This is a genomic window from Microbacterium sp. PI-1, assembly GCF_004337555.1.
Taxonomy (GTDB): Bacteria; Actinomycetota; Actinomycetes; order Actinomycetales; family Microbacteriaceae; genus Microbacterium; species Microbacterium aurugineum.
Genome location: NZ_SJYZ01000012.1, coordinates 1 through 112,580, shown reverse-complemented (window position 1 = coordinate 112,580; position 112,580 = coordinate 1). Strand labels below are relative to the sequence as shown.

At 68.9% G+C, this 112,580-nt stretch carries 109 protein-coding genes, 1 tRNA gene and 1 riboswitch (1 of these 111 running past the window's edge); of the genes, 71 read left to right on the top strand and 39 right to left on the bottom strand.

What is annotated here, in order from left to right; genetic code table 11:
• From E0W80_RS11870 to sdhC, 6 genes are all read right to left on the bottom strand, one after another.
• Window positions 1–740, bottom strand: partial view of an exodeoxyribonuclease III gene (locus tag E0W80_RS11870; RefSeq protein ID WP_131492696.1) — the 5' portion only. It extends 100 nt beyond the left edge of the window; the window shows 740 of its 840 coding nt (coding positions 1–740); its start codon is at window positions 738–740; its stop codon lies off the left edge, out of view.
• A gap of 9 nt (window positions 741–749) precedes the next feature.
• A complete protein-coding gene (locus E0W80_RS11865) occupies window positions 750–1,964 on the bottom strand; it encodes a YihY/virulence factor BrkB family protein (protein ID WP_131492694.1) in 1,215 nt (404 codons plus the stop codon).
• Between the two features lie 106 nt (window positions 1,965–2,070).
• A complete protein-coding gene (locus E0W80_RS11860; RefSeq protein WP_047523608.1) occupies window positions 2,071–2,838 on the bottom strand; it encodes a succinate dehydrogenase iron-sulfur subunit in 768 nt (255 codons plus the stop codon).
• A 2-nt stretch (window positions 2,839–2,840) separates the two neighbouring features.
• Window positions 2,841–4,667, bottom strand: coding sequence for a succinate dehydrogenase flavoprotein subunit (gene sdhA, locus E0W80_RS11855; RefSeq protein WP_047523607.1), 1,827 nt, complete (start codon window positions 4,665–4,667; stop codon window positions 2,841–2,843).
• A gap of 18 nt (window positions 4,668–4,685) precedes the next feature.
• On the bottom strand, window positions 4,686–5,132 hold the full coding sequence (locus E0W80_RS11850) for a succinate dehydrogenase hydrophobic membrane anchor subunit (protein ID WP_047523606.1): 447 nt from the start codon (window positions 5,130–5,132) through the stop codon (window positions 4,686–4,688).
• Window positions 5,132–5,566, bottom strand: coding sequence for a succinate dehydrogenase, cytochrome b556 subunit (gene sdhC / locus E0W80_RS11845; protein WP_072591539.1), 435 nt, complete (start codon window positions 5,564–5,566; stop codon window positions 5,132–5,134). Before sdhC ends, E0W80_RS11850 begins: the two co-directional genes overlap by 1 nt.
• A 180-nt stretch (window positions 5,567–5,746) precedes the next feature.
• On the opposite strand from sdhC, the gene E0W80_RS11840 reads away from it, so the two are divergent.
• The 8 genes from E0W80_RS11840 (at window position 5,747) to E0W80_RS11805 (ending at window position 15,242) form a co-directional block, all read left to right on the top strand.
• Window positions 5,747–6,862 (top strand): mannose-1-phosphate guanylyltransferase, encoded by a 1,116-nt coding sequence (locus E0W80_RS11840; protein WP_131492692.1) that lies wholly within the window; start codon window positions 5,747–5,749, stop codon window positions 6,860–6,862.
• A 160-nt stretch (window positions 6,863–7,022) separates the two neighbouring features.
• Window positions 7,023–8,135, top strand: coding sequence for a BMP family ABC transporter substrate-binding protein (locus tag E0W80_RS11835; protein ID WP_047523604.1), 1,113 nt, complete (start codon window positions 7,023–7,025; stop codon window positions 8,133–8,135).
• Between the two features lie 107 nt (window positions 8,136–8,242).
• On the top strand, window positions 8,243–9,757 hold the full coding sequence (locus E0W80_RS11830; protein WP_047523603.1) for an ABC transporter ATP-binding protein: 1,515 nt from the start codon (window positions 8,243–8,245) through the stop codon (window positions 9,755–9,757).
• Window positions 9,754–11,073: an ABC transporter permease gene (locus E0W80_RS11825; protein WP_047523602.1), complete on the top strand. Its 1,320-nt coding sequence runs from the start codon at window positions 9,754–9,756 to the stop codon at window positions 11,071–11,073. The genes E0W80_RS11830 and E0W80_RS11825 overlap by 4 nt, the downstream gene beginning before the upstream one ends.
• The gene (locus E0W80_RS11820; protein WP_131492735.1) at window positions 11,073–12,356 is read left to right on the top strand and encodes an ABC transporter permease; all 1,284 of its coding nucleotides are present in this window, start codon (window positions 11,073–11,075) and stop codon (window positions 12,354–12,356) included. The genes E0W80_RS11825 and E0W80_RS11820 overlap by 1 nt, the downstream gene beginning before the upstream one ends.
• Before the next feature lie 28 nt (window positions 12,357–12,384).
• Window positions 12,385–12,783, top strand: coding sequence for a cytidine deaminase (locus tag E0W80_RS11815; RefSeq protein ID WP_047523598.1), 399 nt, complete (start codon window positions 12,385–12,387; stop codon window positions 12,781–12,783).
• Window positions 12,780–14,075, top strand: a complete 1,296-nt coding sequence (locus tag E0W80_RS11810) for a thymidine phosphorylase (RefSeq protein ID WP_047523596.1) — start codon at window positions 12,780–12,782, stop codon at window positions 14,073–14,075. Before E0W80_RS11815 ends, E0W80_RS11810 begins: the two co-directional genes overlap by 4 nt.
• A gap of 51 nt (window positions 14,076–14,126) precedes the next feature.
• Window positions 14,127–15,242, top strand: coding sequence for an adenosine deaminase (locus E0W80_RS11805; protein WP_131492691.1), 1,116 nt, complete (start codon window positions 14,127–14,129; stop codon window positions 15,240–15,242).
• A gap of 30 nt (window positions 15,243–15,272) precedes the next feature.
• On the opposite strand, the gene E0W80_RS11800 is transcribed toward E0W80_RS11805, so the two are convergent.
• The 10 genes from E0W80_RS11800 to E0W80_RS11755 form a co-directional block, all read right to left on the bottom strand.
• Window positions 15,273–16,019, bottom strand: a complete 747-nt coding sequence (locus tag E0W80_RS11800; RefSeq protein WP_165875445.1) for an alpha/beta hydrolase — start codon at window positions 16,017–16,019, stop codon at window positions 15,273–15,275.
• Window positions 16,020–16,028: 9 nt separating this feature from the next.
• Window positions 16,029–16,994: an SDR family oxidoreductase gene (locus E0W80_RS11795; protein ID WP_131492689.1), complete on the bottom strand. Its 966-nt coding sequence runs from the start codon at window positions 16,992–16,994 to the stop codon at window positions 16,029–16,031.
• Complete coding sequence (locus E0W80_RS11790) at window positions 16,994–17,944, bottom strand: bile acid:sodium symporter family protein (protein ID WP_131492687.1); 951 nt, start codon at window positions 17,942–17,944, stop codon at window positions 16,994–16,996. The genes E0W80_RS11795 and E0W80_RS11790 overlap by 1 nt, the downstream gene beginning before the upstream one ends.
• Window positions 17,941–19,233, bottom strand: a complete 1,293-nt coding sequence (locus E0W80_RS11785; protein ID WP_047523589.1) for an NAD(P)/FAD-dependent oxidoreductase — start codon at window positions 19,231–19,233, stop codon at window positions 17,941–17,943. The genes E0W80_RS11790 and E0W80_RS11785 overlap by 4 nt, the downstream gene beginning before the upstream one ends.
• 85 nt (window positions 19,234–19,318) lie before the next feature.
• Window positions 19,319–20,476 (bottom strand): mannitol-1-phosphate 5-dehydrogenase, encoded by a 1,158-nt coding sequence (locus E0W80_RS11780; protein ID WP_131492685.1) that lies wholly within the window; start codon window positions 20,474–20,476, stop codon window positions 19,319–19,321.
• On the bottom strand, window positions 20,473–20,907 hold the full coding sequence (locus E0W80_RS11775; protein WP_047523583.1) for a PTS sugar transporter subunit IIA: 435 nt from the start codon (window positions 20,905–20,907) through the stop codon (window positions 20,473–20,475). The genes E0W80_RS11780 and E0W80_RS11775 overlap by 4 nt, the downstream gene beginning before the upstream one ends.
• Window positions 20,904–22,532: a PTS mannitol transporter subunit IICB gene (locus tag E0W80_RS11770; RefSeq protein WP_131492684.1), complete on the bottom strand. Its 1,629-nt coding sequence runs from the start codon at window positions 22,530–22,532 to the stop codon at window positions 20,904–20,906. The genes E0W80_RS11775 and E0W80_RS11770 overlap by 4 nt, the downstream gene beginning before the upstream one ends.
• Window positions 22,529–24,214: a phosphoenolpyruvate--protein phosphotransferase gene (ptsP, locus tag E0W80_RS11765; protein ID WP_131492682.1), complete on the bottom strand. Its 1,686-nt coding sequence runs from the start codon at window positions 24,212–24,214 to the stop codon at window positions 22,529–22,531. The genes E0W80_RS11770 and ptsP overlap by 4 nt, the downstream gene beginning before the upstream one ends.
• Window positions 24,211–24,492, bottom strand: coding sequence for an HPr family phosphocarrier protein (locus tag E0W80_RS11760; protein ID WP_047523581.1), 282 nt, complete (start codon window positions 24,490–24,492; stop codon window positions 24,211–24,213). Before E0W80_RS11760 ends, ptsP begins: the two co-directional genes overlap by 4 nt.
• Window positions 24,489–24,806 carry a hypothetical protein gene (locus E0W80_RS11755; protein WP_047523580.1) on the bottom strand — a complete coding sequence of 106 codons (318 nt, stop codon included), beginning with the start codon at window positions 24,804–24,806 and terminating at the stop codon, window positions 24,489–24,491. The genes E0W80_RS11760 and E0W80_RS11755 overlap by 4 nt, the downstream gene beginning before the upstream one ends.
• A gap of 165 nt (window positions 24,807–24,971) precedes the next feature.
• Between E0W80_RS11755 and E0W80_RS11750 the strand changes: the two genes are divergently transcribed.
• Window positions 24,972–26,894: a PRD domain-containing protein gene (locus tag E0W80_RS11750; RefSeq protein ID WP_131492680.1), complete on the top strand. Its 1,923-nt coding sequence runs from the start codon at window positions 24,972–24,974 to the stop codon at window positions 26,892–26,894.
• A gap of 6 nt (window positions 26,895–26,900) precedes the next feature.
• Here E0W80_RS11750 and E0W80_RS11745 read toward each other — a convergent pair whose 3' ends face one another.
• Genes E0W80_RS11745 through E0W80_RS11735 form a run of 3 tightly spaced genes read right to left on the bottom strand, consistent with a single transcriptional unit; the run spans window position 26,901 to window position 29,666 of the window.
• Window positions 26,901–27,164, bottom strand: a complete 264-nt coding sequence (locus tag E0W80_RS11745) for an HPr family phosphocarrier protein (RefSeq protein ID WP_131492678.1) — start codon at window positions 27,162–27,164, stop codon at window positions 26,901–26,903.
• 1 nt (window position 27,165) lies between these two features.
• The gene (locus E0W80_RS11740) at window positions 27,166–28,836 is read right to left on the bottom strand and encodes a phospho-sugar mutase (protein WP_131492676.1); all 1,671 of its coding nucleotides are present in this window, start codon (window positions 28,834–28,836) and stop codon (window positions 27,166–27,168) included.
• Window positions 28,833–29,666, bottom strand: a complete 834-nt coding sequence (locus E0W80_RS11735) for a purine-nucleoside phosphorylase (protein ID WP_131492674.1) — start codon at window positions 29,664–29,666, stop codon at window positions 28,833–28,835. Before E0W80_RS11735 ends, E0W80_RS11740 begins: the two co-directional genes overlap by 4 nt.
• A 48-nt stretch (window positions 29,667–29,714) precedes the next feature.
• Between E0W80_RS11735 and E0W80_RS11730 the strand changes: the two genes are divergently transcribed.
• On the top strand, window positions 29,715–31,163 hold the full coding sequence (locus E0W80_RS11730; RefSeq protein WP_205802335.1) for an NAD(P)H-quinone dehydrogenase: 1,449 nt from the start codon (window positions 29,715–29,717) through the stop codon (window positions 31,161–31,163).
• A gap of 159 nt (window positions 31,164–31,322) precedes the next feature.
• On the opposite strand, the gene E0W80_RS11725 is transcribed toward E0W80_RS11730, so the two are convergent.
• Together E0W80_RS11725 and E0W80_RS11720 are read right to left on the bottom strand one after the other, a co-directional pair.
• Complete coding sequence (locus E0W80_RS11725) at window positions 31,323–33,089, bottom strand: biotin carboxylase N-terminal domain-containing protein (protein ID WP_047523574.1); 1,767 nt, start codon at window positions 33,087–33,089, stop codon at window positions 31,323–31,325.
• A 78-nt stretch (window positions 33,090–33,167) separates the two neighbouring features.
• Entirely contained in the window at window positions 33,168–33,806 is a 639-nt protein-coding gene (locus tag E0W80_RS11720) for a Maf family nucleotide pyrophosphatase (RefSeq protein WP_131492731.1), read from the bottom strand.
• Between the two features lie 23 nt (window positions 33,807–33,829).
• Between E0W80_RS11720 and E0W80_RS11715 the strand changes: the two genes are divergently transcribed.
• The 5 genes from E0W80_RS11715 to E0W80_RS11695 all read left to right on the top strand — a co-directional run bounded on the left by E0W80_RS11715 (window position 33,830) and on the right by E0W80_RS11695 (window position 39,479).
• Window positions 33,830–35,077, top strand: a complete 1,248-nt coding sequence (locus E0W80_RS11715) for a TRAM domain-containing protein (RefSeq protein WP_131492670.1) — start codon at window positions 33,830–33,832, stop codon at window positions 35,075–35,077.
• 41 nt (window positions 35,078–35,118) lie between these two features.
• On the top strand, window positions 35,119–35,778 hold the full coding sequence (locus E0W80_RS11710; RefSeq protein WP_131492669.1) for a response regulator transcription factor: 660 nt from the start codon (window positions 35,119–35,121) through the stop codon (window positions 35,776–35,778).
• Window positions 35,768–37,003, top strand: coding sequence for an ATP-binding protein (locus tag E0W80_RS11705; RefSeq protein WP_131492667.1), 1,236 nt, complete (start codon window positions 35,768–35,770; stop codon window positions 37,001–37,003). Before E0W80_RS11710 ends, E0W80_RS11705 begins: the two co-directional genes overlap by 11 nt.
• Complete coding sequence (locus E0W80_RS11700; protein ID WP_240740518.1) at window positions 37,000–38,007, top strand: hypothetical protein; 1,008 nt, start codon at window positions 37,000–37,002, stop codon at window positions 38,005–38,007. Before E0W80_RS11705 ends, E0W80_RS11700 begins: the two co-directional genes overlap by 4 nt.
• Before the next feature lie 272 nt (window positions 38,008–38,279).
• A complete protein-coding gene (locus E0W80_RS11695) occupies window positions 38,280–39,479 on the top strand; it encodes an ROK family transcriptional regulator (RefSeq protein WP_131492729.1) in 1,200 nt (399 codons plus the stop codon).
• 39 nt (window positions 39,480–39,518) lie between these two features.
• Here E0W80_RS11695 and E0W80_RS11690 read toward each other — a convergent pair whose 3' ends face one another.
• The 4 genes from E0W80_RS11690 to E0W80_RS11675 form a co-directional block, all read right to left on the bottom strand.
• Window positions 39,519–39,761 (bottom strand): acyl-CoA carboxylase subunit epsilon, encoded by a 243-nt coding sequence (locus E0W80_RS11690; protein ID WP_227991710.1) that lies wholly within the window; start codon window positions 39,759–39,761, stop codon window positions 39,519–39,521.
• Window positions 39,758–41,356, bottom strand: a complete 1,599-nt coding sequence (locus E0W80_RS11685) for an acyl-CoA carboxylase subunit beta (protein WP_047523570.1) — start codon at window positions 41,354–41,356, stop codon at window positions 39,758–39,760. Before E0W80_RS11685 ends, E0W80_RS11690 begins: the two co-directional genes overlap by 4 nt.
• Window positions 41,357–41,435: 79 nt before the next feature.
• Window positions 41,436–42,434: a hypothetical protein gene (locus E0W80_RS11680; protein ID WP_240740517.1), complete on the bottom strand. Its 999-nt coding sequence runs from the start codon at window positions 42,432–42,434 to the stop codon at window positions 41,436–41,438.
• 78 nt (window positions 42,435–42,512) lie between these two features.
• Window positions 42,513–43,205, bottom strand: a complete 693-nt coding sequence (locus tag E0W80_RS11675; protein WP_047523569.1) for an NTP transferase domain-containing protein — start codon at window positions 43,203–43,205, stop codon at window positions 42,513–42,515.
• 248 nt (window positions 43,206–43,453) lie between these two features.
• Between E0W80_RS11675 and E0W80_RS19390 the strand changes: the two genes are divergently transcribed.
• The 3 genes from E0W80_RS19390 to E0W80_RS11660 are packed head-to-tail and all read left to right on the top strand — an operon-like array spanning window position 43,454 to window position 47,245.
• Window positions 43,454–45,397 carry an ABC transporter ATP-binding protein gene (locus tag E0W80_RS19390; protein ID WP_240740516.1) on the top strand — a complete coding sequence of 648 codons (1,944 nt, stop codon included), beginning with the start codon at window positions 43,454–43,456 and terminating at the stop codon, window positions 45,395–45,397.
• Window positions 45,373–46,938, top strand: coding sequence for a hypothetical protein (locus tag E0W80_RS11665; RefSeq protein WP_131492664.1), 1,566 nt, complete (start codon window positions 45,373–45,375; stop codon window positions 46,936–46,938). Before E0W80_RS19390 ends, E0W80_RS11665 begins: the two co-directional genes overlap by 25 nt.
• A gap of 40 nt (window positions 46,939–46,978) precedes the next feature.
• Window positions 46,979–47,245: a DUF3039 domain-containing protein gene (locus E0W80_RS11660; RefSeq protein ID WP_026049764.1), complete on the top strand. Its 267-nt coding sequence runs from the start codon at window positions 46,979–46,981 to the stop codon at window positions 47,243–47,245.
• A 2-nt stretch (window positions 47,246–47,247) separates the two neighbouring features.
• Here the strand turns inward: E0W80_RS11660 and E0W80_RS11655 are convergent, their stop codons facing one another.
• Window positions 47,248–48,573, bottom strand: a complete 1,326-nt coding sequence (locus E0W80_RS11655) for a nicotinate phosphoribosyltransferase (RefSeq protein ID WP_131492662.1) — start codon at window positions 48,571–48,573, stop codon at window positions 47,248–47,250.
• Between the two features lie 63 nt (window positions 48,574–48,636).
• Between E0W80_RS11655 and murI the strand changes: the two genes are divergently transcribed.
• The 5 genes from murI (at window position 48,637) to E0W80_RS11630 (ending at window position 52,501) form a co-directional block, all read left to right on the top strand.
• A complete protein-coding gene (murI, locus tag E0W80_RS11650; protein ID WP_131492660.1) occupies window positions 48,637–49,467 on the top strand; it encodes a glutamate racemase in 831 nt (276 codons plus the stop codon).
• A 53-nt stretch (window positions 49,468–49,520) separates the two neighbouring features.
• Complete coding sequence (rph, locus tag E0W80_RS11645; RefSeq protein ID WP_131492658.1) at window positions 49,521–50,258, top strand: ribonuclease PH; 738 nt, start codon at window positions 49,521–49,523, stop codon at window positions 50,256–50,258.
• Complete coding sequence (rdgB, locus tag E0W80_RS11640) at window positions 50,255–50,854, top strand: RdgB/HAM1 family non-canonical purine NTP pyrophosphatase (protein ID WP_131492656.1); 600 nt, start codon at window positions 50,255–50,257, stop codon at window positions 50,852–50,854. The genes rph and rdgB overlap by 4 nt, the downstream gene beginning before the upstream one ends.
• 62 nt (window positions 50,855–50,916) lie before the next feature.
• Window positions 50,917–51,495, top strand: a complete 579-nt coding sequence (locus tag E0W80_RS11635) for a dihydrofolate reductase family protein (RefSeq protein WP_131492654.1) — start codon at window positions 50,917–50,919, stop codon at window positions 51,493–51,495.
• A gap of 85 nt (window positions 51,496–51,580) precedes the next feature.
• Entirely contained in the window at window positions 51,581–52,501 is a 921-nt protein-coding gene (locus tag E0W80_RS11630; RefSeq protein ID WP_047524452.1) for a cation diffusion facilitator family transporter, read from the top strand.
• 31 nt (window positions 52,502–52,532) lie between these two features.
• Here E0W80_RS11630 and ligD read toward each other — a convergent pair whose 3' ends face one another.
• The gene (ligD, locus tag E0W80_RS11625; RefSeq protein ID WP_131492653.1) at window positions 52,533–54,491 is read right to left on the bottom strand and encodes a non-homologous end-joining DNA ligase; all 1,959 of its coding nucleotides are present in this window, start codon (window positions 54,489–54,491) and stop codon (window positions 52,533–52,535) included.
• A gap of 58 nt (window positions 54,492–54,549) precedes the next feature.
• Here ligD and E0W80_RS11620 point away from each other — a divergent pair, with 58 nt between their 5' ends.
• Window positions 54,550–55,359: a Ku protein gene (locus E0W80_RS11620; RefSeq protein WP_131492651.1), complete on the top strand. Its 810-nt coding sequence runs from the start codon at window positions 54,550–54,552 to the stop codon at window positions 55,357–55,359.
• 36 nt (window positions 55,360–55,395) lie between these two features.
• Here E0W80_RS11620 and E0W80_RS11615 read toward each other — a convergent pair whose 3' ends face one another.
• Both E0W80_RS11615 and E0W80_RS11610 read right to left on the bottom strand, forming a co-directional pair.
• Window positions 55,396–56,160 carry a VTT domain-containing protein gene (locus E0W80_RS11615; protein WP_131492725.1) on the bottom strand — a complete coding sequence of 255 codons (765 nt, stop codon included), beginning with the start codon at window positions 56,158–56,160 and terminating at the stop codon, window positions 55,396–55,398.
• A 97-nt stretch (window positions 56,161–56,257) separates the two neighbouring features.
• A tRNA-Leu gene (locus E0W80_RS11610) sits at window positions 56,258–56,339 on the bottom strand.
• A 141-nt stretch (window positions 56,340–56,480) separates the two neighbouring features.
• On the opposite strand from E0W80_RS11610, the gene E0W80_RS11605 reads away from it, so the two are divergent.
• Genes E0W80_RS11605 through E0W80_RS11595 form a run of 3 tightly spaced genes read left to right on the top strand, consistent with a single transcriptional unit; the run spans window position 56,481 to window position 59,466 of the window.
• Window positions 56,481–57,677, top strand: a complete 1,197-nt coding sequence (locus tag E0W80_RS11605; RefSeq protein ID WP_240740515.1) for an ATPase, T2SS/T4P/T4SS family — start codon at window positions 56,481–56,483, stop codon at window positions 57,675–57,677.
• Window positions 57,674–58,531 (top strand): type II secretion system F family protein, encoded by an 858-nt coding sequence (locus E0W80_RS11600; RefSeq protein ID WP_131492649.1) that lies wholly within the window; start codon window positions 57,674–57,676, stop codon window positions 58,529–58,531. Before E0W80_RS11605 ends, E0W80_RS11600 begins: the two co-directional genes overlap by 4 nt.
• Window positions 58,528–59,466 carry a type II secretion system F family protein gene (locus tag E0W80_RS11595; protein ID WP_131492721.1) on the top strand — a complete coding sequence of 313 codons (939 nt, stop codon included), beginning with the start codon at window positions 58,528–58,530 and terminating at the stop codon, window positions 59,464–59,466. The genes E0W80_RS11600 and E0W80_RS11595 overlap by 4 nt, the downstream gene beginning before the upstream one ends.
• Window positions 59,467–59,487: 21 nt before the next feature.
• Here the strand turns inward: E0W80_RS11595 and E0W80_RS11590 are convergent, their stop codons facing one another.
• On the bottom strand, window positions 59,488–60,633 hold the full coding sequence (locus E0W80_RS11590) for an FAD-dependent oxidoreductase (RefSeq protein ID WP_131492647.1): 1,146 nt from the start codon (window positions 60,631–60,633) through the stop codon (window positions 59,488–59,490).
• Between the two features lie 113 nt (window positions 60,634–60,746).
• Here E0W80_RS11590 and E0W80_RS11585 point away from each other — a divergent pair, with 113 nt between their 5' ends.
• The 5 genes from E0W80_RS11585 to E0W80_RS11565 all read left to right on the top strand — a co-directional run bounded on the left by E0W80_RS11585 (window position 60,747) and on the right by E0W80_RS11565 (window position 62,744).
• Window positions 60,747–61,205: a MarR family transcriptional regulator gene (locus E0W80_RS11585; protein WP_047524307.1), complete on the top strand. Its 459-nt coding sequence runs from the start codon at window positions 60,747–60,749 to the stop codon at window positions 61,203–61,205.
• A 95-nt stretch (window positions 61,206–61,300) separates the two neighbouring features.
• Window positions 61,301–61,480: a hypothetical protein gene (locus E0W80_RS11580; protein ID WP_047524308.1), complete on the top strand. Its 180-nt coding sequence runs from the start codon at window positions 61,301–61,303 to the stop codon at window positions 61,478–61,480.
• Between the two features lies 1 nt (window position 61,481).
• Entirely contained in the window at window positions 61,482–61,883 is a 402-nt protein-coding gene (locus tag E0W80_RS11575) for a TadE/TadG family type IV pilus assembly protein (protein WP_131492645.1), read from the top strand.
• Window positions 61,852–62,307, top strand: coding sequence for a TadE family protein (locus E0W80_RS11570; protein ID WP_131492644.1), 456 nt, complete (start codon window positions 61,852–61,854; stop codon window positions 62,305–62,307). Before E0W80_RS11575 ends, E0W80_RS11570 begins: the two co-directional genes overlap by 32 nt.
• Window positions 62,304–62,744: a hypothetical protein gene (locus E0W80_RS11565; protein ID WP_131492642.1), complete on the top strand. Its 441-nt coding sequence runs from the start codon at window positions 62,304–62,306 to the stop codon at window positions 62,742–62,744. The genes E0W80_RS11570 and E0W80_RS11565 overlap by 4 nt, the downstream gene beginning before the upstream one ends.
• A gap of 18 nt (window positions 62,745–62,762) precedes the next feature.
• On the opposite strand, the gene E0W80_RS11560 is transcribed toward E0W80_RS11565, so the two are convergent.
• Window positions 62,763–64,025: an MFS transporter gene (locus E0W80_RS11560; RefSeq protein WP_131492719.1), complete on the bottom strand. Its 1,263-nt coding sequence runs from the start codon at window positions 64,023–64,025 to the stop codon at window positions 62,763–62,765.
• 119 nt (window positions 64,026–64,144) lie between these two features.
• Between E0W80_RS11560 and prfB the strand changes: the two genes are divergently transcribed.
• A complete protein-coding gene (gene prfB, locus E0W80_RS11555) occupies window positions 64,145–65,254 on the top strand; it encodes a peptide chain release factor 2 (protein WP_131492640.1) in 1,110 nt (369 codons plus the stop codon).
• A gap of 65 nt (window positions 65,255–65,319) precedes the next feature.
• Here the strand turns inward: prfB and E0W80_RS11550 are convergent, their stop codons facing one another.
• Together E0W80_RS11550 and E0W80_RS11545 are read right to left on the bottom strand one after the other, a co-directional pair.
• Window positions 65,320–66,342 carry a DUF2510 domain-containing protein gene (locus tag E0W80_RS11550; protein WP_131492638.1) on the bottom strand — a complete coding sequence of 341 codons (1,023 nt, stop codon included), beginning with the start codon at window positions 66,340–66,342 and terminating at the stop codon, window positions 65,320–65,322.
• Between the two features lie 25 nt (window positions 66,343–66,367).
• Window positions 66,368–67,282: a DUF2510 domain-containing protein gene (locus E0W80_RS11545; protein ID WP_131492636.1), complete on the bottom strand. Its 915-nt coding sequence runs from the start codon at window positions 67,280–67,282 to the stop codon at window positions 66,368–66,370.
• A 181-nt stretch (window positions 67,283–67,463) separates the two neighbouring features.
• Between E0W80_RS11545 and ftsE the strand changes: the two genes are divergently transcribed.
• From ftsE to smpB, 3 genes are all read left to right on the top strand, one after another.
• Window positions 67,464–68,570: a cell division ATP-binding protein FtsE gene (gene ftsE / locus E0W80_RS11540; RefSeq protein WP_131492635.1), complete on the top strand. Its 1,107-nt coding sequence runs from the start codon at window positions 67,464–67,466 to the stop codon at window positions 68,568–68,570.
• The gene (gene ftsX, locus E0W80_RS11535) at window positions 68,567–69,481 is read left to right on the top strand and encodes a permease-like cell division protein FtsX (RefSeq protein ID WP_047524316.1); all 915 of its coding nucleotides are present in this window, start codon (window positions 68,567–68,569) and stop codon (window positions 69,479–69,481) included. Before ftsE ends, ftsX begins: the two co-directional genes overlap by 4 nt.
• Before the next feature lie 63 nt (window positions 69,482–69,544).
• A complete protein-coding gene (gene smpB, locus E0W80_RS11530; protein WP_047524317.1) occupies window positions 69,545–70,021 on the top strand; it encodes an SsrA-binding protein SmpB in 477 nt (158 codons plus the stop codon).
• A gap of 10 nt (window positions 70,022–70,031) precedes the next feature.
• On the opposite strand, the gene E0W80_RS11525 is transcribed toward smpB, so the two are convergent.
• Entirely contained in the window at window positions 70,032–71,897 is a 1,866-nt protein-coding gene (locus tag E0W80_RS11525; protein ID WP_131492633.1) for a prolyl oligopeptidase family serine peptidase, read from the bottom strand.
• A gap of 190 nt (window positions 71,898–72,087) precedes the next feature.
• On the opposite strand from E0W80_RS11525, the gene E0W80_RS11520 reads away from it, so the two are divergent.
• Both E0W80_RS11520 and metE read left to right on the top strand, forming a co-directional pair.
• On the top strand, window positions 72,088–73,035 hold the full coding sequence (locus E0W80_RS11520) for a methylenetetrahydrofolate reductase (protein ID WP_131492631.1): 948 nt from the start codon (window positions 72,088–72,090) through the stop codon (window positions 73,033–73,035).
• A 21-nt stretch (window positions 73,036–73,056) separates the two neighbouring features.
• Window positions 73,057–75,366, top strand: a complete 2,310-nt coding sequence (gene metE, locus E0W80_RS11515; protein WP_131492630.1) for a 5-methyltetrahydropteroyltriglutamate--homocysteine S-methyltransferase — start codon at window positions 73,057–73,059, stop codon at window positions 75,364–75,366.
• Window positions 75,367–75,492: 126 nt separating this feature from the next.
• Here the strand turns inward: metE and lexA are convergent, their stop codons facing one another.
• On the bottom strand, window positions 75,493–76,179 hold the full coding sequence (gene lexA / locus E0W80_RS11510) for a transcriptional repressor LexA (protein WP_047524321.1): 687 nt from the start codon (window positions 76,177–76,179) through the stop codon (window positions 75,493–75,495).
• Window positions 76,180–76,465: 286 nt separating this feature from the next.
• Between lexA and E0W80_RS11505 the strand changes: the two genes are divergently transcribed.
• From E0W80_RS11505 to E0W80_RS11480, 6 genes are all read left to right on the top strand, one after another.
• Window positions 76,466–76,834, top strand: coding sequence for a LysM peptidoglycan-binding domain-containing protein (locus E0W80_RS11505; protein WP_131492628.1), 369 nt, complete (start codon window positions 76,466–76,468; stop codon window positions 76,832–76,834).
• A 53-nt stretch (window positions 76,835–76,887) separates the two neighbouring features.
• Window positions 76,888–77,973 carry a histidinol-phosphate transaminase gene (locus E0W80_RS11500; protein WP_047524323.1) on the top strand — a complete coding sequence of 362 codons (1,086 nt, stop codon included), beginning with the start codon at window positions 76,888–76,890 and terminating at the stop codon, window positions 77,971–77,973.
• Complete coding sequence (hisB, locus tag E0W80_RS11495) at window positions 77,970–78,587, top strand: imidazoleglycerol-phosphate dehydratase HisB (RefSeq protein ID WP_047524324.1); 618 nt, start codon at window positions 77,970–77,972, stop codon at window positions 78,585–78,587. The genes E0W80_RS11500 and hisB overlap by 4 nt, the downstream gene beginning before the upstream one ends.
• Window positions 78,584–79,219 (top strand): imidazole glycerol phosphate synthase subunit HisH, encoded by a 636-nt coding sequence (gene hisH / locus E0W80_RS11490; RefSeq protein ID WP_131492626.1) that lies wholly within the window; start codon window positions 78,584–78,586, stop codon window positions 79,217–79,219. The genes hisB and hisH overlap by 4 nt, the downstream gene beginning before the upstream one ends.
• Before the next feature lie 103 nt (window positions 79,220–79,322).
• Window positions 79,323–80,069, top strand: coding sequence for a bifunctional 1-(5-phosphoribosyl)-5-((5-phosphoribosylamino)methylideneamino)imidazole-4-carboxamide isomerase/phosphoribosylanthranilate isomerase PriA (gene priA / locus E0W80_RS11485; protein ID WP_047524326.1), 747 nt, complete (start codon window positions 79,323–79,325; stop codon window positions 80,067–80,069).
• Entirely contained in the window at window positions 80,053–80,850 is a 798-nt protein-coding gene (locus tag E0W80_RS11480; RefSeq protein WP_131492624.1) for an SseB family protein, read from the top strand. The genes priA and E0W80_RS11480 overlap by 17 nt, the downstream gene beginning before the upstream one ends.
• Window positions 80,851–80,878: 28 nt before the next feature.
• On the opposite strand, the gene E0W80_RS11475 is transcribed toward E0W80_RS11480, so the two are convergent.
• Window positions 80,879–81,277, bottom strand: a complete 399-nt coding sequence (locus E0W80_RS11475) for a DUF1844 domain-containing protein (RefSeq protein WP_047524328.1) — start codon at window positions 81,275–81,277, stop codon at window positions 80,879–80,881.
• A 232-nt stretch (window positions 81,278–81,509) separates the two neighbouring features.
• On the opposite strand from E0W80_RS11475, the gene infC reads away from it, so the two are divergent.
• From infC to argH, 22 genes are all read left to right on the top strand, one after another.
• Window positions 81,510–82,154 (top strand): translation initiation factor IF-3, encoded by a 645-nt coding sequence (gene infC, locus E0W80_RS11470; RefSeq protein WP_081997100.1) that lies wholly within the window; start codon window positions 81,510–81,512, stop codon window positions 82,152–82,154.
• A 73-nt stretch (window positions 82,155–82,227) separates the two neighbouring features.
• Complete coding sequence (rpmI, locus tag E0W80_RS11465) at window positions 82,228–82,422, top strand: 50S ribosomal protein L35 (protein ID WP_017828564.1); 195 nt, start codon at window positions 82,228–82,230, stop codon at window positions 82,420–82,422.
• Window positions 82,423–82,455: 33 nt separating this feature from the next.
• Window positions 82,456–82,842 carry a 50S ribosomal protein L20 gene (rplT, locus tag E0W80_RS11460; protein WP_047524330.1) on the top strand — a complete coding sequence of 129 codons (387 nt, stop codon included), beginning with the start codon at window positions 82,456–82,458 and terminating at the stop codon, window positions 82,840–82,842.
• Between the two features lie 117 nt (window positions 82,843–82,959).
• The gene (locus E0W80_RS11455) at window positions 82,960–83,772 is read left to right on the top strand and encodes an RNA methyltransferase (RefSeq protein ID WP_047524360.1); all 813 of its coding nucleotides are present in this window, start codon (window positions 82,960–82,962) and stop codon (window positions 83,770–83,772) included.
• A gap of 34 nt (window positions 83,773–83,806) precedes the next feature.
• On the top strand, window positions 83,807–84,478 hold the full coding sequence (locus tag E0W80_RS11450; protein WP_047524331.1) for a response regulator transcription factor: 672 nt from the start codon (window positions 83,807–83,809) through the stop codon (window positions 84,476–84,478).
• Window positions 84,479–84,481: 3 nt separating this feature from the next.
• Window positions 84,482–85,858, top strand: coding sequence for a HAMP domain-containing sensor histidine kinase (locus E0W80_RS11445; RefSeq protein WP_131492620.1), 1,377 nt, complete (start codon window positions 84,482–84,484; stop codon window positions 85,856–85,858).
• Entirely contained in the window at window positions 85,855–86,820 is a 966-nt protein-coding gene (locus E0W80_RS11440; protein ID WP_240740514.1) for a TAXI family TRAP transporter solute-binding subunit, read from the top strand. Before E0W80_RS11445 ends, E0W80_RS11440 begins: the two co-directional genes overlap by 4 nt.
• A gap of 256 nt (window positions 86,821–87,076) precedes the next feature.
• Window positions 87,077–87,823 carry an amino acid ABC transporter ATP-binding protein gene (locus tag E0W80_RS11435; RefSeq protein WP_194239376.1) on the top strand — a complete coding sequence of 249 codons (747 nt, stop codon included), beginning with the start codon at window positions 87,077–87,079 and terminating at the stop codon, window positions 87,821–87,823.
• Between the two features lie 56 nt (window positions 87,824–87,879).
• Window positions 87,880–88,785 (top strand): glutamate ABC transporter substrate-binding protein, encoded by a 906-nt coding sequence (locus E0W80_RS11430; RefSeq protein WP_047524335.1) that lies wholly within the window; start codon window positions 87,880–87,882, stop codon window positions 88,783–88,785.
• Between the two features lie 60 nt (window positions 88,786–88,845).
• Window positions 88,846–89,493, top strand: coding sequence for an amino acid ABC transporter permease (locus E0W80_RS11425; RefSeq protein WP_047524336.1), 648 nt, complete (start codon window positions 88,846–88,848; stop codon window positions 89,491–89,493).
• A complete protein-coding gene (locus tag E0W80_RS11420) occupies window positions 89,490–90,416 on the top strand; it encodes an amino acid ABC transporter permease (RefSeq protein WP_131492618.1) in 927 nt (308 codons plus the stop codon). The genes E0W80_RS11425 and E0W80_RS11420 overlap by 4 nt, the downstream gene beginning before the upstream one ends.
• Before the next feature lie 51 nt (window positions 90,417–90,467).
• A complete protein-coding gene (gene pheS, locus E0W80_RS11415; protein WP_047524337.1) occupies window positions 90,468–91,508 on the top strand; it encodes a phenylalanine--tRNA ligase subunit alpha in 1,041 nt (346 codons plus the stop codon).
• Window positions 91,508–94,018, top strand: coding sequence for a phenylalanine--tRNA ligase subunit beta (pheT, locus tag E0W80_RS11410; protein WP_131492616.1), 2,511 nt, complete (start codon window positions 91,508–91,510; stop codon window positions 94,016–94,018). The genes pheS and pheT overlap by 1 nt, the downstream gene beginning before the upstream one ends.
• A 73-nt stretch (window positions 94,019–94,091) precedes the next feature.
• Window positions 94,092–95,054 (top strand): NAD-dependent epimerase/dehydratase family protein, encoded by a 963-nt coding sequence (locus tag E0W80_RS11405; RefSeq protein ID WP_131492614.1) that lies wholly within the window; start codon window positions 94,092–94,094, stop codon window positions 95,052–95,054.
• Between the two features lie 6 nt (window positions 95,055–95,060).
• Window positions 95,061–95,154, top strand: a riboswitch (TPP riboswitch).
• A complete protein-coding gene (thiM, locus tag E0W80_RS11400) occupies window positions 95,145–95,993 on the top strand; it encodes a hydroxyethylthiazole kinase (RefSeq protein ID WP_131492613.1) in 849 nt (282 codons plus the stop codon). It overlaps the preceding riboswitch by 10 nt.
• Window positions 95,990–98,170, top strand: a complete 2,181-nt coding sequence (locus E0W80_RS11395; RefSeq protein WP_131492611.1) for a bifunctional hydroxymethylpyrimidine kinase/phosphomethylpyrimidine kinase — start codon at window positions 95,990–95,992, stop codon at window positions 98,168–98,170. The genes thiM and E0W80_RS11395 overlap by 4 nt, the downstream gene beginning before the upstream one ends.
• A 239-nt stretch (window positions 98,171–98,409) precedes the next feature.
• Window positions 98,410–99,462, top strand: coding sequence for an N-acetyl-gamma-glutamyl-phosphate reductase (gene argC / locus E0W80_RS11390; RefSeq protein ID WP_131492609.1), 1,053 nt, complete (start codon window positions 98,410–98,412; stop codon window positions 99,460–99,462).
• Window positions 99,459–100,616 carry a bifunctional glutamate N-acetyltransferase/amino-acid acetyltransferase ArgJ gene (gene argJ / locus E0W80_RS11385; protein WP_131492608.1) on the top strand — a complete coding sequence of 386 codons (1,158 nt, stop codon included), beginning with the start codon at window positions 99,459–99,461 and terminating at the stop codon, window positions 100,614–100,616. The genes argC and argJ overlap by 4 nt, the downstream gene beginning before the upstream one ends.
• Window positions 100,613–101,530: an acetylglutamate kinase gene (argB, locus tag E0W80_RS11380; RefSeq protein WP_131492606.1), complete on the top strand. Its 918-nt coding sequence runs from the start codon at window positions 100,613–100,615 to the stop codon at window positions 101,528–101,530. Before argJ ends, argB begins: the two co-directional genes overlap by 4 nt.
• A complete protein-coding gene (locus E0W80_RS11375) occupies window positions 101,527–102,732 on the top strand; it encodes an acetylornithine transaminase (RefSeq protein ID WP_131492604.1) in 1,206 nt (401 codons plus the stop codon). The genes argB and E0W80_RS11375 overlap by 4 nt, the downstream gene beginning before the upstream one ends.
• Window positions 102,729–103,658, top strand: a complete 930-nt coding sequence (gene argF / locus E0W80_RS11370; protein WP_131492602.1) for an ornithine carbamoyltransferase — start codon at window positions 102,729–102,731, stop codon at window positions 103,656–103,658. The genes E0W80_RS11375 and argF overlap by 4 nt, the downstream gene beginning before the upstream one ends.
• Window positions 103,658–105,088: an argininosuccinate lyase gene (gene argH / locus E0W80_RS11365; protein WP_131492600.1), complete on the top strand. Its 1,431-nt coding sequence runs from the start codon at window positions 103,658–103,660 to the stop codon at window positions 105,086–105,088. The genes argF and argH overlap by 1 nt, the downstream gene beginning before the upstream one ends.
• A 30-nt stretch (window positions 105,089–105,118) precedes the next feature.
• On the opposite strand, the gene E0W80_RS11360 is transcribed toward argH, so the two are convergent.
• A complete protein-coding gene (locus E0W80_RS11360) occupies window positions 105,119–105,715 on the bottom strand; it encodes a DUF1349 domain-containing protein (RefSeq protein WP_047524348.1) in 597 nt (198 codons plus the stop codon).
• 60 nt (window positions 105,716–105,775) lie between these two features.
• On the opposite strand from E0W80_RS11360, the gene E0W80_RS11355 reads away from it, so the two are divergent.
• Window positions 105,776–106,420, top strand: coding sequence for a SatD family protein (locus E0W80_RS11355; RefSeq protein WP_131492599.1), 645 nt, complete (start codon window positions 105,776–105,778; stop codon window positions 106,418–106,420).
• Window positions 106,417–107,232 carry a hypothetical protein gene (locus E0W80_RS11350; RefSeq protein WP_131492597.1) on the top strand — a complete coding sequence of 272 codons (816 nt, stop codon included), beginning with the start codon at window positions 106,417–106,419 and terminating at the stop codon, window positions 107,230–107,232. Before E0W80_RS11355 ends, E0W80_RS11350 begins: the two co-directional genes overlap by 4 nt.
• Before the next feature lie 5 nt (window positions 107,233–107,237).
• Here the strand turns inward: E0W80_RS11350 and E0W80_RS11345 are convergent, their stop codons facing one another.
• Window positions 107,238–107,594: a MerR family transcriptional regulator gene (locus E0W80_RS11345; RefSeq protein ID WP_047524351.1), complete on the bottom strand. Its 357-nt coding sequence runs from the start codon at window positions 107,592–107,594 to the stop codon at window positions 107,238–107,240.
• A 53-nt stretch (window positions 107,595–107,647) separates the two neighbouring features.
• On the opposite strand from E0W80_RS11345, the gene E0W80_RS11340 reads away from it, so the two are divergent.
• From E0W80_RS11340 to E0W80_RS11330, 3 genes are read left to right on the top strand one after another with little or no spacing between them, the layout of a single operon-like run.
• Window positions 107,648–108,601: an aldo/keto reductase gene (locus E0W80_RS11340; RefSeq protein ID WP_131492595.1), complete on the top strand. Its 954-nt coding sequence runs from the start codon at window positions 107,648–107,650 to the stop codon at window positions 108,599–108,601.
• A gap of 38 nt (window positions 108,602–108,639) precedes the next feature.
• Window positions 108,640–109,941: a tyrosine--tRNA ligase gene (gene tyrS / locus E0W80_RS11335; protein ID WP_194239266.1), complete on the top strand. Its 1,302-nt coding sequence runs from the start codon at window positions 108,640–108,642 to the stop codon at window positions 109,939–109,941.
• A gap of 9 nt (window positions 109,942–109,950) precedes the next feature.
• The gene (locus tag E0W80_RS11330) at window positions 109,951–110,745 is read left to right on the top strand and encodes a DUF4184 family protein (RefSeq protein ID WP_131492593.1); all 795 of its coding nucleotides are present in this window, start codon (window positions 109,951–109,953) and stop codon (window positions 110,743–110,745) included.
• Here the strand turns inward: E0W80_RS11330 and E0W80_RS11325 are convergent.
• A complete protein-coding gene (locus E0W80_RS11325) occupies window positions 110,730–112,121 on the bottom strand; it encodes a CoA transferase (protein WP_131492591.1) in 1,392 nt (463 codons plus the stop codon). The genes E0W80_RS11330 and E0W80_RS11325 overlap by 16 nt on opposite strands.
• Window positions 112,122–112,580: the final 459 nt, after the last annotated feature.

Here is a 112,580-nt window from a genome sequence, read left to right as displayed (position 1 = left end):
GCCGGCGTCGCCAGGTGGTAGTCGATGCGCCACCCGGAGTCGTTGTCGAACGCCTGTCCGCGCATGGACCACCAGGTGTACGGGCCGTCGACCTCGCCGTGGAACTTCCGTCCGACGTCGACCCAGCCGAGACCCGTGCCCACGGTGCCGTCGACGCCGGTGACCTCGGTTCCCGCCTCACCGAGGAATCGGTCGAAGTAGGCGCGCTCCCGGGGGAGGAATCCGGCCTTCTTGCGGTTGCCGCGCCAGTTCTTGATGTCGAGCTCACGGTGTCCGACGTTGAGGTCTCCCGTCACGAGCGCGAGTGCTCCGTCGGTGCCGAGCTCACCGAGCCGGGTGCCGAAGGCATCGAGGAACTTCCACTTCTCCTCCTGCTTGGGGGTGTCGGCCTCGCCCGAATGGACGTACGCGCTGACCACCGTGAGCGGACGGTCGCCGATCAGGAAGTCGGCTTCGATCCAGCGGCCCTTGGAGTCGAAATCCTCCGGGCCGAACGCGGTGCGCGAAGCCACAGCCGGAACGCGGCTCGCGATCGCGACCCCGGCACGGCCCTTCGCCGTCGCCTCGTCGTGCACGAACGACCAGCCGGGGAGAGCGGCTTCGATGTGCTCGTCTTGTCCGCGGACCTCCTGGAGCGTGAGGATGTCGACACCGGCGTCGTCCAGCCACCCGCTCATCCCGTTGCGAGCCGCCGCTCGGATCCCGTTGACATTGACCGTGGCGATACGCAGATGAGGCATGCTCCCAGCCTAACGAGAGCCGCCGACATCCCTTCCCGACCGGTTCAGCTCCGCCAGCAGACGCTGCGCGAGCGGCGTCGTCGCTGCCGCGGGTGGGGGAGGGGACGCTTCGAGGTCGGCGAGTTCCTCCTCGGCGTCGCGCACGGCCCGATTCGCCACCCAGGCGCGGTACCAGGGCGCCTGGGTGCGGGCCGCGTGCGCTTCCCGCACCCGGATGCGCGCCGCCGTCAGCAGGGTCTGATACTCCGCGATCCGACGTTCGGCCTCGGTCTCCTGCAGGAGCGGGAGATCGTGGTCCTGCGCGGAGACCGCGATCCAGGAGGAGGCCACCAGCATGACGACCCCGTTCACGCGGAACCACAGCAGCAGACCGATGAAGATGGCGAACGTGGCCAGCAGCGGATTGGAGGGCGTGTAGCTCAGCAGGAATCCCGCCCCGTACTGGAGGATGGTCATCGCGCCACCGCCGAGGAGCGCGCCCGGCCAGATCGTGCGCCAGCGCAGCGACGTTCCGGTCAGGAAACGCACCATCGCCGCCAGCGCGGATGACATGAGCGCGAAGGACACGATGACCGTGCCGATGCGGATGCCGAGGTTGAGGCCGTCCGATCCGGAGTCCCAGCCGAGGAGGCTGAGCAGCCAGCTCAGCACCGCGGCGCTGGCCGAGCTGAGGAGCGAGCCGACGATCAGGGAGATGCCGAAGATCAGCGCAGCCAGCAGGTCGCGCGCCTTCAGGATCACGTAGCTGCGGCGGTCCGGTGGTAGCCCGAAGATGTCCCTGGTCGCGCGGCGGGAGAAGGTCACCCAGCCGATCGCCGTCCAGATCACGGTGCCGAGGGCGATCAGACCCGTGATGCTCAGCACTCCGGTGGTGCTCGCCGCGATCTCCTGCACCTGCTCGGGGGTGACGACACCGCCCTGTCCCTCGGGGAGGATCAGGTTCGGGATGTAGCTGTTGATCATGGCGATCAGGCCGTTGACCGCGTCCTCGCTGCCGCCGAGCCAGAGGCCGGCGATCGCGAAGGCGAGATAGATCGCCGCGAAGATGGCGAACAGCGCCTGGTAGCTCACGCCCGCCGCGAGGAGGAAGCCGTTGTGCTGCAGGAAGTGGCGCCAGACCCGCACGGGGAACAGCGCGAGCGTGCGCTGGGTCAGCGCAGTGGCGCGTTCGACGGCCGCATCGAGGCGACCGGGCTCGGACGCGGCGTCAACGGGTTCAGACACATCCCCACCCTATCCAAGCGTGTGGGGCGGGAGAGAGGCGCTGACGCGAGAACAGGCGGTCCCCGGAAGGGAACCGCCTGTTCTCGAAGGAGTCTGAATCAGCGCGTCAGGGCTGCCCGCGGAGGATCGCCTGCTTGACCTCGGCGATCGCCTTGGTGACCTCGATGCCGCGGGGGCACGCCTCGGAGCAGTTGAAGGTCGTGCGGCAGCGCCAGACGCCCTCCTTGTCGTTGAGGATGTCGAGGCGCACAGCGGCGTTGTCATCGCGCGAGTCGAAGATGAACCGGTGGGCGTTCACGATCGCTGCGGGGCCGAAGTACTGCCCGTCGGTCCAGAACACGGGGCACGACGAGGTGCACGCGGCGCACAGGATGCACTTGGTGGTGTCGTCGAAGATCTCGCGATCGGCGATGGACTGGACGCGCTCCTTGCCCTTCTCGGGCACCGAGCTGGCGACCAGGAACGGCTGGACCTCGCGGTACGACGCGAAGAACGGCTCCATGTCGACGACGAGGTCCTTCTCCAGCGGCAGACCCTTGATGGCCTCGACGTAGATCGGCTTCGAGATGTCGAGGTCCTTGATCAGCGTCTTGCAGGCGAGGCGGTTGCGGCCGTTGATGCGCATGGCATCGGAGCCGCAGATGCCGTGCGCGCAGGAGCGGCGGAAGGTCAGCGAGCCGTCGACCTCCCACTTGATCTTGTGCAGGGCGTCGAGCACGCGGTCGGTGGAGTACAGCTCCACGTCGTAGTCGACCCAGTGCGGCTCGGCGTCGACCTCGGGGTCGAACCTGCGGATGTTGAAGGTGACGATGAAGGACTGGATGGCCGTCTCTTCGGTCGTGTCGGCAGGTGCTTCTGCGATGGCAGTCGACATGCTCAGTACTTCCTCTCCATCGGCGGGTAGTTGAACTCGCCCTGCTCGTTCTTCGTGAACACCACCGGCTTCCAGTCGAGCTTGATGTGATCGCTCGGCGTGGAGGAGTGCGGGTCGCCGGTCAGGTACGCCATGGTGTGCTTCATGTACTTGTCGTCGTTGCGCTTCGGGAAGTCGTCGCGCATGTGGCCGCCGCGGCTCTCCTCGCGGTTCTGTGCGGCGTAGACGACGACCTCGGCGATGTCGAGCAGGAAGCCGAGCTCCACGGCCTCGAGGAGGTCGGTGTTGAAACGCTTGCCCTTGTCGTCGACGTGCACGTTCTTGTACCGCTCGCGCAGCTCGGCGATGACACCGAGCACGTGCTGGAGGGACTCGTGCGTGCGGAAGACCTGCGCGCCCTTGTCCATCTCGTCCTGGAGCGTCTTGCGGAGTACGGCGATGCGCTCGGTGCCCTGGTTGTTGCGCAGATCCTCGAGCATGCCCGAGACGAATCCCGCGGGGTTCTCGGGGAGCGGCACGAACTCGGCGGTCTTGACGTACTCGACCGCGTTGCGACCCGCACGCTTGCCGAACACGTTGATGTCGAGCAGCGAGTTGGTGCCGAGGCGGTTGGCGCCGTGGACCGAGACGCACGCGCATTCGCCGGCCGCGTAGAGACCGGGGACGACGGTGGTGTTGTCCGCGAGGACCTCGCCGTCGTTGTTCGTCGGGATGCCGCCCATGGCGTAGTGGGCGGTCGGCATGACGGGCACCGGCTCGACGACCGGGTCGACGCCCAGGTACGTGCGGGCGAACTCGGTGATGTCGGGCAGCTTGGTCTCGAGGACCTCGGCGCCCAGGTGCGTGCAGTCGAGCAGCACGTAGTCCTTGTGGGGGCCGGCGCCACGGCCGTCCAGGACCTCCTGCACCATGCAGCGTGCGACGATGTCACGAGGAGCGAGGTCCTTGATGGTGGGGGCGTAGCGCTCCATGAAGCGCTCGCCCGAGGCGTTGCGCAGGATCGCACCCTCTCCTCGTGCGCCCTCGGTGAGGAGGATGCCGAGGCCGGCGAGACCGGTCGGGTGGAACTGGAAGAACTCGAGGTCCTCGAGGGGGAGGCCCTTGCGCCAGACGATGCCGACGCCGTCGCCCGTGAGGGTGTGCGCGTTGGAGGTCGTCTTGAAGATCTTGCCGAACCCGCCGGTCGCGAAGATGACGGCCTTGGCCTGGAAAACGTGCAGCTCGCCGGTCGCCAGGTCGTAGGAGACGACTCCCGCGACCTGGGTGTTCCCGTCGGCGTCCTTCACCGTCAGCAGGTCGAGCACGTAGAACTCGTTGAAGAAGTTGATGCCGAGCTTGACGCAGTTCTGGAACAGCGTCTGCAGGATCATGTGGCCCGTGCGGTCTGCGGCGTAGCAGGCGCGGCGGACCGGGGTCTTGCCGTGCTCGGCCGTGTGTCCGCCGAAGCGTCGCTGGTCGATCTTGCCCTCGGGCGTGCGGTTGAAGGGGAGACCCATGTTCTCGAGGTCGATGACCGCGTCGATGGCCTCCTTCGCGAGGATCTCCGCGGCATCCTGGTCGACGAGGTAGTCGCCGCCCTTGACGGTGTCGAAGGTGTGCCACTCCCAGGAGTCCTCTTCGACGTTGGCGAGCGCCGCGGCCATACCGCCCTGCGCTGCACCGGTGTGCGAACGCGTGGGGTACAGCTTGGAGATCACCGCGGTCTTCGCGCCGGGTCCGGCCTCGATGGCCGCACGCATCCCGGCGCCGCCGGCGCCGACGATCACGATGTCGAACTGGTGGTAGTGCACGCCGTCACGGACGACGGAATCCTGCGTCTCGGTAGTCACTTCTTCTTAGCCTTCTTCTCAGTTCCCGACCAGTGCGGCGCACTCGGACCACAGGACGCTGTCCTCGGTCACTCCCAGGCACGGGTCGAACGTGAAGACCACGAGCGTGCCGAGGATGATGAGCAGACCGGCGGCGAGGCCGAGCGCCCAGGTGAGGGCCTTACGAGCGGTGGTGTTCGTGACGTAGTCGTTCACGATCGTGCGCATGCCGTTCGCGCCGTGGATGAGCGCGAGCCACAGCATCAGGACGTCCCACCACTGCCAGAACGGCGTGGCGAACTTGCCGGCGATGAACGCGAAATCGAGGGCGTGGATGCCCTCGCCGAGCATGAGGTTGACGAAGAGGTGGCCGAAGATCAGGACGACGAGCACGATGCCCGACGCGCGCATGAAGACCCAGCCCCACTTCTCGAGGTTCACTCCGCGGCGACGGCGCACCGGGGCGGCGACGGTCTGTGCAGACATCAGTGTCCTCCTCCGAACCCGGCGAATGCGAGCATCAGGTGGCGGGGCACGAAGCCGGCCATGATGATGCCCCACACCAGCAGCACGCCCCAGAAGAGCTGGCGCTGGTACTTCGCACCCTTCGACCAGAAGTCGACGGCGATGATGCGCAGCCCGTTCATGGCGTGGAAGACGATGCCCGCGACGAGCACGACCTCACCGAGCGCCATGATGGGGTTCTTGTACGTGCCGATGACGGCGTTGTACGCCTCCGGCGACACCCTGATGAGTGCCGTGTCGAGCACGTGCACCAAAAGGAAGAAGAAGATGGCGACTCCGGTGATGCGGTGAAGCACCCACGACCACATGCCTTCGCGTCCCCGATAGAGGGTGCCGCGGGGGGTCTTTGACGTGGTTTCCGAAATCGACGGTGTCAAGCGCGCGCTCGTGGACACGGTCGTCCTCCCTGATCGATGTGCGTCGGTCGCGTGCGCTGCTCTCGTTCAAGTGTGTGCTCGTCGAAGTGGCAGGCACGCCCGATCGCTGTCCATCCTATTCCTGTCCGAACACGGGGAGCGACGAAGGCGAGCCTAAGTGTCCGCAACGGCTCAGGAGGCCGCGGGTACCCTGGCAGGGTGAGTGAGACCATCGAGGATTTCTATGCCGTCATTCCCGCCGGCGGCATCGGCAGTCGGCTGTGGCCGCTTTCCCGCGCGGATGCGCCGAAGTTCCTGCACGACCTGACAGGATCCGGGCACTCCCTGCTCCGCGACACCTGGGATCGCCTGGAGCCGCTCACCGGGCCGGACCGGATCGCCGTCGTCACCGGACGCGCCCATCGCGCTGCGGTCGAGGCGGAGCTGCCGGGCATCGCCGATCTGAACGTCTTCCTGGAGTCGGAGCCGCGGGAGTCGGCGGCGGCGATCGGACTGGCTGCCGCGATCCTGCATCGCCGCGAGCCCGACGTGATCGTCGGGTCGTTCAGCGCGGATCACGTGATCCGCAGCACCCGGGTGTTCGAGTTCGCCGTCCGCGACGCCGTCGAGGTCGCCCGCGAAGGCTACATCTGCACGATCGGCATCACACCGACAGAACCCGCGATCGGCTTCGGCTACATCAAGAAGGGCCCGGAGCTCGTGGTCGAGGGCGCCAGGGAGGCCGCGCTCGTGGAGAGCTTCGTCGAGAAGCCCGACCTGGACACGGCAAAGGCGTACCTGGCGGACAGGGGCTACCTCTGGAACGCCGGCATGTTCATCGCGAAGGCGAGCGTGCTGCTCGACGAGATCGCGGCGAACGAGCCGGAACTGCATGCCGGCCTGCTCGAGCTCGCCGAGGCCTGGGACGATCGCGATCGGCGCGGACCCGCGGTGGATCGAATCTGGCCGCGCCTCAAGAAGATCGCGATCGACTACGCCGTCGCCGAGCCGGCCGCTCGCCGAGGACACCTCGCGGTCGTCCCCGGGCACTTCGACTGGGACGACGTCGGCGACTTCGCCTCGCTGACCAAGCTCATCAACAACGGACGCAAGAACGACCTCGCCGTCCTGGGGCCGAACGCACGTGTGCTCACGGACGGGGCGAGCGGGATCCTGGTCAGTCAGACGTCGCGGGTGATCAGCCTGGTGGGTGTCCAGGACATCGTCGTGGTCGACACCCCCGACGCCTTGCTCGTCACCACGGTCGAGCATGCCCAGCGGGTGAAGGGCGTCGTCGAGTCACTCAAGCTCACCGGCCGGGGGGACGTGCTCTGAGGCGTGCGCCGATGAGCACGATCCCACGCTCATCCGGTGGGTTGATTTCAGCTTTGTAACCTTTGGCCAGCACATGCGGGGCGAGCGTGTGCAAAAGCTGAAACAGTAGGTAACTTTGATCGATCCGCGATGGCCGCGGGTTCGTTGAGGGAGGCATCAGTTGACCATCTCCACCACCAAGAAGCTGCTCGGCGCGACGGTCGCCGCGGGCGTCATCTTCGCACTCGCCGGCTGCGGCCAGGCCCCGACCGACAGCGGGTCGGGTTCCGAGAAGCCGGTTGACTCCGACTTCCTCCCGTGCCTCATCTCCGACGCCGGCGGATGGAACGACAAGTCGTTCAACCAGTCCGCGAAGGAAGGCATGGACGCCGCCGCCGAAGAGCTGGACATCAAGCCGCTCGAGTTCGAGTCGGCGAACGACAACGACTACGCGCCCAACCTCGAGACCGCGGTCTCCGAGGGCTGCTCGCTCATCGTCTCGGTCGGCTTCAAGCTGTCGGCTGCGACCGTCGAGTCCGCCCTCGCGAACCCCGAGATCGACTACGCGATCATCGACGACTGGGCCGACAACGACTTCGACGGCAACGTCGACGCCCCGAACATCAAGCCGCTGGTCTTCGACACGGCTCAGGCCGCCTACCTCGGTGGCTACGCCTCGGCCGCCTGGTCGGCGCAGAGCGGCGTGAACAAGGTCGGCACCTTCGGCGGGATGCAGATCCCGTCCGTCGCCGTGTTCATGGACGGCTACCAGCTCGGTGTCGAGAAGTACAATGAGGACAAGTCCGCTTCGGTCCAGGTCTTCGGTTGGGACGCCGCGACGCAGAAGGGCTCGTTCACGGGCGGCTTCGACGCGAACGACACGGCCAAGCAGACCGCTCAGGGCGTGCTCGACCAGGGCGTCGACGTGATCCTGCCCGTCGGTGGCCCGGTCTACCAGAGCGCGGCAGCGGCGATCGCCGACAGCGGCAAGGACACGCTGATGCTCGGTGTCGACAGCGACCTGGCCGTGGCTGACCCGAGCGTCGCCGACATCACCCTGGTCTCGATCATGAAGGCGATCGACGTCGCCGTGAAGGACGCGACCATCGCGGCCGCCGCCGGCGACTTCGACCCGGCCCCGTACGTGGGAACGCTCGAGAACGAGGGAGTGAAGCTCTCCGGCTTCGGTGACTTCGAGTCCCAGCTGCCCGACGGGCTCCTCGACGAGCTCGCCGAGCTGCAGAAGCAGATCATCGCGGGCGACATCACGGTGGAGTCCGAGAACTCCCCGTAAGTCGTCGCAGGTCCAGCACGGGGCGAGTGGTGAGCAGGCTGCCACTCGCCCCGTGCCGTGGACGGACGATGATTCTCCTGGATGACTCTTCTGGATAAGGTGCAGATATGAAGCTCGAACTTCGCGGCATCACCAAGCGATTCGGCAGCCTCGTGGCGAACGACCACATCGACCTGGTGGTCGAACCCGGCGAGATCCACGCGCTGCTCGGCGAGAACGGCGCGGGCAAGTCCACGCTCATGAACGTCCTCTACGGCCTGTATCAGGCGGATGAGGGCGAGATCCTCCTCGATGACGAGGTGCAGCGCTTCCGCGGACCCGGTGACGCGATGGCGGCGGGGATCGGCATGGTCCACCAGCACTTCATGCTCGTTCCCGTCTTCACGGTCGCCGAGAACGTCATGCTCGGCCACGAGCAGACCAAAGCCCTCGGCACGCTCGACATCGCGAAGGCGCGAGAGCACGTGCGGTCGGTCGCGGCCCGCTTCGGATTCGACATCGACCCGGACGCGCTCGTGGGTGACCTTCCCGTCGGAGTGCAGCAGCGCGTCGAGATCATCAAGGCGCTCTCGCGCGATGCGAAGGTGCTCGTGTTCGACGAGCCGACCGCCGTGCTGACGCCGCAGGAGACCGACGAGCTGATGAACATCATGCGTCAGCTCCGCGACGAGGGCACGGCGATCGTGTTCATCACGCACAAGCTGCGCGAGGTGCGCGAGGTCGCCGACAAGATCACCATCGTCCGGCTCGGACGCGTCGTGGGTGAGGCATCGCCCACCGCGACCAACGCCGAACTCGCCTCCCTCATGGTGGGCAGGGCCGTCGAGCTCACGGTCCAGAAGGATCCGCCGCGCCTCGGCGAAGGAGGTCTCGAGGTCTCGGGACTGCGCATCCTCACGCCCACCGGCGCGATCGTCGTCGACGGCATCGATTTCTCCGTCCGCCCGGGCGAGGTCCTCGCGATCGCGGGTGTCCAGGGCAACGGCCAGACGGAACTGGTGGAGGCCATCGTCGGCCTCGCCGCCCGCGTGGAAGGCAGCATCTCCCTCGACGGCAAGGAGCTCGTCGGCCGGAGCGTGCGTGCGATCCTCGACGCGGGGGTCGGGTTCGTGCCGGAGGACCGCACGGAGGACGGCCTGGTCGCCGGCTTCTCCGTCGCCGAGAACCTCATCCTGGACCGCTCGGACGATCCGGCGTTCAGTCGCGCGGGCACGCTCCGCCGCGCCGCGCTCGACGAGTTCGCCCGTGCGCGCATCACCGAGTACGACATCCGCACCCAGGGGCCCGAGACGGCAGCAGGCACGTTGTCGGGCGGAAACCAGCAGAAAGTCGTCATCGCCCGTGAGATGAGCCGCGACCTGCGGCTGCTCGTCGCCGCGCAGCCGACCCGCGGCGTCGACGTCGGCTCGATCGAATTCATCCACAAACGGATCATCGAGACGCGGGATGCCGGCATTCCGGTGATCGTCGTCTCCACGGAGCTCGACGAGGTCGCGGCTCTGGCCGACCGGATCGCGGTCATGTACCGCGGCACGATCGTCGGCATCGTCCCCGGCGACACGCCCCGGGAGACGCTCGGACTCATGATGGCCGGAGCGGCCGAAGGGGAGGTGGCCGCGTGAGCGGAGCGACACCCGGCGCAGGAGATGTGACCAAGGGCATCCCGCCGCAGGAGCTCGCGACGAGCACCGGCACGGTTCCGCGCGACCCGTCCGACGTGCCCCCGCCTCCGCGCGGCAACGTCATCCTCAAGGAGATCCTCCGCGGCAACGCCGTGACGACGATCCTCGCGATCGTGCTGGCGCTCATCGTCGGCGGCATCCTCATCGCCGTCACCAACGAAGACGTGCAGGCGGCCTCGGTCTACTTCTTCGCCCAGCCCGGTGACACCTTCGTCGCCGCCTGGAACGCCGTGTACAACGGCTACGAGGCGCTGTTCCGCGGAGCGATCTTCAACGCGAGGGGTGCCGACTTCGCGGCGCAGATCCGGCCGCTGACCAACACCCTCGGCTTCGCCGCCCCGCTCATCGCCGCAGGTCTCGGCGTCGCTCTGGCGTTCCGCGTCGGGCTGTTCAACATCGGTGCCCGCGGTCAGATGCTCATCGGCGTCGCCGTCGCGGCCCTGTTCACGTTCTCGCTCGACCTGCCGATCTGGCTGCACATCCCGGTCACCCTCATCGCCGGTATCGCGGGCGGTGCGCTCTGGGGTGCGATCGCAGGACTCATCAAGGCGCGCACCGGTGCGCACGAGGTGATCCTGACGATCATGCTCAACTACATCGCGTACTACCTGCTGCTGTGGATGATCCGCACGCCGGGCCTGCTGCAGAAGCCGGGCACGAACCAGGCGCTCGGCTCGGCGACGCCCGAGAGCGCGCAGTTCCCGACGCTGCTGGGGCCGCAGTTCCCGCTGCTGGACCTCGGCTTCGTGATCGTGATCGTGGCGACGCTCTTCGTCTGGTGGCTCATCGAGCGCTCCTCGCTCGGCATGCGCATGCGCGCCGTGGGGGAGAACCCGCATGCCGCGCGCGCCGCGGGTATCAGCGTGCAGCGCGTCTACGTGTACGCGATGCTGTTCGCCGGGGGGCTCGCGGGCCTCGCCGGGATGAACCAGATCCAGGGGGCGGTCACGACGGGCGTCACCGAGACCATCGACGCCGGCATCGGGTTCGACGCGATCACGGTCGCGCTCCTGGGCCGCAGCCGCGCGTGGGGCACGTTCGCGGCCGGCATCCTGTTCGGCGCGCTCAAGGCGGGCTCGTTCTCGATGCAGGCGCAGGACATCCCGGTCGACATCGTCCTCGTCGTGCAGTCGCTCGTGGTGCTGTTCATCGCTGCGCCGCCGCTGCTGCGCTCGGTGTTCTTCCTGCCGAAGACCGATGCGGAGAAGGCCGCCAAGGCGAGAGCCAAGGCTGCGAAGAAGGCGGTGGCCGCATGATGTCCCTCACTCAGACCGTGTCCGCAGGCGGCGCCGTCCAGCTCGAGACCGTCAAGGAGCGGCACCTCAAGGCGCCGATCGTCCTCGCCGTCGCCACCGCGCTGCTGGCCCTGCTGTTCCTCACCGTGCCGCGCGACGGCATCAGCACGTTCCGGCTCTCGGACCCTTCGGCGGCGCTCGGCCTCCCGGATGTCGCCTTGCCCACGGCATCGACCTTCTGGGTCGTGTTCGGCATCCTGGTGGTTCTGACGGTCGGGGCGTTCCTCCGAGCCTGGATCTACCGGCCGCCGTCCCTCTGGCTGGTCATCGCCTACAGCGTGCTCGCCGTGTTCGCGTTCCTCGTCTGGGCGTCCGCCGGGGGACTGGTCCCCGTCACGAGCCTGCTGTTCGGAGCGGTGTCCCTGTCGGTGCCGCTCGTGTTCGGTGCGTTGGGCGGGGTGATCGGCGAACGTGCCGGCGTCGTCAACGTGGCGATCGAAGGACAGCTGCTCCTCGGGGCGTTCTCCGCCGCGCTGCTCTCCAGCATCACCGGCAACCCGTTCGTCGGGCTGATCGGCGCGATGGTCGGTGGCGTCCTGGTGGCCAGCGTGCTCGCCGCGTTCGCCATCAAGTACCTCGTCGAGCAGGTGATCGTCGGTGTGGTGCTGAACGTGCTCGTCACGGGTCTCACCGGATTCCTCTACGGCGCGCTCCTCGCGCCGAACGAGGAGGCGCTGAACACGCCGGTGCGGTTCCCCCGAGTGGAGATCCCGCTGCTGAGCGACATCCCGATCATCGGACCCGTGCTGTTCAACCAGACCTTCATCGGATACCTGATGTTCGTGACCGTCGCCGTCGTCGCGTGGGGGCTGTACCGCACGCGGTGGGGCCTGCGCGTCCGCGCCGTGGGAGAGCACCCGCAGGCGGCTGACACCGTCGGCATCAAGGTGAACCCGACCCGCTTCTGGAACGTGCTGCTGGCCGGCGCGATCGCCGGCATGGGTGGCGCGTACTTCACCCTCGTCTCGGTGCCGCAGTTCGGTAAGGAGATGACGGCGGGTCTCGGCTTCATCGCCCTGGCGGCCGTGATCTTCGGGCGCTGGGATCCCATCCGTGCGACGCTCGCGGCCCTGCTGTTCGGTTTCGCCACGAACCTGCAGAACCTGCTCTCGATCCTGAAAACGCCGATCCCCGGCGAGTTCATGCTCATGCTGCCGTACGTTGTGACTCTGCTCGCGGTCGCCGGGTTCGCCGGACAGATCAAGGCCCCTGCCGCCGACGGCAAGCCGTACATCAAGTCCTAGCCCTGCGGGGAAAGAGAGAAGTATCGCAATGACCGACATCGACTGGGATGAGTTGCGCCAGGTCGCCACGGAAGCCATGACGAAGGCGTACGCGCCGTACTCGCGCTATCGCGTGGGGGCGGCCGCTCTCGTCGGGGACGGGCGGATCGTGGCCGGGTGCAACGTCGAGAACGCCTCCTACGGGGTGACGCTGTGCGCGGAGTGCGCGCTCGTCGGAGACCTGCACATGTCGGGTGGCGGCCAGCTCGTCGCCTTCGTGTGCGTGAACAACGAAGGGCAGACGATCATGCCGTGCGGCCGCTGCCGTCAGCTGCTGTTCGAGCATGCGATGCCCGGGATGCTGCTCGAGACCGTCTCCGGCATCCGCACGATCGATGAGGTGCTGCCCGACGCGTTCGGGCCGCGCGACCTGGAGGACGCACGATGACGACGGTGGAGCCTTTCGACGCGGTGGATGTCATCCGCGCCAAGCGCGACGGGGGCGCGGTCCCCGAGGCCGCGCTGCGCTGGATGGTGGACGCGTACACGCGCGGCTACGTCTCGGACGCGCAGATGGCCTCGTTCGCGATGGCCGTCTTCCAGCGGGGGATGGAGCGTGACGAGATCCGCGTGCTCACCGACGCGATGATCGCCTCGGGGGAGCGGATGAGCTTCGCCTCCCTCGGCAAGAAGACCGTCGACAAGCACTCCACCGGCGGCGTCGGGGACAAGATCACGCTTCCGCTCGCGCCGCTCGTCGCGGCCTTCGGCGTCGCCGTCCCGCAGCTCAGCGGCCGCGGACTCGGTCACACGGGCGGCACGCTCGACAAGCTCGAGTCGATCCCGGGCTGGCGCGCGGCGCTCAGCAACGAGGAGATGTTCGCCCAGATGCAGGGCGACGTCGGCGCGGTCATCTGCGCCGCCGGTTCGGGGCTCGCCCCCGCCGACAAGAAGCTGTACGCGCTCCGCGATGTCACCGGAACCGTCGAAGCCATTCCGCTGATCGCCTCGAGCATCATGTCGAAGAAGATCGCGGAGGGAACGGACGCGCTGGTCCTGGACGTGAAGTTCGGCTCCGGCGCCTTCATGCAGGACATCGATCGTGCCCGCGAGCTCGCCCGCACGATGGTCGCGCTCGGCACCGATTCAGGCGTGGCGACCACCGCGCTCCTGACCGACATGAACGTCCCGCTCGGACTCGCGATCGGCAATGCCAACGAGGTCCGCGAGTCGGTGGAGATCCTCGCCGGCGGTGGTCCCGCCGACGTGCGGGAGCTGACGCTCGCCCTGGCGAGGGAGATGCTCGCACTTGCCGGACAGCCGGATGCCGACGTGGAAGCCGCCCTCGACGACGGGCGCGCGATGGACACCTGGAAGGCGATGATCCGCGCGCAGGATGGAGACCCCGACGCCCCGCTGCCCACGGCACGCGAGACGCACGTCGTCACCGCCCCGGAAGACGGTGTGCTCACGCGCCTGGACGCGCTCCCGTTCGGGGTCGCCGCCTGGCGACTGGGGGCGGGGCGTGCCAGGGCTGAGGACCCCGTGATCTTCGAGGCGGGAATCGACCTGCACGCGAAGCCGGGGGACCGCGTCACCGCCGGGCAGCCGCTCTTCACGCTGTCCGCGGCGGACGAGGCCCGCTTCCCCCGCGCGATCGAAGCGCTCGAGGGCGCCTGGGCGATCGGTGGCGAGGTGCCGGAGGCCGGTCCCATCGTGCGCGAGCGCATCACGGCGTGACCGCGGACCGCTAGCCTGAACTGAGCACATCCGCGACGGAGGAGGATCACCATGTCGATCGACGCGAACGGCGATGTCACGCTGCAGGGCGTCTCCCTGCGGAGCCTCCCCAAGGTGTCGCTGCACGATCATCTCGACGGTGCCCTGCGCCCCGCGACGATCATCGAGCTCGCGGACGCGATCGGCCTCGAGGTCCCGAAGTCCGACCCCGCGGCGCTCGGCGCCTGGTTCGCGAAGCAGAGCGACTCGGGTTCGCTGGTGGAGTACCTCAAGACCTTCGATCTGACGACCGCCGTCATGCAGACCCCGGAAGGGCTCACGCGCGTCGCGCGCGAGTTCGTCCAGGATCTCGCGGCCGATGGTGTGGTCTACGGCGAGGTGCGCTGGGCTCCGGAGCAGCACCAGGCCCGTGGACTCACGCTCGAACAGACCGTCGAAGCGGTGCAGCAGGGCATCGAAGAGGGCGAGGACGCCGCCGACCGCGATGGTCGGAGCATCCGCGTCGGCCAGTTGATCACGGCCATGCGCCACACCGATCGGGCGAGGGAGATCGCCGAGCTGGCGGTCGACTTCCGCGGTCGCGGCGCCGTCGGGTTCGACATCGCGGGGCCGGAGGACGGCTTCCCGCCGTCGAATCATCGCGCCGCGTTCGACTATCTCGCCGGCAAGTTCTTCCCGGTGACCGTACATGCGGGAGAGGCCGCGGGGCTCGCGTCGATCCGTTCGGCTCTGCTGGACGGGCGTGCGCTGCGACTGGGCCACGGCGTCCGCATCGCCGAGGACCTCCAGGTCGTGACGCAGGAAGGCGATGAGGTGCAGGTGCAGTTCGGCGACCTCGCCCGGTGGGTCCGCGACCGCGAGATCCCGCTCGAACTGTCGCCGTCCTCGAACCTGCAGACCGGGGCGATCGCGGCCTGGGGCAACACGCTGGCGGATCACCCGTTCGACCTGCTGTACCAGCTCGGGTTCTCCGTGACCGTGAACGTCGACAACCGCACCATGAGCGCCACGTCGCTCACGCGCGAGCTCGCGCTGCTCGTCGAGACTTTCGAGTACGACCTCGACGACCTCGAGACGTTCCAGTTCAACGCCGCCGCAGCCGCCTTCCTCCCGGTCGAGGAGCGGGAAGAGCTCGTCGAGTTGATCGCCGAGGGCTTCGACATCTGATCGGACGCGTCAGGCCTCGCGGGCTGAGGCTCAGGGGGCGAGCGGTGCGAGGAAGTCGTCGACCAGGCGCGTGACCTCCGCATGCATCTCCTCGGAGGAGATCGTCGGGATGCCGTCGCCGTCCTGCGGCCCGTAGTCGCCGAACGAGGCATGAGAGGCGCCGTCGATCTCGACCATCTCGGCATCCGCAGGGAGCTCATCGCGTGCATCGGCGATCTTGTCCGCCGTCGAGAGGCCGTCCTCACTGCCCGAGATGCTCAGGACCGGGAGCCCGCTCTGCGAGAGGTCGTTGGCGCAGTAGGAACCGAACAGCACCAGCGCATCGGCGTCCGGGGCGAGCTGGCAGGCGCGCACACCACCGAGCGAGTGTCCTCCGACGGCCCACACACCGACTTCCGGAGCGGCGGACGTGAAGGCATCGAGGCCCCGAGGGTCGAAGAAGGCCAGATTCAGCCAGGGGCGGGTGATCACGACCGTGACACCGTCTTCCGCGAGGCCCTGGAGGATGGCGGCATAGGCCCAGGGGTCGACCTTGGCCCCGGGGATGAAGACCAGCCCGACGTCGGACTCGCCGTCCACCGGCTCGAGCACGATGCCCTGATCGGCATCCGTCACCGTGATCTGCGGGTTCTCCTGCACCGCCGCGAGCGGCTCGGGCTCCGCGGCCATGACACCGATCTGGCTCCACGCGACGACGCCGCCGACGGCGAGCACCACCACGATCGCCAGGCTCCACAGAACGCGCTTCAGGATGCGACGGCCACGAGTCTTCTCCACGCGTCAACGTTACTCCGCGGCGTGGCCCTCGCCGGCGACGGCAGGGTGCGTGCGGAGGTACTCCTCGAAAGCCTGAGCGGTCGTGCGTCGCGGTGTGTATCCGAACTCGCGCTTCAGACGTCCGTTCGCCAGCACCGGCCGATAGCGGAGGAAAGGCACCTTCTCCGGTCCGTGCTCCGTGAGGCGGAGCGTCCGTCCGATCCGGAGACCTGCGGCCAGCACCCCCGCGGGGACCACGAGCTCGGGCTTGTGCAGCCGAGCCGCGATCTCCGGCACGGTCATGCGTCCGTCCCCGGCGACGTTGAAGATCCCGGGCGGGCCGTCCGTCGCCGCACGGACCATCGCTGCGGCGACGTCGTCCACCCAGACGAAGACGAACGGGGAATCCGAACCGGCGATGCGAAGGATCCGCCTTGCGTCCCAGAGCGCGGTGATCTGATTCCGCACGGACGGACCGAGGATCGTGCCGATGCGGAAGACCACCTGCTCGAGCTCCGGGTGGGCCGTACGATACTCGGCGAGCATCTCCTCCACCAGACGCTTGTGCCGTGCGTACGGGAAGGCGTCGTTGCCCCGCAGCGGTTGGTCCTCCTCGATCCAGTCCGGGTTGTCGGCGTGATAGCCGTAGGCGGCGCCGGAGCTGGAGACGACGATGCGGTGGACGTCGGCGTCCACGCACGCGGCGAGGACGTTGGCCGAGCCGGTCACGTCGACGCGGTACTCGAGGGCGACGTCGCGACCCGGATTGACGATCGCCGCCAGATGCACGACGGTGTCGATCCGGTGCTTCCGGAGCGTCGGAGCGATGGCGGCGGGATCGGTCACATCCAGTGTCTCGTCGATGATGCCGTCGCGCGGCGTGCCCGGGCGCAGGTCCGCGGCGACGACGAGTTCGACATCGTCGCGCGCGGCGAGGGCCTCGGCGACATGCGACCCGAGGAAGCCTCCGCCGCCGGTGATGAGCACCCGCGACATCAGGCGGCCTCGATGGGTGCGCGGCCGCTGCTGTCTCCGGTCGTCGTCCCGGTGCGGCGTCGCGTGTGGCGGGCCCAGAGCCCGGCGAGCACGAGACCCGCGATGATGTCCCAGATGCCCCACCAGCCCGCGACGACGGCCATGCCTCCGAGCCCGTCGAAGAACAGGAACACCAGGCCCAGACCGAGGCCGGCGTTGCGGATGCCGACCTCGAACGTCATCGCCTTGCGCTCACGGGTGCCGAGGCCGCCCACGACGGCGGTGCCGTAGCCGAGTGCGAGCGCGACGGCGTCGTGGACGGCGACGACCAGCAGGATGACACCCAGGACCTGCACGAAGACCGCCCAGTTGCCGATGAGCGCCGCCACGATGAACCCGAGCAGGGCGATCAGGCTGAACCACTTCACGAACGGCTGCACCCGCGCGCTCATCCCCGGCACTTTCGCGCGGAGGAGCAGTCCCACCGCGAAGGGGAGACCGATGATGAGGAAGATCTCCAGCAGCATCCGCCAGGGGTCGAGCGAGACATCGCGCAACAGGGCGCTGGCGGTGGGATGCAGGGAAGCCCAGAACGTGATGCTGAGGGGCATCGCGAAGATGTAGATGAGGTTCCCGACCGCGGTGAGTGAGACCGAGAGCGCGACGTTGCCGCCGGCACGATGTGTCAGCACCTGCGAGATGTTGCCGGGCGGGCAGCACGCGACCAGGATCATCCCCAACGCCATCGACGGGGGGATGGGCAGCACGAGGGTCAGCAGGAACGTCGCGACGGGCAGCAGGAGCAGCTGCGCGAGGATCGCGATCACGAACGGCTTCGGGTGCTTCGCCACCACACGGAAGTCGCGTGGCGAGGTGTCGAGGGCGATGCCGAACATGATCAGCCCCAACACCACGTTCAGGATCGTCAGCGTGCCGGGCGTGAACGACAGGACGACGTCGTCGATGTTCATGCCGAGGCCTCCAGTGCGCTCTTCTCGCGTCGCACCGCGCTGCGATAGGCGTCCTTGTTGACGTAGTACGCCATCCGGTCGAGGCCGAGGTAGTGATAGCCGCCGGAGGTGTCCGGCCACGCCGTGCCGGTCACGCGGTCGCGGAAGCGTGCGGCCCGCGCCGGGTCGTGCTCTGCGGCGTCGAGGTAGGTCGCGAGCAGATCGGCCTGTTCGTACCGGCCCTGCCAGCCGATCCCGGAGGCCTCGATCATGCCCATCACGTACAACCCGTTGAAGGAAGCGGGGAAGACGTTGAGGAACAACCGAGGCGAGGCGCCGCGCCAGTGGAGGTGTTCGCGATCCACGAACGGATAGTCCAGGGTGTAGCCGGTCGCCAGCAGCACGAGGTCGTACTCGTCCGAACCCCCGTCGCGGAAGTGCACGGTCTTCCCGTCGAACCGATCGATGTCCGCACGGATGCGCAGATCGCCCTGCCCGAGGTGGTTGAGGATGAGGGTGTTCACGATCGGGTGAGATTCGTAGATGCGGTAGTCGGGCCGGGGGAATCCGAACCGCACGGGGTCTCCCGTGAACGCACGCAGCACGCGGCTGTCGACAGCCTGCTTGATCCGCGCCGGCAGGGGGCGCCCCTGGTTGAGGGTGTCGCTCGGCTTGCCGAACAGGTAGCGCGGCACGAAGTAGTACCCGCGGCGGACACTCATATCGATCGAGTCGGCATGATGCACGGCGTCCACCGCGATGTCGCAGCCGGAGTTGCCCGCGCCGATGAGCAGCACCCGCTTGCCCCGGAGCATCTCCGGGGATTTGTAGGCGCTGGTGTGCAGCAGCTCGCCGGTGAACTCGCCGCGGAACGAGGGCACGTTCGGTTCCGCGAGGGTGCCGTTCGCCAGCACGACCCCGGCATACCAACGGGTCTCCTCGCCGTCGGGGCCGCTGCTCGTGAGGTCCCACCCGCCGTCGCGCGGTTCGAGACGCGTGACCGTGGTCTCGAACCGGAACAGGTCGGTCAGCCCGAAGCGGTCGGCGTACTCCTGGAAGTACTCCTTCAGCACGCGGTGGCCGGGGTAGTCGACCCGGGTGCGCATCGGGAACTCCGAGAACTCGGTCGTGGTGCGGGAGGAGATCAGGTGCGCCGATTCGTACATCGTGCTGCGCGGGTTCGTGATGTCCCACAGCCCGCCGACGCCGTGGGACGCCTCGTACCCGTCGACCCCGATACCGCGCCGGTGGAGCGCACGCGCTGCGGCCAACCCCGATGGTCCCGCCCCGATGACGGCATATCTGTTCATGATGCTCCCCGCACGTCGCTGTGCTCGAAAAAACGCCCCCGTCCACCGATCGTATCCGGTGGGCGGGGGCGTCGAGATCCGTGGATCAGTCGGGCCGGAGGTGCTGCTGCCGGTCCACCACGGCGTCGCGCACGCGAGGGAACAGCGGGTGCTCGGGATCGAGTCCCGTCGTGCGTGTCGTGAACGCCGTGGCGTCCTCGGTGCGCAGCAGCGCCTGCAGTTCGACCGACTGCTCATCGGCGGGGTCATCGAACTCGAGCGCGGCGGCGACGGCGGCGACGAGCGCATCCGCCGGCAGGTCGCGTTCCGCAGCCATCGCGGCGGGTCCGATGAAGCGCTCGTGTCGCGAGATCTTGCGCAACGGCTGACGGCCGACGCGCTGCACGGTGTCGACGAGCGCGGGATTGCGGAAGCGGTCCAGGATGGTGGCCCGATAGGCGGCCAGGTCAGCGGGGTCGAGCCCGTGTTCAGCCACCAGGACTGCCGAGGTCTCCTCCAGCGCGGCCGAGACGCTCGAGGCGATCGCCGGGTCGGCCAGGGCATCCGAGATGCGCTCGATACCCGTGCGTGCGCCGAAGTATGCGGTGGCGGCGTGCCCCGTGTTCACGGTGAAGAGCTTGCGCTCGATGTACGGCGCCAGGTCGTCGACGAAGTGGGCACCGGGGATGTTCGGCAGCGCGCCGCCGAACGGGCCGGCCTCGATGGCCCACTCGTAGTACGGCTCCACCGTGACGTCGACGCCGCCGTCCGCCGGCTGTGCCGGGACGATGCGGTCGACCGCTGTGTTCGCGAAGACGGCGCGCGCGAGCAGCAGGTCGGCATCAGCCCCGGCCGCGGCCACGACCTCGCGGCGCAGCAGGTCGGTGGCCCCGATGGCGTTCTCGCAGGCCATGACCTGCAGCGGCGCGGCATCGGGGGAGCGGAGAGCCAACCCCGCCACGATCGACGGTGCCACGAACCGCAGCACGGTCGGACCCACTGCGGTCGTGACGACATCGGCCGAGGCGACCTCTTCCGCCACGGCGGCCGGATCGGTGCGGCTGTTGACGGCGCGGAAGCCGGTGACGACGTGATCGGTCCCTCCGGGGCCGGCCTCGTGCACGGTGTACTCGGCGGTCGCATTGATCGCGTCGACCAGGGCATCGGCGACGTCGGAGAACACGACCTCGTAGCCTCCCTGGCGCAGCAGCAGACCGACGAAACCGCGACCGATGTTGCCGGCCCCGAAGTGGACCGCCTTCATCCCTCGTTCACCTCCGAGAGGAGGGCGTAGAGCGCCTCCGGTGTCTGAGCGGCGGAGAGCCGAGCCACGTCATCCTCCTCGGAGAACAGGATCGCGATGCGCGAGAGGATCTCCAGATGCTCGTCGCCGACGCCGGCGATGCCGATCACGAATGTCGTGGGATCGCCTGACCAGTCAACCCCGCCGTCGTAGCGGACGACCGACAGCGCGGAGGCGAGGATCGCGTCCTTCGCGTCGTTGGTGCCGTGCGGGATCGCCAGTCCGTTGCCCATGAAGGTCGAGACCGTCTCCTCGCGCTGTCGCATCGCGTCGACGTAGGCCGGGGTGACGGCTCCGGCGGCCACGAGGATGTCCGTCGCCTCCTGCAGGGCCTCGTCCCTGGTCGCGCTTCCGGGATGGATGCGCACCTGTTCGGGGGTGAGAACGCTCATTCTGCTTCCTTTCGCTGCTCGCGCACCATGTCCACGACCTCGTCGTACTTGGGCGAGTTCATGAAGTTGTCGACCGACACGTGGACCGAGTCCGGCGACTTGGCCGTGGCGCGCTCGGTGAGCTGCTGCTGGGTGATCACCACGTCGGCCGTGCCGTCGAGGTTGGCGATCGCCTGGTTGGTGACCGTGATGTCCTCGATGCCCGCCTTCTTGAGCTTGTTCCGCAAGACGCTCGCGCCCATGGCGGAGGAGCCCATACCGGCGTCGCAGGCGAAGACGATGCGCTCGATCGGAGTGGTCGCGACCGCGGTGGTGCTCGGGGCGGCTGCGGAGGCCGTCGTCGCCGTCGAGGTACGCAGTGCATCCATCGCGGCCGACGACTTGCCCTTGTTCGCCTCGGTCTGTGCGATCGCGGCACCGAAGGAATCGCCCTCGGCTTCGAGGTCGCGCTTGCGCGAGGCCCGCAGGATGACGCCGGTGATGAGGAACGTCACCGTCGCGGCGACGATGACCGACAGATACACGACGAGGAGGTTGCCGACACCGGGTCCGATGGCCGCGGCGGTCACCGCGATGATGCTGCCGGGGGCCGCGGGGAAGGCCAGGCCGCCGCCGAGGACCATGTTCGTGGTGACACCGGCTGCGCCACCCGCGATGAGTGCGAGGATCGTGGTCGGCTTGCTCAGCGCGTACGGGAAGTAGATCTCGTGGATACCGCCGAAGAACTGGATGATCGCCGCTCCGGGGGCCGAGGCCTTCGCAGCGCCCACGCCGAAGAAGGTGAATGCCAGCAGCAGGCCGAGCCCGGGCCCGGGGTTCGCCTCGATGAGGAAGAGGATCGACTTGCCGGTCTCCGCGGCCTGCTCGATGCCCAGCGGGGTGAACACACCGTGGTTGATGGCGTTGTTCAGGAACAGGACCTTCGCCGGCTCGACGATGATCGACACCAGCGGCAGCAGGTTGAGCGTGACGAGCCAGTCGACGGCTGTCCCCAGCACGGCACTGATGCCGAGCATGACGGGCCCGAAGGCGAAGAACCCGACGATCGCGAGGATCATGCCCAGGATGCCCGCCGAGAAGTTGTTGACCAGCATCTCGAAGCCCGGGCGGATCTTGCCGTCCCACAGGCGGTCCACCTGCTTCATGATCCAGGCGGCGATCGGCCCCATGATCATGGCGCCGAGGAACATCGGGATGTTCGTGCCGACGATCACGCCGACGGTCGCGATCGTGGCGACCACTCCGCCGCGCTCGCCGTAGACCATGCGGCCGGCGGTGTTCGCGATCAGCAGCGGGAGCAGGTAGGTGACCATCGGGCCGACGAGGCCGACGTAGGCCAGGACGTTTCCGTCGGCACTCTCGGTGACGGCCGTCATCGCGCCCTGCCAGCCGAGGACGGCGGAGTCGCCGCCACCGCCGATGATCTCGGCGACGCCGGCCCAGTGCCAGCCGAAGGGACTCTCGGCCCCGAAGAAGCCCTTCGGGATGAAGAGCATCGTGATGAAGCCCCAGGCGATGAAGGCCGCGATGTTGGGCATGATCATGCCCGAGAGGAACGTGCCGAAGCGTTGCACTCCTACGCGGACGCCGCCGGTTCTCGTGGCGGCAGGTGACGTCGTCGTCATGATGTCGTCTCTTTCTTGTGGAGGGTGATTTCCGCGGCGAGCGTCGCCACGGCGGTTCGGGCGGAGGAGGCATCGTCAGCGGCCAGGGCGGCTTCGGCGAGGCTCCGCGCCTCGGACGGGGTGTGTTCGGAGAGTGCGTGTCGCACGTCGGCCAGCGCGGACGGGGCCATCGAGAGGCTCGTGGCGCCGAGCCCGACGAGCACGACCGCCAGCAGAGGGTCCGCCGCCGCTTCGCCGCAGATGCCGACGGGCTTCCCGAGACGCGCTCCCGCATCACCGACCTCGCGCACGAGGCGCAGGACGGCAGGATGCCAGGGGTCTTGGAAGCCGGCGACGGAGCCGAGCATGCGGTCCGCCGCCATCGTGTACTGGGTCAGATCGTTGGTGCCGATCGAGGCGAAATCGGCGTGCGCCAGCACGCGGTCGGCGAGCAGAGCACTCGCCGGGATCTCGACCATGACGCCGGCCGTCGTGAGCCCGTACTCGCGGGCGAGATCCGTGAAGTACCTGGTCTCCTCGACGGTGGCGACCATGGGGGCCATCACCCAGAGGTCGGCCTCGGTCTCGGCGTCCGCCTCGGCGAGGGCCGTCAGCTGCTCGCGGAGGATGTCCTCGCTCGCTCGCAGGGCGCGAAGGCCCCGGAGCCCCAGCGCAGGATTCTCCTCGTGGGCGTCGTTGAGGAAGGCGAGGGGCTTGTCCGCACCGGCGTCCAGCATCCGCACCACGACCTTCTTGCCGGGGAACGCGGCCAGCAGCTCGCGGTAGGACTCGCGCTGCTGGGCGACCGTCGGCGCCTGAGCCGAGGAGAGGAACAGGAACTCGGTGCGGAAGAGCCCGACGCCCTCGGCCCCCCGAGCGACCGCATCCGCGGCGTCTGCGGGCTTCCCCAGATTCGCGAGCAGCGCGACAGGCGTGCCGTCGGCGAGGGCGCCGGGAGTCAGCGGAGCGGCGTCGGCTGCACGACGGGCGGCCGCGCGCTCCGTGGCGCGGCTCTTCTGCTCGTCGGTGGGCTCGCGGGTCACGACGCCCGCGGCCGCATCCACGATCACCGTCTCACCCGTCACCAGCTGCGCACCGTCCGCGACGCCCACGATTGCGACGATGCCCTTCTCCCGGGCGAGGATCGCGGTGTGCGAGGTGGGCCCGCCGTCGGTCGTGATCAGTGCGAGCACCTGATCCAGGTCGAGCAGGGCGGTGTCGGCCGGGGCGAGATCGCGTGCGACCAGGACGAACGGGTGCCCGGGGTTCGGGACACCGGGCGCCTCGACGCCGCGGAGGTGCGCGAGCACACGCTGAGCGATGTCATCGAGATCGGCGGCGCGCTCGCCGAGGTAGCCGCCGACGGCCTCGAGCGTCGCGCGGAAGCCGGCGAAGGCGTCGTGCACGGCCCACTCGGCGGTCGCGCCGGCATCGATGCGGGTGTCGACCTCGTCCTGGAGTGTCGGATCTTCGGCGATCATCGCCTGGGCCTCGAGCACCTCCTGAGCGGAGCCTCCTGCGGTCCGGCCGCGCTCGTTCAACTCCCGGGCGACGGTCGCGACGGCCTCGTGCACACGGGTGCGCTCGGCGTCTGCTCCGGCGGTGCTCGGCGTGTTCTCCGGAGCGGGCATCGCTTCGGACATGCGGATGACCGGTCCCTGTGCCACCCCGAGACCGATCCCCACACCCCGCAGCTCGCTCATCCGGCGGCCTCCTGATCATGGTCTGTGGTGAGGAGCTCGGTGAGGGTGTCGAGCACGCCCTCGGCACCGTCGCCCTCGGCGGTGAGCGTCACGTAGTCGCCGTACTCGACCGCCAGGGCGATGACACCGAGGATGCTCGCCGCGTTGACCGGCTTGCCCGAATCCTTGGCGATCGTGACGGCGACGCCGGAGTCCTTCGCCGCCTGCGCGAAGAGTTTCGCCGGGCGGGCGTGCAATCCGTGGGAGGAGCCGATCCGGACGGTGCGGGTGGCGGTCATGATGTTCCTTTCGGGGTGTCGCCGGCGGCGGCGAGGATCGATCGGGCGTAGACGAGGGTGCGGGAGCCGTCCCGGTCCGTGAAGACGTCCCCGGGGAGCACCGCGACGGGTGCGTGCGCACGGGCGCGGATGGCTTCCAGCCGGTCGCCCAGGTGAGGGCCGACGAGGACGAGGTCGACATCGGAGTCCGACACGGAGCTCTCCATCCCCGCCGTCGCCTCCCAGCCGAGGCCGGCCGTCGCCGCCGCACTCCGGAGCCGCTGTGCGACGAACGTGCTCGACGCGCCGGCGCCGCACACCACGAGGATCCTCATCGATTCCCACCTTCCTGAGAACAGTCTGTGAACCGGAAGGATCCTGCGCCAACACGTTCCTTTCCGCCCCCGCGGAACAGCGCCTTCCGCCCGAGCGCGTCGGCAAGCTGACATCATGGAGACCACGTCGAGACAGTGCGGTCAGCACGCGGGAAGGGAAGGCTCATGTCGCGCCAGCGTCAGGACCAGCTCCTCGCCGTGCTGCTGCGACAAGAAGGCTGGGCGACGGCGGGCAGCCTCGCCGATCTGCTCGGAGTCACCCCGCGCAGCATCCGCTCCTACGTCGCCGCTCTGAACGCGCGGTCGCCCGGTGCCGACGTGATCGAGTCCTCTCCGGCGGGCTACCGCGCGGGACCCGGGGCTCGTGGAGCGCTCCGGAGGCGACAGGCCGGGGAATCCGCACCCCGTGACCGTCTGCACACGCTCGTGCGGCGGCTTCTGGATGTGCCGGCGGGGATCGACGTGTTCGACACCGCAGACGAACTCCACGTCAGCGAGGCCACCCTCGAAGCGGACCTGGTCCGCGTGCGGGGTCTGCTCGACGGCACCGAGCTCGTGCTCGAGCGCGACCGGGAGAACGTGCGACTCCGCGGCGACGAGGCCGCGCAACGACGTCTTCTCAGCCGACTCGCCCACGACGAGATGGACGACGCCTCCTTCCACCCCGAGACCTTCCGTCGTGCCCTCTCCGGGTCCGCGGTCGCCGCCAGCGCGGTGGGTCCCTTCAAGTCCGCGCTGGTCCGGGAGCTGGGCGAGCTCGGCTACTACGTGAACGAGCTCGCGATCGCCGACGTCCTCCTCCACATCGCCATCGCGGCGGAGCGTGTCGCCGCCGGACACGCGCTCGACTCCTCACCGGCCGGTGCGCGGGAGGAGATCCCCCGGGTGGGTGCGGTCATCGCCCGGCTGGCGTCCGAGCACTTCGCAGTCGTGCTCGGTGAGGGCGACAGCGGTCACCTCGCCTCCCTCGTCCTGACCCGCATCGTCGCGCCGGGGGAGGCCGCGACCCGCGAGGTGGCACGCAGCGGGGTGGACCCCGCGGTCGAGGCCGCCGTCCGTGCGGAGATCAGCAGAGCCGCCGAGGACTTCCAGGTGGACCTCGTCGACGAGACGTTCGTGCTCCGGCTCGCGCTGCACGTGCAGAACCTGTTGCGACGAGCGGAGGAGAGCGCGTTGACGCGCAACCCGCTCACCCGCTCGCTCAAGACCACCTATCCGATGATCTTCGAAGTGGCGGTGTCGATCGCGAGCGGCCTTCACGACCGCGTCGGGACGCCCATCCACGACGACGAGATCGCGTACATCGCGATGCACGTGGGCGGGAGGCTGGAGCGCAGCCGCAAGGCCGAGTCGATCCTCACGGCCACGATCGTCTGCCCCGGATATCACGAGCTGCACGAGCTGCTCCGCTCGAGTGTCGACCGCTCGCTGGGGTCGGCGATCGAGGTCACCACCGTCGTGACCAACGTCGACCCCGATTGGGCGTCCTTCGACACCGACCTCGTGCTCAGCACGATCGAGCCGGGTCAGGCGGGCGACCGTTTCGTCCGGATCCAGCCGTTCCTGACCGATGCCGACGTCGACCGGATCCAACAGGCCGCCGCCCGGGTGCGCCGCGGACGACGGCTCACCCGCCTCCGCGGCGAGCTCGCCCGCTACTTCCTGGCGGACGCCTACGTGTTCCCGCTGCCGGACGAGGGGGAAGAGGCGATCATCCGCCGCCTCGGGGGGTTGCTGGTGCAGGCCGGGCTCATCGGTGAGGACTACATCGAGAACACGATCGTGCGCGAGCGGATGTCATCGACCGCGTTCACCGATGCGCTCGCCGTCCCGCATGCGCTGCAGATGACCGCGACCCGCACGGCCATCGCGATCGGGGTGGCGGACGGCTCGGCCGCCTGGGGGGACGGCCGGGTGCAGGTCGTCGCGCTCGCCGCGTTCAGCGAGAGCGACCGTGCGGCGTTCCAGACGGTGTTCGAGCAGCTGGTCGAGGTGTTCAGCGAACGCGAGAGCGTGCAGCGGATCGTCCGTCGGGGGTCGACGTTCGAGGCGTTCCTCGATGAGCTCGTCGCCGTGATCGACGGCTGACCGCCGTCACCCCCGCGGGGCGAGCACCTCGGCGAGCTGATCGAGGACGGCCTCCGCGGTGTCGGAGGCCGTCGTCTCGAGCACCACGGCATCCCCGGACGAGATGCCGAGGTCCATCACGGCCAGCACGCTGCTCAGGTCGACGGTGGTGCCGTCCTCCGTCCGCAGGGTCACGGGGGCGCCGTGCGACTGCGCGAGGCGCACCAGCTCCGCCACCGGACGGGCGTGCACGCCGTTGTGGGCGCTGACGATGAGGCGTCGGACCGGCATGTCAGGTGCGCTCGTCGAGCAGGTTCCGCACTCCGGCCTCGAGCTCCACGACGGCCGCGGCAGCGGCTTCGGGGGAGTCGGCCCGGGCGTCGATGTAGACCTTGAGCTTGGGTTCGGTTCCGCTCGGGCGCACGATCACGCGCGAGCCGTCGCCGAGGCGGTACCGCAGCACATCCCCGGAGGGTGCGCCCGGCGCGGCGTGCATCAGGTCCTCGGCCGAGGTGATCGAACGTCCGGCGATCTGCGTCGGCGGCAGCGTGCGCAGGGCGAGCATGACGTTGCCGATGACCGCGAGGTCCTCGACGCGCACCGACACCTGTCCGCTGGCGAAGTGCCCGTAGGTCTCGCCCAACTCGGCGAGCAGGTCGACGAGCGTCGCTCCGCGGTCACGGGCCTCGGCGGCGAGCCCGAGGATCGCGACGGCCGCCGACACTCCGTCCTTGTCGCGAACCGTCTCCGGGTTCACGAGGTAGCCCAGGGCCTCCTCGAAACCGAAGACGATCCCCGGGGCGCGCGAGATCCACTTGAAACCGGTGAGCGTCTCGTGGAAGTCGAGTCCGTGGTGGGCGGCGACGGCGCCGAGACCGGGGGAGGAGACGAGGGAGCATGCGAGGGAGGCGCCCGGTGTGCCGGCGGCCGCGCGGGCGGCACGTGCCCCGAGCAGCAGCCCGACCTCGTTGCCGGTGAGTCGACGCCACCCGTCCGCGGCCGTCTCGTCCGGAACCGCGACGGCCAGGCGATCGGCGTCGGGGTCGTTGGCCAGGATGAAGTCCGCCTTCACCCGCCGAGCCCGCGCGAAGGCGAGATCCATCGCTCCCGGCTCCTCCGGGTTCGGGAAGGAGACCGTGCGGAAGGTGGCGTCGGGCGTGAGCTGCTCATCCACGACGAAAGGCTGCGGGTAGCCCGCTTCGCGCACGATGCGCGACACCGTCTCCCACCCCACTCCGTGCATCGCGGTGTAGACCCATCGCATCCCGGTGGCACCGGCGGGTGCGGGGGCCACGGCGGCGGTGGCCGCGACATACGCGTCGACGACGTCCTCGCCGGCGGTCTCGTAGTCCGTCGAGCGCGGCAGCGCGGCGATCGAGCCGGCATCGGCCGTGCGCTGGATGTGCGCGGCGATCTCGGCATCCGCCGGGGCGACGATCTGCGAACCCTGGTCGGCGCCGCCGAGATAGACCTTGTAGCCGTTGTCGTTCGGCGGGTTGTGGCTCGCGGTCACCATCACACCGGCGTCGGCGCCGAAGTGCCGCACGGCGAAGGCGAGCACGGGCGTCGGCAGCAGGCGCGGCAGGAGGATCGCTCGCAGACCCGCGCCGGCGAACAGCTCCGCCGAGTCGGTCGCGAACACGCGCGAGTTGCGTCGCCCGTCGTAGCCGATCACGACGGTCGGGGTGGTTCCGTGCGTCTTCTCCCGCAGATACGCGGCGAAGCCCGCCGCGGCCTGGGCGACGAGCACCCGGTTCATCCGGTTGCTTCCGGCGCCGAGCTCGCCGCGGAGCCCCGCGGTGCCGAACTCCAGGCGTCCGCGGAACCGGTCGTCGAGTTCTGCGGCCGCTGCCGCCTCACCGGCGGACGCCCGCGTGATCAGGCCCGCGAGCTCGTCGCGTGTCTGGTGATCCGGGTCCTGACGCAGCCAGGCGCGCGCCTGCGCGAGTCTCTCCTCGTTCACAGGGCCTCGACCACCCTCGCCAGGAGAGCGGAGATCACCGGCTCCGCCTCACGACCGGCTTCGATCACCTCGGCGTGGCTCAGCGGGGTCTGCTGGATGCCCGCGGCCAGATTCGTGATGAGCGAGAACCCGAGGATCTCCATGCCGGCCTCGCGGGCGGCGATCGCTTCGAGCGCGGTCGACATGCCGACGATGTGTCCGCCGATGTGCTTCGCCATCTGCACCTCCGCCGGGGTCTCGTAGTGCGGACCGCGGAACTGCGTGTACACGCCCTCATCGAGCATCGGATCGATCGTGCGCGCGAGGTCGCGCAGTCGCTTCGAATACAGATCGGTGAGGTCGATGAACGTGGCGCCCTCGAGCGGCGAATCGGCGGTGAGGTTGATGTGATCGCTGATGAGCACCGGCTGACCGGGTCGCCAGGTCTCACGGATGCCACCGGCGCCGTTGGTGAGCACCATGATCTTGGCGCCCGTGGCCGCGGCGGTGCGGACGCTGTGCACGACGCGCCGGACGCCGTGGTCTTCGTAGTAGTGCGTGCGTGCGCCGATCACCAGGACGTTCTTGCCGCCGGGCGTGCGGATGCTGCGCAGCGTGCCGACGTGGCCCTCCAGTGCGGGCTTCGAGAAGCCGGTGACCTCGGTGGCGGGGATCGTGGCGACCGTCTCGCCGATGATGTCGGCGGCCTTGCCCCAGCCGCTGCCGAGGGTGAGGGCGATGTCATGGTTCTCGACACCGGACAGTCGCGCGATGTCGGCGGCGGCCTGCGCGGCGACCTCGAAGGGGTTCGCGGTCGGGTCGTCGAGGGGGTTGCTGTGCGTTTCGGGCATGGATCCACTCTAGGAAGGTGCAGGCTCGGGGGCCAGGATTGGGGAAGAATGGATTCCATGTCTTCCACCACTTTCGAGCGCACTCAGCGCGTCGCCGTCCTCGGCGGCGGTCCCGGCGGTTACGAGGCGGCCCTCGCGGCCGCTCAGCTCGGGGCCGAGGTCACCCTGGTCGAGCGGGTGGGGGTCGGCGGATCGGCCGTCCTCACCGACGTGGTCCCCTCCAAGAGCCTGATCGCGACCGCGGATGCCGCCGTCGCCATCTCCGAGGCGAGCGACCTCGGAGTCAACTTCTACGCCAAGGGCGAGAACGGCAAGCCCCTCAAGCCCGAGATCGCGATCAATCTCGCGGCCGTCAACAAGCGCCTCCTGGCCCTCGCCGGTCAGCAGTCGGAGGACATGCGTGCCACGCTCCTCGAGGCCGGGGTGCGCATCCTCTCCGGGCACGGACGACTCGAGGGGCCGACCGCGATCGTCGTGTCGACCGGTCAGGGCGGCACCGACTTCGACCGGGTCGAGGCCGACACGATCGTCGTGGCCGTGGGGGCATCGCCGCGTGAGCTCGACTCCGCCAAGCCCGACGGCAAGCGCATCCTCACATGGACCCAGCTCTACGACATGAAGGCGCTGCCCGAGCACCTCATCGTGGTGGGGTCGGGGGTGACCGGAGCGGAGTTCGCCTCGGCCTACATGAACCTCGGTGCGAAGGTCACGCTCGTCTCCAGCCGCGAGCAGGTGCTCCCGGGGGAGGACCAGGACGCCGCGCGCGTTCTGGAGAAGGTGTTCAAGCGCGGCGGGATGCAGGTGCTCTCGAAGTCCCGCGCCGACCGGGTCGAGGTCACCGACGACGGGGTGACCGTGACGCTGTCCGACGGCCGCACGGTCGACGGGAGCCACTGCTTGATGGCCGTCGGCTCCATCCCCAACACCGCGGGCATCGGTCTGGAGGAGGCGGGCGTCGAGCTCGATGATTCAGGTCATGTGCGCGTGAACCGCGTCGCTCGCACCTCGGTGCCCAACATCTACGCGGTCGGCGACTGCACGAACTTCTTCCCGCTGGCCTCCGTCGCCTCCATGCAGGGACGCACGGCGGTGTTCCACGCACTCGGCGACATCGTGATCCCGCTCGAACTGATCAAGATCACCTCGAACATCTTCACGGCACCCGAGATCGCGACCGTGGGTTTCTCGCAGAAGGACGCCGAGGACGGGGTGACCGACGGTCTCGTCTACAAGCTTCCCCTCGCCGCCAACCCCCGCGCCAAGATGATGGGCATCAAGGACGGCTTCGTCAAGATCATCGCCCGCAAGGGGTCCGGCACGGTGATCGGTGGCGTGATCGTGGCCCCGAAGGCGTCGGAACTGATCTACCCGATCGCCGTGGCCGTCGAACGTCGTCTCACGGTGGACCAGGTCTCGCGGGTGTTCGCCGCGTACCCCTCGCTGTCGAGCAGTATCACCGATGCGAGCAGGGCGATGCACCTCGTCAACATCTCCTGAGTTCTGCGGCGGAGTTCTGCGGCTGAGTTCTGCGGGCGCGACGGATCGCCGAGACCCCCGCCTGACGCCGAAACCCCGTGTGGCAGACATCTGCACCACGGGGTTTCGGCGTTCACCGGGGGTCTCGGCGAACAACGCGACGAGACCGGACGGTGGAGGTCAGCTGATGGTGAGCAGCTGATGTCCCGCGGAGACCGTCGTTCCGGCGTCCGCGTTGATGTTGCCGATGACGCCGTCCTTGTGCGCCTGGAGCGGCTGCTCCATCTTCATCGCCTCGAGCACGACGACGAGGTCGCCCTTGACGACCTGCTGACCGTCCTCGACCGCGATTTTGACGACGGTCGCCTGCATGGGGGACTTCACCGCATCGCCGGAGGCTCCGGCATTGGCGGTGGTCGCGTGGCTGCGGCGGGACGGCGGGACGGCAGCCGGGCGACCCGCGGTGCCCGGGGCGACGGCGACGCGATCGGGGAGGCTCACCTCGAGGCGCTTGCCGGAGACCTCGACGACGACCGTGTGGCGCGAATCGGCGGGTGCCGGGGCTTCGAGCTCACCGTCCCAGGCTGGGATGTCGTTGACGAACTCCGTCTCGATCCACCGGGTGAAGACTCCGAACTCGCCGTTCTCCGCGGTGAACGCGGGGTCGCGGACGACCTTGCGGTGGAACGGGATGACCGTGGGGAGTCCGGCGACCTCGAACTCGTCGAGTGCGCGGCGCGAACGCTCGAGCGCCTCGGCGCGGTCCTTGCCCGTGACGATGATCTTCGCGAGGAGCGAATCGAAAGCCCCCGAGACCGCGTCCCCGGCGGTGACGCCCGAGTCGAGGCGGATGCCGGGACCGCCGAACGTCTTGAACACGTGGATCGGCCCGGGCTGGGGGAGGAATCCGCGACCGGGGTCCTCGCCGTTGATCCGGAACTCGAACGAGTGTCCCTGGGGCTCGGGGTCGTCGTAGTCGATGGTGCCGCCGGCCGCGATGCGGAACTGCTCGCGGACCAGGTCGATGCCGGTGACCTCTTCGGAGACCGGGTGCTCGACCTGCAGTCGGGTGTTCACCTCGAGGAACGACACCGTGCCGTCGGCGCCGATGAGGAACTCGCAGGTGCCGGCACCGACGTAGCCGACCTCCTTCAGGATGGCCTTCGAGGCGGAGTACAGCTGCGCGTTCTGCTCGTCCGTCAGGAACGGGGCCGGAGCCTCTTCAACGAGCTTCTGGTGGCGGCGCTGCAACGAGCAGTCGCGCGTCGAGATCACGACGACGTTGCCCGCGGCATCGGCCAGGCACTGGGTCTCGACGTGGCGCGGCTTGTCGAGGTACTTCTCCACGAAGCACTCGCCGCGGCCGAACGCCGCGACGGCTTCGCGGGTGGCCGACTCGAAGAGCTCGGCGACCTCGTCGAGCTCGCGGGCGACCTTGAGGCCGCGGCCGCCGCCGCCGTAGGCGGCCTTGATGGCGATGGGGAGGCCGAATTCCTTCGCGAAGGCGATGACCTCGTCGGCACCGTCGACGGGACCGGGTGTGCCGGGCGCGAGGGGCGCGCCGACCTTCTCGGCCACGTGGCGCGCGGTCACCTTGTCGCCGAGAGCCTCGATGGCCTCGGGAGACGGGCCGATCCAGGTCATCCCCGCATCGATGATCGCGCGCGCGAACTCGGCGTTCTCGGCCAGGAAGCCGTAGCCGGGGTGCACGGCGTCGGCACCGGCACGGCGGGCGATCGACAGGATCTTCTCGATCTGGAGGTACGTCTCCGCGCTGGTCGAGCCGCCGAGAGCGTAGGCCTCGTCGGCCAGACGCGTGTGCAGGGCGTCCCGATCCTGGTCGGCGTAGACGGCGACCGAGGCGATCCCGGAGTCACGAGCGGCGCGGATGATGCGTACGGCGATCTCGCCGCGGTTGGCGATGAGCACCTTGGCGATAGCAGGCATGCTTGCCAGCCTAGCGAGAAGGATCCCGATCCCTTTGACGACTCCCCACAAGAAAGTGGCAGAAACGTGGAGGGGAGTCTACGACCACAGGTCCGTCCACGGCACGCCCAGCTCGGTGGCCAGGCGCCGCACGGTCGACAGGGACATTCCCACGACGGTGGACGGGTCGCCGTCCACGCGGGTGATGAAGGCCCCGCCCAGGCTGTCGACCGTGAACGCCCCTGCCACATGCAGGGGTTCGCCCGACGCCACATACGCGGCGATCTCGGCATCGCTGACATCGTCGGCGAAGGTCACTGCAGCCTCGGCGACCGCGGTCGCCTCGACGGGCGTCCGGCCGGGCGCGACACGGAAGACGGAGTGCCCGGAATGCAGGATGCCCGTGGCGCCGCGCATCTCCTGCCAGCGTCGCGTGGCCTCCTCGGGGGTGTAGGGCTTGCCGTAGACGCGCCCGCCGAGTGCGAACATCGAATCCCCGCCGATCACGAGGCCGTCGAAGACCCCCTCCTCGGCGAGACCCTGCGCGACCGCGGCAGCCTTCGCCCGGGCGAGCAGCAGCACGAGCTCCGCAGGGGCCAGCGGGGTGCCGCGCTCTTCCTCCGCGGCGGCGGCGACGGCGTCTTCGTCGACGTCCGGGGAGACGGTGAGCGGTTCGATGCCCGCCTGCCGCAGCAGCATGAGTCGGGCCGGTGAGGTCGAGGCGAGGCAGACGCGCATGTCCACCACCGTATCCTCGAAGGATGACTTCCTCCGCAGCCGACGTGCTCGAGCTCGACATCACCGGCATCGCACACGGGGGCACCTTCATCGCCCGCCACGAGGGGCGCGTGGTCTTCGTCTCGGACGCGGTCCCCGGGGAGCGCGTCCGTGCGCGACTGATCGCCCCGCAGGACGGGGCCGATGCCTCGACCCGCAGCTTCTGGCGAGCGGAGACGATCGAGGTGCTGGAGGCGTCGGAGCATCGGCGACCGCACATCTGGGCCGAGGCCGACGTCTCGAGGGATCCCGCGGACCGCCCCGGCGGAGCCGACCTCGGGCACATCGCGCTCGACCACCAGCGAGTGCTCAAGCGCCAGGTGCTGACCGAGGCGCTCGATCGCTTCGCCGGGGAGGGTCTCGTCGCCCCGGAGATCGAGGCCGTCGAATCCGGAGACGGCACTGGATGGCGCACGCGCGTGACGCTGCACGTCGACGACGCGGGCGACGTGGGGCCGTTCGCCGCACGCAGCCACCGGGTCATCCCCGTGTCCTCCCACCCGCTCGCTCGCCCGGCCATCGCGGAGGCCGCGCTCGCGCTCCGCGGTGAGGCTCCCGGTCGGATCGAGCTCGTCAAGCCCGCCGACGGTCGCGTGCGCATCATCCGCCGCGAGGAGACGGCGCGTCCGGCCAAGGTCGCGCGAGGCTTCCGGCGCCGTCCGACTCCCGAGACGATCCAGGAACTCGTCGGAGACCGGCCCTTCCAGCTGGACGCGACGGGATTCTGGCAGGTCCATCCGCGGGCGGCCTCCGTGCTCGACGCCGCGGTGTACGGCATCCTCGACGGACACGTCGACGAGGCGAAGACGCACTACGACCTGTACGGCGGCGTCGGTCTCTTCGCCGCGACACTCGCCGATCTCGGCGGCACCGACATCGTCACGGTGGAGTCGAGCGCTCGGGCCACTGCGCACGCGGCCGCCAACCTCGCGCCGCTCGAGGTCAACGCGGTCACCGCGCGGGTCGACCGCTTTTTGTCCACGCGCCGGAGCAGCGGTCGCACGGGGGCTGTGATCCTCGACCCGCCTCGCGCAGGAGCGGGCCGTCAGGTCGTCGAGGCCGTGCATGCGCTCGCGCCGGAGGCCGTCGCCTACGTCGCCTGCGATCCGGTCGCCCTCTCCCGTGATCTCGGGACCTTCCGGGCGCTGGGGTGGAACGTCGATCGTCTTCGAGGTTTCGATCTGTTCCCGCACTCGCACCACTTCGAGGTCGTCGCGCTGCTGACGCGCTGAGCCGTCGGCGACCGTCTGCGCGGACTCACTAGGCTGGGTGGATGAGCAGGGTCGCACTCATCGACGATCACGAGTCCGTTCGCCTCGGCCTCGAGGCCGCGTGCGCGCGCGACTCGCAGACGGTGGTGTTCTCGGGGAGCACGGTCGTGTCGTACCTGGAATGGCGGGCCTCGGCGTCTGCCGCTCCTGCCGACGTCGTGGTCCTCGACCTCACCCTGGGCGACGGCAGCACCGTGACCGAGAACGTGTCATCGCTCGTGAACGACGGGGCGAGCGTGGTCATCCACAGCGTCGCCGACCGTCCCGCGGCTGTGCGTGAGGCTCTGTCCGCCGGGGCCGCAGGGGTCGTCAGCAAGTCGTCCGCTCTCGATGACGTGATGGACGCGATCCGGACCGTCGCTCAGGGCGAAGCGCTCAACAACGTCGAATGGGCCAGCGCCGTCGACGGTGACCGGGCCTTCGCCGACGCGCAGCTCTCCAGCCGCGAGCGCGAGGTGCTCCGGTTGTATGCCACGGGCCTTCCGTTGAAGGCGGTCGCCGAGCGGCTCGGCGTCGCCTACTCGACTGCCAAGGAGAACATCACGCGCGTACGCGTCAAGTACGTCGAGGTCGGTCGGCCCGCACCCACGAAGGTCGATCTCCTCCGTCGAGCGATGGAGGACGGCATCGTCGCGGCAGACGGGGCGTCGAGTGCCCGCTGATCCGCTCAGCATCCGCGATGCCTGGAGCAAGATCCCGTCTCCGGGCAGCACGGAGACCGAGTTCGAGCGATTCACGGGCAAACGCATGGAGCGGATCCTCGCGATCGTCGTCGCGATCGGATCCTCCGCCTTGGGCGCCCAGGCGCTGTTCGCCGCGGTGAACACCCTGTCCCAGGCCGATGTGGTGCACATCGTGATGGTCGTCGTGGTGTTCGTCCCGCTCGCGGCGATGCTGGTCGCCTGCCTGGTCGGCCGCGGCGTGCGCACCTTCTCGGGCCTCTTCGCCGTGGTCTACCTGCTGGCGCTCGCCGCGTGGCCGACGGTCGTGGACCCCGCCGACAAGAGTGCCGGCGATCAGCCCTGGATCTTCTTCCTCGTGAACGTGGGGGTGGTCGCGGCGATGCTCGCGTTCCCCCTGCGGCTCCAGTTCGCGTGGGCGGCCGTGATGCCGTTCGTCTACGGTTACGTGCGTCTCGTGCAGGGCGAGTTCTCTCGGGAGTTCTGGGTCACGACCGCCTTCGATGTCTCCTTCACGCTCATCCTCGGCGTGGTGATCATCTCGCTCGGCTGGATGTTCCGCTCCGTCGCGGCCGGCGTCGACGAGGCACGAGGGCAAGCCGTCGCCTCCTACTCCACCGCAGCCGCTGCCGCCGCGGCCGAGGAGGAACGCGTGGCGATGTCGGCGCTCATGCATGACAGCGTCCTCGCGGCGTTGATCGCCGCCGAGCGGGCGGAGGGGGAGCGGGCGGAGGAGCTCGCGGTCGCGATGGCACGGGAGGCTCTCACACGTCTCGCGAACACGGAAGCCGCCGTGTCCCAGGAGGGCACCGACGAGCCCGTGGGGATCGCGCAGATCGTGGTCGAACTCCGCCGTTCGCTCTCGGAGCTCGGCGCCGACGCGATCGTCGAGGAGCGCGGCGGGATCGGAATGATCCCCGGACGGGCGGCGCGAGCCCTCGTGCTGGCCGCACGGCAGGCGATCGGGAACGCCGTGTCCCACGCGAACAGCCGCGGGTTGCACATCATCGTCGAGGCGTGTGGTGACCAAGGGATCTCCGTGACCGTGTCGGACACGGGGCCGGGTTTCGACATCACAGCGATCGGCGCCGACCGGCTCGGGATCCGCGCCTCCATCTTCGCCCGCATGGCCGGAGTCGCCGGCACCGCGGACATCCGATCCGATGAGCAGGGCACGACCGTCGTGCTGGGGTGGGAGCGCTCGTGAACCGGACCGTCCGCAGCGTCGCCACCTCGCTCGCCGTGGGGTTCGCGCTGTACTTCGCCGCGCGCGCGATCTGGTGGATCGAGCAGCCGACGGCGCCGTTGTTGATGATCGTCGCGATCGGCATCTACCTCGTGGCCGTGAACATCGCGATCCTGGGCGACGCGACGTCTGTGCGGATGCCTCTGTGGTCGGCGGTGCTGGCCCTGCTCGCGAGCGCCCTCATCCCCGCCCTGGTCACGTTCTCTCTGGAGCCCGCCGACCGCACCGCCCCTTTCGCCACCTGGTACATCGGCGGGCTCGGGCTCCTCGGTGTCGTGTGCATCGTCCGCCGTCGGTTCCTGATCGGCTGGCTGACGCTCGCGGTTCTCGTCGCGGCCTCCTCGGCATACCTCGGGGTCGGCGTGGCGCTCACCCTCGGCCTGGTCGGCTCGATCATGTGGATCGTCGTCGCCCGACTCCTCGTGATGTTCTGGGATCGCGCGGTGCGCGACACCGAACGGCTCGCCGAGATCCAGCAGGCGGTCTCGGCCTGGCACGCCACCCAGAGCGTGCGCCAGCGGGAGAGGCGTCTGCGCACGCAGTTCGCCCTGGCGGTCGCCGGGCCGGTGCTCGGTCGTGTCGTCGCCTCCCGTGGCGCCCTCGACGATTCGGAGCGACTCGAAGCGCGCCTCGCCGAGGGGCGGCTGCGCGACGAGCTGCGCGGAGCGGATCTGCTCAACGATGCCGTGCGCAACGCGATCGACGCCGCCCGTCTGCGCGGCGCCGTCGTCACGGTCTTCGACGAGGGCGGATTCGACGGCATCGACGAAACGCGACGCAGCGAGATCCGGGACGAGCTCGCCTCCGTGCTCATGCAGGCGCAGAGCGCGCGGCTCATCATCCGTTCGGCTCGCGATGCCCGTGTCGCGGTGACTGTCGTCGGACGTGCGGGGACGCGTGCCTCGGGCGACGATGACGCGGTCGACCTGTGGCATGAGATCGCTCGGGAGGCGGAAGCCGTCTGAAGACGCCGCGCTCCCGACGGGTGAGGAGAGTGGGCGAGGGGCGGCGTTATCGCCAGCCCCTCGCCGTGCGGACAGTTACCCGAAAACCGTCCGCTGGTGGCCGATCAGCGTCTGTCTACCCTGGGACAGAGAGACCAGCCGAACGCGAAGCGTCTCCTCCAGTCTGGGGGTTCTTCCATTCGTTGTCTGTAGGTATTTTGGGGGACACGATTTCTCGCTCGATGAGGGATCATAGGACGATGGGAACGCGTCGGGGAACCAACCTTCCGCGGATGGGGGACTTCAATCAGTCCGTTGTCCTGGAGGCGATCCGACAGTCCGGGGAAGGGCTGAGCCGCATCGAACTCGCCTCCGCCACCGGGCTGTCCGCGCAGACGGTGACGAACATCACCCGCCGGCTCCTCGACGACGGATTCATCCGTGAGGCGGGGCGCACCATCAACGGTCCGGGCAAACCCCGCGTGACCCTGCGGCTCGTCCCGGACAGTCGCTTCGCGGTGGGGGTGCACCTCGACCCCGCCATCATGACCTTCGTCCTGCTCGACCTGTCCGGCGCCGTCGTGCGTCGGAAGAGCATACGCACCCCGGCGAAGGAACCGCGGTGGATCATCTCCGCCATGGCGGCCACCATCGACGCCTTGATCGCCGAGGCGGACGTGGACCGCGACCGGATCGCCGGAGTGGGAGTCGCCGCCCCCGGGCCTCTCGATGCGGAGAAGGGCACGGTGATCGACCCGCCGAAGCTGCGCGGCTGGCACCGGGTACGGCTGCGTGCGGTGCTCGCCGAAGCGACCGGTCTTCCCGTGCTGCTCGAGAAGGACACGACTGCCGCCGCGTCGGGCGAACTGTGGACGCGACGCGCGTCGGCCGACGATTCGTTCGTCTTCATCTATCTGGGTACCGGGATCGGGGCCGCCCTCGCCAGGGAGGGGGAGGTCGTGCCCGGGAGCACACGCAACATCGGAGAGGTCGGGCACGTGATCGTGGATCCTGACGGTCCGCGGTGCACCTGCGGTTCTCGGGGATGCGTCGAGGTCGTCTGCACGCCACAAGCCATCGTCGAACAGGCGGAGCGTGCGGGGGTGTTCCAGGACGATCGCGAGGCGAGCGATGTCGAGTCCGTCGACGAGCGCTTCGGGGAGCTCTGCGAGCGTGCCGGCCGCGGCGACGTCGCCGCTCTGGCCGTGCTGCGGCAGGCGGCTGTGCACATGTCCGTCCTGACCGCCGCGCTCGCGAACATGCTCGACGTGGACCGCGTCGTGTTCGGCGGCCCGTTCTGGTCGCGGCTCGCGGAGGTGTACCTCAGCGAGATCCCCGGTCGCCTCGATCGGGCGAGCGCGACACGGGCGGTGCGCAAGCTGCCCGTCGACGGGACGGTCGTCGGCGACGACGTGGGCGCGGTGGGCGCCGGCTGCGTGGTGCTCGACTCCGTGCTCAGTCCCCGCGCCTCGGGGCTCCTGCTCGACGGCTGAGCTCTCACCGCCTGACGCACGAGGCGCAGGCCGGGGGCGTCACCCGGAGAAGCGCCCCCACGGGATGTCACGGCGCAGCGGACGCCGGAGCGGACGCTGCGTGCGGGTCCAGGCGGACACGGTCGGCTCATCGGCCACGGCGTCCGCCGCTTCGGACGCATAGGCCTCGCTGATAACCGCGATGAGTGCGGCCAGCTCTTCTTCAGTGGCTGAACCGCGCGTGATCGTGAGCATCGATGCCGCCTGCTCCGATGCGTCGACCCCGGCCTCTCGTGCGGTCACAGCGGGATGTTCCCATGCTTCTTCGGCGGAAGCTCGGCGCGCTTGCCCCGCAGCGCACGCAGTGCCTTCGCGATCGACACGCGCGTGTTCGCCGGCTCGATGATGCCGTCGAGCTCTCCGCGCTCCGCCGCGAGGAACGGTGAGGCGACGTTGTACGTGTACTCGTTCGCCAGGCGGGTACGCACGGCGGCGACGTCTTCGCCGGCGTCCTCGGCCTTCTTGATCTCGCCGCGGTACAGGATGTTCACGGCACCCTGCCCGCCCATGACGGCGATCTCCGCCGTCGGCCAGGCGAGGTTCACGTCGGCGCCGAGCTGCTTCGATCCCATCACGATGTACGCGCCGCCGTAGGCCTTGCGCAGGATCACCGTGACGAGCGGGACCGTGGCCTCCGCGTAGGCGTAGAGGAGCTTCGCGCCGCGGCGGATGACACCCGTCCACTCCTGGTCGGTTCCCGGCAGGTAACCGGGGACGTCGACGAGGGTGACGATCGGGATGGAGAACGCGTCGCAGAACCGGACGAAGCGGCTCGCCTTCTCGCCGGCTTCGATGTTCAGCGTTCCGGCCATCTGCGACGGCTGATTCGCGATGATGCCGACGGAGCGGCCTTCGATGCGGCCGAACCCGATCACGATGTTCGGGGCGAACAGCGGCTGCACCTCGAGGAAGTCGCCCTCGTCGACCACATGCTCGATGACGGTGTGGATGTCGTACGGCTGGTTCGTGGAGTCGGGGACGATCGTGTTCAGCACACGGTCGGCGTCGGTGGTCTCGAACTCGAAGGTGCTCTCGTACGAGGGCAGCTCCGCCATGTTGTTGTCCGGAAGGAAGCTCAGCAGCGTGCGCGCGTAGTCGATCGCGTCGTCTTCGTCCTCGGCGAGGTAGTGTGCGACGCCCGAGCGCGTGTTGTGCGTGAGCGCGCCGCCGAGTTCCTCCATGCCGACGTCCTCGCCGGTCACGGTCTTGATCACGTCGGGACCGGTGACGAACATCTGGCTGGTCTTGTCGACCATGATGACGAAGTCCGTGAGCGCGGGGGAGTACACGGCGCCACCGGCCGCGGGGCCCATGATGATGGAGATCTGAGGGATCACGCCGGAGGCGCGGGTGTTGAGGCGGAAGATCTCGCCGTACTTGCCCAGGGCGACGACGCCCTCCTGGATACGCGCACCGCCCGAGTCGAGGATGCCGATGCAGGGCATCCCGCCGGCGAGGGCGAACTCCATGATCTTCACGATCTTCTCGCCGGCGACCTCGCCGAGTGAGCCGCCGAACGTCGAGAAGTCCTGCGAGTACACCGCGACGGTGCGCCCGTTGATCGTGCCGACACCGGTGACGACCGAGTCGCCGTAGGGGCGGGAGCGGTCCATGCCGAAGGCGGTGGTGCGGTGGCGCACATACTCGTCGAACTCGACGAAGCTTCCGGGGTCGACGAGCAGTTCGATGCGCTCGCGGGCGGTCATCTTGCCCTTGGCGTGCTGCTTCTCCTTCGCCTTGGCTTCTGCGTCGACGACGGCTTCGGTGTAGCGAGCGCGCAGATCCGCGATCTTGCCGGCGGTGGTAAAGAGGTCGGGCTTGTCCGTCACGGATTCCACCCTAGCGTCGGGTCGGCCCGGTCTGTTGGATGCTCGGCACAACGGGTCGGCCGATCCTTTGGCGACCTGCGCGCAGTGCTCAGTGTGCGGAGTCCGCATCCGCTGCCGTCGGGGCGTCGTTCTCCCGCTTCACGTCGGCGGTTTTCGCGGGATCGTTCTCCTCCAACTCCGGGTCCGACTTCGGGGAACGGCCGAGGGAGAGGGCCTTGCGACCGACCCAGCCGACTCCGCGGACGGTCGTTCCTGCCGCACCGGCCACGGCGTTGCCGGCATACCGCGCGCCGCGGAGCATCCGCAGCTCGAGCTTCTCCGCTCCCGGCACCGGTTCGAGCTCGAGCGGCAGGTCGATCGGAGCCGCACCGAAAGCCTTGTGCGAGGTCGTGAGCACGCGACGGCCGAGGATGTTGTTCCCTGCCCCGCCGATGGCTGCGCCGACGCCGAACGGGAGGGCCTTGCCGATCACGGAGGCGCCGCCCTTCGCGGCGAACTGCTTCACGAACATGCTCTTGAGCTGATCGACCAGGGGGCCGACGGCGGCGCGGGGGAGCGACTTCGTGACGAGTTCACCCCAGTACGACGATCTGCTCCCGCCGCGTCCGGCGACCTGCCCGGCGAGCTGACCGACCAGATCGACGCCCTCCTTGCCGAGCATCAAGGTCATCACCAGGGCGCGCGCACGGTCGGGGTTGGCGACCGCGATGCCGTGCACCTCAGCGACCGACTGCGCGAACAGGGCCGTCGACTCCACGAAGCCCACGGTCTCGACACCGGACAGCGCGAGAGTCACGCCGGTGCCGATGCCGGGAACGACGGCGGTCGCGCCCACCGCGGCGCCACCGGTGGTCACGGCGGCGAGATAGCGGCGTTCGAGGATCCGGATGATCTCGGTGGGCGTGGCCTGAGGGTTGCGAAGACGGATGCTGCGGATGTGCGCGAGCACGAGCGGGCGCTGGATCGAGAGCACGCGGTCGAGGCCGCGCACCATCATCGGGTGCTCGGAAGACCCGGAAGGGGGCACACCCTTGTCCCACGGAGCGTCATCCGGCAACGAGTGGATCTTGTGCACCTGGCGAGCCATGGAGCGATCTTACGAAGCTCGGCCGCGAAAACGCCGAAAGCCCGGTCCCTCGAGGGAACCGGGCTTTCGCGCGACGGATCAGACGAAGAGGTTCGCCCGCTCGAGGTCTTCCGCGAAGTCGACCTCGACCGCGTACAGGTCGGAGACATCCATCGGCTCAAGCAGCAGGGCGTCTTCCGCGATGGCGAGCTCGAGGCCGCGCTCGAAGTAGTCCTGGTCCTCGACGCGCTGCAGCTGGCGCATGAACGCCTTCTTGTGCGTGGACGAGATGTAGTTGATGCCGACCGCCTCGCCGAGTCCGCCCTTGACGGTCTTGGAGAGCTCCTTGATGAAGCCCTCGGCCGTGACCGTGTACTTCACCTCTTCGTCGCTGACCTTCGAGGTGTTGACGGTCACGAACGACTGGTCGCGCTCGATGTAGGCGGCCGCACGGCCGAGGATCATCGGGTCGAAGACAACGTCGCCGTTCATCCACAGCACGCCGCCCTTGCCGGTGGCGCCGAGAGCGCGCAGCAGGCTCTTCGACGTGTTCGTCTCGTCGTAGCGCTCGTTGTGGACGTAGTTGACCTGGGGGAAGGCTTCGATGATGGTCTCTGCGCGGTAGCCGACCACGGTCGTGATGCGCGCGTCGGACCCGAAGGCGGCGCGGATGTTGTCGTGCTGCTGGCCCATGATCGTGCGGCCGTCGCTCAGTTCGGTGAGCGGCTTCGGCAGCGCGCGGCCGAGGCGTGAGCCCATGCCGGCGGCGAGGATGACGGTCTGAAGAGTCACGAGTGCTCCTAAAGGAAGTTGTGTTCACGGTCGGTTCACCGACCAGACACTTCGTCGTGCCGCGTTCATGGTAGCGATTCAGGCTGGGAAGCTCGGGGTGCGAAGGCTCCCGTTGCCATTTCGTGACCGAGTACACACCGGACGCACAGGCTCGCACATGGAGCGCGATCGCCCCGGATCGCGGGGATCCGGCGGCGGTTTGTTGCGCGGCGGCTTGGCTTGCGCCCACCCCTTGATACCGTAGGACGGTGACTTCCTCCCCTGACGACCGCACCGCCCGGGTGGACGATACCGAAGCCTTCCCACGGGACACGTCGGCGAGCAGTTCGGCATCGTCCACGCAGGCCTCGGAGGCGTCGACGGATGCCGAGAAGCCCGCTCCCAAGAAGTCCGCGCCCAAGAAAGCTGCGGCCAAGAAAGCTACGGCCAAGAAGCCCACGGCCACGGAGTCTGCCGCCAAGAAGCCTGCCGCCAAGAAGTCGACGGCCACGAAGACCACGACCGCACGTACCTCGGGGACGACGCCGACGAAGACCAGCACGACGAAGGCCGACACGACGAAGACCAGCGCGGCGAAGAAGCCCGCGACCTCGAAGACCGCCGCGAAGACTTCTGTGAAGGCCCCCGCGAAGTCCACGACGACGAAGGCTGCGGCGGAGAAGGCCGCCCCGACCGCCGAGGTCGTGGTCGAGCCGTTGCCGAAGGCGATGGACGAGCAGCCGGCGAAGACGACCAGCACCGCGCGAACCGCAGCAGACGCGCGGAAGGCGGCGGCGAAGAACACCGCCTCGCGAGCTGCCGCGACGAAGTCCTCCGGATCGACGGCTGCCTCGGACCGCGCCGCGGCCGTGCGTGTCGCCGCACCGCGGGCCGCCGTCACCGGGGCGAAGGCGGCTGCGCCGAAGGCTGCGGGAAAGACGCCCGCGACGAAGTCCACGGCCGCGAAGACGGCGGCGGCGAAGACCGCAGCCGCCAAGTCGGCCGCCACCAAGTCCACCGCCCGCGCGGCGACCGCGAAGACGGCTGCAGCGAAGACCACGGCAGCGAAGAAGTCGGCGGCGGCGAGGGCGGCTGCGGCGAAGGCGAAGGCCGAGGCCGATGACGTGAAGGCCGCGCAGACCGATGCCGCGCTCGTGATCGAAGACTCGCCGGTGACCGAGTCTGCTCCGGCGACCGAGTCTGCTCCGTCGTCCGAGCTCGAGTCCGCCCCCGAGGCCGAATCGGCAACGACGGATGCCTCCGTGGCTGCGGTTCCGGCCGTGGACGACCAGGAGGCGCCCGGAGCGGAGAGCGGTGAGGGCGGTGCCGAGCAGACGCTCGTCGCCGAGGCCGACGCAGCCGACGAGGTGACGACGCTCGAAGTCGTCGAGGCTGTCGCCGACTCCGACGATGCGGTGGCCGACGCCCCGGGACGGACCGACGCGACGTCCGCCGGGGAAGCGGTCAGCGTCCGCGGCCTCGTCAAGCAGTTCGGCGACAACCGGGCCGTCGGTGGGATCGACCTCTCGGTGCCTGCGGGTTCGTTCTACGGGGTCGTCGGTCCCAACGGTGCGGGCAAGACGACCACGCTCTCGATCGTCGCAGGCCTCCTGCGGGCCGATGAAGGCAGCGTCACGATCTGCGGTGTCGACCAGGCCGCGCAGCCGCAGGCCGCGAAACGGCTCATGGGCGTGCTGCCCGACCGGCTGCGGACGTTCGACCGGCTCACCGGACGCCAGCTCCTCTACTACTACGGACTCCTTCGAGGGCTCTCGGCTGACGTGATCGAGAAGCGTGCGGCCGATCTCGCCCGCGCATTCGACCTCGGTGACGCTCTCAGCCGGGTCGTCTCGGACTACTCGGCGGGTATGACGAAGAAGATCATGCTCGCCGGCGCGATGATCCACTCGCCGCGCGTCCTGGTGCTGGATGAGCCGTTCGAGTCGGTCGATCCGGTCTCCTCCGCGGTCATCCTGGACATCCTGCGCGCCTACGTCTCGCACGGCGGGACCGTGATCCTCTCCAGTCATGGGATGGATCTGGTCGAGCGCGTCTGCTCCCGAGTGGCCATCATCGTCGGCGGTGAAGTGCTCGCCGAGGGCACGATCGACGAGGTGCGCGCGGGGCAGACGCTCGAAGCGCGCTTCGTCGAACTTGCCGGCTCCAGCGGTGAGGTGGAGGGGCTCGAGTGGCTGCACACGTTCTCCGACTGAGGCTCGCTCTCCTTCTCGGGTCGCTCCGCGGCGAACGTCGGCTTCGGACGCTCCTCGTGTTCGCGGCCGTCATCGCCGTCACGACCGTGGTGTGCATCGCCGTGTTCACGCTGTCGGGTGCGCCCGTCCCGGTCGCGCAGGCGGTCACGGTGCTCGGTGGAGCCGCGCTGCTCCTGGGTTTCCTCGTGGGCCCGATCCTCGTCGGCGTGGTCGACCCGCTCGACCCGCGACGCTTCGCCGTGTTCGGTGTGGACGAGCGCCGGATGCCGTGGGTGCTCACCCTCGCCTCATTCGTCAGTGTGCCCAGTCTCGCCCTCGTCGCCGTCTACACGAGCGTCTGCATCGTCGCGATCGGAGACGGCACGCCCTGGCCCCTCGCGGTGCTGATGACGATCATCGGCATCCTCACGACCGTGCTCATATCGCGGATCGGCATGGCCATCAACGCCCTGCTGCTGCCGGAGCGTCGGTCCCGGGAGCTCACGGCGTTGTTCGCCCTCGCTCTGCTCGTGATCGCGTTCCCCGTGGCGGTGTTCCTCGGCTCCCTGCGCTGGGACGGGCTCGTGCCTGATTCCCTGTCGACGCTGTCGACCGTGCTCGGGTTCACTCCGTTCGCGGCGTCGCCCGCCTTCCTCTTCGCATCCGCGGCGGGCGAGACTGCGGCTGCCTGGGTCAGCGGCATCATCGCCGTCCTCACCGTCGGTCTCCTCTGGGCGGCCTGGACCTGGCTCGTGCGACGCCTGCTCACGACCACTGAGCGTCCCGTCGCCTCGCGAGAGCGCACCGGACTCGGCTGGTTCGGGCTGCTGCCGTCCAACGCGTTCGGTGCGATCGCCTCGCGGAGCCTCGTGTACTGGCTCCGGGATCGCCGCTACATCATGAACATCATCGTCGTCCCGGTCGCCGGTGTGCTCACGGTGCTGCCGCTGATCGTCGCCGGTGTGCCGGTCGAGATCGCCGCGCTCGTGCCGGTGCCGGTGATGGCACTGTTCTTCGGATGGCTGCCGCACAACGACGTCGCCTACGACTCGACCGCACTGTGGACGCACGTCGCGAGCGGCGTGCGTGGGCTTCCCGATCGCCTCGGTCGACTGGTTCCCGTGCTGCTCGTCGCGATTCCGGTCCTCGCGATCGCGGTACCGCTCTCGCTGCTGCTGATCGGAGACTGGAGTCTGCTCCTTCCGCTCGGCGGCCTCGCAGCGAGCCTGCTCTTCTCCGCCCTGGGCATCTCGAGCATCGTCTCGGTGGTCGCGCCGTACGCGGTCTCCCGTCCCGGCGACAGTCCGTTCCAGCAGCCGCAGCGGCCGACGTCGCGCGGTGCGTACGGGCCGGCTGCAGCGTTCCTCGGCGCGATCGTGCTCAGCGTCCCGACGATCTGGCTGTTCGCGGCCACGATCGTCGAGGGTTCGGCGTATGCGCCGGCGACGTTCTGGGTCGGCCTCCTCATCGGCATCGCCGTCCTCGCCGCGGGTGCGGTCATCGGCGGTCGAATCTTCGAGCGCAGCGGTGAGCGGCTGATGGAGTTCGTCGAGACCGCGTGACACCCGCCCGCGAGGGGCTCGACGCCGCTAGACTCACGGGATGAGTACTCCGCTGGACAGCCCCGATCAGGGCGGCGTGGCAACGCTTGATCGCGAACTGGAAGAGCTCCTCCGCGAGGAGAATCTCGAACCGGGCGACCATGAGCGCTTCTCGCATTACGTGAAGAAGGACAAGATCCTCGAGTCTGCGATCACCGGCAAGCCGGTGCGCGCGCTGTGCGGCAAGAAGTGGACGCCGGGTCGTGACCCGGAGAAGTTCCCGATCTGCCCCACGTGCAAGGAGATCTACGAGTCGATGATCGGCTGACCTCAGTCGGCCTCGACGTACACGGTGGGAATCGCCGGGTCGGACTTGCTGAGCGCGAGAGCGCGTACGGGAAGCTCCTCGCGCACCCGCAGGTGGTGCGTCCGCGCGGCCGCCGTTCCCTCCGTCCCCTCGTGTGCGGTGTCGATGTCGCCCGCCTCGACGAACGTCACCTGCAGCGGGCGGCCGTCGGGATGCTCCGCTGGCGTGTCCAGCTCCTCGAAGCCGTCGGAGACCACGACCGTCTCCGCGGTCGCGACGCCGTCGACGAGCGTCCGGAACGCGGCCTTGCGTCCGCCGTACGAGGCCTTGTCCGCGGACGCCTTGGCGACCGCGATCCAGGCCCCCGCCGCGTCCTGCCGTGCCACGAGCTTGTAGACCATGCTCGCGGTCGGGTATCCGGAGCCGGTGACCACCGATGTCCCGACACCGTAGGCGTCGACCGGCGACGCGGCGAGTGCCGCGATCGCATACTCGTCGAGGTCGCTCGTCACGGTGATCCGTGTGGACGTCGCCCCGAGTTCGTCGAGCTGCACGCGCACATCACCGGCGACGATCGGGAGATCGCCCGAGTCGATACGCACGCCGCCCAGGTCGGTGCCCGCGACGCGGATCGCGGTCTCGACCCCGTTCCGGATGTCGTAGGTGTCGACGAGCAGCGTCGTGCCGACGCCCATGCTGTCGACCTGTGCGCGGAAGGCCTCTTCCTCGGTGTCGTGCAGGAGCGTCCAGGAATGAGCGGCGGTGCCCATCGTCGGGATGCCCCAGCTCCGCCCCGCTTCGAGGTTGCTGGTGGCGCTGAACCCTGCGATGTACGCGGCGCGTGCGGCGGCGACCGCGGAACGTTCAGCAGCACGGCGCGAGCCCATCTCCGCCAGCGGACGCTCGCCCGCGGCGATGCTCATCCGCGATGCGGCCGTGGCCACGGCGGAGTCGTGGTTGAGCACGCTCAGAGCGAGCGTCTCCAGCACCACGGCATCCGCGAACGTTCCCTCGACGGTGAGGATGGGGGAGCCGGGGAAGTAGAGCTCGCCCTCTCGATAGCCCCGGATCGTGCCCGTGAAGCGGTACTCCTCGAGGTGCTTCAGCGATGTCGCGTCGACCACATGCTCGTCGCGGAGGAATCGCAACTCGTCGTCACCGAAGCGGAACTCGCGCAGCAGTTCGAGGAATCGTCCGGTGCCTGCGACCACTCCGAATCGGCGGCCGCCGGAGAGTCGGCGGGAGAAGAGCTCGAAGACGCTCGGGCGGAAAGCCGTCCCGTCGCGGAGCGAGGCAGCGAGCATCGTCAGCTCGTAGCGGTCGGTGAGCAGCGCCGTCGACGTGGTCATGCGCTCAGCTTACTGAGCGTGCTGATGCACGCGGAGGTGCGCACGCGGGTAGGCTGGGGAGTCATGAACGACGCGCCCATCGGGATCTTCGACTCCGGTGTCGGCGGGCTCACGGTGGCGCGGGCCATCCGCGCCCAGCTGCCCCGTGAGTCGTTCGTCTATATCGGCGACACCGCCCATTCCCCCTACGGCCCCAAGCCCATCGCCGACGTGCGTCGCTATTCCCTCGAGGTGCTGGACACACTCGTCGAGCAGGGCGTGAAGATGCTCGTGATCGCGTGCAACACCGCCTCGTCGGCCATGCTCCGCGACGCACGCGAACGCTACGACATCCCGGTGGTCGAGGTGATCGGTCCCGCCGTCCGCCGCGCCGTCTCCACCACGAGGAACGGGCGCGTCGGCGTGATCGGCACGGTCGGCACGATCGGATCGCGCGCGTACCAGGACATGCTCGAGGTGAATGAGCGGCTGCAGGTGTTCACGGCTGCCTGTCCGCGCTTCGTCGAGTTCGTCGAAGCGGGGATCACCGGTACTCCCGAAGTGCTCGCCGTCGCCGAGGAGTACCTCGCCCCGCTGCGGGACGCCGGCGTCGACACCCTGGTCCTCGGCTGCACGCACTATCCGTTCCTGCGCGGTGCGATCAGCTACGTGATGGGGGAGGGCGTGACGCTCGTCTCCAGCGACGATGAGACCGCCGGCGACGTCTACCGCCAGCTGGTGCGGGGAGATCTCCTCGCGTCGCCCGATGCCACGGCCACCTATGTCTACGAGGCCACCGGCGTCTCGGCCGATGACTTCACCGCGCTGGCCAATCGCCTGATGGGCCGGGAGGTCCGCGACGTGCAGCTCGTCCAGACCGGCGTGATCACCCTTCCCGAGCACACCTTCGAGTAATACCGTGTCGAGCCATCCCGACTCGACGCATCACCCTGACCCGAGAGAAGCACATGACCGACATCGTCCGCGTCGACGGCCGTTCCACCGATCAGCTGCGTGAGATCACCATCGAACGCGGCTGGAGCGCACAGGCCGAGGGTTCGGCCCTGATCAGCTTCGGCGGCACGAAGGTGCTGTGCACCGCCTCGTTCACCAACGGCGTCCCGCGCTGGTTGACCGGCAAGGGCAAGGGGTGGGTCACGGCCGAGTACGCCATGCTCCCGCGCGCCACGAACAGTCGCAACGACCGCGAGAGCGTGAAGGGGCGCATCGGCGGACGCACGCACGAGATCTCCCGGCTCATCGGTCGTGCCCTTCGCGCCGTGGTCGACACCAAGGCGCTCGGCGAGAACACGATCGTCATCGACTGCGACGTGCTGCAGGCGGACGGCGGCACGCGCACCGCGGCCATCACCGGCGCGTACGTCGCGCTGGCCGACGCGATCGAGTGGGGGCGCGAGAAGAAGTTCATCGGCAAGAACTCCACACCGCTGCTCGACTCCGTGGCCGCCGTGTCGGTCGGGATCATCGACGGCGAGCCCATGCTCGATCTGGCATACGTCGAGGACGTGCGCGCCGAGACCGACATGAACGTCGTGGTCACGGGCCGCGGGCTGTTCGTCGAGGTCCAGGGCACAGCCGAGGGGGCGCCGTTCGACAAGCGCGAACTGGATGCGCTGCTCGAGCTCGGAGTGTCCGGATGCGACGAGCTGAAGGGCAAGCAGCTCGCCGCGTTGGCGGGGGAATGACGATGAAGGTCGTCCTCGCGACGCACAATCCGCACAAGGTCGCGGAGTTCCAGCAGATCGTCGCGCAGGCACGACCCGACCTCGAGGTCGTCGGCTACGACGGCCCGGAACCGGTCGAGGACGGCGTGACCTTCGCCGATAACGCACTGATCAAGGCGCGGGCGGCGGCGACGCACACCGGGCTCCCCGCTCTGGCCGACGACTCCGGTATCTGCGTCGACGTCCTGGGCGGTTCGCCCGGGGTCTTCTCCGCGTACTGGGCGGGTCAGAAGAAGGATGCCGGGGCGAATCTCGCGCTCCTGCTCGATCAGCTGCGCGACATCGCCGACCCGCATCGGACCGCGCACTTCACCTCGACCATCGCCCTGGTGATGCCCGACGGCCGGGAGCAGGTCGTCGAGGGCCGGTGGCCGGGGCGTCTGTCACACGAGGCGTCCGGTGGCGGTGGTTTCGGCTACGACCCGATCTTCATCCCCGACGGTCAGCCGCACGGCGAGGAGCGTACGGTGGGCGACTTCAGCGCGGAGGAGAAGCAGTCGCAGTCGCATCGTGCGCGTGCGTTCGCGGAACTGCTGCCGGTGCTCGCTGCACTCTGAGGGTCGAGGAAGCGTAACCACTACGGTTGACGTACTTCACGTGTAGTGCTTATCGTGAAGGCATGCGTGAACTGACCTACTACATCGGTGTCTCCCTCGACGGCTTCATCGCGGGCCCCGCGGACGAGGTCGACTTCTATCCCGTCACCCCGGCGTTCGCCGAGTCGCTCGGCACGGAGTTCGCCGACGTGCAGCCGACCTTCGCCCGCGCGGGGCGCGGAGGGGCAGACGCTCCGGTGACGCAGTTCGACACGGTCCTCATGGGGCGCCGGACCTACGAGCCGGCGTTGCAGGTGGGGGTGACCGACCCCTACGCGCACCTGCGCACCATCGTGTTCAGCAGCACGCTCGCCGATCCCGTGGATCCGAACGTCGAGATCGTGCGCACAGACCCGGTCGAACGCGTTCGGCAGGTGAAGGCCGAGGACGGGTTGGGGATCTACCTCGCCGGTGGCGCTGTGCTCGCCGGAGCGTTGATCGACGAGATCGACCGCCTCATCGTCAAGAAGTATCCGGTGATCGCGGGAGACGGGATCCCGATGGCGAGGTTCGCGTTCGCGCCGAAGTCGTTCGACCTCGAGGAAGCCCGGACCTTCGACAACGGATGCGTCGTGCTCACCTACGTGCGCACCCGTCGGTGAACTGCTGGTGACGCTGAGAATCGTTACCCTTCCCGACTAGCGCGAACAGACCTTCCGGCTGTGATTCCCGGTCTAGCCTGGGGGCATGCACGATCACGCACCCGCCGCCGGCGGCATCCGTTCGGCCAACAGTCGACGCCTGCTGGCGATCTCGCTGACGCTCACGGCGACCGTGATGGTCGTGCAGGTCGTCGGTGCGATCCTGACCGGTTCGCTCGCCTTGCTCGCCGACGCCGCGCACATGTTCACGGACGCCTCCGCGCTCGTGATCGCGCTCATCGCCGCGACCGTGGCCGCGCGACCAGCCGATGATCGACGGACCTTCGGGTATCAACGCGCCGAGGTGTTCGGCGCGTTGATCAATGCCGTGATCCTGATCGCCCTGGCCACGTGGGTGGCGATCGAGGGCATCGGCCGCCTGCTGAACCCCGGCGACGTCGAGGTCGCCGGCGGGCTCATGCTCGTGGTCGCCGTCGTGGGCCTGATGGCGAATGCCGTCTCGATGTGGTTGCTCAGCCGTGCGCAGCGCACGAGCATCAACGTGCGCGGCGCCTATCTCGAGGTGATGGGCGACCTGATCGGGTCCGCCGCGGTCATCGTCGCCGCGATCGTGATCCTCCTGACGGGATGGATGCCGGCCGATGCGATCGCCTCCCTGTTCATCGCGGCGATGATCATCCCGCGAGCGATCGCGCTGCTGCGCGAGGTGTTCTCGGTCCTCGCCGAGTCGGCGCCCAAGGGGACCGCCGTCAGCGACATCCGCACCCACCTGCTGGGGTACGACGGTGTGGTCGGCGTGCACGATGTGCACGTGTGGCAGCTCACGCGGGGCGCGCCGGTGTTCACGGCGCATGTCACCGTCGAGCCGCAGCTGTTCGCCGACGGGAGGTCGACGCAGCTCCTCTCCGACATGCAGGCGTGCTTGGCCGATCACTTCGATGTCGAGCATTCGACGTTCCAGATCGAGCCGGCTGAGAAGTCGGACTGCGAGCCGCACCACGCGTGAACGCTCCGAACGCTCCGGTGCGGGGGAGTGGTCAGCGCTCCACGACGATGTCGCCCGGCTCCTTGTCGGGCCGCAACCCTCGCCATCGTGCGTGTCGGAGCACCCCATCGGGGGTCCAATTGGCGAACTCGACTTCGCCCACGAGCTCGGGATGCACCCAGAGCGCGTCGGACGCGTCGGGCGCGGGCACGCCGTCGAGGGGCGCTGTCTCCCTGCGCAGCGGGTCGAGGCGTGCGAGCAGATCGCGGAGGATGCGGTCGGTGAATCCGGTTCCCACCCTCCCGACGTAGCGCAACGGCGCTGATCCGCCTCGGCCGCCGGAGCGGTCGGGCACCGCGAGCAGGAGCGAGCCGAGTGTGCTCTCGCGATCGCCTTTGCCCGGCCGGATCCCGACGATCACGGCCTCCTGCATGCGCGTGTGCTTGAGCTTCAGCCAGGACGGGCTGCGCTGCCCCGGGCGGTAACGGGACTGCGGGTCCTTCACCACGACGCCTTCGAGACCGAACTCCCTGCTGGCAGCGAGGGCCGCGTCGACGTCGTCGAAGACCGGAGGGATCTGTATCGGGGCGTCGAGGCCTGCGACGACGTCTTCGAGCAGGATGCGGCGCTCGCGCAGCGGCATGCCCGTGAGATCGTGCCCGTCGAGGCTCAGCAGGTCGAAGAGCATGTACACGATCGGCGTGCGGACCACCTCCCGCTCGATCTCGCGCGGACGGGTCAGATGCATGCGGTTCTGCAGCAGGGAGAAGCTCGGGCGTCCCTGGCCGTCGAACGCCACGATCTCCCCATCCACGATCGCGTCGGCGACGGGCAGGAAAGGGGCGCCGTCGGCGGTGAGTTCCGGATAGCGGGTCGTGATGTCGGTGCCGCGCCGCGCGTGCAGGAGCATCCGTCCGTCGGCCCAGGTGCCCAAGGCTCGGATGCCGTCCCATTTCACCTCGACCCAGGACGGATCGCTCAGCGCCCGCGCGACCCCGGCGGTGCCGTTCTCGGCGAGCATCGGCGCGAGGGGCGCGGCCGTGGCGCCCCGTGAAGGGGCCGAAGCGCCCCGCGGGTGACGGGGCCGGTGAGCCGGGGGAGGTGTTGGGGCCGACGAGGCCTCCTGCGGGCGGAGCCCGGCGAGCGGATCGATTCCCGCGGCTGCGCGGGCGAGTACCTCGTCGAGGTCGAGCTGGGCCAGATCCGGGTCATCGAGTTCGTCCCAGGTGCGCGGAGCCGCGACCCACGGCTGTGCCCGCCCCCGGAGCGAGTACGGCGAGATGGTCGTCTTCTTGCCGTTGTTCTGGCTCCAGTCCAGGAACACCTTCCCGCCTCGCTCGGCCTTCGACATGACGCTCGTGGCCAGATCGGGATGGTCGTTCTCGATCAGGCGGGCGAGTTCCTTCACGACCGCCGAGATCTCGTCGCTCGTCTGCTCACCGGGGAGGGCCGCATACAGGTGCAGACCCTTGCTCCCGCTCGTGACCGGGAGCGGATCGAGCCCCATGTCCGTCAAGATGACGCGTGCGAAGCGCGCGACTTCGGCGCACTGTGCGAGTCCGACACCGGGGCCCGGGTCCAGGTCGAGAACGAGGCGATCGGGGCGACCCGGGCTCCCGTCCGGAGCGAAGCGCCACTGCGGCACGTGCAGTTCGATCGCGGCGACCTGAGCGAGCCACACCAGCGTCGGCACGTCCTCGACGAGGGGGTACTCCTTCGGGCCGTCCGAATGCTGGATCGCCTGCCGCGGGATCCAGGCCGGTGCCCCCGGTTCGAGCTGCTTCGTGAAGAACGCATCCGCGGGAGCGTCCCTCGTCCCGACGCCTTCGACCCAGCGCTTGCGCGTGACCGGGCGTCCGTCGAGGAGGGGCAGGATGAGCGGGGCGATCGCGCTGTAGTAGGCGATGACCTCGCCCTTGGTCGTGCCGGTGTCCGGGTAGACGACCTTGTCGAGATTCGTCACGCGCAGACGGCGACCGTCCACCTGCACGATCTGCCCTGGTCCGACCATGCAGCCAGCGTAGTCAAGGGACTGGTCGCGACGGCTTCGACTGGTGTTCACTGGTGTCATGAGGACGATCTGGAAGGGCGCGCTGACATTCGGGCTCGTGAACGTGCCGGTGAAGGTGTACTCCGCCACGGAGGATCACGATGTGCCGCTGCATCAGGTGCACGAGAAGGACGGCGGCCGCATCCGGTACCAGCGCACCTGCGAGGTGTGCGGCGAGACGGTGGCCTATGCCGACATCGATCGTGCGTACGTCGACGACGGGCAGACGGTGGTGCTCACCAAGGATGACTTGGCCGCGCTGCCGGCCGAGAAGAGCCGGGAGATCGACGTCGTCGAGTTCGTGCCGTCCGACCAGGTCGATCTGCTCACCCTCGACAAGCCGTACTACCTCGAGCCGGACTCGAAGTCCCCGAAGGCGTACGTGCTGCTGCGCAAGACCCTGGAGCAGACGGATCGCACCGCGATCGTGCGCTTCACCCTGCGGCAGAAGACCAGGCTGGCCGCGCTGCGGGTCCGGGGGAAGGTACTCGTGCTGCAGACCCTGTTGTGGGCCGATGAGGTGCGCGAAGCGGAGTTCCCTGCACTGGACGAGGACGTGCGGATCTCGAAGAAGGAGCTCGAGCTCTCCGCCTCACTCGTCGACAGCTACTCGGCCGACTTCGATCCCGAGGACTTCGTCGACGAGTACCAGAAGGAGCTCCGCACCCTCATCGACGCGAAGATCGAGGCCGGGGAAACGTTCGACGTCGCCGAGACGTTCGGAGAGGCCGAGAAGGCTGCGGAGGGTGGCGAAGTCATCGACCTCATGGAGGCACTCCGCGCCAGCGTCGCGCGTACCAAAGAGGAGCGCGCGAAGAACGCAGGCTGACGTCGTCCGCCGAGAGCTCGGCGCACGAGGTCAGGATCAGTGCTTGCCGTCGCCGTCCAGGTCGGGGGCGCGGTCGAACACGTCGGCATCCAGGACGAGCTCCTGTGCCTCCTCGGCATCGGTCACGACGTCTTCGCCTGCCGCCGCGGCCTTCTTCGCCTTGTGGCGCTCCGAGAAGTAGTGCCACAGGGTGACGAGGGCGGTGCCGCCGACAGCGATCAGCAGGATCACGTCGATGTACTGAACCACGAGTTCGCGCACCCACGGGATGTAGGCGATGAGGTATCCGACCATCGTGAGGCCGAAGCCCCAGATCATGGCGCCGATGAAGTTGTAGAGCGAGTAGCGGCGCCACGGCATGTGTCCCACACCAGCTGCGACGGGGGCGAAGGTGCGAACGATGGGGACGAAACGGGCGAGGATGACCGTGAGACCGCCGAAGCGCTCGAAGAACGCGTTCGTGCGCTCGACGTTCTTCTTGCTGAAGAGACCCGACTCCTTGCGCTCGAACACCGCCGGTCCGCCCTTGTGACCGATCAGATAGCCGACCTCGCCGCCGATGAAGGCCGACAGCGCGATCAGGAGCGAGACGACCCAGATGTTCACGCCGAACACATTGCTGGTGTGCGTCAGGAGCCCGGCGATGATGAGCAGGGTGTCGCCGGGGAGGAGGAACCCGACCAGGAGACCGGTCTCGGCGAAGACGATGAAGCACACCACCAGAAGTGCCCAGGGGCCCGCCGCGCCGATGATCGTCTGGGGGTCGAGCCAGGGGATGAGGGCGGTGGGAGCGTGCAGCATGGATTCGAGCACTGGCGGGATTCCCGTCGGTCGTGAGTGGTCGGCGTCAGAGCGGAGCGACGTCAGGGTGGTCTCGCGACGGCGCCATCGTCTCTCGTGCGGAAGGTGGGACTTGAACCCACACGCCCTGGGGCACAGGAACCTAAATCCTGCGTGTCTGCCAATTCCACCACTCCCGCGCGGTGGAATCAGTCTACTGACCGGCGAAACCCCCTGTCTGAGCATCAGCCCGCAGTTCATCGCACCCCGGAGCGGTCGGGGGTCGGCGTGCCTGTGGATAACTCCGACGCGGGGGAACCGATCGTTGCGAGGATGCCGGGGTGAGTCATCCGTCTGCCCTGGTCACCGAACAGGTTCGGCGTCGCCTGCGCATGGAAGGGGTGGATCCCACGATCGATCCCGACGCCGCGCGGCGCATCGCGCACGCGGAGGTCCGTCGTCACGATGACGCTGCTCTCGCACGCGGCGGCGGCCTCATCGAAGACGAAGCGGCCTGTGTCCGTGACGTGCTGGCGTCGCTCAGCGGGTTCGGAGCGCTGCAGCCTCTGTTGGACGATCCCGAGATCGAGGAGATCTGGCTCAACGGCACCGGACACGTGCATGTCGCCCGTGAAGGCGTGGCGGAGCGGACCGGACTGCGCCTCAGCGCCACGACGGTGCGCGACCTCGTCGAGCGGATGCTGCAGGCCACCGGTCGACGGGTCGACATCAGTCAGCCCTTCGTCGACGCCTCGCTGCCGGACGGCTCTCGTCTGCACGTCGCGATCGCCGACGTCGTGCGCGGGTCCTGGGCGGTCAACATCCGGAAGTTCCTCCCGAAGTATCGGTCGCTCGAGGCGTTGACGGCCCAGGGGATGATGCCCGCGGCGGTGGCTGAGCGGCTGCGGGTGGCGATGAACGACGGTCGCACGGTGATCGTCTCCGGCGCGACCCACGCAGGGAAGACCACGGTGCTCGGTGCGCTGCTGGCCTCGTGCGCCGACTCGCAGCGCATCGTCACCGTCGAGGAGACCTTCGAGCTCGCGATCGAGGGTCCTGATCTGGTCGCATTGCAGGGGCGCCAGTCCAGTCTGGAAGGCACGGGGGAGATAACCCTGCGTCGATTGGTGAAGGAAGCGCTCCGGATGCGGCCGGACCGCCTGGTCCTCGGTGAGGTGCGTGATGCCGAAGCGCTCGACCTCGTGCTCGCGCTCAACACCGGAGTGCCGGGAGCGTGCACCGTGCACGCGAACTCCGCGACGGAGGCCCTCGAGAAGCTCAGCATGCTGCCGCTCCTGGCCGGCCGCAACATCGATCGCGGTTTCATCGCGCCGGCGATCGCGACGTCGATCGACCTCGTCGTCCATTGCGTGCGCGACCGCTCGGGCCGCCGCTTCGTGCAGGAGATCGTCGCGCCCACCGGAGAGATCGTCGAGGGACGCATCCGCACAGCGCGGGTCTATCTCGACGGCTCGACGACGCAAGGGCGTGCCGACATGGATCGTGGCCCCGTGCACCGGATCGGGGTGAACTCGTGACGGTGCTGCTCGGGGCCGCGCTCGCCGCAGGTGTGCTCCTGTGCGTCTCGCCGTGGATGTGGCCGCCTCGTGCGAACGCGCAGCCGGCCGGCAGAGACGGACGACTCACGCGGTTGATCGAGGAAGCGGGCCTCGTCGCGCTCGTGCCGCGCGTGCTCATCGCGGTGATCGTGGCCGCGGGGATGCTGGCCGCTTCCGTGGTCTGGCTCCTGAGCGGACTGCCCGTGCTTGCCCTGCTCGCCGGAGCGGCGGGGGCGTCTGCGCCGATCCTGTTCCTGCGCGGTCGGCGGCTTCGGCTGCTTCGCGTGCGTCGGCAACTCTGGCCGGACATCTGTGACCTCCTGATCGCCTCGATCCGCGTCGGGCTCTCGCTCCCCGACGCGGTGGCGAGCCTGGCCGAGTCCGCGCCGACCATGCTCCGACCCGCCTTCGCCGTGTTCGCCCGAGACCTCCGGGCGAGCGGCAGATTCGAGACGAGCCTCGACCGGTTGAAGTCGTCCCTCGCCGATCCCATCGGCGATCGGATCGTCGAGACTCTGCGCATGGCCCGTCAGGTCGGCGGCACCGAGTTGATCAGTGTGCTCCGCGCGTTGTCGGCGTCCGTCCGCGCAGATGCCGCGCTTCGAGGAGAAGTCGAGGCGCGGCAGTCGTGGATCCGCGGTGCGGCGATCCTCGGGGCCGTTGCGCCGTGGATCATCCTCGGACTGCTCGTCATGCGCCCGGAGGGGGCTTCGGCGTACGGCACGCCCGAGGGGGTTCTGGTGATCTGCGTCGGAGCCGCGATCTCGGTCGCTGCCTTCCGGATCATGGTCCGCATCGGTCGACTTCCCGAGCCGCGGCGGTGGTTCGGGTGACGGAGGTGTCGGTCGTCGCGGTCGCGGTGCTGGTCGGTGGCACGTTCTCCGCCGGCGTGCTGAGCGTCCTGTTCGTGCTTCCGCGCTGGCGGGCAGCATCCCTGATCGTCCGTATCGGGCCCTACGTCCGTGACGTCGTGACCGACGAGCGGCTGCCCCCAGGCATCCTGCCTTCCTCCGGCGTGCTCCCCGCGCGTTCTCGAACGTTGTGGGACGCCGTTCGAGAGGCGTTCGAGCGTCTGCTCGGCGGGGGAGCCGCCCTTCGACAGCGACTGTCCCAAGCCGGAGTGGCGATCGAACCTTCCGTGTTCCGCGGCAAGCAACTGGGGTGGACGCTCGCCGGGATCGGCGGAGGTGCCATCGTGGTCATCCTCCTCGCACTGGCGGGGCGGATGTCGGTGCCCACGAGTGTCATCCCGGTGGTGTTCGGGGCGCTCGCCGCCGTCGTGTACGACATGCAGCTCTCCGCACGGGCCAGGGCTCGCCGGGTGCGTCTCGCCGACGAGCTTCCGACGACGCTGGAGTTCCTGGCGCTGTGCCTTGCCGCCGGCGAAGGGTTCCTCGACTCCCTCCGACGTGTCGCCGCCGTCGGCACCGGTGAGCTGACAGCCGAACTCCGCCAGGTCGTCCTCGCGGTCGGGACCGGGTCGCCGTTGGCTGACGCGCTGAGTGAGACGGCGCGACGTCTGCAGCTGCCCGGGCTCTCGCGTGCCGTCGACCAGGTGATCGCCGCTCTCGAGCACGGAGCGCCGCTCGCCGCGGTGCTGCACGCACAGGCCGGCGATGCGCGCGAGGACGCGAAACGCACGCTCATCGAGCAGGCAGGGCGCAAGGAGATCCTGATGCTCTTCCCGCTGGTCTTCCTCATCCTGCCGCTGTCCGTGCTCTTCGCCGTGTATCCGGGACTGTTCATCCTGCGGCTCGGCATCGGCTGACCGCCTCGCAGGGGAGGGGTCTCAGCCCTTGATGTACCGCCGCGTCATGTAGCTGCGGACGAGAGGGAAGGAGGCGAGGCGGAGGGGCAGCATGCTCAGCCAGAGGGTCAGGGGATGGGCGGGGGCGTAGATTCCCTTGACGCGTCGTCCGAGCCTCTGCTTGCGTTCCGCTTCGGGGCGGATCGCTGTCTCCCACGCCTGCAGCGCGGCCGGGATGTCGTCAGGTCTGGCGGTGAGTTCTGTGACGAGCCGGTCCGCTCCGCCCACGGCCAGAGATGAGCCGTAGCCGGCGAACAGCGTGACGCACCACGCGGAGTCGCCGAGGAGCGCGACTCGACCCTTGCTCCAGGACGGCACCACCACTTGGCTGACGGTGTCGAAGTAGATGGAGTCGGCTTCCTGGAGGCCGGTGAGTACTTCGGGGGTAATCCAACCGAGATCGCCGTAGATACGTCTCAGCTCGGCGTGCACGTCGGCGCCCGGGCGCGCATGATCGGCGCGGTAGCCGAAGAAGGCGACGTTGCGAGCGTCGCCGGCGCTGATGACGGCGACGGTGCGACCGCGCGAGGAGTGCGTGCCCGTGGTGCCCGGTGCGATGGATGCGGGGCGCCGCTCGAGCATGGACACGGCGATCTTGTGTTGCAGGTCGACGAGGAAGTCCTCCTCCGGCCCGAACAGCAGGGCGCGGGTGGCCGAGTGCAACCCATCCGCGCCGATCAGCAGATCGGCCGTCTCGACGGTGCCGTCGGTCAGTGCGACGCGGACCTCTCGGTCGTCCTGCTCGAAGGAGGTGAGCGTGGTGCCGAAGCGGATGGTCGTGTGATCCCGGACCCTTTCATACAGGACCGACTCGAGGTCGCCCCGCAGGATCGTCAAGGAGCGCGCGCCGGTGGTGGCAGCGATCGTGGCGCGATCCAGAGCGAAGAGGCGTGAGCCGTCGGACCGGTGATAGCTGAGCCCCGTGGTCTCGAACGAGCGGGCCTGGAGATCGCTCAGGATTCCGATTCGCTCTGCGGCGTCATACCCGATGCCGCCGAAGGTCACGGCATAGCCCCCGTCGCGGCGTGCGGGTGCGCGTTCGACGAGGAGAGTCTCCCACCCGGCCTGGTGCAGGCGGAGGGCGGTGGAGAGTCCGGCGATGCCGGCTCCGATGATGACTGCGCGCATGGATGTCGTCCTTCCTCGCGTCGTGGTCGAGATGGCGCGCTTCCGACAGTATCGGAGTTTCAGGAATTATTGAACAGTCATGATGTTTGATATCGTGCCGCCTGGAGGGTGAGATGACCGACAGGCACACGCAGTGGCAGACCGCCGAACGACTGGCGCTGACATTGACCGAGGGCGGGATGCAGCGGATGGCTGCGCGCACGCTCGCCGTCTTCCTGTTCACCGACCAGGAGACGGTCACGGCGGGTGAGATCGTCGAGCGGTTGGATGCCAGCGCCGGCGCGGTCTCCAGTGCGATCAAGTCGCTGCTCTCGGTGGGGCTCATCGAGCGTCTGCCCGCTCCCGGGAGTCGCCGGGAGCACTTCCGACTTCGCGACGATGCCTGGGCGACCCTGTTCACCGGCCAGAACACGATCATCGACGCCATGCTCCAGGTCGCCTCGGAAGGCGTCTCCGTCACCGGTGACGATGATCCGGCGCATCAGCGCCTGGCGCAGATGCACGCGTTCTATGAATTCCTGCGGGGCGAGATCCCCGCTCTGCTGCACCGCTGGCAGGAGCGGAACGGCTGACGCGAACTCTCTGGCAGGGAAGGGGCGGACGGCGGCGTCCCGCGGGCTGTGGATAACTTCCGCGCGCGTGATCTCCCCCCGGGCAGACTGGCCGCATGATCACACGCCTGCGCTCGTTCTTCCGCGCTCTGTCGGCCGACGAATCCGGTGACGTTCCCGGCTGGGTGCTCGTGACACTGATGACGGCCGGGCTGGTGGTGCTGATCTGGGCGGTCGCAGGCCCCGCGCTGACCGCGCTGTTCGAACAGGCGATCCAACGGGTGTCGGGGCTCTGACATGGCGGAGGGGCCCCGGTTCGCGGATGAGCGCGGTTCGAGCCCGGTGGAGTTCCTGTTGGTGGGAACGCTGCTCACGGCGCTCACACTCGCCGTCCTCCAACTCGCGCTCGCCGTCTATGTGCGAAACGTGGTCCACGATGCAGCCGTCGAAGGCGCGTATCACGCTGCTCTCGCCGACACGAGTCCGGCCGAAGGAGTCGAGCGCACCCGCGAGGTGATCACGCGTGCGATCGGCGCGGGATATGCCGAGGACATCCGGATCGGCACCTCGGGGCTCCCGGAGGAAGAAACCGTCGACGTGCGAGTGCGCTCGACCTTCCCGCTGCTGGGTCTGATCGGAATCCCGTTCGCGATGGAGGTGGAGGCCCATGCGCCCGTGGAGACGTTCGGTGGCCGGTGAGGAAGGATCAGCGGCGCTCGAGTTCATCGCGGTCGGCGTCATCCTCCTGGTGCCGATGGTCTACCTCGTGATCGCGCTCGGCGGCATCCAGGAGCAGACGCTCGGCGCAGAGGCGGCGGCGAGGCACATGGCGCGCGTCATCGCGCGGGCTCCGGACGCCACATCCGCGACTGAACGCGGAGATGTGGTGCTCCGCGGGGTGATCGACGAGTACGGTCTGGATGCCGACGCGGTGGACGTGACGCTGACATGCACTCCGTCGGGCGTCGAATGCCCATCGTCGGGAGCGACCGTCTTCGTCACCGTCAGCGCCCGGGTGCGGTTGCCCCTCGTGCCGGAGCTCTTCGGGCTCGACCGTTCCACCGCGGTCCCCGTCCAGGCCACTTCGGCGCAGAAGGTGTCGCGGCTGTGGGGTGCGCGATGACGCGCGCCGGCCGGTCAGCAGACACAGCGGTGCCGGGGCAGGACGAGGGCAGCGTCCTCCTGCTGACGCTCGGCTACGTGCTTCTCGCGCTCGTGGTGATCTACGTCTGCGTCTGCGCGACGGATCTCTACATCGCGCAGAAGCGGCTGGACGCCCTCGCGGACTCGGCGGCGCTCGCCGGGGCGGATGGCTTCATCCTCGCGGTGACGGCCGACGGCGTCCGCGCCGAGTTGACGGATTCCGGGGTCGAGCAGCAAGCGGCAGCCCTGGTCGAAGGGGTGCCGGGCGAGACGGACCTCGTCGCGGCGGGAACGCCCGACGGGGTGTCGGCACGTGTGACGGTCGGCGTCGACTGGCGTCCGCCCTTGCTGTCGCCGTTCGTCCCGGACGGCGTACGCCTGGAGTCCACCGCCACGAGCCGCACGGCCCTGTCGTGATCTGCCGAGAGGGGGCGCTCAGTTGCCGTCCGGCTCCGCGTCTGGCCCCGGGTCCGGCTCCGGCCGCGATCTGGGTATGAACTTCGGGATCCACCGCAGGAATCCGGCTGCCCCGACGAGGCCGATGACGCCCATCGCTGCGGCCGCGAAGGGGAGCGCCGAGAAAGCGGTGATCGCCGACACCAGCAGCGGCGCGATCGCACCCCCGGCGTCGGTGAGCGTGCGCCAGGATCCGAGGAAGGCGGCGGGCTCGCGCTTCGGGGCGACATCCGCACCGAGGGTGAGCAGGATCCCGCTCGACAGGCCGTTGCCGACGCCGAGCACCGCGGCGAACATCCCGAACCACAGCACCGCCGCATCGAGCTCGTGCGTGAACGACAGCGCGAGGAAGCCAGCGCCCATGAGCACCATCGCGGGCATCGCCGCCCACAGTCGTCCGAAGCGGTCCATCACCTGCCCACTGGCGTAGAAGAGCGCGAAGTCGATCGCCCCGGAGACGCCGACCACGAGGGCGATCGTCGAGGCGTCCAGCCCCAGGGAGAGCCCCCACAGCGGGAGGACGACCTGCCGCGCGGAGCGCACCGCCGACAGCGACGCCGCGGCGAGTCCGAGACGGCCGAGCACCGCGCGCTGTCGCCACATGGTCTGGAAGATGCCCGTGCGCTCGACGGTCGGGATGGATCCGCTCACCGCCTCGCCGGAGTCCTCCATGGAACGCTCGGCCGGGGTGAGCGGAGCGGGAGGTGTCGTCTTCTCCGGATCGGGGCCGAAGAGCACGAGAATCACCATCACCACGAGGCAGCCCAGGAAGAACCAGATCGCGGCGCTCTCGGTGCCGAACAGCTGCAGCAGACCCGCTGCCACGAACGGGCCGATGAAGATGCCGAGGCGGAAGCTGCCGCCGAGCAACGAGAGCGAGCGCGCGCGGAAGGCGACCGGAACCCTGGTCGTCATGAACGCGTGACGGGCCAGGCCGAAGGCGGCCGCGCACACGCCCAGGACGAACACTGAGGCCGCCAGCACGCCGAGCGTCGGGGCGAAGACCATTCCCACAGCCGACAGGATCGCGATCACGCCGGCGATCACCATCGTGAACCGCTCGCCGATCCGCCCGACCGCCCATCCGGCGGGGAGGTTTCCGCAGAGCTGGCCGATGACGAGCGCGGAGGCGACGAGGGCCGCGAAAGCGACGTCGGCACCCATGGCGGCTGCGAGTACCGGGATGAGCGGGATCACGGCGCCCTCGCCGAGGGCGAAGAGGACCGTCGGCAGATACACCATCGGTCCGAACTGCCGAAGGACCGTCGATGCACTGCTCACGCCCTCACGCTACTCCCCGCAGGGAGGTGCTCCTGGACCCGGTCCCCGCGTGGGCAGACGGCACGTTAGGCTGAGGTGTCATGCTCGAACTAGATCTCTCCGCCGAAATCCAGGCGCTCAGGCACACCTTCGGCGACATCAGCGAGGTCGTCGATGTCTCCCGTCTCCGCGACGACATCGCGCGTCTCAGCGAAGAGGCCGGTGCTCCCGACCTCTGGGACGACACCGACAACGCGCAGAAGGTGACCAGCGCGCTCAGCCACCGTCAGTCCGAGCTCGCCCGCATCACCGGCATCGCGCAGCGCCTCGACGACCTCGAGGTGCTCGTGGGTCTCGCCAACGAGATGGACGACGAGGATTCCGCGCAGGAGGCGCGCACCGAGCTCGCGGCACTCACCGACCTGATCAACCAGCTCGAGGTGCAGACGCTCCTCGACGGCGAGTACGATGACCGGGCAGCGATCATCACGATCCGCTCCGGCGCGGGGGGCGACGACGCCACCGACTTCGCCGAGATGCTGATGCGCATGTACCTGCGCTGGGCAGAACGCCACAAGTACCCCGTCAAGGTGATGGACACGTCGTACGCGGAGGGTGCGGGCATCAAGTCCGCCACCTTCGAGATCGATGCGCCCTACGCCTTCGGAACCATCTCGGTCGAAGCCGGCACGCACCGCCTCGCGCGTATCAGTCCGTTCGGATCCGCCGACAAGCGCCAGACGTCGTTCGCCGCGGTCGAGGTCATCCCGCTCATGGAGGAGGCGACCGAGGTCGACATCCCCGAGAGCGACATCCGTGTCGACGTCTTCCGCTCGTCCGGCCCCGGCGGACAGTCGGTCAACACGACCGACTCCGCGGTGCGCCTCACCCACCTTCCGACCGGCATCGTCGTGTCGATGCAGAACGAGAAGTCGCAGATCCAGAACCGGGCAGCCGCCATGCGCGTGCTGCAGACGCGGCTCCTGCTGCTCCAGAAGGAGCAGGAAGCAGCGAAGAAGAAGGAACTCGCCGGCAACATCACCGCGAGCTGGGGTGACCAGATGCGCTCCTACTTCCTCTACGGACAGCAGCTGGTGAAAGACCTCCGCACCGGCCAGGAGTCCGGGAACCCGGCCGCCGTGTTCGACGGCGATCTCGATGACTTCATCTCGGCGGGAATCCGCTGGCGCAAGCGCAAGGTCGAGGACTGAGACAAGAAGAAGGGCCCCGGAGTGATCCCGGGGCCCTTCTTCTTGTCTCGGCGACAGCGCAGGAGTCAGTACGCGGCATCTTTCAGCGTGCCGGTCACGTCCTCATAGCTGTAGAGGATGCAGTGCACGGTGCGGTCGTCGCCACGGACCCAGGACGACTCCGTCGGCTGATACGTGTAGTAGTCGAGAACCGAATCCATGTAGGACGTGCCCACGTAGGCCTCGAATTCCGACAGGCAGCCATCCCATGCCTGGTCTTGGAGGGCGCCGTCACCGGGGAACTCCTCGCCTTCGAGGTCGTAGATGAAGAAGACCTCGTCCGTGTGAGGGTCGGCGCAGGGCACCACGGGGAGTTCGTAGATGTTCCCCTCTTCGTCGGAGTAGTCGACGAACGGCAGGCAGTCGCCCACGCGGAGATCGGCGAAGCTCACCATCTCGGTACCCTCGATGGCGCCCGAACCGTCGTTCGTCGAGGGGCGCTCGGCCGGGGCTCCGCTCGGGGAGCCGGCTCCTCCCGCCGCGGACGCGACTCCCAGCAGGACGAGCGACACGGCGACCGCGAGGATGGCGCCGATCGCCGCCACCACCATCCCGGTGATGCCCGGCCACTTCCGACCCCGCAGGAAGAGCGAGACGAGCGACAGGATGAATCCGATGGCGAGCAGGCTCCAGCCCGCGATCGCGATCACGGGGACGCAGGCGCCGATCACGCCGACGACCACCGTCACCAGGCCGATGATGCCGAGCACCGGCGTCCCGGTCGCGGCAGGGGGAGCGGCCGGGACCGCCCACGGATCACCGACGACGCCGGAAGCGCCCGGATAGCCGGTCATGGTCGGGCCCGCGACGGGTGTCGGATCCGCAGGCGCCATCATGTACGGCGGAGCGAACGGAGCAGGTTCCGGTGTGGCGGGGACGGGATCACCTTCGGGAGCAGGAGCAGGAGCGGGAGCGGGCGCGGGAGCAGGAGCGGGATCGGGCTCGGCGGGCCGCGGGGGAGCGGCCACGACGTGCTCGGTCCATTGCTGTCCGTCCCACCACCGCTGGTTCCCCGAACCGTCGTCGTACCACCCCGCAGGCGTAGTCATCTCGCGCTCCCGCTGTCGTGGTGTCTCAGGAGACGAAACAGGCGGTGATGGCCTCGGTGTCCCCGAGGACCTCGGCCAGACCGTTGATCGCGTCGAGATCCGTCAGAGTGCCGTCACTCTCGGCGATCGCACGCAGCGTGGCGTTGTCGAGGTCGGAGACGACGAGCAGGTCGGCGAGGCACAGGACCTGTTCCTCGGTGTACCCCTCGGTGCCGTCCAGCATGAGGATCGCCGTCAGTCCTGCGGCCACCTCGGGCGTGGTCGGGCGGGTGCCGTCGTCGGCACCGTCCGTCTCGCCCGGGTCGGTCGCCTCGCTCGACGGGGAGGTGCTCGGGAGGTTGTCGAGCTCTTCGCTCGCCGTCTGCGCGACCGCGAAGACGAACACGAAGAACATCACGACGCCGATGATCGTGCCGACGACGGCGAGGATAAGGCCCGCGATGCCGGGCCACTTCTTGCCCTTCAGGAAAAGCGAGATCAGCGAGACGATGAAGCCGGCGCCGAGCAGGATGAACCCGAAGAACCCGATCACGGGGATGAAGGCGAGGATCGTTCCGACCGCCGCGAGGCCGAGGCCGACGAGTCCGAGGATCGAGATCTTCTTCGGAGCGTCCTGGCCGGGCTGAGTGTACGGCGAAGCGGCGGGGTAACCCGACGGCGACGTCGTGTATCCCGCAGGGTAGGTCGGGGCGGAACCCGGGTAACCGGCGGCCGGCTGAGCCGGGGAGCCGTATTCCGGAACATCGGCGGCGGGGACCTCGGCGGCGGGCACATCGGTCGCTGGTGCCTCGGGGGCTGACGGAGTCTCAGCCGCAGCGGGGGCCTCGGGCTCGACCGGGGCCGCGGCCTCGGGAGCGAAGTGCTCGGTCCACTGCTGGCCGTCCCACCAGCGCTGGCGTCCGGATCCGTCGTCGTACCAGCCTGCTGGTGTCGTGGTCATGATTCCCCCTCGATGAATGCGATCGCTCCCTGGTGCGGCGACCCCTTCATGTATAGCAGTGGGCGGTGACCGGGGTGAGGCCTCCGGATGGGGAATAGTCCCCATTTCGTGCGCACAGGGACACGGTGTGCGGGGTGTCGCTCGCGACCAGCCGGAGGGGCGCGCTTAGGCTCGAATCGCCATGATTCGGTTCGAGAACGTCACCAAGCGCTACAGAGGGACGAAGAAGCCCGCTCTCTCCGGTGTCGACTTCGAAGTGCAGCGCGGGGAGTTCGTCTTCCTCGTCGGTGCCTCGGGGTCCGGGAAATCCTCCTGTCTGCGCCTCATCCTGCGTGAAGACGTGCCGACCTCGGGCCGCGTCGCGGTCCTCGGCCGGGATCTCCGCTCGCTCGCCAACCGCAAGGTGCCGTACTTCCGGCGCCACATCGGCTCGGTGTTCCAGGACTTCCGCCTCCTCCCTTCGAAGACCGTCTATCAGAACGTGGCTTTCACGCTGCAGGTCACCGGATCCTCGCGAGGATTCATCCAGCAGGCCGTACCGGAGGCACTCGCTCTCGTCGGACTCGACGGCAAGCAGAAGCGCATGCCGCACGAGCTGTCCGGTGGGGAGCAGCAGCGCGTCGCGATCGCCCGCGCTCTGGTGAACCGCCCCCAGGTGCTGCTGGCCGACGAGCCCACCGGCAATCTCGACCCCGCGACCTCCGTCGACATCATGCAGCTCCTCGCCCGCATCAACGCGGGAGGGACCACCGTGCTGATGGCCACGCACGAGGCCGGCTTCGTCGACCAGATGCAGCGTCGCGTGATCGAGTTGCGCGACGGGGAGATGGTGCGTGATGAGGTGCACGGCGGCTACGGTGACACCTCGAACATCCCGCGCCTCGTGCCGGAGGAGGTCCGCGGTGCCGCTGCGGCCGCCGCCCTCACCGCGGTGCAGGAGGTGCAGCGCCAGACGGCCGATCTCTCGGTGGTGCGCGCTGCCCTCGCCGAGGAGCTCGCCGCGCAGCGGACCGCGGCCGCGGACCGGGGCCCGGATGTCGAAGCCGAGCCGTCCCCGCGGACGGTCGAGCCTCCGCAGACCGTCGAACCTCCGGAGCAGGCCTTCACGCCCGAGGCGGACGAGACCGCGCGGATCGTCGAACCGCCTGCCGTGGTCGAGCCACCCGCCGTCAACCGGCCCCGCACGCATCCGATCACCCTCCCGAATGTCGATGTCGCAGAGCTCGGAGTCGCCGACCGCCTCGGCCTCTCCGACGAAGACGACGAGGAAGTGGGCCCGACCTCATGAGAATCGGACTCATCCTCGCCGAGGCCCTGGGCGGCCTCCGGCGGAACATCTCGATGGTGATCTCCGTCGTCCTCGTGACCTTCGTGTCACTGACCTTCGTCGGCGCAGCGATCCTGATGCAGGGGCAGATCGGTGTCATGCGCGGGTACTGGGCCGAGCGCGCCCAGGTCGCCGTGTACATGTGCTCGGAGGTCTCCGAGTCGGAGACCTGTATCGATGGTGCGGCCAGCGAGGAGCAGGTCGCCGCGGTCCGCGCCCAGCTCGAGGGCGAGGCCCTGGCGCCGCTGATCAGCTCCATCACCTTCGACACGAAGGAAGAGACCTACGCCAAGCTCGTCGACCAGCTCGGCGCGGAGCAGGCGAGCGTTCTCACGCCGGACCAGGCGTTCGAGGTGTTCTTCGTCACGATGAAGGATCCGGGCCAGTCACAGGTGCTCGCCGAAGCCTTCAGCGGCCAGGCGGGGGTCGAACAGGTGACGGATCAGCTGCAATACCTCGATCCGCTGTTCTCGGCACTGACCGTCGCCACCTACATCGCGGTCGGCATCGCCGTGTTGATGCTCATCGCTGCGACGCTGTTGATCGGCACGACCATCCGGCTGTCGGCGTACGCCCGACGGAAGGAGATCGGCATCATGCGTCTGGTCGGTGCCTCGAACCGATTCATCCAGACACCCTTCGTCCTGGAGGGCGTCTTCGCGGCGTTCCTCGGCTCGGCGCTCGCGAGCGCTGCGGTCGTCGCCGGTATGCACTTCGGCGTCGAGGGCTACCTGAGAGGTCGGGTCCCCTTCATCACGACCTGGGTGACGATGCAGGACGCGGTTCTCGTCGTGCCCGTGCTGATCGGCATCGGGGTGGTGCTGGCCGCTCTGTCCGCCGGGTTCGCGATCCGCCGCTGGCTCCGTACCTGATAGCCTGAAAGGCTGCTCGGTCGGAAAGATCGATCGAGCTCATCACGGCAACAGGAGAGCATCATGCCCAGGGAACGCGGAGAGAAGGTCGTCGCGACCAATCGTCGCGCACGTCACGACTACACGATCGAGAAGTCGTACGAGGCGGGGATGGTGCTCACCGGCACCGAGGTGAAGTCGCTGCGTCAGGGACGCGCCAACCTCAGCGACGGCTACGCGTTCGTCAAGGGGAACGAGGTCTTCCTCGACTCCGTGCACATCCCGGAGTACTCGCAGGGGCACTGGACCAATCACTCGGCCAAGCGCGTCCGCAAGCTGCTGCTGCATCGCGAGGAGATCGCGAAGATCGCGCACGCGGTTTCTGCGGGTGGATACACGCTGATCCCTCTGAAGCTCTACTTCTCGGACGGCCGCGCGAAGGTCGAGATCGCCCTCGCAAAGGGCAAGCGCGAGTACGACAAGCGTCAGACCCTGCGAGAGCGTCAGGACACGCGCGAGGCCGAGCGCGCGATGCGCCTGCGCAACCGCGTGGGGGAGTAGCGCCCCGCCCTCAGCGGCGTGGTTCGAACCCGAACACCCGGCCGAGGAACGCGAGTTCGCGTTCGAGGGAGTCGACGATCGTCTCCGCACTGCGGAAACCGTGGCCCTCGCTCGGGTACAGCACGTACTCGTGATCGACGCCGCGCGCCGCCAGGGCATCGCGGATCGACTCCGACTGCGACGGCGGGACCACGCGGTCCTCGCCGCCCTGGAGGAGCAGCACCGGAACGTCGATGCGGTCGGCGTGGGTCAGCGGCGAACGCTCGATGTACACGTCTTCGTACTCGGGGAGGGGGCCGACGAGTCCGTCGAGGTACGTCGCTTCGAAGTCATGGGTCTCCGCGGCCAGCAGCCGCAGATCCGCCACGCCGTAGCGGCTGATCCCCGCGGCGAACGCCCCGCCACGGACCAGCGCCGACAGGACCGTCCACCCTCCGGCCGACCCTCCGCGGATGGCGATGCGGGCGGGGTCGGCGAGTCCCGCGTCCGCGAGCCCGCGAGCGGCGGAGATCACGTCATCGACGTCGACGACACCCCATCGCCCGTCCAGACGCTCGCGGTAGGCCCGGCCGTAGCCCGTGGATCCGCCGTAGTTCACGTCGAGCACGCCGATGCCCCGGCTCGTGTAGTAGGCGATCGCCGTCGAGGAGGCGCCGGAGACGTGCGCGGTCGGCCCCCCGTGCACGAGCACGATGTACGGCGGGAGCTCGTCGTCGGGTGCGCTCGCATCCGGGTTCGCGGGAGGATACGCGAAGGCGTGCACCTCGCCGTGCGCACCATCGACCTCGATCGGCACCGCGCGCGGCATCCACCGTGCGTCCACGGGCTCCCCGCCGCGCACCGTGACGGTCTCTCCGGAGTCGACGTCGACGACCCACAGGCCCGGTGTGACGTGTGAGCCGTTCCCGGAGAGCAGCACCCGGGTGCCCTCGGCGTCGTCCACGCTCACATGTCCGTCCCCGGGGACATCGATCGGACGTGCGGCGCCATCCGCATCGATCACGACCACCAGGTCACGGCCGTTCGTCCGCACGGCCACGATCCGCCCGTCGTTCAGCGGCTGGTACCAGCGGTTGCCGAGCACCCAGAGCCCGTAGCCCGTGTCGGCATCCGCCGGTGCGAGCGGCTGCGGCTCGGCGCCCGGGACGTCGCCGTCGAGAGCGACGCGGTGCAGCCCCCATCGGCCGGCGGAGTCATCGGCGAACACCAGTTCCGCGTCGCCGAGCCACTCCGGTTGCAGAGCCGCTCGCGAGGGCACGGTGTGCACGTCGCCTGCGGGGAGAGCGATGAGCCGAACATGTGCCTCTTCCCACGGCATCCGGCCGGTGTCCCACTCGACCCAGGCGATCCGCTCGCCGTCGGAGGAGAGCGCCGGATGGGCGACGAAGCCCTCACTCTCCCGGATCACCCGGATCGCGCTCGCGTCGTCCGCCGCCGAACCGTCGACCGGGATCTCGATGATCGATCGGGTGTGCGGGGTCGTCGACAGGTCTTCACGCACGGCCAGCAGACGCCCGGCCTGCACCCGCAGGCCTCCGTGCGCCGCGCCCTGCGGGGTGAGGGGGACAGGCTCGGTGCCAGGGACGAGTCGACGCACTCGCTGATCATCCGCATCGACGAAGTAGAGCGTGCCCTGGCGATCGGCGGTCCACGCGCCGCCCCCGTACTCGTGCACCCGCGAACGTGCGCTCCAGGGGGCGGGAAGGATCTCGTCCCCGGACGAACTCCGCACCGTCACGCGTCCCTTCTCGGACGGGACGGATTCCCCCCACCAGATCTCGGAGCCGACGAAGCGGGCGCCGTCGATGCGCGGGGACGAGACCGCCACGGATGCGGCGGAGAAGGGCGAGGGCCAGGAACCGTAAGGGGACGACATGCTTCGAGCCTATGGGCCGATGACACACGGCGTCACACACGTGCGGCGACCCGACAGGGTGATCTAGGTTTCTGGAAACGCCCCGGTTCGCCCCGGAGCGTGGAGCGACAGCCGAGCCCGGCACCCGCCCGCGAACGACGTCCTCTGTGTCGTGCGCGGCCCCCGGCCCGACTTGTCCCCAGGAGAGAAGATGTCTTCCGAGACCGAGACCTCAGGCACTCCTCGCGTGCCGTTCTCCTTCGAGCTCTACCCACCGCGTTCGGCGTCGAGCGAGGAAGCGCTGCACGACACCGTCCGACGCCTCGCCGCCTCGGGGCCCGACTTCCTCTCGGTCACCTACGGGGCGGGCGGATCGACCGGTGGCCGCTCCCTCGACGTGCTCCGGTTCATCCGCACGCAGACCGACGTCGAGCCACTCGCGCACCTGACCTGCGTCGGCAACAGCTACGCGGGCGCCGCGACGCTGATCCGCGAGTTCCTCGATGCCGGCATCCTCAGCTTCCTCGCCCTGCGCGGAGACCCGCCCGCAGGGCAGACCGACGACGACCTCGGCGATCTGGAGAGTGCGGCCCAGCTCGTGCAGCTGATCGACCGCGTGCAGGCCGAACGGGCCCCCTACGAGGAGGCACCCGTCCCCGGACTCCCCGGTGCCGCGAGGGTCGATCCCCGCCGCAAGGTGAACATCGCGGTCGCCGCATTCCCGAAAGGCCATCCGCGGGCCACGCACCGCACGCAGGATGTGGAGGCGCTGCTCGCCAAGCAGGCCGCCGGGGCGACCTTCGCGATCACGCAGCTCTTCTTCCACCCTGACGACTACCTGGCGTTCGTCGAACGGGCTCGCAGCGCCGGGGTCACGATCCCGATCCTGCCGGGCATCATGCCGATCACCTCACCGGCGCGGCTCACACGCGTGCTCGAGCTCACGGGGGAGGACCTGCCGAGCGAGCTCGCCATCGGGCTCGACGTCGAGCCGACCGCGGAGGGTCGTCGAGAGATCGGCATCGAGTGGGCCGCACGCCTCGCTCGCGAGGTCGTCGCCGGGGGAGCGCCGGGCGTGCACCTCTACGCCTTCAACCAACACGAGACCGTCCTCACCGTCCTCGCAGAAGCCGGGATCCTCCCGGCCCTGCGTCACTAGACCCCGCCGAAAGGAAAGATCATGACCGCATTCCCCGAGGGCACCATCCTCGGCTATCCCCGGATCGGCCGTCGCCGTGAGCTCAAGAAGGCCGTCGAGGCGTTCTGGGCGGGCCGCATCGACGAGGAGGAGCTCGAGCGGACCACCCGTGAGCTGCGCGCATCGACGCGCGAGCGCCTCGCCGAGTTGGGGCTTGGACGCAAGGACTCCGCGATCCCCGAGTCCTTCTCGTACTACGACCAGGTGCTCGATGCCGCCGTGACCGTCGGGGCCATCCCGACACGCTTCGAGGACCTCCGCGGTGCCGATGGCACGGTGGGACTCCCCGCCTACTTCACGATCGCCCGCGGGGAGGGCGAGCGTGCGCCGCTCGAGATGACCAAGTGGTTCGACTCCAACTATCACTACCTGGTGCCGGAGATCGGCCCGGAGACGGTGTTCTCGCTCTCCAGCGACCGCCTCGTCCGGCAGGTCTCCGAGGCTGCCGAGGCGGGACTGGTCACGCGACCGGTCATCGTGGGCCCCGTCACCCTCCTCGCGCTGGCGAAAGCCTCGGATGACGCCCCGCAGGGCTTCGACCCGCTCTCGCGCCTCGATGACCTGCTCCCGGTCTACGTGGAGCTGCTCGCGCGACTTCGCGCCGCGGGAGCCGAGTGGGTGCAGCTCGACGAGCCGGCGCTCGTGAGCGAGTCGCTCCCTGCATCCGTCGCTCAGCTGTCGGATGCTGTCGCCCGAGCGCTGGACGTGCTCGGACGCGCACCGGAACGCCCCGCCATCCTCGTCGCCGCCCCGTACGCCGACCTCGGTGAGGTCTTCCCGGTGCTCGCGGCCGCGCCGATCGAGGCGATCGCTGTGGACCTCGTGCGCGGCGGCGTGCCCGCCCCGGCTGCAGGGCTCGAGGGCAAGACCCTCGTCGGCGGGGTGGTCGACGGGCACAACATCTGGCGCGGCGACCTCGCGCACGCGTTCGACCGGCTCGAGGCTCTCCGTGCGCTCGGCGCGGCCGTGTCCGCGTCGACGTCGACGTCGCTGCTGCATGTGCCCCACGACGTGACTGACGAGTCCCGGCTCGACGAGCGCCTGGTCTCGTGGTTGGCGTTCGCCGACCAGAAGGTCCAGCAGGTCGGTGTGCTGGCCCGGGGGCTCAGCGTCGGCCGCGCGTCGATCGCCGCCGAGCTCGACGCGTCGTCCGCCGCGCTGGCGGATCGTCTCGCTGCACCAGGCGTTCGTGACGGTGCCGTCCGCGATCGTGCGCTCAGCACGGCCGACTTCTCCCGCGTCGGGTACGAGGAGCGTGAGACCGCGCAGGAGGCGCTCGGCCTGCCCGTGCTGCCGTTGACGACGATCGGCTCCTTCCCGCAGACCGGCGACATCCGGCGTGCGCGCGCCCGGTTCACCCGTGGCGAGATCCCCGCCGAGGACTACGACGACTTCCTGCGTCGCGAAGTGGCCAGCGTCGTCTCTCTGCAGGAGGACCTCGGGCTCGATGTGCTGGTCCACGGGGAGCCCGAGCGCAACGACATGGTGCAGTACTTCGCCGAGAACCTCGATGGCTTCGCGGTGACCGAGCACGGCTGGGTCCAGTCGTACGGATCCCGGGCCACACGACCGTCGATCCTCTGGGGCGACGTCTCGCGACCGGCTCCGATCACCGTGGGATGGTCCGCCTACGCGCAGTCGTTGACGAGCAAGCACCTGAAGGGCATGCTCACGGGTCCCGTGACGATCCTCGCCTGGTCGTTCGTGCGTGACGACCAGCCGCTCGGTGAGACCGCGAACCAGGTCGCGCTGGCGCTGCGCGATGAGATCGCCGACCTGGAGGCTGCCGGCATCGCGATCATCCAGGTCGACGAGCCCGCGCTGCGTGAACTCCTGCCGCTGAAGAAGGCGGACCAGCCCGCGTACCTCCGCTGGTCCGTCGACTCATTCCGACTCGCGACCGGTGGTGCCGCTGCCGGTACCCAGGTGCACACGCACCTCTGTTACTCCGAGTTCGGTGTCGTGATCGATGCGATCCGGGCGCTCGATGCCGACGTGACCTCGATCGAGGCGGCGCGCAGTCGCATGGAGGTCGTCGCCGACATCGCCGAGGTCGGGTTCGACCACGGCATCGGTCCGGGCGTCTACGACATCCATTCGCCGCGCGTGCCGACGGTCGAGGAGGTCGAGTCGCTACTGCGTCGCGCGGTGGAGGAGATCCCGACACGTCAGCTCTGGGTGAACCCGGACTGCGGCCTGAAGACCCGCGGCTACGAGGAGACGACCGCCTCGCTGCGCAACATCGTCGAGGCGACGCGCCGGGTGCGTGAGGACGTGAGCGTCCGGGCATAGCTCACCCCGGGTCGACACCCCCGCGCCGGGTCGACACCCCCCCCGCAGCGTCGAGGCCCCCTCTCAGAAACGTATCTGGGAGGGGCCTCGACGGTCAGAAGGGGCCTCGACGGTCAGCGGAGCGCGTCAGACCGCCCGGAGCACGGCCACGACCTTGCCGAGCACGACGGCCTCATCACCGAGGATCGGCTCGAAAGACGAGTTGCGGGGCAGGAGCCAGGTGTGCCCGTCGCGACGGCGCAGGACCTTGACGGTGGCCTCCCCGTCGAGCATCGCGGCCACGATCTCGCCGTTCTCCGCATTGTTCTGGGAGCGGACGACCACCCAGTCGCCATCGCAGATCGCGGCGTCGATCATCGACTCGCCGGAGACCTTGAGCATGAACAGGTCGCCCTTGCCGACCAGCTGGCGTGGCAGGGGGAAGATCTCCTCCACCTGCTGGTCCGCCGTGATCGGCACACCCGCGGCGATGCGCCCGACCAGGGGTACGAGCGCGGCATCGCCCACGGGGGTCGCGACATCGGCAGGGTTCTCGCCGCTCGCACCGGGCAGATCGATCAGGACCTCCATCGCGCGCGTCTTCCCGGGGTCGCGGCGCAGGTAGCCGCTGAGCTCGAGCTGTCCGAGCTGGTGCGTCACGCTCGAGAGCGACTTGAGGCCGACGGCGTCACCGATCTCCCGCATGCTCGGCGGGTACCCGTGGTGGGCGATCGAATTCTGGATGACCTCGAGGATCGCCATCTGCTTCGGGCTCAGGCTCTTGCGACGGCGGGTCCGCGGTGCCTCCGACTCGGGGGCTGAGTACTCGCTCATGGTGCTCCTTAAGTGCGTGATCCGACGTCGCTCTTCGAATGTCGGAGGCCCGTGGTGTGGTGTTCTCATCGAAACCGTATCCGAGAAACAGTCCGATCTGGAAGATCTGTTCGAGCGTGTCGGGCGAATCGCGTTTCCGGTTTCGAAGAACACTTGACAGATGTTCGAACTCGAAGATATCTTCGGAACGTAGCTTCGCATTAACGGCTCCCGGCCGAGACGGGAATGCGAACGCTACGCCAACTTCCTCCGGGCCATCGCCCCGAGACAGGCTAAGGAGCACGACATGAGCAGCATCAGCGTCAGCACCGTAACGATCTTCCCGGCACCCGCACGCCCCCACACGCGACTGCGGCTGACGGCACGGGGTCGCGGTGTGCTGCTGGCTCTCGCCTCCGTGCCGCTGGCCATCGGAATCGCTTTCGCGGCGCTCAGCGGTGGCAGCGCCATCGCCTCCGGTGCCGATGCTCCCGCCGCGAGTGTCGAGACGCTGACGGTCCTGCCCGGGGACACCCTGTGGTCGATCGCCACCTCGGTCGCGCCGAACGCCGACCCGCGTGTCGTCATCGGAGAGATCAGCCGGATGAACGTGCTCCGTGGTGGCGAGCTCCAGATCGGTCAGGAGCTCGCGATCCCGGCGCAGTACGTGGACTGAGCCCTCACCGGGATGTGCGTCATCCGCCCGACCAGCGGCCTAGCATGGGAAGGGTGACGCTCTCCCTCCACGATCTGCCACTCCGTGACGACCTTCGCGGGCTGAAGCCGTACGGTGCCCCGCAGGCCCCTCTCCCGGTCGCTCTCAATGTCAACGAGAACACTCATCCGATCCCGGAGGCGGTCGCGAGTGACATCCTCGACGACATCGCGGTGGCGATCCGCGACGTGAACCGGTATCCGGACCGGGAGTTCACGACGCTTCGCGAGGCGTTCGCGGATTACCTCGGTCATGGGCTCACCGCCGACCAGATCTGGGCGGGCAACGGATCCAACGAGGTGCTGCAGCACATCCTGCAGGCGTTTGGAGGACCCGGGCGCACCGCCTTCGGGTTCGCGCCCACGTACTCGATGTATCCGCTCATCGCGCAGGGAACGGGGGCACGGTGGATTGCCGGCACCCGGGAGCCCGACTACTCGATCACGCCCGAGGATGCGGCCGCGCAGGTACGCGCCGCTGACCCCGATGTGGTCATCCTCTGCTCGCCGAACAATCCGACCGGGACGCCTCTCGGTCTCGATGTCGTCGAAGCCGTCTACGATGCTGCGCGCGGCGTCGTCATCGTCGACGAGGCGTACCAGGAGTTCGCTCCGCACGACGCGCTCTCCGCGCTCACGCTCCTCGAAGGGCGGCCTCGGCTCGCGATCTCCCGCACCATGAGCAAGGCATTCGCGTTCGCGGGCGCGCGGGTGGGCTATCTCGCGGCCGATCCTGCTTTCATCGACGCCCTCCGCCTGGTCCGACTGCCGTATCACCTCAGCGCGCTCACACAGGCCGCCGCCGTCGCTGCGCTGCGCAACGCCGATGTGATGCTCGGCATGGTCGAGGAGATCGTCGAGCAGCGCGACAGGATCACCGCGACCCTGGAGGCCCTCGGCTACACGCCGCACGAGACGTGGTCGAACTTCGTCCTGTTCGGAGGAGTCGCCGACCCGCGCGCGACCTGGCAGCAGCTTTACGACCGTGGTGTGCTGGTGCGTGACGTCGGCATCCCCGGGCACCTCCGGGTGAGCGCAGGAACCGAGTCCGAGACCACCGCATTCCTCGACGCCTTGGCCTCGATAGGATCGGCATCATGAGCAGCCCCGCACTGACCCCGCGCACCGCCAGCCGTGTGCGCAGCACGTCGGAGTCCACCGTCGAGCTCGAACTGAACCTCGACGGGACCGGTGCGAGCCGTATCGACACTTCGGTGCCGTTCTTCGACCACATGCTCACCGCCTTCGCGAAGCACTCGCTCACCGACCTGACGGTGCGGGCCTCGGGCGACACGGACATCGACGCGCACCACACCGTCGAAGACGTGTCGATCGTGCTCGGACAGGCGATCCTCGAAGCGCTCGGCGACAAGTCGGGCATCTCGCGGTACGGCGATGCGCTCGTGCCCCTCGATGAAGCCCTCGCGCAGGCGGTCGTCGACATCTCCGGGCGTCCGTACCTCGTGCACACCGGCGAGCCGGCCGGGTTCGAGCACCACCTGATCGGTGGACACTTCACCGGGTCTCTCGTGCGCCACTCATTCGAGGCCATCACCTTCAACGCCGCACTCACGGTGCACGTGCGCGTCCTCGGCGGGCGCGACCCGCACCACATCGCCGAGGCCGAGTACAAGGCCTTCGCACGCGCCTTCCGCCAGGCCAAGGCTCTTGACCCGCTGGTCGACGGCATCCCGTCGACCAAGGGTGCGCTGTGAGCAGCGCGCCCCGCGTCGCCGTCTTCGATTACGACTCCGGCAACGTCCACTCCGCGGTGAAGGCACTGGCCGAGGCCGGCGCGGATGCGGTGCTGACCCGCGACCGTCAGACGGCTCTCGAGGCCGACGGACTGCTCGTCCCCGGCGTCGGTGCGTTCCAGGCCGTCCGAGAGGCACTGCGCACCCACGGCGGCGACGAGATCATCGACCGGCGGTTGGCCGGGGGGCGGCCGGTGCTCGGGATCTGCGTCGGCATGCAGGTGCTGTTCGAGCACGGTGTCGAGCGCGGACACGACACCGCGGGGCTCGGCGAATGGCCGGGGGCGGTCACCGAACTGAACGCTCCCGTGCTCCCGCACATGGGGTGGAACACGGTCGAGCCCGGCGCGGACAGCGTCCTGTTCCGCGGACTCGAGAAGGAGCGGTTCTACTTCGTGCATTCCTACGCCGCACAGGCGTGGGAGCTCGATGTGATCCCGCCCTTCCCGCAGCCGGTCCTCACCTGGACGACGTACGGCGATCCGTTCCTCGCCGCCGTCGAGAACGGCCCGCTCTCGGCCACGCAGTTCCACCCGGAGAAGTCGGGCGAGGCGGGCATCCAACTGCTGCGCAATTGGATCGGCAGCCTCTGACTCCTCCTGTGGACGTCATCCGTTTTGTCACCCGCCCTCGGGCGGACTACCCTCGGTTCTCGTGCCCGCTCCGGGCCGCAGAGCTTCCCGAACCAAGGAATCCATGAACGACTTCGCGCAGTCTCCCTCGCTCACGCTCCTTCCCGCAGTCGATGTCGCCGGTGGCAAGGCCGTCCGGCTGACCCAGGGGGAGGCCGGGACCGAGACCAGCTACGGCGACCCGTTGGACGCGGCGGGTGAGTGGGCGGCGCAGGGCGCCAAGTGGATCCACCTCGTCGACCTCGATGCGGCGTTCGGTCGGGGGAGCAACGCGCCGATCCTGCGCAAGGTCATCAAGCAGTTCAAGGGTGTGGACATCGAGCTGTCCGGCGGCATCCGTGACGATGCGACCCTGGAAGCGGCTCTCGAGAGCGGGGCCGCCAGGATCAACCTGGGCACCGCCGCGCTCGAGAACCCCGAGTGGGCCGCCGACGTGATCGGCCGCTACGGCGAGGCGATCGCGGTCGGCCTCGACGTGCGCGGCACGACGCTCGCCGCCCGCGGATGGACCAAGGAGGGCGGAGACCTCTGGGAGGTCCTCGGTCGTCTCGAAGACGCCGGCTGCAGCCGCTACGTGGTCACGGACGTGACGAAGGACGGCACGCTTCGCGGTCCGAACCTCGAACTGCTGCGCGAGGTCACCGCCCGCACGCCGAAGCCGGTCGTCGCATCCGGAGGCATCTCGAACCTCGATGACATCGCCGCGCTCCGTGCGCTCGTGCCGCTGGGCGTCGAGGGTGCGATCGTCGGCAAGGCACTCTACGCCGGCGCCTTCACACTGGCTGAGGCCCTGGATGTCGCAGGAGACTGACGCGCACTCCTGCGGGCCCGAGTCGCACAACCACGGCGACTCCGCCGGTGTCCCCTGGGAGGGGCGCAGCTTCGAGTCGAACCCGCACGCGGCGGACGACGGCTCCGCGGACCCCGCTCTGCTGGCCGCTCTGCTCCGCTTCCGCGCGGGGGAGGGGAGTCAGGTCGAGGTCGTCGACGCATTCCGTTCCGCGCGCGTGCTGATCCCGCTCATCGCCGAGAAGGGGGAGGAAGGCGTCGCGCCCAACGGCCTGCCGGTCGACAAGACGCAGGAGCTCTCGATCGTCACGGTCGCCGCTCCCGACGGGCGTCGCGTGCAGCCGGTGTTCTCGTCCGTCGAGACGATGCAGGCGTGGGATGCCACGGCGCGACCGATCCCGGTCGAGGCGCTCCGTGCCGCCTTGGCGGCTTCCGCTGAAGACACCGATCTGATCGTGCTCGACCCGACCTCCGAGACCGAGTTCGTCATCCGACGCCCCGCCGTCTGGGCGATCGCTCAGGGGCACCCGTGGGTGCCGAGCTTCCTCTCGACCGAGGTGGTCTCCGCGCTGCAGGAGAGCGTCGCGCACGAGCTGGCGGTGATCGATGTGGCCGTCGCTGCCGGCGACCCCGACGCGCGCCTGCGTGGACCGGAGCTGGTCGTGATCCTCGAACTGGTCGATGGGCTGGAGCGCGAGGTGCTCGATGCTGTTCTCGCCCGCCTCGCCCAGCGCTGGGCGTCCGATGACCGCATCGCCGTGCTCGCCGACTCACTGACCGTGAAGCTCCGCCGCAGCGCCTGAGCGTCGCGTCTCGCTCGCGTTCCGGCTGTCAGTTGACCGGACCGGTCCACTTCTCGCCGGGTCCCTTGCCGATCGGGTCCGGGATGGAGGAGGCCTCGCGGAAGGCGAGCTGAAGCGAGCGGAGACCGTCGCGCAGCGAGCGTGCGTGCATGTCGCTGATCTCGGGGGCGCCGGCGGTGATGAGTCCGGCGAGGGCGTTGATGAGCTTGCGCGCCTCATCGAGGTCGAGCTGGGCTGCCGCGTCCGGGTCGTCGGCGAGGCCGAGTTTGACGGCAGCCGCGCTCATGAGGTGCACGGCCGCGGTGGTGATCACCTCGACAGCGGGGACGTCGGCGATGTCTCGGGTGGCCGACGACGCGGCCTCCTCCTGACGTGCCCAGCGCTCTTCGCGCTCGCGTGCAGCCTCGTCCGATGCCTGGTTCGTCACTTCGCCTTGCTTTCTGTTAGACTTTGGCGGGCTCCGGAGCGTCATGCTCCGGATCGAAAGAGGATTCACTTCCCACCCGCGCTTGCCGTTCAAGGCTACCGGGTCTTGCACTCCACCGGCTCCGTTCGCAAAGACGGACCCGGTAGACAGGGTGCGGAGCCGGCGTCTGAATGCCGGTGGGCGGGGACGATTCCGATTTCGCCCGTGATGCAGAGAGCGTCACGGTGGCCGAATCACATCGTCTAAGGAGTTCCGCATCAGCGATCCCCGTACCAATGAGCGCATCCGCGTCCCCGAGGTCCGCCTCGTCGGCCCCGCGGGTGAGCAGATCGGCGTCGTCCGTATCGAGGCCGCGCTGCGCCTCGCACAGGAAGCCGATCTCGACCTCGTCGAGGTCGCCCCGAACTCGAAGCCGCCCGTCGTCAAGATCATGGACTACGGCAAGTTCAAGTACGAGGCCGCCCAGAAGGAAAAGGAAGCTCGCCGCAACCAGGCGAACACGATCCTCAAGGAAGTCCGCTTCCGTCTGAAGATCGAGGCTCACGACTACACGACCAAGCTCAAGCGCGCCGAGGGCTTCCTCAAGGCGGGCGACAAGGTCAAGGCCATGATCCTGTTCCGCGGTCGCGAGCAGTCGCGTCCCGAGCAGGGTGTGCGTCTGCTGCGCAAGTTCGCCGAAGACGTGGCCGAGTTCGGCACCGTCGAGTCGAACCCGACCATCGACGGTCGCAACATGGTCATGGTCGTCGCGCCGCTCAAGAGCAAGTCGGAGGCCAAGCAGGAGCAGAACGCCGTCCGCGATGCTCAGCGCGCCGACAAGAAGCAGGCTGCTCGCGACGCGAAGGCCGACGCCCCGGCCGCAGCTCCGGCGGAGTAGCTCCCGCCCCCAGAACTCCCGCACCGCGGGTTGACACCGTCGCCTGAGAAGGCGCCATACGAAGGAAGAGAAGATGCCGAAGCAGAAGACCCACTCGGGTGCTAAGAAGCGCTTCAAGATCACCGGTAGCGGAAAGCTGAAGAAGCAGCAGGCCGGGATGCGCCACAACCTCGAGCACAAGTCGAGCCGTCGCACCCGTCGTCTGAACCAGGACCAGGTGCTGTCGAAGGCTGACACCAAGGTCGCGAAGAAGCTTCTCGGCCGCTGACGCGTCCGAACGCACGAATAGGAACACAGGAAAATGGCAAGAGTCAAGCGGGCAGTAAACGCCCACAAGAAGCGCCGGGTCATCCTCGAGCGCGCCTCCGGTTACCGCGGTCAGCGTTCGCGCCTCTACCGGAAGGCCAAGGAGCAGGTCATCCACTCCCTGGTCTACTCGTACCGGGACCGTCGCAAGCGCAAGGGCGACTTCCGTCGCCTGTGGATCCAGCGCATCAACGCTGCGGCTCGCCAGAACGGCATGACCTACAACCGCTTCATCCAGGGCCTCGGCCTCGCGGGTGTCACGGTTGACCGTCGTATGCTCGCCGACCTCGCGATCAACGACGCGGCGACGTTCACGACGCTCGTCGAGACGGCGAAGAAGGCTCTGCCCTCCGACGTCAACGCGCCGAAGTCGGCTGCATAAGCACCTCTTCACACAGGGCGCTCTCCTTCGGGAGGGCGCCCTGTGGCGTTTCTCGGGGGAGGGCGGCCCTTGCGTGGATGGTGCGGGAACCGGCTGTGCGTTCCCTAGACTGTGATCGTGCTGGAGAACCCGCGTTCGCCCCGAGTCCGTGCCGTCGCCAAGCTGACCAAGCGCAGCGCGCGCACCGAGACCGGCCTGTTCCTCCTCGAGGGGCCGCAGTCCGTTCGTGAGGCGCTCACCTACCGTCCGGAGGCGATCGTCGAGCTGTTCGCGACACCGAGCGGCTGGGAGAAGCACCCCGACATCCGCGGGAAGGCTGCCGACGCCGACATCGACGTCGAGTATGTGACCGAGTACGTGCTCAACGCGATGGCCGACACAGTGACTCCGCAGGGGCTGGTCGCGGTCGTCCACCAGACGCCGACATCGGTGCGTGACATCTTCGAGGCCTCTCCGCGACTCGTGGCGATCTGCGAAGAGGTCCGCGATCCCGGGAATCTGGGCACGATCATCCGCGCGGCCGACGCCGCGGGTGCCGATGCGGTCGTGCTGACGGGGCGAACCGTCGACCCGTACAACCCGAAGGTCGTCCGTGCCACGACCGGTTCGCTGTTCCACCTCCCCGTGTCGGTCGGGGGTGATCTCGCCGACGTGGTCCGCCGTGCGCACGCGGCAGGTCTCCGCATCCTCGCGGCAGACGTGAAGGGTGACGATCTGCTCGAAGCCCGAGCGGAGGGCACTCTCGCCGAGCCGACCGGCTGGCTCTTCGGCAACGAGGCCCGTGGTCTCGAAGACGACGCCCTCGCGCTCGCCGATCGGGTGCTGAAGCTGCCGATCTTCGGTCGCGCCGAGTCTCTCAACCTGGCGACCGCCGCCAGTGTGTGCCTCTACGAGAGCGCCTTCGCTCAGCGGGCGGACTCCGCCGGCTGAGCGAAGCACACGAAGGAAGCGGGAAGCCGAGTCGATGAGGATTCTGATCGTCGAAGACGACGACCGGGTCGCCGGCGCGCTCGAAGCGTTCCTCGCCCGCTCGGGCTACGCCACGGTTCGTGCCGCGGACGGCGCGGCAGCGCTGGAACTCCTCGGTGCGGACACCGAGGTCGTCCTCCTCGATCTGGGGCTTCCCGACGTCGACGGCATCGATCTGTGTCGCCGCATCCGCGGGCGGTCGGAGGTGCCGATCGTGATCGTGACGGCGCGCAATCAGGTCGCCGAGCGCATCAAGGGACTGCGTGCGGGCGCGGACGACTTCGTGGTGAAGCCGTATGACGTGCATGAGCTCCTCGCCCGGATCGAGGCCGTGACCCGACGATCGCGTCCGATACGCCCGGAGTCCGACGCGCGGGTCCTGCTGCACGGCGGTGAGCTGCAGATCGATCTCGTGGCACGTCAACTGTCGGTCGACGGGGTGCCGATCGACCTGACGCGCAAGGAGTTCGACATCATCGCCGTGCTCGCGCGGTATCCGGGCGTCGCCGTGCCGAAGGAGCGTCTGATCCGCGAGGTGTGGAACACGGACTGGCGGGGTTTCGGCCACTCGCTCGAAGTGCACGTCGGGGCGATCCGGAAGAAGAGCGGGGCCCGGGGTCTCATCGAGACGGTCCGCGGAGTCGGCTACCGGCTGGCGGGCTCCTGAGCCATGCGCCGGCGTCTGGTCATCGTCTTCCTCGTGCCCCTCGTGGCGATCCTGGTCGCGCTGGGAGGCGCCGCGGGCTGGAGCGCTGCGCGCAGCGTCCAGCAGGCCTTCTACACGCAGCAGCTCGGTGATCTCGGCTACTTCGTCACGAGCGCCCGGCAGGCCCTCCGCTCCGGCAGCGCCGCGGTGATCGAGGCGGAGGCGGCGAGGTTCCGGGAGGTCTACGGGATCGAGGTCACGGTGTTCGACCTGGGTGGGAGTATCTGGGCGGCGGGCGACGACAGCCCAGGGGTGCTCGCGGAGGAAGACGCGGAACGAGTCAGACTGGCGCTGTCCGGCCGGCGCGCGGAGCAGCCCGCGGCGGTGTACCCGTGGACGGTCGCCGATGCCGCCCTCGCCGAGCCGGTCTTCGACGACGGGGATGTGATCGGGGCGGTGCTTGTCGCCGGTGACGCCGACGCGCCGCGCGCGGCGATCCTGCAACAGCTTCTGCTCATCTCCGCCATCGCGCTGGTGCTGATCGCCCTTGGAGTGCTGTTGGTGTTCCGACTCGCCCGGTGGGTCCTCTCGCCGGTCGGGCGGCTCGACGAGGCGATGGCGGCGATCGAGCGCGGCGAGATGGATGCGCGTGTCGCGGAGGATGCCGGTCCACCGGAGCTGCGTCGCATGGCCAGGGTGTTCAACGGGATGGCTGACCAGATCGAGCGGGTGATGACCCGGCAGCAGGAGTTCGCGCTCAACGCCTCGCACGAACTGCGCAACCCCCTCAACGCTCTTCTCCTGCGCGTCGAGCACCTGGCGACCGGACTCGGACGCGAGTGGGACGACGACGTCGAGGAGACGCGGGAGGAGGGACGCCGGATGACGCGGATCCTGGAGACGCTGCTCGGCCTCGCTCGCGGCGGACGCACCGATTCGACCATCTCCGCGGTCGACCTCGCGACGCTGGCAGCCCGTCGTCTCGACGCCTGGCGGGACGTGGCAGGACAGCGGGGGATCTCGTTGCAGACGTCAGGGGAGTCGTCCGTCATGAGCGTCACCGACCGGACGATCGTGGAGAGCGCGTTGGATGCCGTCATCGACAACGCCGTGAAGTACTCGCCGGAAGGCTCAGGGATCGAGATCGGTGCGGAGCGCTCGGGTGACGTCTGCCGGGTCACGGTCCGCGATCACGGGCCCGGGCTGACGCCGGAGCAGGCGGCCGCGGCGACGGACCGGTTCTGGCGGAACGCCGACACTCAGGACACGCCCGGTTCCGGTCTCGGGCTCGCGATCGCAAGCGACCTGCTCGAGACCGTGGGCGGGGAACTGACGGTCTCGTCGGCCGAGAGCGGCGGTCTCCTCGTCTCGCTGCTGCTCCACGACAGGACGAGGCCATGACCGCGCCGGTGCTGCGGCGACTCACCGCCGGCCTCCTCTCGTTCCTCCTGGTGGGAGCGTTGGCCGCGTGCAGTCAGCGCGCGAACGAATGGACCGACGGGGAGTACGTGATCGCCGCCGGCGGGTCCACCGGCGTCTATTACGACTACGGCAGTCATCTCGCCGAGGAGCTGTCGGGCTCGCTGGACATCGCGATGTCGGCTGACGAGACGGCCGGATCCGTCGACAACCTGTTGCGCGTGAGCTCCGGAGAGGCCGTGATCGGGTTCGCCCAGGGCGACGCGGCCGCGGATGCCGTGGCGGGAACGGGCGCGTTCGATGACCCGCTCCCGGTGCGCGCTCTCGCGCGTCTGTACGACGAGTACGTGCAGATCGTCGTGCGCGGGGACTCGGAGATCGATGACATCGGCGACCTGGCGGGTCGGACGATCTCCCTCGGGGCGGAGAACTCCGGGGTGACGGTGATCGCCGGACGCGTGCTGGATGCGGCCGGCGTCGACATCGCCGCGATCCGGAACCCGCAACTCGATCTCAGCGAGTCCATCGACGCGATGGGGCGGGGAGAGATCGACGGCTTCTTCTGGGTCGGCGGATTGCCTACACCCGGCGTGGCGGAACTCGCTGAGACCTCCTCCGTCAGGTTGCTCGCGATCGAGCAGGAGTGGGTGAACGAGGTGAACGACCGATACTCGCACGCGTACCGACCCGCGGAAGTGCCGGCGGGGACTTACGGACTCGTCGCCTCCGCGCCGACCATGGCGGTGCCGAACTATCTCGTCACGGCGTCCGCCACCCCGGACGCCGTCGCGAGGGACATCCTCGCAGGGCTGTTCGAAGCACGCCTGCGTCTCGCAGCGGAGGTGCCCACGGCCGCGTTGCTGGACCGTCGCTCGGCGATCTTCACCGCCCCTGTCCCGCTGCATCCCGGCGCGATCGACTACTACCGGGACTTCCGCGGCTGACGGCTCAAGAAATCCTCAAGAAGTCTGACACCGGGCTCGACGCTCTGCCAAGGTGAGGTCGATCGCACACGATCGGATCCTGCTGCTCAGCTGTCGTTGGGGGGCGAGGCGGCAGGACCATCCCGCGGCCCGTGGGGGCGGGCCGTGGGGTACCCATGCAGAGCTGCATTGGTGCCGCGATCAGGTGATTACGAACGTGTAAATCTCACCGATGACCCTGGAACCCGGGGTACGACGTGGCTAGCTTGGAGAAATGATGACCTCTGATACCCCGCTCGTCGTGGTCGAGAACGTCCAGAAGCACTACGGCGAGTTCCAGGCGCTCACCGACATCGACCTGAGCGTGAACCCGGGAGAGGTCGTGGTCGTGATCGGCCCGTCCGGCTCCGGCAAGTCGACGCTGTGTCGCACGATCAACCGCCTCGAGACGATCACCAGCGGCAGCATCCGCATCGACGGCAAGGAGCTGCCCGCCGAGGGTAAGGGGCTCGCTCACCTGCGGGCGGACGTCGGCATGGTGTTCCAGTCGTTCAACCTCTTCGCCCACCTCACCATCCTCGAGAACGTGACCCTCGGTCCGATCAAGGTCCGTGGGCTCAAGAAGGCCGATGCCGAAGCCGAGGCGATGCTCCTGCTCAAGCGCGTGGGCGTGGAGCAGCAGGCGTCGAAGCTCCCGGCTCAGCTCTCGGGTGGTCAGCAGCAGCGCGTGGCGATCGCCCGTGCGCTGGCCATGCAGCCCAAGGTCATGCTGTTCGACGAGCCGACCAGCGCCCTCGACCCGGAGATGATCAACGAGGTCCTCGACGTCATGGTCGAGCTGGCCCAGGACGGCATGACGATGATCGTGGTCACCCACGAGATGGGCTTCGCTCGCAAGGCCGCCGATCGCGTCGTCTTCATGGCCGACGGACGGATCGTCGAGGAAGCCAAGCCCGAGGAGTTCTTCACGAACCCGAAGAGCGACCGCGCCAAGGACTTCCTCTCGAAGCTCCTCACGCACTGACGGCCCACACACCGACCACACAGACCCTGCACACACAGCACACGAAGGAGACGCACATGCGACGCACACGGACACTGGCGGGCATCGGAATCGCGGCGACAGCACTGCTCGCGCTCACGGCCTGCAACAGCGGCAGCCCGTCAACGCCCGGTGGCACCGATGGCGGTGACGCCGGAGAGGACAGCACCTGGTTCGAGGTCGCGACCGACGTCCAGCTCGAGGGCAGCCCCACGTTCGACAACATCAAGGACCGCGACCAGGTCGTCATCGGTGTCAAGGAAGACCAGCCCGGTCTCGGCTACCTCGACGTGACCACCGGTGAGCGCACCGGATTCGATGTCGACATCGCCCGCTGGATCGCCGCCTCGCTCGGCTACGACGAGGACAAGATCGAGTTCAAGCCGATCGCCTCCGCCAACCGCGAGCAGGCCATCGTGAACGGCGACATCGACTACTACGTGGGCACGTACTCGATCACCGACAAGCGCAAGGAGCAGATCGCCTTCGCCGGCCCGTACTTCATCACCGGGCAGGGACTGCTCGTCGCGGCCGACGACGACACCATCAAGAGCGAGGACGACCTGAACGCCGACACCACCGTGTGCTCGGCCACCGGCTCCACGCCCATCCAGAACATCCGCGAGAACTACCCGGATGTCCCCACCAAGGAGTTCGACCTGTACTCGGCCTGTGTCGAGGCGCTGCTCTCCGGCGAGGTCCAGGCGGTCACGACCGACCAGGCCATCCTCATCGGCTACGCGGCTCAGGACCCCGACAACCTGAAGGTGGTCGGTGAGCCCTTCACCGAGGAGCGCTACGGTGTCGGCCTGGCGAAGGACGACGCCGCGCTGCAGGAGTTCATCAACACGATGTTCACCGACGGCGGCGATATCTGGCAGGCGATCTTCGACAAGAACCTCGGATCGTCCGGCATCGAAGTCAGCCAGCCGGCCGTCGACTGATCGAACAGAGGGGGCGGCTCCAGGGCCGCCCCCTCTCCGAATCGTGAAGGGGAGGGTGGCGTGGACGTCATCTTCGGAAACCTCGACCTGTGGGGCGAAGCGCTCAAGAACACGCTGATCATCTTCTTCGGCGGTGGACTGCTCGCGCTCATCCTCGGGATCATCGTCGGGGCGGCCCGCGTCTCACCCGTGCCCATCGCGCGCGGTGTCGGCACGGTGTACGTGAACCTGATCCGCAACACCCCGCTGACCCTCGTCTTCTTCTTCTTCATCTTCGGCTACCCGCAGCTCGGGCTGCCGAAGCTCAGCACCACAGTGCTGGGCATCCTGGCCATCGGCATCTATACGGCCACGTACGTGGCGGAGGTGCTGCGCGCCGGTATCAACACCGTCCCCGTCGGCCAGGCGGAGGCGGCCAGGGCGATCGGCCTCCCGTTCGGACAGGTGATGACTCTGGTCGTCCTCCCGCAGGCGTTCCGCTCGGTCGTGCCACCGATGATGAGCGTCTTCATCGCGCTTCTGAAGAACACGACCGTCGCGGCGGGCTTCTCGATCCTCGAGCTCGGAGCCGTCCGCTCCTACCTCAGCGAACGCGGAGAGAATGCGCTTTCGGTGCTGCTCTGGGTGGCCGTCATCTTCGTCGCGCTCGTCCTGCTCCTCAGCTGGCTCCAACGGTATCTCGAGAACAAGTGGAGGATCGCGCGATGACTTCCGTCCTGTACGACGTCCCGGGCCCCAAGGCGATCCTGCGCAACCGTCTGATCGGTGTCGCCACCGTCGTCGTGGTGCTTGCCCTGCTCGGGTTCATCGGCTACCGCTTCTACGTGAGCGGACAGTTCGACGCGTCCCGGTGGTACGTCTTCACCTTCAGCGCCGTCTGGGAGCAGATCTTCGGTGCGCTCGGCCGAACTCTCGCGGCGTTCGGGCTCGCAGCGATCCTCGCCATCGCGCTGGGATTCGTGCTCGCCATCGGTCGGATGTCCGATCATGCCTGGGTGCGTGTCCCCGTCACGGCGATCACCGAGATCTTCCGAGCCGTGCCGGTCCTCGTCTTCATGATGCTGCTCTACTACGGTCTGCCCGTCGCCGGCGTCAAGATGGACCCGTACTGGGCCGTCGTCATCGCGCTCATGGCGTACAACGGATCCGTCCTCGCCGAGGTGCTCCGCGCCGGCGTCGAATCCCTGCCCCGAGGGCAGAAGGAGGCCGGCTACGCGATCGGTCTGCGCAAGAGCGGCGTGATGCGCCTGATCCTGCTGCCACAGGCGATCCGGGCGATGCTCCCCGTGATCGTGGCCCAGCTGGTCGTGACGATGAAGGACACCGCGCTCGGTTTCATCATCACGTACCCCGAACTCCTCTACTTCGCGAAGCAGCTCACGTCTCAGCAGGGACGCCCCGTGCTGCAGTCGGCGTTCGTCATCGGCGGCATCTACATCATCATGTGCCTGATCCTCTCCGGGATCGCCAAGTGGCTGGAGATCCGCACCCGACGCTCGCCGCGTGGGCACGACGGCGTTCCGGCCGGCGGCGTGGATCCGCGTCCGCACCAGGACGGCACCGATACCGAGCTGATCACGCTGCAGCGCGGTGGGGGCGGGTTCGGCGGACCACCGCCTCAGGGCATCTGATCCGGTTGCGCCGTCGGTCGGTGGGGCGACGCGCCGGTAGACTCGACTCTCGTGTCAGAGTCTCCTGAAATCACCCCGGAAGCGGTCGAAGCCGCGGTCGCCGATGCCCTCGCGGCCATCGCCGCAGCCGCCGACACCGCCGAGCTGAAGGCGGCCCGCGCCGCACACGTTGCCGACGGATCGCCGCTTGCCGTCCTGAACGCCTCCATGCGACAGGTCGCCCCCGAGAATAAGGCCGCGTTCGGCAAGCTCGTGGGGCAGGGGCGCGGGCAGGTGACGAAGGCGCTCGCCGCCAAGGAGGCCGAGCTCGCCGAGGCGGAGGTCGCTGCGCGACTCGAGGCCGAGCGCATCGACATCACGGCCGTGCCGTCTCGCACCCGCGTCGGTGCCCGGCACCCGCTCACGCTCCTCCAGGACCAGGTCTGCGACATCTTCGTCGGCATGGGCTGGGAGATCGCGGAGGGACCGGAGCTCGAGCACGAGTGGTTCAACTTCGACGCCCTGAACTTCGACGTCGATCACCCCGCGCGTCAGGAGCAGGACACGTTCTACGTGGACCCGACATCGCGCCATCTCGTGATGCGCACCCACACGAGTCCCGTGCAGGTGCGCTCGATGCTCGACCGCGAGGTGCCGATCTACGTGCTGTGCCCCGGGCGGGTGTACCGGACCGATGAGTTCGACGCCACGCACCTGCCGGTGTTCACCCAGTTCGAGGGCCTCGTGATCGACAAGGGCATCACGATGGCGCACCTCAAGGGCACGCTCGATCACTTCGCGAAGCTGCTCTTCGGCCCCGAGGCCAAGACGCGTTTCCGCACCAACTACTTCCCCTTCACCGAGCCATCCGCCGAGCTCGACCTGTGGCACCCGACCTTCAAGGGCGGCGCGCGCTGGATCGAGTGGGGCGGCTGCGGCATGGTCAACCCGAACGTGCTGCGCGCGGCCGGGATCGATCCGGAGGAGTACAGCGGCTTCGCGTTCGGCATGGGCATCGAGCGGGGCCTGATGTTCCGCAGTGACGTCCAGGACATGCGCGACATGGCCGAGGGTGATGTCCGATTCAGCGAGCAGTACGGGATGGTGGTGTGATGCGCGTCCCGCTTTCGTGGCTGCGTGAATACGTCGATCTGGCAGCGGATGCCACGCCCGAGGACGTCCTCGGCGCGCTGGTGACCGTCGGCTTCGAAGAGGAGGACGTGCACCGCTTCGACATCACGGGTCCCGTGGTGGTCGGACAGGTCGTGTCGCTTGAGGCCGAGCCGCAGTCCAACGGCAAGACCATCAACTGGTGCCAGGTGGATGTGGGCGAGGCGAACGGCGGCATCCGCGGCATCGTCTGTGGTGCGCACAACTTCGTGGCCGGTGACAAGGTCGTCGTGACGCTGCCCGGTGCCGTGCTGCCCGGCCCGTTCCCGATCGCCGCACGGAAGACCTACGGTCACGTTTCCGACGGCATGATCGCGTCCGCGCGGGAGCTGGGCCTCGGCGACGAGCACAACGGCATCGTCGTGCTGTCCGATCTCGGCATCGATGCTCCTGTCGGTACCGACGCGATCGCGCTGCTCGGTCTCGACGACGTGGCAGTGGAGATCAACGTCACGCCTGACCGCGGCTACGCGTTCTCGCTGCGCGGTGTGGCCCGCGAATACGCGCACGCCACCGGGGCGGACTTCCGCGATCCCGCCGAGCGTGACTTCGCCGAACTGCAGCCGGGCACCGGCCACACCACCGTGGTCGACGACACCGCGCCGGTCCGCGGCCGTGTCGGTGCGAGCGAGTTCGTGACCCGCGTCGTCCGGGGGGTCGACCCCTCGCGTCCGACTCCGCCGTGGATGGTCGCGCGGCTCAGCCTCGCGGGTATGCGTTCGCTGGGCGTGCTGATCGACATCACCAACTACGTGATGCTCGAACTCGGCCAGCCGCTGCACGGATACGACCTCGACAAGCTCACCGGCGGCATCACCGTGCGACGTGCGACCCCGGGCGAGAAGATGACCACGCTCGATGGCGTCGAGCGCGCGCTGCACGTGGAAGACCTGCTCATCACCGACGAGTCGGGTCCGATCGGCCTCGCCGGTGTCATGGGCGGCGGCACGACGGAGATGAGCGACACCACCAGGAACGTGCTCATCGAGGCCGCGACCTTCGACCCGACGACCATCGCCCGCTCGGCACGCCGTCACAAGCTGCCCAGCGAGGCGTCCAAGCGCTTCGAGCGCGGCGTGGACCCGCTCATCCCCTTCGCGGCCGCGCGCCGGGCGGCCGACCTGATGGTCGAGCTCGCCGGCGGCACGCTCACCGAGGAAGGCGGCGCACTGTTCGCCGAGGTCTTCGTCGGCGAGATCGAGCTCCCGGCCGGATTCGTGCAGGGTCTGATCGGCGTCGACTACACCGACGACGAGATCACCGGGGCGCTGACCACCATCGGCGCCGACGTCACCGCTTCCGAGACAGGGTCCGGCTGGATCGTGATCCCGCCGACCTGGCGTCCCGACCTGACCGACAAGTGGACGCTCGCCGAGGAGGTCGCCCGCATCCACGGGCTCGACCGCATCCCCTCGGTGCTGCCGACGCCGCCGTCCGGTCGCGGGCTCACCGCGCATCAGCAGGGTCGCCGTCGCGTGGCCGATGCCCTGGCCGCCGCGGGGCTCGTCGAGACACCGTCGTTCCCGTTCACCACCGAGGTGCAGAACGACCTGCACGGTTCCGCGTCGGGGGAGCACCTGCCGAGCATCCGCCTGGCGAATCCGCTCGATGGTCAGGCGCCCTCCCTGCGTCGATCGCTCATCCCCGGTCTGCTGCAGACCGCGCACCGCAACATCTCGCGCGGGCTCACCGACCTCGCGATCTTCGAGACCGGTGTCGTGTTCCTGCCCGAGCCCGGTGTGGAGTACGGCACGGAGGATGTGCCGCCCCTGGGGGAGCGCCCGTCGGAAGAGACGCTCGCCGCGCTGAACGCCTCGATCCCGCCGCAGCACCGGTTCGTCTCGGCGCTGCTCACCGGCCACGTGTCACCGCGCCAGCCCGGTCGCCCGGCCGAACCCGCCGGTCTGGTCGAGGCGCTGGACGCCGTCCGTGTGATCGCCGCCGCCGCCGGAGTCGAGATCGACGTCGTGCAGGCCGAGCGTGCCGCACTCCACCCCGGCCGCACCGGATCCCTCCGGATCGCCGGGGAAGAGGTCGGCTACGTCGGCGAGCTGCACCCCGCGGTGGCGGAGGGCGCCGACCTCCCCGGCCGTGCGACCGTGTTCGAGCTGGACCTCGACCGCGTCCTGTCGCTCGCGGGCGGCCGTGTCGTGGCCGCGTCGCTGTCGACGTTCCCTGCTGCCACGCAGGACGTCTCGTTGACGCTGTCGGCCGAGGTGCCCGCCGCGGATGTGCAGGCGGCTCTCGCCGAGGGCGCCGGTGCGATGCTCGAGTCCGTGCGTCTCGTCGACGACTATCGCGGGGAGGGGGTGCCGGAAGGCTCCAAGAGCCTGACGTTCGCCCTGCGGTTCCGCGCCGACGACCGCACCCTCACCGCTGCGGAGGCCACCGAGGCCAAGCTCGCGGGCGTCGCGGTGGCGGCCGAACGGTTCGGGGCGGCGCTGCGCGACTGAGCACGACCTCCGGCGCGATCTGCTCTGAGCGGAAGCTCTTTCGCGGGTGGTCGATTCCTGCTGACATGAAGCCATGTCGAATGTGCTGATCCTCGGCGGTACGGGCTGGCTCTCGGGGCGGATCGCGCGTCGATGGGTCGATGCCGGTGCGGCAGTGACCTGTCTCGCCCGCGGAACGCGACCGGCGCCCGAGGGTGCCGAGCTCGTGCCCGGAGACCGGGAGGCCGCCGAGGCCTACGACGCACTCGCGCAGCGCGACTGGGACCATGTGGTCGACATCTCCTCGCAGGCGTCGCACGTCGCTCGTGCCGTCGACGCTCTCGGTGCGCGCACGGCACGGTGGACCTATGTGTCCTCGATGTCGGTGTACGCCGATGATGAGACGGTCGGGGCCGACGAATCAGCTCCCCGTCATCCGCCCGCCCGTCCCGGAGACGCCTACGAGTACGGGGCGCAGAAGGCCGCGGCCGAAGACGCCGTCTCGGCGCTCGGAGCGCGGGCGTTCATCGTGCGCCCCGGGCTCATCGTCGGGGACGGAGATCCGAGCGACAGGTTCGGATACTGGGCGGCGGCGTTCACGCGCGCCGGCGCGGAGCCGGTGCTGCTGCCACCGCTCGAGGGGAGAGCTGCGCAGGTGATCGATGTCGACGACCTGGCCGAGTTCATCGTCACGGCGACTCGGAGCGGCGTGGTGAACGCGATCGGTGACAGGCATTCGCTCTCCGACGTGCTGGAGGCGGTACGTTCGGCAGCAGGGCACACCGGTGACACGGTCGTCGCTGACGAGGACTGGCTCGTCGCTCGGGAGGTCGAGCACTGGGCCGGACCGCGTTCGCTTCCGCTGTGGCTGCCGCCGGAGATGACGGGATTCATGACGCGGTCCAACGCAGCGTTCCGTGCGTCGGGAGGCTCGCTCCGCGCCCTCGCCGACACGATCGGGCGGGTCCTCGTCGACGAGCGCGCCCGCGGCGTCGATCGGCCGCGCCGTGCCGGACTCACCCGGGCGGAGGAACGCGCGCTCCTGACCGATCGCTAGACTGCGAGCAGTGACACGGGGTGCGGCATCCGCGGCTGAGAACAGACCCGTCGAACCTGATCTAGTTCGTACTAGCGAAGGGATGTCGCGATGAGCGATCTTCTGCGTCCTGAATCCACCACCGATCTCGTCGGCTCCGCCGCGGCGCTGTGGGAGGTGGTGCGTGAGGCTCCGCCCTTGACGCATTGCATCACCAACGCGGTCGTCACGGGGTTCACGGCCAACGTGCTGCTCGCCGCCGGTGCGGCACCCGCGATGGTCGACATCGTCGGCGAGGCCGAGCTGTTCGCCGGGGTCGCCTCCGGCCTGCTGATCAACCTCGGCACGCCCACGCCGGAGCAGCGGGCTGCGATCGTCGAAGCCGTCGCCGGCGCGACCGCGTCCGGGACACCGTGGGTGCTCGATCCGGTCGCGATCGGCACCCTGCCGATCCGCACGGCGCTGGCGCATGACCTGGCGAATCAGCGACCGACCGCGATCCGAGGCAACGCCTCCGAGATCCTCGCCCTCGCCGGCGTCAGCGCGGGTGGCCGAGGTGTCGACGCGACGGACAGCACGGATGCCGCTGCCGACGCGGCGGCTGCCCTGGCGACGAGGACGGGTGCCGTGGTCGCGGTCTCGGGTCCGGTCGATCTCCTCACCGACGGCGAGCGGATCCTGCGACTCGCGAACGGTCACGAGCTCCTGACCAGGGTCACCGGTGGCGGTTGTGCCCTCGGCGCAGTCATGGCCGCGCTCCTCGGCGCCGCCAGGGTGACGGGGCACGATGCGCTCACGGCGGTCGCCGCCGCGAGCCTCGGATACACGATCGCCGCCGAGCATGCCGCAACGACAGCGCGGGGTCCGGGCAGTTTCGCGGTCTCGTTGCTGGATGCACTCGCAGCGCTGCGCCCGGAAGACCTCGTCGCCGAGGCTCGCGTCGAGAGCGGTGCACGGTGACCGCCGATCTCTCGCTCTATCTCGTGACCGATCCCGAACTCTGCGGTGATCGTGGTGTCGTCGAGACCGTCCGTCAGGCTGTGGAGGGTGGTGTGCGCATCGTCCAGGTGCGGGACAAGACGGCGACGGAGGCCGAGATCGTCGAACAGCTGATCGCGGTGTCGCGGGCGATCGACGGACGGGCGCTCCTCGTCGTGAACGACCGGTTGGATGCTGCCGTCGCCGCCCGCGAACGGGGTGCGCGCGTCGACGGCGTGCATCTGGGGCAGGGCGATGCGTCCGTGCGGCGGGCGCGCGAGGTACTGGGACCCGATGCGCTGATCGGCCTCACGGCGAACAGTGCCGCGCACCTCGAGGCCGTTCTCGCCCTGCCGGTGGGGACGGTCGACTACCTGGGTGTCGGTGTGATCCGTCCCACCGCGACGAAACCGGATCACCCGGCGCCGCTCGGAGTCGACGGATTCCGTGACTTCGTCGCACGCAGTCCACTCCCGTGCGTCGCGATCGGCGGCGTGGGGCTCGACGATGCCGAGGCATTGCGGGATGCCGGTGCAGCCGGCATCGCCGTGGTCTCGGCGCTGTGCACGGCGGAAGACCCCGCGGCGACCGCCCGTGCTTTCCGGCGACGGTGGCTCGCAGGTTCCGTTCCGCGTGTGCTGAGCATCGCCGGGAGCGACCCGTCCGGCGGCGCAGGGATCCAGGCCGACATCAAGTCGATCGCGGCCAACGGCGGATACGGCATGGCCGTGCTCACCGCGCTGACCGCGCAGAACACCCAGGGCGTGCGCGGCGTGCACGTGCCGCCGGCAGAGTTCCTCCGCGCCCAACTCGACGCGGTGTCGGATGACATCGTGATCGACGCGGTGAAGATCGGGATGCTCGCCGACGCCGAGGTCATCCGGACGGTCGCTGCCTGGCTCGACCGAGCCCGTCCGCCGATCGTCGTCCTCGATCCGGTGATGGTGGCGACTTCGGGGGATCGGCTCCTGGAGCCGGATGCGGAGCGGGAACTGCGGGATCTGCTCCGTCGCGCCACGCTCGTGACCCCGAACCTGGCCGAGCTCGCCGTGCTCTCGGGGCGCGACGTCGGGGACTGGTCGGAGGCGATCGCCGCTGCGGAAGACCTGTCGACGGATGTCGGGGTCGCCGTGCTGGTCAAGGGCGGACATCTCGCGGGGAACGACGCCCCGGATGCGCTGATCGACGCTCGTCACGGGCGACGTCAGGAGTACAGCGGGACGCGTATCGTCACCTCGAGCACCCACGGCACCGGCTGCTCGCTCTCCTCTGCCCTCGCCACGCTGTTGGCACGGGGTCTGGAGCCGGAGCAGGCGGTCCGCGCGGCGCGGAGCTGGCTGCGTGAATCGCTCCGTGCGGGGGAAGCACTGCGGGTGGGTCGCGGGCACGGCCCCATCAACCACTTCGCCGGACTGTGGGCGCGGGCGGACACGACGAGCGGAGTCGCTGCGTCGGAGGTCGCTGTCTCGGAGGTCGCTGCGTCGGAGGTCGCTGCCGAGTGGTGGGAGCGCATCGCCGACGTCCGCGCACAGATCGACGAGCTGCCGTTCATCCGTGCCCTTGCAGACGGCTCGCTGGAGCGCGAGCCCTTCCTCGCGTACCTCGCGCAGGATGCCCTGTACCTGCGCGAGTACGCCCGGGTGCTGTCGGAGGCGGCGCGACGAGCCCCGACATCGGCTGAGCAGGCGTTCTGGGCGCACTCCGCCCACGGGTCCATCGTGGGCGAGCTCGAACTCCATGCGTCGTGGTTGACGCCGCAGCAGGGGGTGAGCGCTGCGACGTTCGCCGCGGAACCGTCGGCGGCGACCACGGCCTACCTCGATCACCTCAGGTCGGTCGCATTCGGTGGCGACTACGCCGAGATCGTCGCAGCCGTCCTTCCGTGCTTCTGGCTCTACACCGACCTCGGCCGGCGCCTGCATGCCGGCGAGTTCGGCGAGTACGCGCGGGATCCGCAGCATCCCTTCGCCTCCTGGCTCGCGACATACGCCGACCCTGCGTTCGAGGAGGCGACCGAGACGGCGATCCTCTACGCCTCCGGGGCGGCCGCACGGGCGGACGCCGCGACCCGCGCGAGGATGAGCCGCGTGTTCGAGGTCTCGAGCGCGCACGAGCTGGCCTTCTTCGCCGCACCGATGGAGTTCTCGCCCGCCGGATGACGGCCCGGATTTGCGGTGGCCGCCGGGGCCGCGCTACTGTCGCGACATGCCTTCGGCCGCCACCGCTTCTCCGACGCTCGCTCCGAGCGTCATCGCTGTGCGCCGACGCCGCGGCCGCCGACTGTAGGCGACCCCGCCCTCCTGCCTGCCCCCTTTCGGCGGTGAGTGCCGGTGTCGCCGCCTCCGGCCCCGCCCCTCGGTCCTCCTTTCGAGGAAGACCCGACCGTTAAGGTAGAAGCATGACGTATTCCGTCGCCGTCTCCGGCGCATCCGGCTACGCAGGCGGCGAGATCCTACGCCTCCTGGCAGACCATCCCGACATGGAGATCCGCACCGTCACGGCGCATTCGAACGCCGGGCAACCCCTCGTCGATCACCAGCCGCACCTGCGCTCCCTGGCGCACCTCACGCTGCAGGAGACCACACCGGACATCCTCTCCGGCCACGACATCGTCTTCCTGGCGCTCCCGCACGGACAGTCCGGTCAGTACACCGACGCGTTGGGTGACGCCCCGCTCGTGATCGACGCCGGAGCCGACCATCGGCTCACGTCGGCCGCGGCCTGGGACGCGTTCTACGGCGGTGCGTTCCATGAGGCGTGGACCTACGGCGTGCCGGAACTCCTGGTCGACGGCGTGAAGCAGCGCGAGCACCTCCGGGGTGCGACGCGCATCGCCGCTCCCGGCTGCAACGCCTCCACCGTGAGCCTCAGCCTCGCCCCGGGAGTGGCCGCCGGGGTCATCGACGCCTCCGACATCGTCTCGGTGCTGGCGGTCGGCCCGTCCGGTGCGGGGAAGAGCCTCAAGACGAATCTCCTGGCGAGCGAGATCCTCGGATCCGCGAACCCGTATGCCGTCGGTGGAACCCACCGGCACATTCCCGAGATCCGTCAGGCGCTCGCCGCAGCCTCGGGCGCAGACCCCGACGGCATCCGGATCTCCTTCACCCCGGTGCTGGTCCCGATGTCGCGCGGCATCCTCGCGACCTCGACGGCGCCGATCGCGTCCGGCGCGACCGATGCGCAGATCCGGGACGCCTGGCAGAGCGCGTACGGGGAGGAGACCTTCGTGCAGCTGCTCCCGGAAGGACGATTCCCGCGGACCGCCGACGTGATCGGCGCGAACACCGCACTGATCGGTCTCGCGATCGACCGTTCCGCCAACCGCGTCACCGTGGTCACCGCCGTCGACAACCTCGTCAAGGGCACCGCCGGCGCTGCCATCCAATCCATGAACATCGCGCTGGGACTGCCCGAGGCCCGCGCCCTCTCACTGAACGGAGTCGCGCCATGAGCGTCACCGCCCCCGCAGGATTCGAAGCGGCCGGTGTCGCCGCAGGACTCAAGTCGACAGGCAAGCCGGACGTGGCCGTCGTCGTCAACCGGGGACCGCGCAAGGTCGGCGCCGCCGTCTTCACCGGCAACCGTGCCAAGGCGAATCCGATCATCTGGTCGCAGCAGGCCGTGGCCGATCGCGTTGTCGAAGCCGTCGTGCTCAACTCCGGAGGGGCGAACTGCTTCACCGGCTCCTTCGGCTTCCAGACGACGCACCAGACCGCGGAGAAGGCAGCCGAACTCCTCGGGGTCAGCGCCGGCGACGTGCTGATCTGCTCCACGGGGCTCATCGGCACCGGAGACGAGACCTTCCGGGCGAGGGTGCTCGCCGGCACCGAGCAGGCGATCGCCGAGCTCAGCGCAGACGGCGGGGACGACGCCGCTCACGCGATCATGACCACGGACACGGTCGCGAAGACGGCGGTGATCAGCCGCGACGGCTGGACCATCGGCGGCATGGCCAAGGGGGCCGGGATGCTCGCGCCCGGACTCGCCACGATGCTCGTGGTGATCACGACCGATGCCGTCCTCGAACCGCTGCAGGCCGACGAGGCCCTGCGCCGAGCGACCGGGAAGACGTTCGACCGGCTCGATTCGGACGGGTGCATGTCGACCAACGATCAGGTCACGCTTCTCGCCAACGGTGCCTCGGAGGTCGCCCCGGACCTCGACGACTTCGCCGCCGCCCTCAGGGACCTGTGTCAGGAACTCGCGGTGAAACTGCAGGGTGACGCGGAAGGCGCGAGCCACGACATCACGATCGAGGTCCGGCAGGCGGTGTCCGAGCAGGACGCGGTCGAGGTCGGCCGGTCCGTGGCACGCAACAACCTCTTCAAGGCGGCGATCTTCGGCAACGACCCGAACTGGGGACGTGTGCTCGCCGCGATCGGCACCACGCACGCGCAGTTCGATCCCTATGACGTCGACGTCTGGATGAACGGCGTCCGCGTGTGCACCGAAGGCGGTCCCGACCGTCCGCGGGAAGAGGTCGACCTCACCCCGCGCGCCACCCACGTCGTGATCGATCTGAAGTCGGGCGAGGCCGCGGCCACGGTGCTCACCAACGACCTCACGCACGATTACGTGCACGAGAACAGCGCGTACGCCTCATGACCGACATCCAGGACACTCCGGCCGAGGTCGCCGCGCAGAAGGCCACGACCCTCATCGAGTCCCTCCCGTGGCTGAAGAAGTTCCGCGATCAGATCGTCGTCATCAAGTACGGCGGCAACGCGATGGTCTCGGAAGAGCTGCAGGACGCCTTCGCGCAGGACATCGCGTATCTCCGGTACGTCGGGGTGTTGCCGGTCGTCGTCCACGGCGGCGGTCCGCAGATCTCGAACATGCTGCAACGCCTCGAGATCCCGAGTGAGTTCAAGGGCGGCTACCGCGTCACCAACACCGAGGCGATCAGCGTCGTGCGCATGGTGCTCACCGGTCAGGTGAACCCGCAGCTCGTCTCCAAGATCAACTCCCACGGGCCGATCGCCACCGGGCTCAGCGGTGAGGACGCCGGTCTCTTCGGCGGACGCCGTCGCGGCGTCGTGATCGATGGAGAAGAGGTCGATCTCGGACGCGTCGGCGATGTCGTCGAAGTCGACCCGACCCCGGTGCACGACCACCTCGTGGCCGGGCGCATCCCCGTGGTCTCGAGCATCGCGCCCGACCTCGACCACCCCGGTCAGTCGCTGAACGTCAACGCGGATGCGGCGGCGGCGGCGCTGGCGGTTGCTCTGAACGCCCGCAAGCTCGTGATCCTCACCGACGTGCCCGGACTCTACGCCGATTGGCCGAACCGCGACTCGCTCGTCTCGCACCTCACATCGGAGGCCCTCATCGACATGCTTCCGACGCTCGAGTCGGGGATGATCCCGAAGATGCGCGCGTGTCTCGACGCGGTCGAGGGCGGCGTCGATGCCGCGGCGATCATCGACGGACGGGTGCCGCATTCGGTGCTCGTCGAACTCTTCACCAGCAAAGGAATCGGGACCGAAGTGGTCCTGGGAAGGAATGAGGTGACGGCATGACCGTCTGGCAGGACGATGCGGCACGCGATCTCGTGCTCAACGCGGGGGAGCGGCTCGCGCTGCTGGTCCGCGGCGAGGGTTCGTACCTGTGGGATGCCGACGGCCGACGCCACCTCGATTTCCTCGCGGGAATCGCGGTGACCTCCCTCGGGCATGCGCACCCGGCCTTCGTGGAGGCGGTGTCGGCCCAGGCGGCGACGCTCGCCCACGTGTCGAACTACTTCGCCACTCCGCCCCAGCTCGCCCTCGCCGCACGTCTCAAGCGCCTCGCTGGTGCCGGGATCGACGGACGCGTCTTCTTCTCGAACTCCGGTGCGGAAGCGAACGAAGCCGCGTTCAAGCTCGCCCGTCTGCACGGCGGCGTCGAACGGCCGCGCATCCTCGCGCTCGAGAACGGCTTCCACGGACGCACCATGGGCTCGCTCGCCCTGACGGCGAAGACCTCGATGCGCGCGCCCTTCGAGCCGATGCCGGGTGGTGTCGAGCACATTCCGGCCACGATCGAGGCGCTGCAGGCGGCGATGGATGATCGGGTGGCCGCCGTCATCGTCGAGCCCATCCAGGGCGAGGCCGGTGTGGTGGAGCTGCCAGAGGGCTACCTCGCCGCTGCACGCTCGCTGACCCTCGCGCACGGCGCGCTGCTGATCGTCGACGAGATCCAGACCGGTGCCGGCCGCACGGGTGCATGGTTCGGATTCAGTCATGAGGGCATCACGCCCGACGCGATCACCCTGGCCAAGGGCATCGGTGGTGGCTTCCCGATCGGTGCTCTGGTCACCTACGGTTCCGCCAGCGCGCTCTTCACGCCGGGGTCCCACGGCTCCACCTTCGGGGGGAACCCGCTCGCGACTGCGGTCGCCGACGCGGTGCTCGCCGAGATCGAGAGTGCCGGGCTGGTCGAGAACGCCGCCCGCCGGGGCGCCGAGCTGCGTGAGTTCCTGCTCGGCATGGACTCCCCGCTCGTCGACGGCGTGCGCGGACGCGGTCTGCTGATCGGCGTGGCGCTGTCCGCGCCGGTGGCCGGAGCCGTGGTCGCCGCCGCTCAGGAGCGCGGCCTCATCGTCAACGCCGCCAATCCGGAGACGGTCCGCATCGCGCCCGCCCTCACGATCGGTGACGCCGAGCTCGCAGAGTTCCGTGAGTTGTTCACCGCTGCCCTCGCCGACGTACAGGCTTCCCTCTCCGGAAAGGTATCCGCATGACCCGCCACCTGCTGCGTGACGACGACCTGACGCCCGCCGAGCAGGCCGAGATCCTCGACCTCGCCCTCGAACTGAAGAAGGACCGCTGGGCGGACAAGAGTCTTGCGGGGCCGCAGACCGTCGCGGTGATCTTCGACAAGTCCTCGACGCGCACCCGGGTGTCGTTCGCGGTGGGCATCGCCGACCTCGGTGGCTCGCCGCTCATCATCTCCACCGCCAGCAGTCAGCTCGGGGGCAAGGAGACACCGTCCGACACCGCACGCGTGCTGGAGCGCCAGGTCGCCGCGATCGTCTGGCGCACCTACGCGCAGTCCGGACTCGAGGAGATGGCCGCCGGAACGCGCGTGCCGGTGATCAATGCGCTCTCCGACGACTTCCACCCCTGCCAGTTGCTCGCTGATCTGCTGACGATTCGTGAGCACAAGGGCGAGTTGAAGGGTCTCACGCTCACGTTCTTCGGTGATGGGCAGAGCAACATGGCGCATTCCTACGCCCTCGCCGGCGTGACGGCGGGGATGCACGTGCGCATCGCGTCGCCCGAGGACTATGCGCCGCGCGCCGACGTCATCGAGGCAGCCGACCGCCGTGCGGCCGAGACCGGCGGATCGATCACGCTGTACACCGACGCGGTCGAGGCCGCCGCCGGGGCCGACGTGGTCGTGACCGACACCTGGGTCTCGATGGGCAAGGAGGAGGAGAAGATCGCGCGCATCCGTGACCTCGGCGGCTACAAGGTCACCCCCGAGACGATGACGCTCGCCGACCCGGAGGCGATCTTCATCCACTGCCTCCCGGCGGACCGCGGCTACGAGGTCGATTCCTCGGTCATCGACGGACCGCAGAGCGTCGTCTGGGATGAAGCAGAGAACCGGCTGCATGCGCAGAAGGCGCTTCTCGTGTGGCTGCTCGGCAAGAAGGACGCGTGATGACCGACTCGACGCATGAAGGCACCAACGAGGGGGCGCTCTGGGGTGCACGTTTCGCCACCGGGCCCTCGCCCGAGCTGGTCGAGCTCAGCCGTTCCACACATTTCGACTGGATCCTCGCTCCGTACGACATCGCCGGCTCGCATGCCCATGCGACCGCGCTCGAGGCCGCGGGATACCTCGAACCCGACGAGGCGCGACGGATGCACGAGGGGCTGGATGCCGTGGCTCGCCGTGTCGCAGACGGTTCCCTCCGCCCGGTGCCGACCGACGAGGATGTGCACGGTGCGCTCGAGCAGGCACTGATCGCCGAGCTGGGACCGGAGCTGGGCGGGCGTCTGCGCGCAGGTCGCAGCCGCAACGACCAGATCGCGACGCTCGTGCGCATGTATCTGATCGACCACGCCCGGGTCATCGCGCGAGACATCCTGCGCGTCGTCGACGCACTGGTCGCCCAGGCGGAGGCGCACCCGACGGCGATCCTCCCCGGGCGCACCCATCTGCAGCACGCACAGCCCGTCCTGCTCGCCCACCACCTGCAGGCGCACGGGTGGCCGCTGGTTCGGGAGCTGGAGCGGCTCGTGGATTGGCGTCGCCGCGCCGGTGTCTCGCCCTACGGCGGGGGAGCGCTGGCGGGTTCCACGCTCGGTCTCGATCCCGTGCTCGTGGCGACGGAGCTGGGCCTCGACCGTCCGGCCGAGAACTCGCTCGACGGCACTGCCGCTCGTGACGTCGTCGCCGAATTCGCCTTCATCACGGCGATGACCGGTGTCGATCTCTCGCGCCTCTCCGAGGAGATCATCCTCTGGAACACCCGCGAGTTCGGCTTCGTCACCCTCGATGACGGGTACTCGACCGGTTCCAGCATCATGCCGCAGAAGAAGAACCCCGACATCGCCGAGCTCGCCCGGGGCAAGTCCGGCCGTCTCATCGGCAACCTGTCGGGACTGCTGGCCACGTTGAAGGGCCTCCCGCTCGCGTACAACCGCGATCTGCAGGAGGACAAGGAGCCGGTCTTCGATTCGGTGCAGACGCTGGAGGTCGTGCTCCCCGCGTTCGCCGGCATGATCGCGACGCTCCGCTTCGATACCGCGCGGATGGCGGAACTCGCACCGCAGGGCTTCTCGCTCGCGACCGACGTCGCCGAGTGGCTCGTGAAGCGCCGGGTGCCCTTCCGCGACGCCCATGAGATCTCGGGTGCGCTCGTGCGCGCGTGCGAGGAGCAGGGGATCGGACTGGAGGACGCTTCCGATGAGCTGCTGCTCTCGGTGTCCCCGCATCTCGTGCCCGAGGTGCGTGAGGTCCTCACGATCGAGGGTTCGGTCGGGTCGCGGACCGGCGTCGGCGGCACCGCTCCGGAGCGGGTCGCCGAGCAGCGCGCCGAGCTCATCGCTCGCGCGCAGGCGGCCGCCCACGCCCTCGGCCTCTAGCCGACGGCGGGGCCGCCGGCCCGCAGCGGATCAGTGGAGGTCGGTGTCTGCCGACGACCGTTCCCACCGGGTGAACCGGACCGTGAGTCCGCTGCGCGTGGGCGCGGCGAGGAACGGTCCGGCGGATGCCGTCGCCGTGCCGTCGAACGGGGCGACCCGAACGAGACGCCACGGTCCGTCATCGGCGCGGGCGCGCACGATCACGGAGTCCGCCCAGCGGCTGACGCGTACCGTGATCTCGCTCTCGAGCCACTCATCGACGTGACCGACCGACCAGTCGGAGCCCCCGGCGGTGACCACGGCGCCGAGTCCGAGGTGGTCGTCGGCGTACTCCAGGCCGGTCTTGATCCAGTGCTCGTCGTCGATCCGCACGAAGACACCCGCCTGGTCGAACTGTCCGTCCCAGGGCGCGCGGAACGACACCTCCATCGCCTCGCCGACCGCGAGGGGTGCGAGCAGGGCGTGCTCGGTGTCGTGCACGAAGCCGTAGGCGGTGTGCCGCCAGGCGTCGCTGCCCTCCACGGCGGTGATGTCGAGGGGAGCCGAGCCGTCGGGGAGACCGGAGGGGGAGGCGGGGGCGGTGGTCCATGTTCCGTGGGACCAGGGGATGATGTGCGATTCAGGCATGTTCGCAGAATATAGCCAAATAGAGAATAAGTCGAGAGTTATGCGTGTTATGGTTATGCCATGGTCATCGCGGTACTCGCAGACATCGTGGGCTCTCGCCGGCTCGACGATCGCACCGCCGCGCAGCACGTCCTCGACGACACCATAGCCAGGGTCGAGGTCGACTTCCCGCTGGCCGCGCAGCCGCTCACGCCCACCGTAGGAGACGAGCAACAGGGTGTCTACCTCGATCTGAGCGACGCGATGGTGTCGGTCCTGATGATCCAGCTGCGGCTGCCGGACGGTATCGCCTTCCGGTTCGGGATCGGGGTGGGGGAGGTGCGTCCGGTCGAATCCGTCCATCGCGAGCTCGCGGACGGACCCGGCTGGTACGCGGCCCGCGCCGCGATCGAGACCGTGCATGAGCGCGAGGGTCGCGCCGTGCCGCGCACGCGGTCCTGGATTGTCGGAGCCCCGGGGCAGGATGAGGTCATGGAGAGCACGATCGCCGCATCGAACGCCTACCTCCTCGTCCGCGACGAGCTGGTTGGCGCGATGAGCGAGCGGGAACGGCGACTCGCCTACGGCCGTCTGCTCGGTCGATCGCAGCAGGAGCTCGCGGCCGAGGAAGGGATCACGCAGCCCAGCGTCTCGAAGTCGCTGCGCACCGCGGGCACGGCCGCGCTCATCGAGGGAGTGGCCGCGCTTCGAGGGGACCGCGCATGATCGTCGCCGGCTTCATCCTGCTGGCGGTCGGCGCCGCCGACCTGGTGCGTCAATTCGCCCCGCGCCGGTGGATCGGCTACCTCACCGTCACTGTGGTCCTGCTCCTGCTCGGCAGCGTCAGCGACGCGCTTCTCCCCATGGCGCTCGCGCTGGTGGTCGGAGCGCTCTGGGTGTGGAGCATGCCCACCGAGCGCCCCGCCCCTCTGAGGTTCTGGCCCGCCGTCCTGCTCGCGGTCGTGAGCGTCGGTGCCGTCGTCGGGCTCGGTGCTCGTCCAGACGCCGGCATGGTCGGCGTGGTCTGGCGCCTCCGGTCACCGTTCGGAGAAGTCCCCTTCGATCTTGCTCTGCTGGCACTGGGTGCCGGGGTGTTCCTCCTGGAATCCGCGAACCTCGTGGTCCGTGCGGCGCTCGACGGGGAGCACACCTGGCGCCCGGCAGACCCGGCCGCGACGCCGGTGACAGCGGTCGCCGACACCGCCGCCGCCGCAGAAGCCGCCGCCGCCAGTGAAACTGCCGCCGCCACGCAGACAGATGCTGAGGTGGCGTCAGCACCCCGCGATCCTCGCGGCGGATTCAAGGGCGGACGACTGATCGGACCGCTGGAGCGCATCCTCGTCCTGATCCTCACTCTCGCTGCGGCGTATCCGATCCTCGCCGCGATGCTCGCCGCGAAGGGCATCGTCCGATTCCCGGAGATCTCCCGAGACGGCGAAACCGGTGCTCGGGCGGAGTACTTCCTCGTCGGCAGCCTCGTCAGCTGGGTGATCGCCCTCGGCGCCGCTTTCCTGGTCTGGTGGGCGGCGCACAGCTGACGGAGTCAGTTCGACGACCGGTACCAGTCCAGCTTCTCCTGGAGACGCCGCTGCTGCGCGAGAACGTCGGCGAGTTGCTTCTCGACTGTCGCGGCGTGCTCTTCGAGAAGAGCTATCCGCTCCGGAACGGTGTCGTCGCGCTGGCAGAGCTGGCCGTAGCGACGCAGGCGTTCCACCGGCATACCGGTCTCCCGGAGGCACTTGAGGAATTCCAGGAGTCCGAGCTCGGTATCGGTGTACGCGCGATGGCCGCCGGCCGTGCGAGACACCGCGGGCAGGATGCCCTCGCGTTCGTAGTAGCGCAGTGTGTCGATGCTGAAACCGGAGCGTGCCGCAGCCTCCGCCGGCGTGTACGTGGTCATGGTCCGAGCATAGAGCTTGACCTGGAGCGCACTCCAGGTTGCAGAGTGAGGTCATGACCACTCGGAACACCCCTGTATCCCCGCTCGTCCTGGGAGCGATGTCCTTCGGCACACTCGTCGATGAGGAGACCTCGTTCGCTCTGCTCGACCGCTTCGTCGAGCGCGGAGGAGTCTGGATCGACACCGCCGACTGCTACAGCTTCTGGGTGAGCGACACGGGGCAGGGCGGAGCGTCCGAGGAGGTGCTCGGACGGTGGCTCGCGGCGCGACCACATGCACGGCAGCAGATCCGCATCTCGACCAAGGTCGGCGCCGAGCCCCTGTGGCCGGGGTCGTGGCCCGAGCACCGGGCCGGGCTCTCTCCGCGTGCGATCCGCGCTGCCGTCGAGGGGAGCCTCGAGCGTTTGGGCATCGACCGGATCGATCTGCTCTGGCTCCACCAGGAGGACCGGACGGTGGCGATCGAGGAGACCGTGGATGCTCTCGCGGCGCTCACCGCCGACGCCACCGTGAGCCGCGTCGGCGCCTCGAACCACCCGGCCTGGCGCATCGAGCGTGCCCGTGCGCACGCGAAGTCCCTCGGAAGCACCCCCATCGACGCGCTCCAGCTGAACAGCACGTACCTGCGCACGCGCCCGGGCACGCTTCCGCCCGGGGTGGCCCATCCCTTCGGCGTGCTGAGCGACGAGCAGCGGGACTTCGCGGTGGCGAACGGGATCGAGATCTGGGCCTACACCCCGCTGCTCTCCGGCGCCTACGACAACCCCGCGAAGCCCGTGCCCGAGGTGTATGAGCACCCGGGAACCGCACGTCGGCTCGCCGCGCTGGATGAGGTCTCCGACGCACGGGGTCTCGGACGGGGTCAGATCGTGCTGGCATGGCAGCTCGCGCGGGGCATCCGCCCGATCCTCGGTGGCAGCAAGCTCGACCAGCTGGAGGTCGCGATGGACGCCGCCGCGATCGCCCTGTCCGTCGACGAGATCGCTCTCCTCGACGGACCGCTGTGAGGCGATTCGCCCCTGCCCGCGCTGATAGCCTGGAGCGCGTGTCAACTGCTGATCTGACGACCGCACCCCAGGCGATCGACCCCACGTTCGAGAACGTGTGGGACGAGCTCGTGTGGCGTGGCCTGGTCCATGTGTCCACCGACCAGGAGGCGCTGCGCGCCCTTCTCGCGGGGGACCCGATCACGTATTACTGCGGTTTCGACCCGACGGCACCCAGCCTGCACCTCGGCAATCTCGTGCAGCTGCTGACGCTGCGTCGCATCCAGCTCGCCGGACACAAGCCGCTCGGGCTCGTCGGCGGATCGACCGGACTCATCGGCGACCCCCGCCCCACGGCGGAGCGCACCCTGAACACGCGGGAGACCGTCGAGGAGTGGGTCGGGCGCCTGCGGACGCAGGTCGAGCGCTACCTCAGCTTCGAGGGGGAAAACGCGGCTCGCATCGTCAACAACCTGGACTGGACCGCGCCGCTGAGTGCGATCGATTTCCTGCGCGAGATCGGCAAGTACTTCCGCGTCGGCACGATGTTGAAGAAGGATGCGGTCGCCGCGCGCCTCAACTCCGACGAAGGCATCAGCTACACCGAGTTCAGTTACCAGATCCTTCAGGGGATGGACTTCCTCGAGCTGTACCGCCAGTACGACTGCGTACTGCAGACGGGTGGATCCGACCAGTGGGGCAACCTCACCAGCGGCACCGACTTGATCCGGCGCGCCGAAGGTGTCTCCGTGCATGCGATCGGCACCCCGCTGATCACGAACAGCGATGGGACCAAGTTCGGCAAGAGCGAAGGGAACGCCATCTGGCTCGATGCCGCGATGTGCAGCCCGTACCGCATGTACCAGTTCTGGCTCAGCACGGCGGACAGTGACGTCATCGACAGGCTCAAGGTCTTCACGTTCCTCGGCAGGGCCGAGATCGAGGAGTACGCCGCGCTCGTCGAGACGGAGCCGTTCCGTCGCGCCGCTCAGAAGCGTCTCGCGCTCGAGGTGGTCGCGACCGTGCACGGCATCGATGCGACCGCAGCTGTGATCGCCGCATCCGAGGCACTGTTCGGGCAGGGGGACCTGACTGCGCTCGATGCCGGCACGCTCCGCACCGCGCTCGAGGAACTCCCGAATGCCACGGTCGCCGCGGATACCCCGGTGACTGAAGCGCTGGTGGCGACCGGACTCGTGGCGAGCCTTTCCGAGGCTCGGCGCGCGATCGGCCAGGGTGGCGTGACGCTGGACGGCGAACGCGTGGAAGATGAGGCCGCCACCGTCCGGGGGACGCTCCCCGGAGGCGTGTCGGTGCTGCGTCGCGGCAAGAAGACCCTCGCCGGCGTCTTCATCGGCTGATCCAGACGGATGCCGTTCACTCCCAGCCACGCGCTCGTCGCGCTGCCGTTCGTGCGGACGCCCCTGGTGCCCGCGGCGATCGCGATCGGTGCGATGACCCCGGATCTTCCGCTGTTCGTGCGGGGCGTCGGACTGAACTACACCTTCACCCACACGTTCGGGAACGTGCTGTGGACGGCGCTGCTCGCGTTCGTCCTGTTCCTGGTGTGGCGTGTGCTGCTGCGCCCCGCGGTACCCGAGCTCGCTCCGCTCTGGCTGGCCCGCCGACTTCCCCGTGAGTGGAGTGAGGGTGGGGCTGCCGCGGCGGGACGAGCCGTCGGGGTGGGGGAGAAGCGCTCGTATCCGGTCCTTCTCGCGGTGTCGTTCCTGATCGGTGTGCTCTCACACATCGTGTGGGACCTGTTCACGCATGAGGGCCGATGGGGTGTGCAGCAGATCCCCGCTCTCGATGAGATGTGGGGCCCGCTTCCTGGGTTCAAGTGGCTTCAGCACGGATCGAGCCTGATCGGTCTCGCGATCATCGGGATCTGGGCGCTGCTCTGGCTCCGTCGTCGTGTGCCGCGGCTGGACACCGCGCAATCGATCCCGCACGGGGTCCGCCTGGCGTGGTGGGTGTCGCTGCCGGTCATCCTGGTCGGAGCCTGGGCGGTGGGTCTCGCCGTGTTCGGTCCGCTCGATGCGGAGTTCACGGTTCAGCACCTCGCTTACCGTGTGCTGCCTCCGGCGTGTGCGCTCTGGGGCGTGATCACCGTGGTGCTCTGCGTCGTGCTCGCGGTGCGCGGGCGTCGTCACCAGCGGGCCTGATCCGACCCCCAGGGGTGGGGAGCGTCGAACTCGAATCCTGGCAGGGCCGGACGAGCGGTCGTGAGGCTCGTGTCTCCGAGGACGAAGCGGGCGACGTGAGGATCGACGGCGAAGCCGCGTGCCGCGTTCGGCTGCCGACGTCGAGGCATCTGGAGGAGTTCTGTGGCGACCCGGCGCAGCGATGTCCGAACGACCCACGAGCCATCCGGGCGTGGAGGACGCTGTCGAAGCAGCGTCGTCACCGCGGCCGCGAGGAGGTAGCCGGCGCTGTGATCGAGGGCCTGCACGGGGAGTGCTCCCGGGCGGTCGCCATCGGGTGATTCGATGAGCGCGATGCCGGACTCGGCTTGGACCAGGCTGTCGAATCCAGCCCGATCCGGATGCTCCGTGCCCCAGGCGCTGAGCTGGGCGACCACCAGCCCGGAGTGGCGGCGGGCGAGCTCCTCCGGATTCAGCCCGAGCCGATCGAGCGCGGCCGGACGGTATCCGAGGACGACGGCATCGGCCCGCTCGATCAGCTCCTCCAGTTGCAGGTCACGCGCATCCAGCACCGCGGACCGCTTGCCGTGTCCCGTGTCGAGATGCTGCCATTCCGGTTCGGGCAGCTGCGGTGGATCGATCCGCAGGACATCGGCACCGAGCAGCGCGAGTGTCCGCGTGCACACGGGGCCGGCGATCACCCTCGTCAGGTCGAGTATGCGCATTCCCTGGAGGGGACGGTGCTCTGAACGGGCATCGGCCGGTGTCGAGCGCGACAAGGGGGAGGGCGACACTGCCTCCACGCGGTTGATCTCGAGCAGCGGGCGCGCACCGAGGAGCCGGTCGGTCGCGGGGGCCTCCGCCATCACCCGAACGGCCAGGCCTCCTGCGGCCGTGATGGCGGCGACCGCCGGTGCGCTCTGTTGCTCCGCGAGCACGTCGCGAACCGCCTCGGCACCTGCCCCTTCTTGCAGGCCGAGACCTGCGCGCAGGCCGGCGGCGTGATGGGGGTAGTTCCCGTGGGTGCGGATCCAGCCGTCGGAGGTTCGCCAGAACCCGGAGTACGGCGACCACACCGGCGGAGCGGCGCCGTCGAGGGTGAGCACACGGTCGCTTCCGTACGCGACGGCGACCCGCGCGGGGTCGAGGTCCTCGGGTGAGCGACCGGCGGCGACCATCACGGCGCTGACACTGGCCCAGGCGAGAGCGGCCGTGTCCAGCCGTGAGGAGAGCGGGACGACAGGGCGCGCCGCAGACGACCGGTCAGTGACCGCGATCCCGAGCTCACCGAGCACACGCTCGAACAGCTCACCGCCGTCACGCGAGCCCCGACGATCGTCGTCATCCGCATGTGCGTGCGCCGTCTCGAGGAGCGGCTCATCCGGGGGCGTGGACATGGCGCGATCGTACTCCGCCGCACCTGACGCAGCCGAAACGTCCCCTGATCCGGTGGAAACCCGACGGGCGAGGCGTCGACACGCCCGGGCGGTGGCCCTCGATTTGCCAGAACCCGGGAACCCACGTAACTTATTACTTGTTCGCCCCACAGGGACGCGGAGGAGCCGAGAGCTTCACCCCCCTCAAGCGGAGAACGAATCCCTTCCACTCTCTCTTGAGAGATCTGGCGCTTGCGTCTAGGATAGGGAATCCACCCTTCTGCGGCTGTCAACAGCTGCGCTGCGGATCACTGATCTGCACGGCGCGCCGATTTGACAAGCGGGATGGGGTGGGTAAGATAGAGAAGTTGCCCTGCGGGCCTGGTTGTGATGACTGGGTCGTGGGAGCATCCGATCCTTGAGAACTCAACAGCGTGCACTTGTCAAATGCCAAATTATCCTCGTCTAGCTTCGGCTGGG

Excerpts from the sequence above, each read along its gene's own strand:
- E0W80_RS11820 (WP_131492735.1), top strand. The coding sequence starts at position 11,073 with ATGTCCCTCACTCAGACCGTGTCCGCAGGCGGCGCCGTCCAGCTCGAG.
- ftsE (WP_131492635.1), top strand. The coding sequence starts at position 67,464 with ATGATTCGGTTCGAGAACGTCACCAAGCGCTACAGAGGGACGAAGAAG.
- E0W80_RS11375 (WP_131492604.1), top strand. The coding sequence starts at position 101,527 with ATGACCGTCTGGCAGGACGATGCGGCACGCGATCTCGTGCTCAACGCG.
- ftsX (WP_047524316.1), top strand. The coding sequence starts at position 68,567 with ATGAGAATCGGACTCATCCTCGCCGAGGCCCTGGGCGGCCTCCGGCGG.
- E0W80_RS11590 (WP_131492647.1), bottom strand. The coding sequence starts at position 60,633 with ATGCGCGCAGTCATCATCGGAGCCGGCATCGCCGGACTCTCCACCGCC.
- E0W80_RS11450 (WP_047524331.1), top strand. The coding sequence starts at position 83,807 with ATGAGGATTCTGATCGTCGAAGACGACGACCGGGTCGCCGGCGCGCTC.
- E0W80_RS11810 (WP_047523596.1), top strand. The coding sequence starts at position 12,780 with ATGACGACGGTGGAGCCTTTCGACGCGGTGGATGTCATCCGCGCCAAG.
- metE (WP_131492630.1), top strand. The coding sequence starts at position 73,057 with ATGACCGCATTCCCCGAGGGCACCATCCTCGGCTATCCCCGGATCGGC.
- E0W80_RS11715 (WP_131492670.1), top strand. The coding sequence starts at position 33,830 with ATGACTTCCTCCGCAGCCGACGTGCTCGAGCTCGACATCACCGGCATC.
- E0W80_RS11560 (WP_131492719.1), bottom strand. The coding sequence starts at position 64,025 with ATGGTGTATCTGCCGACGGTCCTCTTCGCCCTCGGCGAGGGCGCCGTG.
- E0W80_RS11815 (WP_047523598.1), top strand. The coding sequence starts at position 12,385 with ATGACCGACATCGACTGGGATGAGTTGCGCCAGGTCGCCACGGAAGCC.
- rph (WP_131492658.1), top strand. The coding sequence starts at position 49,521 with ATGACCGACATCGTCCGCGTCGACGGCCGTTCCACCGATCAGCTGCGT.
- E0W80_RS11730 (WP_205802335.1), top strand. The coding sequence starts at position 29,715 with ATGGATTCCATGTCTTCCACCACTTTCGAGCGCACTCAGCGCGTCGCC.
- E0W80_RS11570 (WP_131492644.1), top strand. The coding sequence starts at position 61,852 with ATGCGCCCGTGGAGACGTTCGGTGGCCGGTGAGGAAGGATCAGCGGCG.
- E0W80_RS11860 (WP_047523608.1), bottom strand. The coding sequence starts at position 2,838 with ATGTCGACTGCCATCGCAGAAGCACCTGCCGACACGACCGAAGAGACG.
- E0W80_RS11805 (WP_131492691.1), top strand. The coding sequence starts at position 14,127 with ATGTCGATCGACGCGAACGGCGATGTCACGCTGCAGGGCGTCTCCCTG.
- E0W80_RS11780 (WP_131492685.1), bottom strand. The coding sequence starts at position 20,476 with ATGAAGGCGGTCCACTTCGGGGCCGGCAACATCGGTCGCGGTTTCGTC.
- E0W80_RS11430 (WP_047524335.1), top strand. The coding sequence starts at position 87,880 with ATGCGACGCACACGGACACTGGCGGGCATCGGAATCGCGGCGACAGCA.
- pheT (WP_131492616.1), top strand. The coding sequence starts at position 91,508 with ATGCGCGTCCCGCTTTCGTGGCTGCGTGAATACGTCGATCTGGCAGCG.
- E0W80_RS11760 (WP_047523581.1), bottom strand. The coding sequence starts at position 24,492 with ATGACCGCCACCCGCACCGTCCGGATCGGCTCCTCCCACGGATTGCAC.
- E0W80_RS11775 (WP_047523583.1), bottom strand. The coding sequence starts at position 20,907 with ATGAGCGTTCTCACCCCCGAACAGGTGCGCATCCATCCCGGAAGCGCG.
- E0W80_RS11340 (WP_131492595.1), top strand. The coding sequence starts at position 107,648 with ATGACCACTCGGAACACCCCTGTATCCCCGCTCGTCCTGGGAGCGATG.
- E0W80_RS11735 (WP_131492674.1), bottom strand. The coding sequence starts at position 29,666 with ATGCCCGAAACGCACAGCAACCCCCTCGACGACCCGACCGCGAACCCC.
- E0W80_RS11420 (WP_131492618.1), top strand. The coding sequence starts at position 89,490 with ATGACTTCCGTCCTGTACGACGTCCCGGGCCCCAAGGCGATCCTGCGC.
- E0W80_RS11680 (WP_240740517.1), bottom strand. The coding sequence starts at position 42,434 with ATGGCTCGCCAGGTGCACAAGATCCACTCGTTGCCGGATGACGCTCCG.
- E0W80_RS11630 (WP_047524452.1), top strand. The coding sequence starts at position 51,581 with ATGCACGATCACGCACCCGCCGCCGGCGGCATCCGTTCGGCCAACAGT.
- E0W80_RS11325 (WP_131492591.1), bottom strand. The coding sequence starts at position 112,121 with ATGTCCACGCCCCCGGATGAGCCGCTCCTCGAGACGGCGCACGCACAT.
- E0W80_RS11480 (WP_131492624.1), top strand. The coding sequence starts at position 80,053 with ATGTCGCAGGAGACTGACGCGCACTCCTGCGGGCCCGAGTCGCACAAC.
- hisB (WP_047524324.1), top strand. The coding sequence starts at position 77,970 with ATGAGCAGCCCCGCACTGACCCCGCGCACCGCCAGCCGTGTGCGCAGC.
- E0W80_RS11655 (WP_131492662.1), bottom strand. The coding sequence starts at position 48,573 with ATGACCACGTCGACGGCGCTGCTCACCGACCGCTACGAGCTGACGATG.
- E0W80_RS11545 (WP_131492636.1), bottom strand. The coding sequence starts at position 67,282 with ATGACCACGACACCAGCAGGCTGGTACGACGACGGATCCGGACGCCAG.
- E0W80_RS11785 (WP_047523589.1), bottom strand. The coding sequence starts at position 19,233 with ATGAACAGATATGCCGTCATCGGGGCGGGACCATCGGGGTTGGCCGCA.
- argB (WP_131492606.1), top strand. The coding sequence starts at position 100,613 with ATGACCGACATCCAGGACACTCCGGCCGAGGTCGCCGCGCAGAAGGCC.
- E0W80_RS11710 (WP_131492669.1), top strand. The coding sequence starts at position 35,119 with ATGAGCAGGGTCGCACTCATCGACGATCACGAGTCCGTTCGCCTCGGC.
- E0W80_RS11575 (WP_131492645.1), top strand. The coding sequence starts at position 61,482 with ATGGCGGAGGGGCCCCGGTTCGCGGATGAGCGCGGTTCGAGCCCGGTG.
- E0W80_RS11790 (WP_131492687.1), bottom strand. The coding sequence starts at position 17,944 with ATGAACATCGACGACGTCGTCCTGTCGTTCACGCCCGGCACGCTGACG.
- E0W80_RS11505 (WP_131492628.1), top strand. The coding sequence starts at position 76,466 with ATGAGCAGCATCAGCGTCAGCACCGTAACGATCTTCCCGGCACCCGCA.
- E0W80_RS11345 (WP_047524351.1), bottom strand. The coding sequence starts at position 107,594 with ATGACCACGTACACGCCGGCGGAGGCTGCGGCACGCTCCGGTTTCAGC.
- E0W80_RS11350 (WP_131492597.1), top strand. The coding sequence starts at position 106,417 with ATGATCGTCGCCGGCTTCATCCTGCTGGCGGTCGGCGCCGCCGACCTG.
- E0W80_RS11445 (WP_131492620.1), top strand. The coding sequence starts at position 84,482 with ATGCGCCGGCGTCTGGTCATCGTCTTCCTCGTGCCCCTCGTGGCGATC.
- E0W80_RS11580 (WP_047524308.1), top strand. The coding sequence starts at position 61,301 with ATGATCACACGCCTGCGCTCGTTCTTCCGCGCTCTGTCGGCCGACGAA.
- E0W80_RS11405 (WP_131492614.1), top strand. The coding sequence starts at position 94,092 with ATGTCGAATGTGCTGATCCTCGGCGGTACGGGCTGGCTCTCGGGGCGG.
- E0W80_RS11660 (WP_026049764.1), top strand. The coding sequence starts at position 46,979 with ATGAGTACTCCGCTGGACAGCCCCGATCAGGGCGGCGTGGCAACGCTT.
- E0W80_RS11725 (WP_047523574.1), bottom strand. The coding sequence starts at position 33,089 with ATGCCTGCTATCGCCAAGGTGCTCATCGCCAACCGCGGCGAGATCGCC.
- E0W80_RS11615 (WP_131492725.1), bottom strand. The coding sequence starts at position 56,160 with ATGCTGCACGCTCCCACCGCCCTCATCCCCTGGCTCGACCCCCAGACG.
- rdgB (WP_131492656.1), top strand. The coding sequence starts at position 50,255 with ATGACGATGAAGGTCGTCCTCGCGACGCACAATCCGCACAAGGTCGCG.
- rpmI (WP_017828564.1), top strand. The coding sequence starts at position 82,228 with ATGCCGAAGCAGAAGACCCACTCGGGTGCTAAGAAGCGCTTCAAGATC.
- thiM (WP_131492613.1), top strand. The coding sequence starts at position 95,145 with ATGAGCGATCTTCTGCGTCCTGAATCCACCACCGATCTCGTCGGCTCC.
- E0W80_RS11525 (WP_131492633.1), bottom strand. The coding sequence starts at position 71,897 with ATGTCGTCCCCTTACGGTTCCTGGCCCTCGCCCTTCTCCGCCGCATCC.
- E0W80_RS11435 (WP_194239376.1), top strand. The coding sequence starts at position 87,077 with ATGACCTCTGATACCCCGCTCGTCGTGGTCGAGAACGTCCAGAAGCAC.
- E0W80_RS11695 (WP_131492729.1), top strand. The coding sequence starts at position 38,280 with ATGGGGGACTTCAATCAGTCCGTTGTCCTGGAGGCGATCCGACAGTCC.
- E0W80_RS11745 (WP_131492678.1), bottom strand. The coding sequence starts at position 27,164 with ATGCCGGTCCGACGCCTCATCGTCAGCGCCCACAACGGCGTGCACGCC.
- ptsP (WP_131492682.1), bottom strand. The coding sequence starts at position 24,214 with ATGAGCGAGCTGCGGGGTGTGGGGATCGGTCTCGGGGTGGCACAGGGA.
- E0W80_RS11355 (WP_131492599.1), top strand. The coding sequence starts at position 105,776 with ATGGTCATCGCGGTACTCGCAGACATCGTGGGCTCTCGCCGGCTCGAC.
- smpB (WP_047524317.1), top strand. The coding sequence starts at position 69,545 with ATGCCCAGGGAACGCGGAGAGAAGGTCGTCGCGACCAATCGTCGCGCA.
- E0W80_RS11830 (WP_047523603.1), top strand. The coding sequence starts at position 8,243 with ATGAAGCTCGAACTTCGCGGCATCACCAAGCGATTCGGCAGCCTCGTG.
- argJ (WP_131492608.1), top strand. The coding sequence starts at position 99,459 with ATGAGCGTCACCGCCCCCGCAGGATTCGAAGCGGCCGGTGTCGCCGCA.
- E0W80_RS11565 (WP_131492642.1), top strand. The coding sequence starts at position 62,304 with ATGACGCGCGCCGGCCGGTCAGCAGACACAGCGGTGCCGGGGCAGGAC.
- E0W80_RS11330 (WP_131492593.1), top strand. The coding sequence starts at position 109,951 with ATGCCGTTCACTCCCAGCCACGCGCTCGTCGCGCTGCCGTTCGTGCGG.
- prfB (WP_131492640.1), top strand. The coding sequence starts at position 64,145 with ATGCTCGAACTAGATCTCTCCGCCGAAATCCAGGCGCTCAGGCACACC.
- lexA (WP_047524321.1), bottom strand. The coding sequence starts at position 76,179 with ATGAGCGAGTACTCAGCCCCCGAGTCGGAGGCACCGCGGACCCGCCGT.
- E0W80_RS11850 (WP_047523606.1), bottom strand. The coding sequence starts at position 5,132 with ATGTCTGCACAGACCGTCGCCGCCCCGGTGCGCCGTCGCCGCGGAGTG.
- ligD (WP_131492653.1), bottom strand. The coding sequence starts at position 54,491 with ATGGTCGGACCAGGGCAGATCGTGCAGGTGGACGGTCGCCGTCTGCGC.
- argF (WP_131492602.1), top strand. The coding sequence starts at position 102,729 with ATGACCCGCCACCTGCTGCGTGACGACGACCTGACGCCCGCCGAGCAG.
- E0W80_RS11750 (WP_131492680.1), top strand. The coding sequence starts at position 24,972 with ATGTCGCGCCAGCGTCAGGACCAGCTCCTCGCCGTGCTGCTGCGACAA.
- E0W80_RS11520 (WP_131492631.1), top strand. The coding sequence starts at position 72,088 with ATGTCTTCCGAGACCGAGACCTCAGGCACTCCTCGCGTGCCGTTCTCC.
- argH (WP_131492600.1), top strand. The coding sequence starts at position 103,658 with ATGACCGACTCGACGCATGAAGGCACCAACGAGGGGGCGCTCTGGGGT.
- E0W80_RS11720 (WP_131492731.1), bottom strand. The coding sequence starts at position 33,806 with ATGCGCGTCTGCCTCGCCTCGACCTCACCGGCCCGACTCATGCTGCTG.
- E0W80_RS11620 (WP_131492651.1), top strand. The coding sequence starts at position 54,550 with ATGAGGACGATCTGGAAGGGCGCGCTGACATTCGGGCTCGTGAACGTG.
- priA (WP_047524326.1), top strand. The coding sequence starts at position 79,323 with ATGAACGACTTCGCGCAGTCTCCCTCGCTCACGCTCCTTCCCGCAGTC.
- murI (WP_131492660.1), top strand. The coding sequence starts at position 48,637 with ATGAACGACGCGCCCATCGGGATCTTCGACTCCGGTGTCGGCGGGCTC.
- E0W80_RS11755 (WP_047523580.1), bottom strand. The coding sequence starts at position 24,806 with ATGAGGATCCTCGTGGTGTGCGGCGCCGGCGCGTCGAGCACGTTCGTC.
- rplT (WP_047524330.1), top strand. The coding sequence starts at position 82,456 with ATGGCAAGAGTCAAGCGGGCAGTAAACGCCCACAAGAAGCGCCGGGTC.
- E0W80_RS11635 (WP_131492654.1), top strand. The coding sequence starts at position 50,917 with ATGCGTGAACTGACCTACTACATCGGTGTCTCCCTCGACGGCTTCATC.
- E0W80_RS11440 (WP_240740514.1), top strand. The coding sequence starts at position 85,855 with ATGACCGCGCCGGTGCTGCGGCGACTCACCGCCGGCCTCCTCTCGTTC.
- E0W80_RS11770 (WP_131492684.1), bottom strand. The coding sequence starts at position 22,532 with ATGACGACGACGTCACCTGCCGCCACGAGAACCGGCGGCGTCCGCGTA.
- E0W80_RS11550 (WP_131492638.1), bottom strand. The coding sequence starts at position 66,342 with ATGACTACGCCTGCGGGGTGGTACGACGACGGTTCGGGGAACCAGCGG.
- E0W80_RS11585 (WP_047524307.1), top strand. The coding sequence starts at position 60,747 with ATGACCGACAGGCACACGCAGTGGCAGACCGCCGAACGACTGGCGCTG.
- argC (WP_131492609.1), top strand. The coding sequence starts at position 98,410 with ATGACGTATTCCGTCGCCGTCTCCGGCGCATCCGGCTACGCAGGCGGC.
- E0W80_RS11360 (WP_047524348.1), bottom strand. The coding sequence starts at position 105,715 with ATGCCTGAATCGCACATCATCCCCTGGTCCCACGGAACATGGACCACC.
- E0W80_RS11795 (WP_131492689.1), bottom strand. The coding sequence starts at position 16,994 with ATGTCGCGGGTGCTCATCACCGGCGGCGGAGGCTTCCTCGGGTCGCAT.